Origin of the sequence: Corynebacterium kalidii (assembly GCF_022869005.1) — a bacterium.
Lineage (GTDB): Bacteria > Actinomycetota > Actinomycetes > Mycobacteriales > Mycobacteriaceae > Corynebacterium > Corynebacterium kalidii.
In genome coordinates this window covers 56,203-171,545 of record NZ_JALIEA010000012.1, presented here as the reverse complement: position 1 = coordinate 171,545, position 115,343 = coordinate 56,203, and the positions used below count along the sequence as shown (strand labels likewise).

The window sequence follows — 115,343 nt, the reverse complement described above, 5'->3', positions numbered from 1 at the left end:
ATCGTTGGCCACTGTGCTCTGGGCGGATCAACTACGACGGGCGGCGATCCCCGTTCCATGGCGGACTTTCATCTACGTGGGTCTCGTGCTCGCTCCCCTGGCAGTCGTCGGACCCGTCGCCGCCATCTCATTTCTGCCCTGGGGGGAATGAGGTCAGTACCTCGAAGTCGAAGACGTCGGCCATGGCCAGGTTGATCTGCTGTGTCGCCTGGTTTCCCGCGAACTGCACCGGCCCACGGGGACCATCGAAACTGAGCCCGTCGATGGCCATGTCGAAATCAGCGACGGTGATACCGTCTGCCCGGCGGGCGAGCTCGGCCAACGTCTGGATCCCTTGATAGCAGGACTCCGCCATGTTGTTCAGGGCCGGCGCCACGGGCCCGTGCGCCTCGACGTAACGTCCCACGAAGTCAAGGGACTCCCTGCTGGCCAGGCTCCGGAAGAAGGAGGCGGAGACGAACAAGTTCGACGTCGCCCCGGCACCACTGGCCAGCAGCATATTCTCCTCCATCAGCGGGCTGTAGCGGGTGATCGTGGTGTCCAGTCCGGCTGCGGCGAAGGAACGGTTGAAGTCCACCGCGTCCTGCCCCACGAACAGCATCAGGACCGCGTCACAGCCGGACGCACTGACAGCCCGGGTGAGCCCCGGCTGTGCACCGTCACCCATCTTCACGAAATCCATCCCGACGATCTCGATGTCCAGTGCCGCCGCCGCACCCCGGATCTTCGCCGCTGAGCGCAACGGCCACACGTACCGGGCGCCGACGAGGTGCCACCGGCGCAGGCCGGCGACATCCCTGAGCCATCTCAGGGCGGGAAAGATCTGCTGCTCAGGAACTTCACCGGTGCAGTAGACCCCTCGGGTCGTGTCCCCTCCCTCGAACAGGGACGTGTACACGTACGGTATCCGCCCGCGCAGTGCCGGCCCGAGCATCCTGCGGATCGGGGAAATGTGCCAGCCGGTGACGGCGTCGACCATCCCACGGTCGACCAGGGACACCACCTCGGCCACCACGTCCCGTGGGGCCTGCCCTCCGTCGATGTAGACGAGCTCGACTTCCCGTCCACCCACTCCGTGCCCCGCGTTGAGCTCCTGCTTCGCCAGTTCACATACCGTCATGCAGGACGGACCGAAGATTCCGCCGGCGCCCTGCAGGGGGATGACGATACCGATCCGGTAGACCGCCGATCTACCTGTATGAGCGGAAGCACCGAATCCTCGCACGGTCACGTAGTATTCCTCCCATAAGAAGTGGAAGACATAAGGATCGGGGAGACAGGTGTCCACCGTGAGCGCGTTCAACGAAGACCCGTCCACCGGCGCGGCACCTGCCGGGCAGGCACCCGGGCGGACGAAGCGACCTTTTGTCGTGGAAACTCTGCTCCACGGTAACAGGCGATGCGTCTCCGTGGTGAACGATATCGGCGCCCGCCACGGACTGAACGCCGACGACTGGCTCATCCTCGACGCACTCGCAGGCGGCGACGGACTCTCCATGTCACAGATCGCCGAGCACGCGTTGAGTTCGGGAGCGACGCTGACCCGCGCGGTCGACAAACTCGTCAGCCGTTCGCTGGTGTTCCGGGAGGTGGGTCTCGCGGACCGTCGGCAGGTGCTGGTCTTCCTCAGCCCACTCGGGCGCACGCAGCACACGGACATGAAGGCCGACATCTCCGATGCGGAGGAGGACGTCCGGGCCAGGCTCACTGCCGCGGGCGTGGACCCCGACGCGGTCGCCCGCGTGCTCTCCGATCTCTGGCGACCGCGCCAGGACGTGTGACGCCCGACACCGCCACAACCACCGTCTCCTTTTCGTGTCCGGGCGCCAGGCTAGAGTGGTCACCATGAACGCCGTACGGAATCCGCTGCGCCGAATACTCGAGCGCTACTTCCACCACCGCGGCAACCTGGACGCCGGCCTCGCCGAGCTCCACGCCAACCTGGGCCTCGACCAGTCCGCGCACACCGAGACCGCCGTCCGGGCCGTCACCGTCACCACCCCCACCGAGGACCACGCCCGTCCGGTGATCTACGCCCCGGACATGGACGGGCAAGCCGATCCCGGCGAGGTCGTCTGGTACCACGTCCTGCCCAACCGCGAGTCCACCCCGGAGCTGCGCGCGTGCGTGGTCGTCGGACGCAACCGCCACACCCTGCTCGGCATGCTCGTCAGCTCGAACCCGGAGCACGCCGAGGACGACAACTGGGTCGCCATCGGCGCCGGCCTGTGGGACCCGCGCGGCAACGAGTGCTGGGCCCGCACCGACCGCATCATCGAGATCCCCGAGGCCTCCATCCAACGCCGCGGCGTGTCCATGCCGGAGCGCCGGTACGAACGCCTCGCCAACGTCCTGCGCCGCAACTACGGCTGGTCCTGAGACCCCGCCACCCTCCCGCCACAACCAGAGACAGAATGACTGACCAACCCACACTGTTCGACCTGCACTCCCCCGCCTCCGACCTGCCCGACGGCGCCCACCACCGCTCCGCCTGGCTCGACATCGCCCAACAGCGCTGGATCGTCGCCCAGTACGCCGCCTGGGCGAAGGGCCCCGTCCCGCCGCACTCGCCGGTGATCCACGGCCACCCGATGAGCGTGTCGATGCTCTGCCTCGGCTGGCATTGGACGCCGGGGCGCTACACGCGCCGCGCCGTGGACGTCAACAACGCCCCCGTCCTCCCCGTGCCGGACTGGCTGGTCGACCTCGGGCGCCGCGCCGTCGCGGAAACCACGGGCGACGCCGCGCTGGCGGCGTCCTACACGCCCGACGTCGCCCTGGTGAACCACTACCCCGACACCGCGAAGATGGGCATGCACCGGGACGCCGACGAGCGCTCCGACGCCCCGGTGGTGTCCCTGTCCATCGGCGACACCTGCCGGTTCCGCTTCGGCAACGCCGAGACCCGCAACCGGCCCTACACCGACCTGTGGCTGGCTTCCGGCGACCTCTTCGTGTTCGGCGGACCGGCCCGGCGCAACTACCACGGCGTGACGAAGGTCTACCCCAACACCGGCCCCTACGACCTCGAGATCCACGGCAGGCTGAACATCACCCTGCGCCAGACAGGCAAGAAGGGATGAGCTCCCTGGTCACGGGGCCCGACGGCCTGGCGCGTCCGGCGTGGGCGGCGGCGTCGGACCTGCTGCGCGGGTACTACGACACCGAGTGGGGCATGCCTGTCACCGACGAACAGGGCCTGTTCGAGCGGATCAGCCTGGAGGCGTTCCAGTCCGGGTTGAGCTGGGCGACGATCCTGCGCAAACGTCCGGCCTTCCGCGACGCCTTCGCCGACTTCGACCCGGACACCGTCGCCGGGTTCGACGACGCCACGGTCGAGGCGTTGATGCAGGACGCGCGCATCGTCCGCAACGCCCGCAAGATCCGCGCCACCGTCACCAACGCCCGCGCCACCGTCGGGCTGCGGGGACGCCACGGCCCCGGGACCGGGTTGGCGGAGTTCGTGTGGTCCTTCCGTCCCGCGCGCACGCCGGTGCCCGGGCGCATCGAGGACGTGCCCACCACCTCACCGGAGTCCGTCGCCCTGTCAAAGGCATTGAAGAAGGAGGGGTTCGTCTTCGTCGGCCCTACCACCATGTTCGCCCTGATGGAGGCGGTCGGGATGGTCGACACGCACCTGCTCGGCTCGCACCGGCGCGGGTGCTCCGGACTGTGGGACGCCGAGGGTAAAAGCACGGGAGATCCCTGGTAGACACGTGTACTATCGGCTGCAAAACAGGAAGGCAGGCGAGCACACGATGACGAAGAACATGACCCCCTTCGAGGCCCTCGAGATCGAGATGTGGAGCCTCCGCAACGCCCGGGAACGCCACCTCACCGTCCCCGTCCTGCTGGACTTCGCCGTGCGTCAACGCGAGCTCCCGTTGGCCGACGCCGTCGAAGCGACGATGCAGATCTTCCGCCGCTACCGCGCCCGCTACCGGCACGACGCCACCACCACCGCGCGCACCGCCCGCCTGGTCCCCGAGATCGAGGCGTACTCCAACGGCTACCGTGCTGCCGACGGCGCCGCCCGGGTCTCCCTGTCGGAGACCTACGTGCTGGACATCGACCTCATCGCCGACATCGAGGACTCCGGCTTCCGCCAGAACGAGACCCCTGACGTCCCCGCCGACGAGGTCTGGCCCACCCTTCTCCGCCACCTGCGCAGCATCGGCATGGTCGTAGAGATGCAGGACGACCCGGCGCAGGTGGAACGCACCGGGCCCTTCACCCTCAACGTCCACTCCGCCCTGCCGGGCAGCGTCCCGCCGGTGGACCTGGACACGTCCTCGGCGTGGTACGTGCTGCGCCTGGCCCCGGAGCTGGGCGGGCCGGGCGCCGCGGACACCCTCGCCGTCATCGCCGAGGTGCTCGGCCACATCTTCCTGGCGCATGCCCCGCAGGTGTGGTCGGACCCACGCACCTGGTCGGAGAGCGCGATGCCCTGGCCGCCGGACATGCCCACGACCAGCCACTGGTGGCTGCCGTCCCGGCTGGTCGACCCGGATCTGCTGACCAGCAGGCACTTCACGGAGGTTCAGGCCCAGGAGGCGATGACGGCGGGCATGGTCGCCTTCGCCCGGGCGGGGCTGATCCCCCATCTGCCGGATTCCGGTTCCCTCGGCGCGGCGGACCGGCTGCCCAAGGAGTTCCGGTGGCGTGCGGTGATGGACGCCGCGGCGGAACTCGAGGCGATGCTCACCGGCGCGATGCCGCAGCGCATGGTCTACCCGCCGGCGGACGACCGACGCACCCGTGACCTGAACGAGCCGTGAGCGCACCAGGTGGCGGCGGGACCGTCCCACCCGCCGGATTTCGGCCTTCTGCGGCCCGCTGGTAGAGTTCATCGGGTTGACCCGCGACCACCCGCGGCGCACACACCGCAACCGGCAGGACCTTGGGTCGGTTGTCAGAGACCGTGTGTGCGGCTCACCCGGGTGGAAGTGGCGAACGATCACCGATTCACCGTTCAGAAAGAGGTAGGCCCCATGGCTAACATCAAGCAGCAGAAGAAGCGCGTCCTCACCAACGAGGCCGCCCGCAAGCGCAACCAGGCTGTCCGCTCCCGCCTGCGCACCGAGACCCGCAAGTTCGAGGCCGCTGTCGCCGCCGGCGACAAGGACGCCGCCACCGCACAGCTGCGCGTCACCAACCGCCTGTACGACAAGGCCGCCACCAAGGGTGTCATCCACAAGAACAACGCGGCCAACAAGAAGTCCGGCCTGGCTGCCCAGCTGAACAAGCTCGTCGGTTAATCCCGCCTTCTGCAGCACGAAGCCCCGCGTCCGGTCCATACCGGAGGCGGGGTTTTCTGTCGTGCCGTGGGTTGACTGACAGGCGTCGGGTCAGTCCTGGAAGCTGACGTAGCAGATCCCCGACTGCCGGTTGACGAAGATGGACCAGTCCTTCTCACCCTGCACGAGCGCCTTGCCGAGCCACGGGTCCTCGGACTCGTTGTACGACCTCCCCAGCGGGAAGCCCACCTGGCCGGCGTCCCTGTCGCCGTACGGGTACCAGAGCCAAGGTTCCTCCGTGTCGTCGACGTCCCAGACATACCGGATGACCGTCTCCTTTGCCCGCGGGTCCTTGATCGCCAGCGCGAGCTGCAGACGGCCCTCGTCCCCGATCTCCTTCAGGATCGCGGCATTCGACGGGCTCACCGTCCAGTAGTGGCGGGCACGCTCACGTGCCTCGTCGTCGCTCCACGGCCACCGGGGATCCCACCCCCGACGTGGCTCCTCCCCCTTGTCACCGACATAGGCGATCCGGAACCCGCTGTCGTCTACCTCGTCGAGGATCTCGTCCTCGGAGAAGGACTTGTCGTCGTCGCTGCCCTTGACCACCACGCAGACGCATTCATCCGCACGGGGGCCACCGGGGGCGAAGTCCTCCAGTTCCGCGGCACTCAACCGCTCCACGTGTTCCTTCTCCGCCGCGTAGAAGCGACGGACCTCGCCGGCCGGCATAAGCACCTCGGCCTCATGGTGACCGGAGACCAGGTTCGTCAGGTCGTTGCCGTAGGTCCTCATCATCTTGATGACCAGGGCCTCGGTACGCAGTGCCTCGTCCTCCGACAGTCCCCACTCGACCAGGTAGGCGTAGCGCTCGATGTCGAGGTCGTCGCCGTCTGCCGCGTAGAGGTCCCTGATCGTCTCCTTCTTCCTGGTCATCACGACATCAGGGTCGTCCTGCATACGGCGGAGGTCCGACAGGGTCTCCTTGAAATGTGCCTTCCACCTGTTGCCCCGCCCTTTGCCCACGTAGAAGATGTTCCGCAGGTCGAACCCCTCCTCCACCGGGCGCCGGGACAACGCGTAGACGTAGTAGTCCCCCTTCCCACCGACACTGACCTCGATGTCCTGACTCTGGTCGCCACCTTGCCGTTTCATTCCTTTTGCCATGGATACGCACTATATCTCCGCCAGTCGCCTTCTGCTGGGTGTCCGGGGAGTACTCCCCGGTTGTCCTGCGAGGCGGGCGTCGTCGTGAAATCGTGGGTAGTCGACGACGACCGCAGGACACGAGGACGGGGAGACACGGATGGACAGAGCCGGCACGACAGAATCCCGGGCCAGGCGGACCACGGGGAGTTCGGCCACCACCAGTACGTACGACAAGGATTTCCTCCGTCACGGCATGCGTCTCAGGCTCGACGACAGTTACGATGTCGCCGAACTGCCGGAGTGGAGGGCCGCGGTCTTCAGCATCGCGATGCCTTTTCCCGCACGTGGGCTGCCTCCTGCCCTCACGGGAGAGAGATTCATTGACCTGGGTCCGTCATGGCGGCCGGGTCGGTTCCGGGGGATCCAGATGATCTCGACGCCCATCGAGATCGACGGCCGCTACCGTGCACCGGATTTCGACCGCGACGGTGCGACGTCGTACGAATACACGCCGCGTACGTTCCACCAGTCCGCCAGTGCCAGATTCAAGGGCCCTCTCGCCCAGACCGTCGGGAGCAGCCGGGTGGACCAGGGTATTCCGTCCAAGGGAGCCGTCTCCCGTGGCGTGGGTGCAGTCGTCGCCGACGGAAACCATGCGGCACAGCCCGACGACGTCCGGTGCCACCGGTACATGTTCGACGCCGACACCTACAAGGTGTCCCCTGCGGGTACGGATATCCGCGACGACGGCCAACCGTCGCACCCCATCGCGAAATACCGGATACGCGGCGGAGGAAACGACGATTCCTGCAGGGCTGCAGACCCCTCCGTGAGTCTCGTCTGTGCGGAATTCCTCCAGTACCGGGGTATGGTCACCCACCGTTTCCACGCGGACACCGGCGCGTCGGAGACCGGCGAACTCGCCCATGATTTCCTTGTTCTCCACGTCATCGCGGAGAACTGCGACGGCCCGACCCTCGAGAAAGTCTCGCAGACCCTCCACCGGTCCCGTAATGTCGTCGAGATCTGCGACTGGGACCGGAATAACCGGCACACGGCGGAAAATGTCCATGCCTCATGCAGAAGCACGAAGCGCGGTAATCCGGGCATCCGGCTGCTGCCGTTTTTCGTCGACCAGGCGGTCCACGCCCTCAACGAGGGACTCCCGCTCCCTCCCGGCACCGACGGACACCAGAGGAAGTTCTCCGCGACAGTCCACAAGGGTGGCTGGTTGGACGGCACCTACCCGAATCCGGGAGTAGCCGTTCCAGAGACCGTTCCACTGACGGGGACGGTCGACGGGAACGGGTCGATTCCCGTGTGGCGTGGAATGGGTGGTAACCAGCCCCTCCGCACCGTCTGCGCCGTTCCCGGGCACACCGATTATCCGCAGCCGCAGCTTTTCGGTGACGTGGACGTCGAGGAGGAGTCTGCCTGGTGTGAACTCGACATGTGGGCCTGGGAACTCGGATCCGGCGCCGATGACTACGCCGAGGGAATCCCACGGTACTCCGCCGAGGTCAAGGATTCTCCGGACCACAGCCGCTACGAGTACTGGACCATGCTGCCTACCGCGAACGGCACCGCTGTCGTGCGGAATGCTCCGGCGTCTCCCCAGGATTGTCGTCCATGGATGCTGTCCAGTACCCGTTTCATCGACCTCGCGATCCTGATCCACCGGTCGACCTCGATGCTCTCGAATATCAGCGAGCGGCTCCGTGCGATCCGATTCTCCACCGCATCGACGACACGCGGTTCGTCGCCGTGTTCCACCCCCGACGACGAAGCACAGTCGCTCACGGCCGATCTGAACACCTTCCAGTTGATCCAGTCCGACTTCGTTCGTTTCCGGGACCGCCTGTGGTTCGACGCGGTCCCCGACCGGGAATTCGAGACAGACTTCATGACCGCGCTGCGCGAGGCCACCGGTGCAGCCCGGCGTTACGCCGACGTGAAGGACGAACTGGATCTACGGCAGGCCGTCTACACGACGCAGTTCAACTCCCGTCAGATCGAACTCGACCGCGAGATCCGTAATCGGGCGGAGCAGGACGCCCACCAACGCGCAGACGTGAAGGAACGCGAGGAAGCTCAACGTCGTTTTGATGAAGCGGCCGCGAGAGAGGAGCGGGAAGCGGCCGAGGCGCACCGGAGGGAAAGCGAGAGCGCGCGGAACCTGGCGCTCGGTTTCCTGGCGATCATCTTCGCCGTCCCCGGCCTCGTCCAGTTGCTCCCCACCACGGACTCGATGATCCCGTTCTGGGCGACGGCCGTGTTCATCGTCGCCTTCATCGCCGCCTCGCTGGTGTATCTCCGGGCACGGCAACGCAGGGATTCCTGACCGCCGACGCCACTCCCCCGCATTTCATGTCCGGCGCAACGACTAGCATGTCGGCAACACCTGACAGACCTCTAAGGAACCACTGCATGCACATCACCTTCGGTTGGGGCTTCGACACGGCCCGCTGGTTCGACCCCGCCACCAGCACCACCACCGCTTCGAGCAACCTCGGGTCAGTGACCGTCGGCCCGAACCAGTTCGCCGACATCCTCGCCACCCGCCTGGCGCTCTCCGCACCGGAATGCGACGCTCCGGTCCGCATCGCGGCCTACCGCGGCGTCCTGGCCCGTGTGCTGGAGACGCAGGATCCGCACAGCTGGCCGGTGGCGAGCTTCCGCGCCGATCCGTGGACGGCCTCCCGGGAACTGCTGTCCTGGCGTGACCAGCTGGTCGCGTCTGGTTGGGACGCTTCAGCGACGGGTGCCGACGCGCCGCACCGGCTGCAGGTGCTCAGCAGGGTCGAGCAGGCGCTGGCGGACGAACCGGGCTGGTCACCGGGACCGGCCGACGTGCTCCGGGAGGTCGACCGCACGCTCGCCGATCTCGTCGACACCGGCGAACCCTGGCCCCTGGGGATCGACCGGGTGGACCTCGACGGCCACCTCGACGACCTGCCGCCGGTGTGGCACCGGATCACCGGGAACCTCAGGGAGCTCGGCGTCGACCTCGGTGAACTCCCGGTCCCGGAGCCGCTGGAGGACCTCACGCTGATCACCTCGGACACCGTCTGGGACGCGGCACCCGTGGCGGCCGCACATCTCGCCGGGCTCAGCGGCGAGAGGATCCGGCACACGGTCATCGCCGGGACGTCCACCGCCCTGCTGGACCGTGAACTCCAGCGCATCGGACGCCCCGCCCTCGGCGTCGCCGAACGCCAGGCCTCCGCCTACGCGCAGGTGATCCCGTTGTACCTGCGGGCGATGACCACCCCGCACGACATCCACGCGCTCGTCGACCTGCTGAACACCGGCGTCACCGTCGACGGGACGACCACCACGCTGGTCCCCGGCCCACTGCGTCGCCGTCTGGTCGACGCCCTCAACCAGCAACCCGGTGTCGGCGGACCTGCCTGGGACGCCGCCGTCTCCGACGCCCTCGCGGACTGTTCGGACCGTCCCGCCACCGCAGAGAAGATCCGTGACTTCGACACCCTGGTCCGGCACCGTCCCCTGTCTGTCGACGACGGTTTCGACACCGCCGAGGTCGCCCTCCACCTGGAGTGGCTGCAACGCCAGTTCACCTCCCAGGGCCGTGGCCAGTCGGCGTCCTCCGGCATCGGCAGCCGGATCGCCCCGTTGCGCGACCTGATCGTCGGCCTGGGCGCGCGCATCTCCGCCCGGGAACTCGACCAGGTCATCGCGGAGTTCACCGGCACCGGCGGTGTCGGCGTGCAGGCTAGCGCGGACGCCTACTCCGACGTGGTGACCGGCCCTGCCCAGCTGGGAGTGGGCAGTGCACCGGTCGTGTGGTGGCTGCCCGCGGACGACGGCACCGCTCCGCGAGACCGGGTCCGTCCCGATGAAGCACAGTGGCTGGCCGACCACGGCGTCGTCCTGCCGGACCCCGAGGCCGACGCCCGCCGCGTGCTGGACTCCCAGCTCCGTGCGCTGCGCCGTCGCCGACACGTGACCGCGTTGACCGTCGAGACCGTCAACGGTGAGCCTGCCGCACAGCACCCCGCCCTGACGTTCCTGGTCGACGACCTGCACCGGCAGGGTCGTGAACCCCACGTCGTGCCCGGTGACCTCCCCGAGGATCACCGCACGGTCCCGGGGCCGGTCACCATCGACGTCCCCGACCCGGTCTCCCGCAGCCTGACGCCGGGCGACCACCTCCTGCCCACCCGCATCAGCTTCTCCCAGTGGGAGAAGCTGCTGGTACACCCCCTGGAATGGCTGCTGGAGCGTCGGCTCGGCATCCGCGCCGGCGGCCTGGCCACCGTCCCCACCGGCAACCAGATGGTCGGCACCTGGCTGCACACCGTCGTGGAGAACATCGTCAACCGCCACCTCGCCGACACCGCAGACACTGCCGACGCCGCCGTCACCGATGCCGCTGTCACCGTCCCGGCCGACCACGCCGAGATCGCCGCCGAGCTCCGACGGCTGCTGCCCTGGTACGCCGCCGAACTACTGATGCCCGGGCGCAGCCGTGAACTCGGGACCACCCTGGCTCTGGCCGAACAGTCCATCGCCGGACTGTTCACCACCCTCACCGACGCCGGCATCCGGATCCGTGCCGTCGAGGCGTCCTTCACCACCAGCGTGACCGGCAGCCACGGCGCCGAGGGCGACCTCGAGCTCGCCGGACTACGGGACATGGACGTGGTCATGCCCGACGGCACCCCCGGGGTCATCGACCTGAAGTACACCTTCGCCCGCAAGAAGTACCGTGACGCGGTGCAGGACGGTACCGCACTCCAGCTCGCCGTGTACGCCGCCTCCGTCGCCGACGAGCACGGCCTGCAGCGCCTCGCCGACGTGCCCGTCGCCTACTTCAACCTGCGCGACAACCGGCTCGACACCACCGACGGACGTTTCGGGGCGGCCGAGCCCCTCACCGTCGACCCCTCCGGCACCGGCGCCGCCGACGCGGACGAACTCTGGGACCGCGCGGTCACCGGGCTCAACCGCATCCTCGACGACCTACGCACCGGCCGGGTCACCGACCTGGGCAATCTCGTGGTCCAGAGGGAATGGCAGGACTGGGAGGCCCCGAAGAGGGGATCCTCCCCCAGCTCCCCCTATGACGACGACACCACCGCGGCCTACACCGCCGCACTCCGCGATGCACGCTCCACCGAGTTCTTCCCGGAGAAGAACGCCGTCTACACCGACTACCCGCTGATCACCGGCGCCGAGGGGGACTTCTCATGACCACATGGACGATCATCAAGGCCTCCGCCGGTTCCGGCAAGACCTACCGGCTCACCGAGCTTCTCACCGAACGGCTCCGACGCGTCGACGCCGACGGCACCCACCCGTACCGCCCGTCGCAGATCATCGCCACGACGTTCACCCGCGCCGCCGCGGCGGAGCTCAAGGAACGCATCCGGGGCACGCTGGTGGACGACGGTCTGCTCGAGCAGGCGGCCGCGCTGCCGACGGCCCTGATCGGCACGGTGAACTCCGTGACCGGGCGGATCCTCACCGACTTCGCCATGGACGCCGGACGCTCCCCCGAGCTCTCCGTGCTCACCGAACAGTCGCAGAAGGACGCCTTCCGCCTGGCCACCGACCGCATCATCGCCGACGCGGAGACCTCCCACCGCGACCTGCTGGCCCGTACCGGCTACGACGACGACAGCGACGGCGGCTACTTCAGCTCCGGGGTCAACTGGGCCGCGACCGTACGCACCGTCACCGACCATGCCCGCGCCAACGACATCGACGCCGCCGACCTGGCCGGATTCGCCGAGTCCAGTATCCGGGAGCTCCACCTCGCCCTCGACAGCGCAGGTGGCCCCGCAACCGGGGACGGTCCTGCGGTCGACACCCGGTCCCTGCTGGCCGGCGCGGCACAGCGCATCCCCGACCAGCTCCGGGCCGACATCGAGGCCGGCCGGATCACCACGCGTTCGGCGGCGAGCCTGCAGAGCAGGTTCCCCGACCTCGACCGCTTCGCCCGGCGCGTCCGGCGTGAGCGCCACAACATCCCGTGGCGGGACTGGCTGCGCACCGCCGACGGCAAGGTCCCCGGGGTCGACGGCCCGACGAAGCCGATCAAGGAGGCCTACGGCGGCGTCGTCACCAGTGACGACATCGCCGCGGACCCGGACCTGCGCGCGGATCTGGACGCGCTGATCCGTCTGGTCTTCGACACCGCCGCCGCCTGCCTGGACGCCTACGCCGAGTACAAGAACGCCCTGGGGCTCATCGACTTCACCGACCAGGAGCAGCTGACCCTGCGTCTGCTCCGTGGTGACGGGGTCGACCCGTCCACCACCGCGGCGGTGCGTACCGCCCTCGCCGCGCGCTACCGCATCCTGGTCGTCGACGAGTTCCAGGACACCAGTCCCCTGCAACTGGCGTTGTTCACCGAACTCGCCGGTCTGGTCGAGGAGGTGATCTGGGTCGGTGACCCGAAGCAGTCCATCTACGGGTTCCGCGGGTCCGACCCCGCCCTCATGGATGCCGCGGTGGAGACCATCACCGACCCGGACGGGGTCGCGGGTACCGCGGAGACCCTGTCGCACTCCTGGCGTACCCACGCCGAACCGCTGGGGCTGTCGAACCGGCTGTTCGGCCACCTCTTCCCCGGGCAGAACGTGACCCTCACCGTCCCCGGGCACCTGGCGGAGGAACGCTCCGGAGGAGCAACCGTCCTGTGGACGCCGGCCGAGGGGGCGAAGAAGAACAAGGACACCTGGTTCGCCCGGATCGCCACCGGGCTGCGTTCCCTGGAGGCCGCTGAGGGTGTGCCCGCCCGTGGCCGGGCCGTTCTGGTGCGCAACAACACCCATGCCGCGGAGTTGCGTGCCGAGTTGCGTCGCCACGGGATCCCCTGCACCGGTGGCGGAACGCCGCTGGCGCAGACCAGGGAGGGTCAGCTCGTGCGTGCCGCCGTCGCCTGGCTGCTGGATGAGCGCGACACCCAGGCGCTGGTCGAGCTGGTCACCTTCCTGGACGACCACGCCGCCCACACCGGCTGGTTCGATACCCTCACCGCACTGGGTACCCGTGAGGAACGCCGGGAGAGATTCGCCGACTGGGCGCAGGACGAGTCGTTGGCCCCGCTGCGACGGTTGCGTCCGACGTTGTCGGAGGTCCCGGTCGCTGACACGGTCGGTGCCGTCATCGACGCTCTCGACCTGCGTCGACGCATCGCCACCTGGACCGACCCGACGGAGCGCACCGGGTCGGTGCTCGGGATCCTGCGCGCGGTGGAGGACTACACCGCCGAGGCGGATTCCGGCAACCGGCCCGCCACCCCGGCGGGTTTCCTCGAGCACCTGGCCTCCGAGGACGCGGTCTCGGCACCGACGGCCGACCCGGGCGCGGTGTTCGTCGACACGATCCACCAGTCGAAGGGGTTGGAGTGGGACACGGTGGTCGTCGCCCTCCCGGATGTCCGTGACCGGTTCGTCCCCGCCGGTGTCTGGGTGCAGTCCACGGCACCGTTGACGATGGAGGCGCCGCTCGCCGGGCGTGAGATCCGGTTCTGGCCGGCGACGGTCACCGACATCAGCTCGGTCAAGGAACTCTTGGCCGACACCGGTGTCCAGACCCGGCGTCGGCAGGCCGACATGCTCGAGGAGCAGCGGGTCCTCTACGTCGCGCTCACCCGGTCGAGGACCCGTACGGTCCTCGCCCCGTACTCCGGTGTCGGGAAGTGGAAGCCCCTCGCCGAGACCGGCCTGCAGGACGACCAGCTGACCGAACTGCTCGGCTGCCCCGTCCGCGAGATCGACGCCAGCGACACCGGCGACGTCGGCGACGCCGATTCCGGCATCGGTGCCGGGACGTCCACCCCTCTCCCGCGTGCGGCCGTCCTCGACAGCCGGCGGGCCCTTGCCCCGGTACCCGCCCCGTACCTGCCTGCCACGTTCGCCCCCAGCGGTGTGGAGGCCGACGACGACATCCTCGCCACCGCCTCCGTCGCCGAGATCGCAGACCTCGGGGAGCCGTTGGTCAGTGGAGGCGGTGAGGAGTGGAACAAGGTCGGCGACTGCATCCACGCCTACCTCGCCGCCCCGCTGGGCCAGCTCTCCGACGCCCGGCGCCAGGCCGCCGCCTCGCGCCTGGTCGCCGGCTGGGGCGTCGGTGACCGTGTGACCGCCGACCAGGTCGTCACCGCGGGGCAACGGTGGACGGACTGGGTGGGGCGGACCTTCCCCGGTGCCGTCACCGCCAGCGAGGTGCCGTTCGCCTGGACCAACCCCGACCACCAGCGTGCCCAGGGGTGGCTGGACCAGCTGCTCACCCTGCCTGACGGCCGGCGGGTCGTCGTCGACCACAAGACCTACCCTGGCCTGGACCCGGTCGGTCATGTGCGAGCCACCTACCTCGGGCAGATGGACGTCTACCGCCGGGCGCTGACCGACATCGACGGCCGCCCGCCGGCGGCTGTCCTGGTCCATCTTCCGCTGCTCGGGTCGGTGCTGGAGGTGTCGCTGACGTAGGCGTTCCGGGACGCCGAGGCGCCCGCGGAGCGTGACGGGGGTAACAACACCACCCCGAGCGGATCGGTTTTCACCGCCAAAGGTACGTTCGTCACTACCAACGTTGACGTTCAAGGAGTTCTACCCGCATGTCCGTACTCGACCGCGATGCCATCATCGCCCCGGTCAATTTCAACCGCTGGCTCATTCCGCCGGCGGCCCTGGCCATCCACCTCAGCATCGGCCAGGCGTATGCCTTCTCCGTGTTCAAGAGCCCCCTGGCCGAGCACTTCGACGTCGGTGACGTCGCCACCGGCTGGATCTTCTCCCTGGCCATCGCGATGCTCGGTATCTCCGCCGCCATCTTCGGACCGTGGGTGGAGAAGGCCGGGCCGCGGAAGTCCATGGTCGCCGCCGGCACCTGCTGGGTCCTCGGCTTCTTCGTCGCGACCCTGGGAATCTGGACCGGCCAACTCTGGCTGGTGTACTTCGGCTACGGCTTCATCGGCGGCATCGGCCTGGGTATCGGCTACATCGCCCCGGTGTCCACCCTGATGAAATGGTTCCCCGACCGTCCCGGCCTGGCCACCGGCCTGGCGATCATGGGGTTTGGTGGCGGTGCGCTGATCGCCAGCCCCGCCTCCAACGACCTCATGGCCTTCTTCAGCGATGACCCGGACTCCCTGACCCCCGGTGTGCCGCAGACCTTCCTGACCCTGGCGATCGTCTACCTGGTCGTCATCGCACTCGGAGCATTCGTCATCCGGCTGCCCCACCCCGACTGGACCCCCAAGGGCTACACCAAGCCCACGAAGCCGGGGAACTCCGTCCAGTCGTCCGGCAACGTGTCGGTGTCCTCGGCGATGCGCACCCCGCAGTTCTGGCTGCTGTGGGTGGTGCTGTTCACCAACGTCACCGCCGGTATCGGCATCCTCGAGTCGGCCTCGCCGATGATCCAGAGCTCCTTCGCCATCACCGCGGTCGCCGCCGGTGGTTTCGTCGGCCTGCTGTCGCTGACCAACATGGCCGGACGCTTCGTCTGGTCCACCGTCTCCGACTACATCGGGCGCAAGAACACCTACGTGATGTACCTGGGGCTCGGCGCGGTCCTCTACCTGCTGCTGGCCAGCTTCGGTTCGCACTCGCTGGCGCTGTTCGTGGTCAGCGCACTGGTCATCCTGTCCTTCTACGGCGGAGGTTTCGCCACTGCCCCGGCCTACCTCAAGGACCTTTTCGGCACCTACCAGGTCGGCGCCATCCACGGCCGGCTCCTCACCGCGTGGGCGGCGGCCGGTGTCGCCGGGCCGCTGATCGTGAACTCCATCGTGGAGTCCCAGGAGTCCGCCGGACGCTCCGGCTTCGACCTCTACCGGCTCTCCCTGTTCATCATGGTCGGTGTGCTGGCCGTCGGTTTCCTCGCGAACCTGTTCATCACCAAGGTCAACACCCGTCACTATGAGGACCCCGAGGTCGTCGAGGCCAAGGCACAGGCCGACCGGGCCGCCGCGGCGGAAGCCTCCGACGCACGGGCCGCCGGTGACGTCAAGGGCGCCTCCAGCGGGGTGCACACCACCGTGGCCGGCGTGTTGGCCGTCATCGTCATCGGGGCACTGGTCTACGGTGTCGTCCAGACGGCCACCACCGCCACCGGACTGTTCACCGGTTAGGCACGACCCCCTGGGAGTGACTCCGCATGACCACCACCAACACCACACCACTCGGGCTCATCGACGCCGACGGACTGCTCACCGACGATGAACGGGTCCTGCGGGACACCGTCGCCGACTTCGCCGCCCGTGAACTCACCCCGAACATCGCCGGCTGGTACTCCGACGGCACCCTGCCGGTCGCTGGTCTCGCACCGAAACTCGGCGACCTGGGGGTCCTCGGCATGCACCTGGAGGGCTACGGCTGCACCGGGGCCACCGCCACCGAATACGGCCTGGCCTGCATGGAGATCGAGGCGGTGGACTCGGGTCTGCGCTCCCTGGTCTCCGTGCAGGGGTCGTTGGCGATGTTCGCCATCCACCACTGGGGCTCCGAGGAGCAGAAGGAGCACTACCTGCCGGGCATGGCCGCCGGCACCACCGTCGGGTGCTTCGGCTTGACCGAGCCCGACGCCGGTTCCGACCCGGCCAATATGCGTACCCGAGCGGTGCGCGACGGGGACGACTGGATCCTCACCGGCACCAAGATGTGGATCACCAACGCACCGGTCGCCGATGTCGCCGTCATCTGGGCCAGGACGGACGAAGGGTACGCAGGCTTCATCGTCGACACCGCGACCGAGGGTGTCAGCACCCCGGAGATCACCCGCAAGCTCTCGCTGCGGGCGTCGGTGACCGGTGAGATCGTGCTGGACAACTGCCGGGTCCCGGACGCCCGACGTCTCCCCCACGTGAGCTCGTTGCGGGGTCCGCTGACCTGCCTCAACGAAGCCCGCTACGGCATCATCTTCGGTGCTCTGGGCTCCGCCCGGGACGCACTGGCCACTACGCTGGACTACGTGTCCACCCGGCAGGTCTTCGGCAGCCCGTTGAGCTCCTTCCAGCTGACCCAGGCCAAGCTGGCGGACATGGCCGTCGAACTCGACAAGTCCTTCCTGCTGGCCCTGCAACTCGGACGGTTGAAGGACGCCGGCACGCTGGCTCCCCACCAGGTCAGCGTCGGCAAACTCAACTCCACGCGCATCGCCCTGGAGATCACCCGGGAATGCCGGACGCTGCTGGGCGCCTCCGGCGTCACCCTGGAGTACTCGCCCCTGCGGCACGCCAACAACCTGGAGTCCGTACTCACCTACGAGGGCACCGCAGAGATGCACCAGCTCACCATCGGCCAGGCCCTCACCGGGCAGCAGGCCTTCCGGAACCGGAGCTGACCACCGCCGCGTCGGGTGCATCCTGGGCGGTGACCTCGGAGGGCCGCCCCCGGGACGGACCTCCGAGCATCACCGCGTAGTACAGCACCCCGCCCAGGGCTGCACCGATCAACCAGGCGAAACCGGACAGGTCCTGCAGCGCCGGTACCCATACGGTGAGCACCGCGAAGACCGCGGCGACGCTGACCGCCGCCAGCCCCTTCATGTTCCATCCGTTCCGGTAGAAGTACGGGCCGTCCCGGTCCAGCGAGAACGCGGCCCGCAGGTCCACCTGCCGACGCCGGATCACGTAGTAGTCCACCACCAGCACCCCGTACAGCGGGGCCAGCACAGCGCCCAGGGTGTCCACGAATGTCGGCAGACCGATGTCGTCGATGACCGCCACCCACAGCGCACCGATCACGAACCCGAGCAGCGCGGTGATGATCCCTCCCAGACGGAAACTGATCTTCGACGGTGCCAGATTGGCGATGTCGTAGGCCGGTGGAATGAAGTTCGCCACCAGGTTAACCCCCACCGTCGCCACCAGGAACGTCACCGCGGCGATGATCGACAGCACCACTGAGTCCGCCTGGCCGACGATGTCGGACGGGTTGTCCATCGGTGTGCCCTGCCCGTCCTGGAACACCACGTACGCCCCTGCCGTGATGAACAGTGCCAGGAACGTGAACAAGGCCAACGACAACGGCAGTCCGGTGAAGTTCCCCAGCTTCATCGACCTCTCCGAACGGGAGAACCGGGAGAAGTCACCGAAGTTGATGATCACCGCGGAGAAGTACGCCACCATCGTGCCGACGACCCCGACGAACGCCGACACTGCAGCCCATCCGGTCACGTCGTCGTTGTTGAAGATGGAACCGACCGCAGGCAGCATCTCCGAGCCGGCACGCACCCAGATCACCACGAGGAGGATCACCATCACCACGTACACGGCCGGGCCGGCGACGTTCAGGAAACGGGCGATCGCGTCGATCCCCCTGCTGAACAGGGCGACCTGGAGTACCGCGACGATCACATAGGAGATCCACGACACCATGTTCATACCCAGGAACTCACCGGACTGCAGGGAACCGAACGCGGAGTTGATCGCCAACGCCACCGCCGTGGACGCGAAGTACGTCTGCGCCCCGTACCAGAAGATCGCCACCACCCCACGGACCAGCGCGGGGAAGCGCGCACCGAGCACCCCCATCGACAGCCGCGCCATCACGGCGTACGGCACACCCAGCCGCACACTCGGCGCACCCGACAGGTTCACCAGCCAGTTGACGATGGCCCCGGCGAGGATGATCGCGGCGAACACGTACCATCCGCTGATGCCGGCACCGATGAACAGGGATGCGGCGAGTGTGTACCCGGCCAGGGACTGGACGTCGTTGGTCCAGACGTTGAATATCTCGAAGGCGCCCCATTTTCGGTGGTGCGTCGCGATCGGGGCGAGATCCGCGTTGAACAGTGCGGGGTCTGCGGTGGTGCCGTGAATATCGGTGCTCTGGAAACCTCGGTCGTCATTGTCGCGCATGGGCCCGCCCGATCTGTCGTCGTAGGGACGTCGTTGAGGGACAACCCTAGACTGCGCAGAACGGCGGGCGCCAGTGATTCACCACACACCAAGTAGGCTCGTCAGCGAGTATCACACCCTGCAGGTCGGGCTACGCCGGACTAGTGCTCGCCGCGAGAGGTCACCACGAGGTCGTCGGTGACCCTCCACCGTTCGCCGATGAACCCACCGGCCGCGGTGATCAGCGACACGACTGCGAGGATGACGATCGCCGGCGTCGACGACGGTTCATCCTGCAATCCCATCAATGCCGTGGCGATGAACGGCAGGAAGCCGGTGATGGCCCCGGCGAGGTTGTATCCCAGCGATACCCCGGTGTACCGCAGATGAGCAGGGAAGAGCTCGCTGAGCAGCGCTCCGGTGACGGAGTAGGAGATGGTCAGGACACCGATCCCCAGGGAGATCGCGACGGTGATCGCGAGAATACTGCCGGTGTCGATCAGCATGAACAGCGGCCACGCGGCCACTGCCGTGACGACACCGCCGAACGCGACGACCGTGCCCGGGCCGAACTTCTCGGCGACGCGTCCGAAGATCAGGACGACGACGATCTGCACGACGGCGGCGACCAACGTCGCATTGACCACCGGCTGCCGCTCCACGCCGAGGGTTCCGGTCGCGTAGCTGACGACGAAGGTGTTCATCACGTAGAAACCGCCGACGCCGAGGAGTGCGACGCAGACCGCGACGCACAGCTGGCGCCACCCGGAACGGAAGACCTCGAATGCCGACGTCTTGGGCTGGTCCTCACCCTCCATATCTTCCATGAGCTGGGCGAACACCGGTGACTCCTCCACCTGGAGGCGGATCAGCAGGGCGACACCGAGCAGCGGGAAGGCCGCCAGGAAGGGCAGTCGCCACCCCCAGGCGTCGACGGAGTCTGACGGGAGCAGCAGTACGAGGGTGAACGCCGCGGAGGACAGCAGGGTGCCGACCGGGGAACCGAGCTGCACCATGGCCGCGTAGCGTCCGCGCTTCTCCGGCGGTGCGTGCTCGATGGCGATCGTGGTCGCCCCGCCCCACTCGCCGCCGACGGCGACTCCCTGCAGGAGCCGCAACAGCGCGAGAAGGACCGGGGCGGCGATCCCAATGTCGCCGAAGGTGGGCAACAGCCCGATCACACCGGTCGCGGTCCCGATGGCGACGATGCTGATGATCAGCGTGGGACGCCTCCCCACCCGGTCCCCGAGCAGACCGAAGAGGAATGCACCGATCGGCCGGGCGACGAACCCCACGCCGAAGGTGGCGAAGGAGGCCATCGTCGCCGCGAGCGCGTTGAGGTCGGTGAAGAACAGGTGGTTGAACACCAGTGCCGCTGCGGTACCGAAAAGGAAGTAGTCGTACCATTCCAACGCCGTACCGACGAAGGCTGCACGGGCGATACGCGAGACGTCTTTCGCGCTGACCTCCACGGCACCGGCTGACCCACCGGCGCCGTCGGGGTCGGGGACGTGCGCGGGGGCGGTGATGGGCCCGGCGGGCCCGGGGCTGTCGGCAGTGGCCACAGAACTCTCCTCTTTCTAGGGGACGGGTGCGAGCCTAAACAGCACCCGCCGGACTCAGTGAGTCCCGTCACACAACGGTGGCAAAGCGATGCACGGCACCCGGCCAGCATTGTGCATGTGACCAACCATGACGCCGATCCAGCCGGTCTCCCGGCACGGTCACGGCGCCGGCGGGAGCAGCAGCTGCACGATACCCGCGTGCCCGGGGCGGGTGACATCCAACCCGGTCGCCGTCGCGAAACTGTTCAACCGGTTGACCACGGTGTTGCGGTGGCAGTACATCGCCGATGCCGTGCCCTTCACCGTTCCGGTGCGCAGGTACGTCCTCACGGTCGGCACCAGGTGGTCCGACTCGTCGCGGACCAGTGCCTCGATCGCCGCCCCTTCGTCCTGCAGGAACCCGGGGACCAGCCGGGCACGGATATGGCGCAACACGGCGCCGGGAAGCAGCTCCCCGTACGGGTGCAGACGGGTCAGTTCGGGGTGTGACCGCAGCATCTCCACTGCACCGCGTGCCGTCACCCGGACCCCCGCCAGACCGGGCACGTCGCTGAACAGCACACCGGCGCAGTCACCGATCATCTCGTCCAGCGGCCGGGCTTTGTCCGGTGGTCGCAGCACCACCAGCGTCGGCCCGAGTTCGTGGCCGAACAGGGTGCCGTCGGCGAGTTCGTCGGCGATGGACCGGCGGACGGCCGCGACGTGCTCGGGAGGGATCACCGCCAGCTCGAAGCCGGCGTCTGCGTGGACCCCGAGACCGGTGGCGATGTCCCCGAGCATGTCGCTGTGCACGGTCCCCTCGGCGAAGAGGCGGGCCAGGTGCCGCTGGTTGGCGAGGCTGACGTTCTGGGCGATCCTGGCGGTCTCCCTGATGAACTCCTCGCGGACCGAGAACGAGTACCGGTCGACGACGACATGCACCCGCTCGACGTGGTCGATGAGCACACCGGTGTGCTCCTCCCCCGCGTGCAGGCGGATTCTGCGCCACAGCACCGGGAAGTCCAGCTGCACCGCGTCCACCAGGTCCTGCATCGCGACCCCCTGCCGGGCGCGCAGACGTCCGAGACGGCGCGCGATCAGGTGCCGGTCGGGGGCGTCCGATGGTGACCGGAGCCGGTCGATGAGGAAGACGAAGGTCTCCGCCGCCGAGTCCGCGAGATCCTCCCGGCTCACCAGGTCCCCGGAGTAGAGCCCGGACGAGGAGAGTTCCGACAGGAACTCCTCGACGAGCAGGGGCACCTCGTCCTCCAGCTTGTCCACCAGGCGAAGCCACAGGTGATCGTCGGCGGCGGTTGTCGTCCCGTCTGGGAGGTCGGAGTGCATGTGCACAACCCTACGCCGTGGATCACCGACAGAATCACAGGGACAGCCCTGGTTCGCCCCGTCCGGTCCACACCCGGACGTAGGGTGCTGTGGACCACACAAACTACCCGCCGGTGGCCCTACCGCCACCAGAAGCCGTGAGGTGACCGACCCCCATGCCACTGCGCCCCGACACCGTCATCGAGAACGCCACCGTCGTCACCGGCGACCCCGCCCGTCCCTACGCCAGCCGCGTGGGCATGTGGAACGGCACGTTCCTCGCCCTCGACGAAGATCTCGACGCGTTCGCCAGCCCGGTCCACGTGATCGACGCCGGCGGAGCGACCGTCCTCCCCGGATTCAACGACGTCCATGCCCACAGTGTGTGGTTCGGGCAGACCCTGATGGAGATCGACCTGGGCTCCTGCGCGACCACCGCCGAGGTCTACCGGACCATCCGGCAGCAGGCGGAGGCGTCGGACGACCCGGCCGACGGCACGTGGGTCGTCGCCTCGAACTTCCACCCGTTGGCGCTGGAGGACGGCCCGTTACGCATCGATGTCCTCGACGACGTCGGCGGCGGGCGGCCGCTGGTGATCAAGCACAACTCCGGTCATGCGCTCACCGTGAACACCGAGACCCTGCGCCGTGCCGGGATCGCCCTGTCGGACCCCGACCAGCCGGATGGCGGCGAGATCCGGGTCGACGACCGTGGCCGGCCCACCGGCCTGTTGGACGAGAACGCCATGCGTCCGGTGCAGGACCTGCTGCAGCCCGAGTCCGAGGGACTCATCACCCGCGCCCTCGACCTCGCCACCTCCCGCTACGTGTCGGAGGGTCTGACCTCCGTGACCGACGCCGGGATAGCCGGCGGCTGGATCGGGCACAGCCCCCGCGAGTTCGGCGCGTACCAGACCGCATTCGACAGGGGGCTGCTGAGCACCCGGATGCAGACCATGGTCACCATAGACGCGCTGCACGAGGTCGCCGGTTCCCCGGAGGACCCCGTGGTCCGTTCGTTGTCGGCGGGGGTACGCACGGGCGTCGGTGACGAGTGGCTGCAGATCGGTCCGGCGAAGATCTTCACCGACGGCTCGCTGATCGGCTCCACCGCCGCAATGTCCGAGGACTACCACCACTGCACACACCACCGCGGGTACTTCCAGGGCGACCCCGGGGTGATGCGCGACCATGCCCTCCGCGCCGCCGCCGGCGGGTGGTCGCTGGCCATGCACGCGATCGGGGACGCTGCGGTGGACTACGCCGTCGACGTCCTCGCCGAGGCACGGCGTCGTTTCGGCCCACCTGTCCTCCCGCACCGCATCGAGCACGGCGGCGTGGTTCGCGACGACCAGTTGGCGGCCATTGCCGCCGTCGACGCCGTCCTCGTCCCCCAGCCCCGGTTCATCGCCGAGTTCGGCGACGCGATGGCCGACAAGCTCGGCCCCACACGCAGTGCGCTGTCGTACCCCGCGCAGCGGGTTCTCGACGCCGGTGTCGTCCTGCCGGGGAGTTCGGACCGTCCGGTGGCCGGAGGTGCCCCGCTGTCGGTCATCCAGGCCTTCGTCGAACGCCGGACCGAGACCGGCCGGGACTACGGACCCGCCGACCGGATCACCGCCGCGCAGGCGATACGGGCCTACACCGTGGGGTCGGCACGGGCCACCGGGTGGGCCGGACGCAAGGGGCAGATCATCCCCGGCCAGTTCGCCGACCTGGTCGTCCTCGGGCAGGACCCGACCGACCCGGGCATCGACCCGTCGCAGATCGCGGACATCCCCGTCCTGGCCACCGTGGTGGGCGGCACGACGGCCTTCGGCGACGACCACTGGACCGCACGACCCACCACGCAGGAGGAGACGCACTGATGAGTACACGGAAGTCCACCTCGGCCCTGGCCACGACCGGGTTCCTGGAGAACTTCGCCACCATGTCCACCTTCGGTGCCACCTCCGGTGGCGGCGTCGACCGGCAGGCGGCGACACCGGAGGACCGGGCCGTCCGCTCGTGGTTCAGCGGTCAGGTCACCCGGCGCGGCGGGCGGGTGCAGTTCGACGACATCGGTAACCAGTTCGGGCTCTTCGAGCTCACTCCTGGCGCACCGTACGTCCTCGTCGGCTCCCACATGGACTCCCAGCCGTTGGCCGGACGGTTCGACGGTTCGTACGGGGTCCTGGCCGGCCTCCACGCAGTGTCGGCCCTGGCCGACGAGCGACGTGCCACTGGTGAGACCGGTGCCACCGGTGTCAACCTGGCGGTGGTCAACTGGTTCAACGAGGAGGGCTCGCGGTTCTCCCCGTCGATGATGGGCAGCGCCGTGTACACCGGGACCTTGGCGCTGGCGGACGCCTTGGCCGCCACCGACGGTGCGGGCGTCAGCGTGGCGGACGCCCTGTCGGAGGCCGGCTGGACGCCGGTGTGCCCTCCCCCTCAGGTCGCGGCGTACGCCGAGATCCATGTCGAGCAGGGACGGGTCCTGGAGGACACCGGGACCGACATCGGGCTGGTGTCGGCGACCTGGGGGGCGAGGAAGTTCCGGGTCACCGTGCACGGCGACCAGGGCCACACCGGTTCCACGCTGATGGCCGACCGCCGCGACGCACTCTTCGGTGCCTCACTGGTGATCTCCGCGGTGCGCCGGATGACCGAGGAGGTCGCCGCCGGTGCACTGCAGGCGTCGGTGTCCCGGATGACCGTCGAACCCAACTCCCCGGTCACCATCGCCCGCGAGGTGACGATGAACATCGACCTGCGCTCACCTGACCCGGACATCCTGGAGTGGGCGGAAGCCCGGGTGGCCGAGGTGGTCGCGTCGGCGGAGGACGAGGCCCGTGTCCGGGTCGAGCGGGAGTTGACGCACCAGTGGGCGTTGAATCCGTACCCGTCCAAGGGCGTCGCCCTGGCCGCCGGCGTCGCCCGGGACCTGGGTGTCAGCCACCGGGAGGTCTACACCGTCGCCGGCCACGACTCGACGAACATGAAGTACACGGTGCCGACGGTGATGCTCTTCGTCCCCAGCGTCGGTGGAATCTCGCACAACGAGGCGGAGCTCACCCGTGACGGGGACATGCTGACCGGTGTCGAGGTCCTCACCGAGGTCGTCCGGCGGTTGTCGGAAACGGTAGAATCCGGTGGTGATTGACCGACGTCCGTGACAGGAGGAGGCACCGGTGGCACCGCTGTCCAGAACCGCCGCGGTGCTGGCCACGGCACTGCTCGGCGCCGCGGTGCTCTCCGCCTGCGGTGACGGGCACGGGTCCGCGGGCTCCCCGCCCGCCACGGACACCACCGAGGCCGACGGTCTCACCGTGGTCACCGGCGTGCCGGAGGACGAGGTCTCCGACGGCTTCGTCGAGCGGATCGTCTACCCGGTGCGGGACGGGTCCCCGGACCCCGCGGAGAACTGGGCGGACCTCTACCTCCCGGAGAACCACCGTCGGGACGCGCCGGTGCCGCTGGTGGTCTACCTGCAGGGCAGCGGCTGGAACGGCGGGGCCCACGGGTCCCGCCACATCGCCTCCGACCTGGCCGCGCGTGGGCTGACGGTCCTGAACGTGGAGTACCGCGGGGTCGAGGAGGGCGGCGGGTGGCCGACGACCTTCACCGACGTCGCCGACGCCCTCGACCACATCCCCACCATCGAGGAGCACCGGCCGGGGATCGCCGTCGACGACGCGACGGTCGTGGGGCACAGCGCCGGTGGGCAGCTCGCGGCGTGGGTCGCCTCCCGCGGCATGCTGGACGACGACCAGGTGGGTGCCCACCCGCGCTTCTCGCCGACCCGGGTGGTCTCACTCGCCGGTCCGCTCGACCTGGTCTGGGCGGCGGAGAACGGCGACGACAACATCGTCGAGGCGATGGAGGCCCCTCCGGAGGAGCTGCCGAGGGCGTACGACAGCATCGACCCGATCCGCAACATCAACCGGGACGTCCCGGTGGTCGCCGTCCACGGCACGGAGGATTCCCTGGTCCCGAAGGAGAACTCGGAGCACTACGTCCGGGCTGCCGGGGAGGCCGGGGGCACGGCCGAGCTCGTCCTGCTGCCCGGCGCGGACCATGTGTCGTTCCTGAAGTCGTCGTCGTCCTACTACGACCGTCTGCTGTCGATCATCCACCGGACCGCCACCGTGCCGACGGATGAGCTCGACGGCGGCCTGTTCCAGGGGCGCTCCTGATAAGGGGGCGTCAGGAGGTGTGGTGCACCGGTGCCAGCCGGTACACCGGGGTGTCCAGTCCTTCGTGGCGGGCGGCGAGCTGCAGCGCCAGGTAGCGCGAGTAGTGCCGGCCCTGGTGCAGGTTGCCACCCATGAACCACAGGTTGTCCTGCTGGGTCGGTTTCCACATGTTGCGCAGTTCGCCCTCCCACGGGCCGGGGTCCTTGGCGGTGTCGGAGCCCAGGCCCCAGCATTTGCCGACCTTGTCGGCGACCTCCGGGCTGATCAGCATCTCCGCCCACCCGTTCATCGACCCGTAGCCGGTGGCCAGGACGACGACGTCGGCCTGTAACTCGGTGCCGTCGGTGAGCACCACACCGTCGGCGGTGTAGTGGTCGATGCCGACGCCGCTGTGCAGTTCGATCGTGCCGTCGGCGACGAGTTCGGAGGCACCGACGTTGATGTAGTAGCCCGAGCCGCGCCGCAGGTACTTCAGGAATAGTCCGGACTCGTCTTCACCGAAGTCGAGCATGAACCCGGCCGCCTCCAGGCCGGCGTAGAACTCGGCGTCCTCCTCACGTACCTTGTCGAAGGCCTGCTTCTGTCCTGCGGGCAGCAGTTTGTAGGGCCAGGAGGCGAAAAGCATGTCGGCGGTGTCGGTGTCGATCCCGGACTCGACGGCTTCCTCGGAGAACAGCGGCGAGGTGACGTGCCTGATGAAAGCGTCGGAGTTGACGATATGTGTCGATGAGCGCTGGATCATGACCGGGTGCGCCCCGTTGTCGTGCAGGTCCTTGCAGATGTCGTGGGCGGAGTTGTTCGCCCCGAGCACCACGACGCGGCGCCCCTTGTCGACCTCGCCACCGGGGTGTTCGGACGAGTGCCTGATCTCGCCGCGGAAGTCCTCCTCGCCGGGGAAGGACGGCTTGTTCGGCACACCCGACATGCCGGTGGCCAACACCAGCTGGGTGGGGTTGAGGACGACCTGTTCGCCGTCGCGGGAGACGACGACCTCCCAGGTGCCGGAGTCCTCGTCGTAGGACGCCCGTTCACAGGTGGTGTTCGTCCAGTAGTCCAGGTCCATGATGCCGGTGTAGTGCTCCAGCCAGTCGCCCATCTTGTCTTTGGGGGTGAACACCGGCCAGGTCGCGGGGAACGGGAGGTAGGGCAGGTGGTCGTACCAGACCGGGTCGTGCAGGCAGAGGGAGTGGTAGCGCCCGCGCCACTGGTCGCCGGGGCGTTCGGACTTCTCCACGACGAGGGTGGGTACCCCCTGGTGCTTCAGGCGGGCGGCGAGCGCGATGCCGCCCTGTCCCCCGCCGACGATCAGGACGTAGGGCTGGTCCTGGTAGCCGAGCCGTTCCCGCCGACGGGCTCGTTCGTCGGCCCAGTTGAGTTTCTCGGCGGCAGGACCGTGCGTGACCCCTTTGGGACGGTTGCGGCCCTTGGGCTCGGGGCGGGCGACGAGTTCGCGGGCGGAGGTCAGCAGCGTCCAGATCTTCCCGTCCCGCAGGCGGACGATGGCACGTGCCTTGAACACCGGGGTGGTGAAGGTGACGGTTCCCCGGGTGACGCCGTCGCCCTCGTCGGTGGCGTCCTCGACCTCCAGGTCGGTGGCGCCGAGGCGGTCGTTGTTCTCCCGGACCAGGTCGGCGATCTCGTCGACGCCTTCGGCGGTGTGCAGGTTCCAGGTGAACACCACGAGGTCGCGCCAGAACCCGTCGGGTTCGAACAGGTCGGTGACGGCGGCGGCTGCGGCGTCCGGGTCGGTGGTGTTGAGCGCGTCGGCGAAGGTGGTGAGCCAGTCGGTGACCTGCTGGTGCAGGGTGGTGTCGGTCGTGGCGGCGGTCATGGACCTGTGTCCTTTCGTTCGCGGGACTGGAGAGCGGGGACATGCTCGACCGGCATGTGCCGTGCGTCACACCCGGTCGCCCCCGCCAACGCTAGGAGACTCCCCCTCCCCTGACGACCTCGCTGAAAACATCACTGTTCCGGCATACAGTTTCCCACCGGAACAATCCCGGTCAGGCCCATGGCCACCCCCGCGGCGACGTCGTCCCCGGGGGTGGGGTCCTCACCCCCGGGCGAGTGCCGCGATGCGTCGGACGGCGTCCTCCACGGCCCACTCTGCGTCCGCCGCGTGGCCCTTGACCCCGGCGTCCAGCTCGGCGACGATCTGCACCGCCGCCGCCACCGACGACGCCTTCCAGGCGCGTGCCGAGCGGACCGTCTTCTCCAGTTTCCATGGCGGCATCCCGTACTCCCCCGCCTGTTGCCGGGGGTTCACCCGCGCCCCGTGCACCCGCGCGATGTCACCGATCATGCCGGACAATGCCGAGGCCAGCAGCACCGGGTGCACACCCAACTGGAGTGCCCGGCGTGCCGACCCCAGCGCCTGGTCCGCGCGCCCGGCGATGGCCAGGTCGGCGACGTCGAAGCCGGAGACCTCCGCGGACCCCTGGTAGTAGCGGTGCACGGTGTCCACGGTGACGTTGCCGTCGGTGTCGGCGACGAGCTGGCTGATCGCACTGGCCAATTCGCGCAGGTCGGTGCCCACGGAGTCCAACAGCGCGGCGGTGACGTCGGGGGTCACGCGTACCTTGTGGTCGCGGAACTCCTGCTCGACGAAGCTCTGCCGTTCCCGGCCCTTGAGCTCGGCGGCCGAGTGTACCTCGACAGCGCCCTTCGGTCCTTTCTTCGGCAACGAGGTGACCAGGGACTTCTGCCGGCCCTTGCCGGTGTGCTGCAGGATCAGCACCACCCCGGGGGCCGGGTCGGCGACCGCCATCTCGATCATGGCGACGGACTCCTTCGCCGCCTCCTCCACACCGGTGACCACCACGATGCGGTCCTCGGCGAACAGGGACGGGCTGAGCAGCTCGGCGAGTTCACCGGCGTTGAGCTCGGAGGTCTTGCGCATGTCGACCGGCAGGTCGGCGATCCCGGCGTGGGCACGGGTCGCGGCGACGATGCGGTACCGGGCCCGTTCGGCCAGGAAGCTGTCGGCGCCGACGATGAGGTTCACCGGGGCCGGTGGACGGGAACTTGATGCCATGGGGACCAGTCTATCGGTCGGGCCGGACACCCACGTGCCGCTGCAGTGCCCGGAGCCAGCGTTCCGTCTCACCGGGACGGGAGAAGCGGACGACATGGAGGCCCGGGAATCGGCTCTCGAGGGTGGGAATGACGGGCTTCAGCTTGTTCCTCGTCGTCCACCCCCAGCGCAGGATATGGTCCGGGTCCGTGAGGACGGTGTGCAACGGGGCCTCCCGGTTGCCGTTCCACAGTTCCCTGCCAGACAGCCGCCGCCCCACCGTCCGACGGACCAGCCGTGCCATCTGCAGCGGCACCGGGTAATCGAGCCAGAGCAGCGTGTCCGCGCGGGAGACGATCAGGGGACGCGCCTGGCGGTACTGCAGCTCGATCGCCCAGCGCGGCCCGGCGATGACGTCCCGGACGTCGTCGAGGAACTCCTCGCGCGGGGTCCACCCCGGACCGTGGTAGAGACTGTCCAACTCCACCCACGGATAGCCGATGGTCGCGGCGAGCCGACGGCACAGCGTCGTCTTGCCGGTCCCGCTCACCCCGGCGACGGCGATCCGTTGCGGTACCCCGACGATGGGGTCGTACGCGGTGAACATGGTGTCCCGTCCTTCCCTGTGGCACCTGCGTGTGCCGTGCCGAAGAAGCCTACCCGCACCGGACATCCACCCCGGTGTCCCCGTCGGCGAACAACCCGCCGGGCCCGAGCACCACGGTGCCGTCGCGTGCGGGGAACGCCACCGGTACACCGGCGGGCGTCCGGCTCGGCATCCCCCGGCTCTGCCCGCAGGCCGTCACCACGTACAGGACGGGACGCTGCAGGGCACCGTCCGCACCGTCCGCACCGTCGGCACTGCTACCGCCGTCGGTGGTGCGGGTGGCGTTGACCCGGTACTCGTGCAGCAGCACCGCCGCCTCGTCGGGCAGCACCACGACCTCGACCGCCGGCACGCCGGCACCGTCGGGTGCGAAGATCTCCGGCCCGTCCGTCCCCGACTGCCGCACACCGAGGAACCACTCCACCTCGCCGAGGGCGTCGGCCCACTCCCGCACCAGGACTGCACCCTGGTCGGTGGCCAATGCGTAGGGCCCGGTCACCAGCACGCCACGCTGCACCCCCACCGCCGTCCAGGCCCCGGCGACGAGCAGGCCCGCCAACGCCCACCTCCGACACCGCGGCGACACCACCGCCAGCACCACGGCCGTGGCGACGAGGACGACCACCGCTGCGGCGACCGCACCACCCGGGGTGTGCAGCACCGGGACCCGCGACAGGACGGCGGCGACGCTGAGGATCCACCACGCCGGCAGCGCCGCCGGCCACAGCACCAGCGTCGCCACCCCGGTGTGCAGCCCGGCGACGAGCGCCCCGAGCATCCCGACCACCGTCACCGGCGGGACCGCCACCCCCACCAGCACATTCGCCAGCACCGCCGTCGGCGAGACCACCCCGGTCATCTGCACGATCACCGGTGCGGTCACGACGTCGGCGGCCAGACTCACCGCCACCAGGCCCACGAGCATCGCCTGCCACCGCGCCGGCGGACGGTGACGACCGCACCGGGCCGTCCTGCGGTCGGTCCAGGACTGCAGGATCCGGCGGGTGACCAGCGGTGCGAGCGCCACGATCCCCGCCGTCGCCACCACCGACAGGATGAAGGCGTACTCCACGGCCAACCCCGGGTCGACACCCAGGAGCACGATGACCGCCGCAGACAGAGCGGCGTACCCGTGGGCCCGGCGTGCCGACAACGCCGCCACCAGGCCCACCGTCCCCATCACCGCGGCCCGCAGCACGCTGGGCTCCGGGCCGACGAGCAGCACGAAGGCGACCAGGCACAGGAACGCGGCGAGGTACCTGGACCACAGCGGCCATCCCCACGCCGTGACGAGCACCAGCACGCTGCCGGTCACGATCGCCAGATTCGCCCCGCTGACCGCCGTCAGATGGGTCAGACCCGTGGCCAGGAACTGGTCCCGGACCAACGGGTCCTGCATGCTGACGTCGCCGACGACCATGCCCGGCACCAGATCGCCGGTGCCGGCCGGCAGGTCCTGGGCAGCGTCCCGCAGCCCGGCGCGCAGGTGCGCGGTGACTCCGGCCAGACCGTCGGGTGGTGCGACGGGCTCCGGCGCCGACACCGCGGACAGGCGGACCGGCGCCATGGCCAGCCGGTCGGTCTCCGCGGCGGTCGCCTCCACCGCCAGCGGTGTCCCCGGTTGCCACGCCAGCATGCCGGGATGCGTGGTGCGTGCGTCGACGAAGAGCGGCACGGTCCCCAGGTCCTCGACGTCCACCGAGAGCAGGACGGTCCCACCGGCGAGCTGCTTCGGCGCGGTCGCGAGGTCGACGGTCTCCGCCAGGCGGGTCGTGCCGTCACGCAGCGGATGCCGGTCCACCCGCGACACCAGCCACGCCGCCCTACCCGACCACGCGGCGGCCACCATCGCGACGAGGGCGCAGGTCCGGACGGCGACCCGGCGGCTCCCCTCCGCCACCGTCCTGCCTGCCCGCACCGGTCCGAGGGACACCAGCACCGCCCCGGCGACGACGGCGATCCCCAGCACCACCGCGGCGATCCAGGGTGTGCGCAGGAACACCGTGCCTGTCACCGCCAGCCACACCACCACGGCCACCGGCGCCAGTCGCAGGTCCGGGCCCCGGCGGCGCCGCACCACCTCGGGACTCCCCGGGTCGCGGTCGGCCACCGTCCACGGTGTCCCCGTCCCGGGCGACGGCGTGAGATCGGGGTTGGGCCGCCCGGGCACCCCGGCGGAGACCCCGGACGGTGCAGCGGGGACTGACCCGGGGACTGGCCCGGGGACTGGCCCGGGGACTGGCCCGGGGGATGCCTCAGACGGTGACACGGTCCCGTAGTTCCCCGAATTTCGCCGGGCCGATCCCCTTGACCTCCATGAGCTGTTCCACGGCGACGAACCCGCCGTGGTTCTCCCGCCAGTCGATGATCGACGCCGCCGTCGCCGGCCCCACCCCGGACAGGGACGTCAACGTCGCTGCGTCCGCGGTGTTGATGTTCACCGTGCCGGACGCGTTGTCGGCGGGCGCTCCGGCGTCACTGCCCTGCCCTGGGTGCCCTGTCTGTCCTGTCTGTGCAGGCCGTGGTTCAGCCGGCTGCCCGGGGTACAGCACCCGCGAGCCCTCCGGATCCACCACGATCTGCATCCCGTCGACCACGGGCTCGGCGAGGTTGACCCCCTCCACACGACCGTCGCCCCGGACCCCACCGGAGCGGTCGATCACCTCGCCTGCCCGCGTCCCCGCCTCGACGGTGACCAGGCCGGGACGGTGCACCAGCCCCTGCACCGACACCACCACAGGACCCCCGTCCGTGGCGTCGTCGTCCCGGCCTGTCGTCCCGGATTCCCCAGGGTCTCCGGAGTCTCCCGTGTCTCCGGTGTCCCCGGTGTCCCCCGCCAGCTCCACGCCGGCGTCCCCCGACACCTCCGGAGCCCCTGACACCGTCGGTGACAGTCCCGCCACGACATCCCCGTTGCCGTCGCCGCCGTCACCGCCATTCTCGTTGAACAGCATCACCCCTCCCACCGCGACCACCAGGGCCGCGACCGTCGCCGTCATGATCCGGGCGGACCGGGGACCGATCACGGTCCGACGCTCGAAGCGGACATCGGCCAGCTCGTGGCCCGGTACCGGCTGGGTCAGTGCCTCGACCCTGTCGGCCACCGCCCGTCGCATACCGCTACCCCGGCGCTGTGCCGGTGTCCTGTCTTCCGCGTCTCCGCCCATGGGTCACCATGTAAGTACATGCCCGGACACAGTGACGGCCGCCGACCGTGGTCGCCGCAGGACACTGTGGACAACCGCCCCCCTGTGGAGAAAACCCGCCCGGACGGTCATCCCGAGGCAGACCCTGCTCAGACCCTGCTCAGTCCTCGACGAGCGACACCGCGAGCGCCCCGGGGCCGGTGTGCACCGCCATGGAGTGGCCGATGTCCACCACCGAGATCACCACACACTCCGGCAGCTGTTCCCGCAGGTGCGCACGCAGCTCCTCGGCCACGTCCTCGACCTCCCTGTGGTGCACCGCCAGGTGCATCGGCACCCGTGGCAGCTCGTGCAACGGGACCTGGTCGACCCCACGCCGACGCAACCGCAGCCGCTCATGCTCCGGCTTATCGGCCTTGTCGTTCTTCTCGTGTTTGTCGTTCTTGTCGTGCTTCTCGTGTTTGTCGTGCTTGTCTGCCCTGTCGGTCTTCTCCGACTTGTCACGACCGCCGAAACTGAAGATCCGTGGCCGGTCGCCGGACCCCTCCGGTTCGTGCTCGTCGTCTGACTCCCGGGTGTCTTCCTCCGTGCCCTCGGTGGTTTCCCCGGGGGTCGACGGCTCCGCCGGCTCTCCCGGCCCCGACTCCGCCTCGGCATCGTCGCGGACATCGTGGTCCTCGCGGTCGTCGTGGTCGTCACGGACATCGCGGTTCTCGCGCTCCTCGCCCGTCCCGCTCGTACCGCTGTCCTGGCCGTCCCCGTCGTCCTCGGACGGGGGCAGCAGGGCCTCAGCGGCTTCACGATAGGCGTTGGCCGCCAGGGTCACCATGCGTTCCATCGCCTTCGACCTGGTCCGGGTCTTCGCCGCGAGTTCGAGGCGTCCGCCCGCCAGGTGCATGATCGGCTTGATCGCCAGCGCGGTCGACAACAGCCGCTGTCCGGCCGTCAGCCGGCCACCACGGGCCAGGGTGTCCAGCCGGTTGACGAACAGCCACAGGTGCCCGGTGTCGATGGCGTGCTGGGCCGCACCGCGGCACTCGTCGAGCGAACCGCCGTCGCCCGCGCACCGTGCCGCGGCGATGGCCGCCTGGCCGATGACCATGCCACCGGACATCGTGTCGATGACCTCCACCCGCCCGTCGAGTACCGCCGCGGCCTGCGAGGCCGACGACCAGGTGCCCGAGAGTTCCTTGGAGATGTGCAGCGCGACGACACCGTCGTCGCCGCCACGCTCGAGCAGACGGGCGTAGCAGGCGGTGAGTTCGAGGGCCCCGAGCCCCGCCGTGGTCTCGTCGTCGCCCTCGCCTTCGGCGTGGAAGTCCAGGACGGTGATGCCGTACTCCGCGGCCAGGGCCGGGGGCAGGCACGCCGAGGAATCGGTGACCACCATGACGCTCATCGTCCGGTCACCTCACCTTCATCCGCGTTCGCCACGGCCACCGGCGCCGGGGCCGCGACGCCGACGTTCCATCCTTCCAGGAACCAGCGGGGCGCACGCCACACCCCGGCGTCGGTGTCGGCACCGACGCCGGCGCCGTCGGCGGTCGGCCGGGCCACCAGCTGCGACCAGCGGGCGTTCCCCAGACCGCCGAACATCGGGTAATGCTCGGTCGGGATGCCCAGCAGACGCGAGGTCAGCGCCGAGATCGTACCGCCGTGGGCGACCAGCATCACCGCACCACCGGCCCAGGCGTCGCTGGCCATGAGCTCGTCGACGAGCGCGGCGGAGCGGTCCGAGACCTCCAGCCGGGTCTCACCGTTCGGCGGGGCCCAGGTGGGGTTCAGCCGCCAGTGGGAACGCTGGCCGGGGAACACCGAGTCGACGTCCTCGTGGGCCTTGCCCGACCAGTCGCCCAGGTCGGTCTCCCGCAGGCGAGGGTCGGTGGTGTACTCCACGCCGAGGGCCTCGGCGAGCAGTGACGCGGTGTCGCGCGCACGCTGCAGGTCCGAACTGACCACTGTCCCGATCGGCCAGGTGCCCAGCTCGGCGGCCGCGGCCTCCGCCTCGGCACGTCCGGCGTCGGTCAGCGGGGTGTCCAACTGTCCCTGCATCCGTCCACGTAGGTTGAACTCGGTCTGGCCGTGCCGGATCAGGATCAGCCGGCGTTCAGGCAGACGTCCGCCCCTGGCGACACCGTCGACACCGGTGCCGCCAGTGCCGCCGGTGCCACCGGGCGTGCCTGCAGAACCGGACTCTCCCGGGCGCACCGTCACCAGCTCCTAGAGCTCGTCTTCGTCGGGTGCCGGGCCCGCCAGCGGCAGGTCGGCCGCGCTCTGTGCAGCGAAGAGGGCGTCGGCGTCGGTGTTGAGGTCCTCGGTGCTGACGTCGCTGGCCCAGTAGCCACGGTCGGCCTGCTCCACACCCTCGACCTCCACGGTCGGGCAGTCACGGTAGAGACGGTCCAGCGCGTAGTACTCGCGCTCGTCGCGGCGCTGGACGTGGACGACGATGGTGCCGTAGTCCAGCAGGACCCACCGGTTGTCCCGGTGGCCTTCGCGCAGGTGGGGCTTCACGCCGACCTCGGTGAGCTTCTCCTCGACCTCATCGACGATGGAGTCGACCATGCGTTCATTGTCGCCGGTGGCCAGCACGAAGCAGTCCGCCAGCGGCATACGGGAGGTCACGTCGAGGACGACGATGTCCTCTGCGAGGCGCTCGGCGGCGGCACGGGCGGCGATGCCCGCGTGGTTGATGGCGTCGGAACTAGCGGTCACGTGGTGCCGGATCCTTCATGAGAGTAGAGGGCAGATGTTTTCCGCCAGTGATTCTACAAGCTGGACGACGATTCGCAGCATCTGCCCGCCAGAACCGAACACCGGGACCGGGGTGTCAGAACCACCCGTCGGGGAAACGGTCGCCGTCCCCGTCCGGATTCCAGTCCACGTCCGGCTCCGCCGCCACGTCCGAGCCCGCCACATCCGCGCCCGGGACGTCCGCACCGTCGACGACCCCGTCCCCGGTATCGCTGAGCGCCCACGGCAACCCGCCGTGGCTGTCGCGGCTGCGCCGACGGTACAGGGCGGTCTTGGCGATGTACTGGACGACGCCGTCGGGCACCAGGTACCAGACCGACCGGCCGTCGGCGGCGCGTTCGCGGATGTCGGTCGAGGAGATCGCCATCGCCGGGATGTTGACCAGACTCAACCGGTCCGAGTCGACCTGGCTGCGCAGCGCCTCCCCGGCGTCGGCGAGGTCGTAGCCGGGCCGGGTGACCCCGACGCAGTGCGCGAGGTTGAACACGTCCTCCCAGTGCCGCCAGGTGACGATGCGTTCCAGCGCGTCGGCACCGGTGATGAAGTAGAGCTCCGCCTCCGGGTACCGGCTCTGGATGTCCTTGAGCGTGTCGACGGTGTAGGTGTCGCCGGGGCGGTCGATGTCCACCCGCGACACCAGGAACTGGGGGTTGGCCGCGGTGGCGATGACCGTCATCAGGTAGCGGTCCTCCGCGGCGGTGACCACCTTGTCCCGCTTCTGCCAGGGGTGCCCCGTGGGCACGTAGATCACCACGTCCAGACCGAACCGGTCGGCGACCTCACTGCCGGCGACCAGGTGGCCGTTGTGGATCGGGTCGAACGTGCCGCCCATCACGCCGATTCGCTCCGGCGGCTTGTCCGGGAATCGTGCGGCACGCTGGTCCGGTCGGCGGTTCTTGGTCACGGTTGTCCATGCTACGGGTACCCGCCGACCGAAAGGAACCACGGCCCGGCTTTCCCGCGATACGCTGTACAGCTATGGCGATGAGAATGAACCCGTGGGTACCGAACCAACACGGCGCGTGGCCGATGGTCACGATCCCACCCCTCGTCGGGCTGTTCTGGTGCCTGAAGATCTGGGACTCGGTGTCGCCCGTCGACCGCGGGGACGGACTCCACGGCACCGCCGGCATGGTGCTGGCGTTCCTGGCGGTCACCGTGGCCTGGGTGGTCGGCTACCTGGCGTTCTTCGCCGGCGGGATCCTGATGCGTGCCCGTAACGCGACCATGCGCCGACGGGCGGTGGCGCCCACGGCGGTCTACGGCGCCGTCGCCGGCGTCGCGGCCGCTCTCGCGCTCGTCCTGCAGCCGCACCTGTTGTGGTGGTCCTTCGTGTTCCTGCCGCTGGTCGGCGTCGCCGTCTACGAGACGTGGCGGGGGACGCCCCGGTCCCTGGCGTCCGGCGTCGCCACAACGGCGGCGTCGGCGTTCGTCGTCCCGGTCGCGGCGACGATCGGGCTGGGCGCCAGCCTGCCGGTCAGCGGCGGGGTGACCTGGACGTCGAACCTGTTCACCGCGGCGGTCGTCGACGCCCTGCCGCCGGCGGTGTGGGTCAGCTTCCTCTGGCTCCTGCTCTACACCGTCGGCACGGTCCTCTACGTCAAGACGATGATCCGGCAGAAGGGTGACCGGGCCTGGCTGCTGGGTTCGCAGATCTTCCACCTGGCCGCGGTGGTCCTGGTGGTGGCCACCGTGGCGGTGCGCTACGTGCACTGGGCTGCCTGGGCCGTGGCGGTGGTCGTGTTCGTCGCCGCCCTGTGGCGTTCACGCGCCGTGCCGGCCTCCGCCGCCGCCGGCACCCCGTGGCCCCCGAAGAAGGTCGGGATCCGCGAGATCCCCCTGCACGCCGGCGTGGCGGTCGCCGGCATCATGGCCGCCCTGTTCTACGACGGGCCGCTGATCCTGTTCATCGGATAAGCCCGGCGAAGACGTCGGCGGCGGCCCGCTCCTGCACGCCCGCCGTCGACGGGTCGGTCGCCGCACCGGCGAAATAGCTGTCGTGTGCCCCGGCACCCTCGTCGTCCTGCACGGCCAGCAGTGCGGAGCGGGGGCCGGGGTCACAGACGAAGTCGTCGTCGACGCAGTAACTGTGGACGGGGACCGTCGACATCGCCCCGCCGCCGATGAGATCCGGGACGCGGTGGAAGGGGTTGCCGAGGTACACCGCCCCGCGCAGCCGCCCCTCGGAGGCGAGCCTGTGCTGCACCGGCGCCAGCGCCGCGACACCCTGCGAGTACCCCAGCCCCACGTAGTCCGGCCGGCATCCGGTCGAGCTCTCGTACTGCTCGACCATCCGTACCCCGCCGGGCAGGCCCTGGGCCATCGAGTCGATGAACATTCCGACACCACCGGCCAGCGTGGCGGGGTCGGGGACCTCCCCCGGCTCGCCGACGGGGAAGCGTGCCGGGTAGTGGTCGGCGTCGAGCGCCAGCACCGCGCGCTCCCCTAGGCCTTCTTCCGGACCCTGCCCCGTCGGCTCGTCGGAGCCGAAGAGGTCCGGGTGGACGGCGGTGGCGTAGGTCAGGAACCGATGGAGGGTCTCGCCTTCGTACCCGTTGGAGTGGCCGTTGGCCGGGCTCGGGGCGTAGACGTCGTTCTCCTCGCTGCCGCGGGCGACGAGGGCGACGACGGAGGGGCAGGTGTCTGCCGTGCCCGCCGACGCCGTACCGGGTGTGGTGCCGGCGACGGCGGTGGGTGAGGCAATTGCGGTGACTGCGGTGAGGCCGAGGGTGACGGCGAGACCGGGACCATGGGATTTCCTCATGGAACACAGAGTACAACCACAGCCTCGCACCCCCGGCAGGTGGAGGGCCCTCAGATCACGGGCGGACCTGGCCCTGCCCGTTGACGATCCACTTGGTGCTCGTCAGCTCCGGCAGCCCCATGGGGCCGCGGGCGTGCAGCTTCTGCGTCGAGATACCGATCTCGGCGCCGAAGCCGTACATCTCGCCGTCGGTCCACGCCGTGGAGGTGTTGATCATCACCGCGGCGGCGTCCACGTTCTGCTCGAAGTACTTCGTGGCCGCGTAGTCCCGGGCGCTGATGGCCTCAGTGTGGCCCGTGGTGTACCGGGTGATGTGCTCCACCGCGGCTTCGACCCCGTCGACCACGGCCGCGGCGATGTCGAAGGAGCCGTACTCCTCCTCCCAGTCCTTCTGCTCCGCCTGGACCACGCCGCCGACGCCGAGGGCGGAGAGCTCGTCGGCCTCTCCGTGGACGGTGACCCCGGCGTCCTGCAGTGCGGTGAGGACGCGCTTCTTGTCCTCGTCGGGCAGCGCCGCGTCCAGCAGGACGACCTCGGTGGCGTTGCACACCGAGCACCGCCGGGTCTTGCCGTTGATGACCAGCTCGATGGCCTCGTCCACGTCGGCCGAGCCGTCCACGTAGAAGTGGCAGTTCCCGGTACCGGTCTCGATCGCGGGCACGGTGGCGCCGGTGACCACGGCGTTGATCAGGCCGGCGCCGCCGCGGGGGATCACGATGTCGACCAGGCCGCGGGCGGTGATCAGGTCCTGCACCGAGTCGTGGGTCTCACAGGGCAGCAGCTGGACGGTCTCCCGGGGCAGGCCGTGCTCCTCGCAGACGTCCTGCAGGATCTCCACCAGGCGGGCGTTGGAGTGCTGGGCCGACTTCGAACCGCGGAGCAGCGGCACGTTGCCGGACTTCACGGCGAGCCCGAAGGCGTCCACGGTGACGTTCGGCCGGGCCTCGTAGACCATGCCCATCACGCCCAGGGGAACCCGGACCTGACGCATCTCCAGGCCGTTGGGGCGACGGGAGCCGCGCACCACGTCCCCCACCGGGTCGGCGAGGTCGGCGACCTGGCGCAGGCCTCCGGCGATCCCCTCGACCCGGGCGGCGTCGAGGCTCAGCCTGTCGATGAGCGCCTCCGACATCCCCCGCTCCCGGCCGGCGGCGATGTCGCGCTCGTTGGCCTCCAGGATCGAGGCGGTCTCGGCGACGAGCCGGTCTGCCGCGGCGGTGAGCAGGTCGTTCTTCTGGGTGGTGGACAGGGCGGGGCGCTGGGAGACCTCGCGGGCCTTCTGCGCCTTGGCGAGGACCTCCTCACGCTCCGCGGCACGGACGGGGGTCAGGCCGGCGGTGCCGGTGGAGGTGGCGGACGAGTTCTTGGCGGTGTTCACGTCGGTCATGGCACCCCAGGTTACGTGACCGTCGCCCAAAAATCAGCATGATTGTTCAACAATCTTGCTGTCGAGGTCGATCAGCTGGTCGCGCCGTACACGCGCGACTGCCGGTTGGAGTAGGTGGCCATGTAGTCGGCGTGGATCACCGGACGCTGGGCGAAATCCGGGAGGTCCGCGGTGGACTTACCGACCATGCCCTCCAGGGTCGCCGAGTCGTAGTTGACCTCGCCACGGCCGATGAGGTCCCCGTCGGGGCCGACGATGTCCAGCACCTCGCCGGAGGTGAACGCACCGTCCACCTGCACCACGCCCACCGCCAGCAGGGAGTTGTGCCGCTCCATCGCCGCGGCCGCACCGGCGTCGAGGTGCACGGTGCCTGCGGAGTCCGCGGCGTAGAGGACCCAGAACTTCCAGGCGGACAGGCGGTCCTCACGCGGCCAGAAGCACGTCCCGACCCTCGCCTGGTCGAGCGCGGCGCCGATGTTCTCCGTGGAGGTCAGCAGCACCGGAATGCCCGCACGGGAGGCAAGCCGCGCAGCGGACACCTTCGCCGCCATGCCACCGGTCCCCAACCGTCCACCGTCGCCGGCGACGACACCACGCAGATCCTTGCTGCCCTTGACCTCGGCGATGAACCGGGCCCCGGGCTCGGCGGGGTTGCGGTCGTAGAGCCCGGCCACGTCTGAGAGCAGGACGAGGGCGTCGGCGTAGGTCAGGTGGGACACCAGCGAGGCCAGGCGGTCGTTGTCGCCGAAGCGCATCTCGGAGGTCGCCACCGTGTCGTTCTCGTTGACGATCGGCACGGCCTTGAGCTGCCGGAGCCGGTCGATGGTGCGCTGGGCGTTACGCGCGCGGTCACGCCGGGCGGCGTCGGAGGCGGTCAGCAGCACCTGGCCGATCGACCGGCCGTAGCGGGCGAAGCTGCGGGCCCACTCCTGCGCCAGCAGCACCTGGCCCGCGGCCGCGGCGGCCTGCTTGGTGGCCAGGTCCGTGGGCTTCTGCGCCAGACCCAGCGGCCCCATCCCGCAGGCGACGGCGCCGGAAGACACGACGATCACGTCGGTGTCGCGGTCCATCCGCGCCTCGAGGGCGTCGGCGATGACGTCGATCCGGTCCGGGCTCACCCGCCCGGTCTCGTCGGTCAGACTGGACGAGCCGATCTTGACCACGACACGCTTGGCCCCCCGGATCGTGTGCCGGACGTCGGACTGGTGACCGTAGGCCGGCGAGTCCTCGGTGACCTCCGGGTCCGGGAACTCCTTGGAGGTGGCGGGGATGACGGGGCCGGGCTGATGCACAGCGTCCGTCCCGAATTCCAGGGACGCCGGGTACTCGAATACCGTCGGCTCAGCGGACATGTCGGAGGCATCAGGAGTGTCAGACATGTCATTCATTATGGCCCAGTGACACCGGTCCTCGCCACGAGACGGCCATCTGCCCCGGCAGCCTGGGCGGGACGTGGCTACAGCGCCGGGCCGGGCGTGTGGCGGGCGCCCGGCCGTCAGCCCTGCCAGCGCTCGCGGTCCGGCTGCTCGCCGTCGCCGAAGTCGTACTCGTCGATGAGACCACGGCGTGCCTGGGAGGCGCGCTTACGCTCCTCGGAGGTCGACCGTCCCGTCCGGTCCAGACGACGGTCAGTGCCACGTCCGGACGGCAGCAGGTCCACGCCGGCGGCGGTCTGCGGCTCCCATTCGAAGGTGATCTCACCGATGGTGACCTCGTCGCCGGCGACGGCGCCCGCCTTGTACAGCGCCTCCTCGACACCCGCCTTGGCCAGACGGTCGGCGAGGTAGCCCACGGCCTCGTCGTTCTCGAAGTCGGTCTGGATGATCCACCGCTCCAGCTTCGCGCCGCTGACGATGTAGGCGTCCTCGAACTCCGGGTCCTTGGTGACCTCGAACTCGGCGAGGCGGCCGCGACCCTTGCCCCGGAGGTGCTTCGGGGTGATCACCTGCGGGGCGACCTCCTCGACCGGGTGCTGGCGCCGGTGCTCACGGACGATGTCCATCAGCGCGTACTTCAGCGCGTCGAGGCCCTCGTGGCTCGCCGTGGAGATCTCGAAGATCGGCCAGCCGAACTCCTCCTCGAGCTCGGGGCGCATCAGCTCGGCCATCTCGCGGGCGTCGGGCACGTCGATCTTGTTCAGGACGACCACACGCGGGCGGTCACTGAGGTCACCGAGGCCGGCGTCCGCGGAGAGCTCGGACTCGTAGTCCTTGAGCTCGCGCTCCAGGGCGCGGATGTCGTCGACCGGGTTGCGGTCTGACTCCAGGGAGGCGCAGTCGACCACGTGCACCAGCACGGCCGTGCGCTCGATGTGGCGCAGGAAGTCCAGCCCCAGACCCTTGCCCTCACTGGCCCCGGGGATCAGACCGGGGACGTCGGCGATGGTGAACACGTCATGGGCGACGTTCACCACCCCCAGGTTCGGCTGCAGCGTGGTGAACGGGTAGTCGGCGATCTTCGGCTTCGCCGCACTCAACACGCTGACCAGGGAGGACTTACCGGCCGACGGGAAGCCCACCAGGCCCACGTCCGCCATCGACTTCAGTTCCAGGGTGACGTCCCCGGCCTCGCCCGGCTCACCGAGCAGGGCGAAACCGGGGGCCTTCCTGGCCTTGGACACCAGCGAGGCGTTGCCGAGCCCACCGTGTCCACCGGCAGCGGCGATGAAGCGCTGGCCCTTGGTGGTCAGGTCGGCGAGCACCTCCCCCTTGGCGTCGAGCACCACGGTGCCGGCAGGTACCTGGACCACGAGGTCCTTGCCCCGTGCGCCGTGCCGGTGGTCGCCGGCGCCGTTCGCACCACGTTCAGCCTTGATGTGCGGGTGGAAGTGGAAGTCGAGCAGGGTGTGCACCTGCGGGTCGACCTCCAGGACGACGTCGCCGCCGTGCCCGCCGTTGCCGCCGTCGGGTCCCCCGAGCGGCACGAATTTCTCACGGTGTACTGAGGCACAGCCGTTGCCGCCGTCGCCGGCCTGCAGGTGCAGGACGACTCGGTCCACGAAGCGTGACATGATTGGACGCCCTCCAGTTCAGGCGGTTGTACGGGGGTGGGTCAGGAATCTCGATGATACTACCACCCTGGGCGGACGCCGGCCCCAGCGATGCGGGCCGGCGGTAGAGGGTTGGGACGGGCACGGGACGGTGTCCGTCACCGGGAAAAGTCTGTGCCCGTGCCGCGAAACAGGGGCCCGGCGGTCCCGGCGCCAGACCCTTCCCCACAGGGCGGGGAGACAGGTCGGGGAGGCAGGTCCGGCCAGGCATGCCGGGCATGGGAAAACCCCGGGACGTCGGAGACGTTCCGGGGCGGTCTCGGAGAAGAACACCGGTAGCGCTCTCGGCACTGCCGGTGACGGTGCGGGAGGACTACGCCTCGACCGTCTCGTTCTCGACGATGTTCACCAGACGACGGTTACGGCGGGTGCTGAACTGCACGGCGCCGGCCTTCAGGGCGAACAGGGTGTCGTCGCCGCCGCGTCCGACGTTCTCACCGGGGTGGAACGAGGTACCGCGCTGACGGATCAGGATCTCGCCGGCCTTGACCTGCTGACCACCGAAACGCTTCACGCCGAGGCGCTTGGACTCGGAATCGCGACCGTTGCTGGAGCTGGAAGCACCCTTCTTGTGTGCCATGGTCTTTTCCCTCCTCGGAAAAGCTGGTACCGCTGCGCAGGACGCAGCGGTCGCTGGGTTTACTTGATGCCGGTGACCTTGAGGACGGTCAGCTGCTGACGGTGACCGTAACGACGCTTGTAACCGGTCTTGTTCCGGTAGTGCATGCCGTTGATCTTCTTACCCTTGGTCTGGTCGACGATCTCGGCTGCAACGGTCTTGTCGGCGAGCTTGTCACCGGAAGTGACGTCAGCGCCATCGACGAGGAGAACCGGGGTGAGAGCCACGGACGAACCCGGCTCTCCCTCGATCTTCTCGACCTTGACGAGGTCACCTTCGGCAACCTTGTACTGCTTTCCGCCGGTCTTGACGATCGCGTACATGGAAGGGCTACCCCTTTGTTTCTCTACTCGGCTCAGGCCGCCCCTCCACCGTCCGCCCCGACGAACTGCGGGACACGGCCTGAAAAGGCAATCTGACTGGACTTCATTGCTTATTTCACTGCGTTCAACCTGGACGACACGGCGCCGGACGTGCGGCGCGTCCGTGATGTCTAGAGACACGCTGACGGACACGGTCGACCAACGGTCGAACAGCGACGATGCAAGGCTACCGCCATACCCCGGGAAAACAAAATCTCGTGGTGTCACCCGGGGTGGGAACGACACGCCGGTAATTCACCGCCCGCTGCGCACGACCCGGCGCCGTCCACGACGGTCCGAACGCACCTGAGGGGCCTGCGGGGTCTGCGCCGCCTCAGTCACCACCGGCGCCTCGGGGACCTCAGCGGTACCGGCGGCCCGGGTGGTCCCGGCGGTCCCGTGGTCCTGCTGCGCGGTGCGCTCCCTGCCGAGACCGAAGTCCTCGGCCTTCGGCGCGACATCCGAACGCGAGTTGCCCCGCACACGGCGCCGACGACGCGGGGACCGTTCGAACTCCTCCTTCGCCTTGGCGAACTCCTCCGCCGGGGCTGCCGCTGCCTCAGACGACGCCTCCACAGCGGGCGCGTCGGTCTCGGCGGTCTGCTCGGCGACCGGGGTGACGCGACGCACGAGCCGTCGACCGCGGCGGTCCCGACGACGGACCGTCTCCGTCTCGACCGCCGTCGCGTCATGGCGGGCCTCGGCGGGCGCCGCCGGGGCGTCCTCCTGCACGATCCCACGCACCAACGCCTCGGTCACGTCGCCGGCCGCATCGTCGGCCACGTAGTCCGCACCGGTGGGCTCGTCCGGGTCTTCCTCACCCGCGCGGGTCAACGCCCGGGCGACGATGCCGTAAACGTCACTGGAGTCACTGTCTGCGCTGTCTGCACTCTCGTCGGCCGCCTCCGCCGCAGCGGCGGTGGCCTGGAGGTCCTCCTGCGCCGGGGCCGGCGCGTCCTCGATGGCGCTGTCCTCGTAGCGCCTGCGGATCTCCTGCTCGTGCCGGGCCTGCTTGAGTCCCTCACGTCCGCCGTGGTCGCGACGCTCGCGGCTCTCCTCGGCCTCGTCGTGCTGGACGGGGTCGTCATGCAGGATGACCCCGCGACCGTCGCAGGCCTCACAGGTCGTGGAGTAGGTCTCCACCAGTCCGGCACCGAGCCGCTTACGGGTCATCTGCACCAGCCCGAGGCTGGTCACCTCGGACACCTTGTGCCGGGTGCGGTCGGCGGCGAGGAACTCGTTGAGCCGGCGCAGCAGCAGGTCACGGTTCTCCTGGAGCACCATGTCCACGAAGTCGACGACGATCATCCCGCCGATGTCGCGCAGCCTCATCTGCCGGACGATCTCCTCGGCGGCCTCCAGGTTGTTCTTGGTGACCGTCTCCTCGAGGTTGCCTCCGGAGCCGACGAAGCTTCCGGTGTTGACGTCGATGACCGTCATCGCCTCGGTCTTGTCGATGATCAGGTAGCCACCGGAAGGCAGCCAGATCTTCCGGCCCAGCGCGTTGGCGAGCTGCGCGTCGAGCTCGTAGGCGGCGAAGACGTCGTCCCCGCCGTGCTCCTCCGGGTTCCACCGGACCACGCGGTTCTCCAGGTCCGGGGCCATACGGTGCACGTAGTCACGGACCCGCTGCCAGGACCGGCGTCCGTCGACGACGAGCTCGTTGAAGTCCTCGTTGAACAGGTCGCGGACCACCTTGACCAGGAGGTTCGGCTCCTCGTAGAGGGTGACCGGGGTGGCGCCCTTCTTGGCGCGTTCCTCGTTCTCCCTCTCGGTGATCTCCAGCCACCGGCGGTGCAGCCGGTCGACGTCCTCGGCGATCTTCTCCTCGCTGACACCCTCGGCGGCGGTACGGATGATCGTGCCGCCGTCACCGGGGACGACCCGCTGCAGGATCGCCTTCAGCCGTTTACGCTCGGCCTCCGGCAGTTTCCGGGAGATGCCCTGGGTCCGGCCACCGGGGACGTACACCAGGTAGCGTCCCGCGAAGCTCACCCGGTTGGTCAGCCGGGCGCCCTTGTGCCCCAGGGGCTCCTTGGTGACCTGCACCAGGACCTGGTCGCCCTGCTTCAGCGCCGACTCAATGCGGCGGGACCGACCGCGCACGTGCTCGGAGCGCCAGTCGACCTCGCTGGCGTAGAGCACGGCGTTACGGCCGGTGCCGATGTCGATGAAGGCGGCCTCCATGCTGGACAGCACGTTCTGGACCCGGCCGAGGTAGATGTTGCCGACCGTGGACTGCTGGTCGTCGCTGGTGACGAAGTGCTCGACGAGCAGACCGTCCTCGACGACACCGACCTGGGTGGTCCACCCGTCGCCGTCCTTCCGGTGTGCGTCGCGGACGACCATGGACCGGAAGATGTTCTCGCGGCGGGCGATGAACTCTGCACGGGTAACCACCCGGTGCTTCTCGTTGCCCTGCTCCTGGCGCCACCGGCGCTTGGACTCCAGCCGGGTGGAGCCCTTGAGCTTCACCGGCTCGTCGACGACCGGTGTCGGCTCCTGCTCCGGCTGCGCGGGGGTCTGGGCCGCGGCCCCGGCGGCATCCGCGGAGTCGGCGGAACCGGTGGAGTCGGCCGAGCCAGCCGGGCCAGTGGTGTTGCCCTGCTGGTCGTCGATCTGGTCACCACGGCCGCGACCCCGACCACGGCTCCCCCGACGACGACGTGAGGTGGAGGAGGACTCGCCGGACTCACCCCGGTCCCCGTCCGCCGCGCCTCCGGTGGACTCGTCGGCGGCCGATGCCGCTGCGGCGTCGCGCTGACGCTCGCGACGCAACTCCTCGGCTCCCGCGGCGGCGCTCCGGGACCCGACGCGACGGACGATCCGACGGCGGACGAGCGGGCGGGGTTCCTCGGCGGCAGGCTCCGGCGTCGCCTGTTCCGTCGCCTGCTCCTTCGGCTGTTCCTTCTCCTTCGCCTGCTGCTTCTGCGGGCGGGACGGCTCGGTGGGCGCCGCGGTGGTCTCCGCAGCGGACTCCCGGTCGGCCCGGTGGTTCTGGTCGTCCCGGTTGTTCTGGGCCTCCTGGCCCGTCGGACGGTTGACCTTCCGCCTCCGCCGCCGTCGCACGCTGCTGGACGTGCCGGTGGAGCCGGTCGCGGCACCCTCACCGGTCGCCTCGCCCGCGTCCACGGTATCCGTCGGCTGCGGCGTGGCCGTTGCGGCGGGCTGCTGCACCGGTTCCACCGTCACCTCGTCGACGGGGCGTGTCGGCACGGCGGCCTTGCGGGTCACCTTCGTCGACCGCCGGGCACGGCGCCTCGTCGAGCGGGACGCGCCCGCCGCCGGGGCGTCCTCTCCCCCGGTCTGCGTCCCGAACGGCTCAGTGGGCTCAGTGGGCTCAGTGAGCTCAGTGGGCTCAGCGGGCCCTGCAGCGACCGGGGTTTCCGTCGTCGCGGCAGCCTTCTTCGGGGCTTTCTTCACGGCCTTCTTCGGGGCAGCCGTCCCCGGCTTCTCCCCCGCCGCCACGAGTTCGCCGAGGATCCGTTCCACCTCGGCCCTCGGCACCGTGGAGGCGGCACGCTTGTTCTCCACGCCGTGCTCCCCCAGCACGGTGATCATCTGTGCACTCGGGATACCCAGTGCCTTCGCCAGAGCATGGACCCTGACCTTCTCCCCCAGGTCACCGCTGGTCACTGCTGCCGCAGCTGCGGCTAGTTCCTGGCTACTGTTCGCCATACTGTCTCCTCAACAGTGCCACGGGCGGGGAACGGAACCGGTCGCGTCCGCGCTGACGCCGTCGTCAGCCTGACGCAGGCTCGCGCGAAGGACAACGGGCGCTGTGATCACAGACGATCAGGTCGCAGCCACACAATGTCCGACGTGTCCACCATGTCCACACGTCCCGGCAGGACTCCCGCCGTGGCATTCATATTCGATGTTGTCTGCACGTGTCGTGCCTTGTAAAAGAAAAATCTTCGGACATTCGGAGCACACCACGACCGGCCGGTGGGTTGACACGCCGATGATGGCGCGGGTTCCACTTGTCTACGTGGGTGCTGCACGTGTCCCCCCACATTGTTGCACACCGCACGCCACGACCCCGCCCCGCCATGCCCCAGAGGCCCGGAACACGATACGGTGGCTATTATGAGCGAGGCCATCCGAACTCTCAGGGACATCCACAGCTCCTTCTCACCGTCGATGTCGGGACGGATACTGTCCGCCCTCGTGGTCTCCGTCGGCTTCGGCGCCGCAGCCTCCCCGCCGGCCGGCCCGTGGGTCCTCCTCGCACTGGCCGCCGTCCTCCTCGTCGGCGCGCTGTACCTCGGCTGGACACTGCGCTCCACCGGCCTCCGAGCCAACAGCTACGCGCCCATGCGGACCGACGAGGAGACACCGGTGTCGCTGGGAGGGTCCATGGAGGAGCCACGCAGCCCCCGCCAGAGGCTGCGGAAGCTGGTCACGGTCGCCGGGCCAGCCGTCTTCCCGCTGCTGGTCGCCGGCCAGTTCATCCCGTCCCCGACCGGCCGGTGGGGGTACGCCGCTGCGGTGGGCGTCATCTCCTTCGTCGTCCTCGTACGGGCCTTCTTCCTCGAGGGGGCCTCTCCGCCGGGGTACCGGCCGCCCGCGACGCTGTTCGCCGCCTCGCCCGACTGGTCCCCCGCCGATGACTCCGAGGCGGTGGCCGCTGTCCTCCACGCCTTCCAGGCGGTGCCCGGGGGCCGCCAGGTGCGTCGGGACGTCCTCACAGCACACGCCCGTCCGTTGACGTCGACACCGCAGGACGACACGGGGGTGGACGCCGGGCTCGACGCCCTGACCGCCCGCGGACTGGCGGTGGTCCTGCGGGAGCGGCAGAGCAACTCGGTGGTCGAGGAGTGGGTGGCGCTCACCCACGAGGGTCACGATGCCCTGGTGACGGGCAGCTGAGACCCGGTGTGAGCCCCGGTGGACACGAAAAACCTCCCCGCCGAGGGGCGGGGAGGTCACGGTGTCGCGGGGACGGTCAGAGGTTCGGGAACCAGATGCCGATCTCGCGCTCAGCGGACTCCGGGGAGTCCGAGCCGTGGACGACGTTCTCGCCGACCGAGGTCGCGAAGTCGCCACGGATCGAGCCCGGGGCAGCCTTGGCGACCGGGTCGGTGCCGCCGGCGAGCTGACGCCATGCGTCGATCGCGCGCTCACCTTCGACGATGCCCGCGATCATCGGTGCGGAGGTCACGAAGTCGACCAGTTCACCGAAGAAGGGCTTGTCGGCGTGCTCGGCGTAGTGCTTCTCCGCGGTCTCGCGGTCAGCGACGCGCAGGTCCAGGGCACTGAGGGTGAGGCCCTTGCGCTCGATACGGGCGATGATCTCGCCGACGAGGCCGCGGGAGACGCCGTCCGGCTTGATGAGGATGAGAGTGCGTTCAGTCATGCGTGTCAGCCTACAGAACGCCGATGAACGGGAGTTAAAGAGGCAACCCCCGGCGCCTGCGCCGTTCCCTGACCACGTGGTTGACCACCGCGACGGCCACCAGGAAGGCCGTCAACGGGTACACCGCCACCAGACCGAGGTTGAAGAAGACCAGCGCACCGACGACCGCGCCACCGGCCAGGAACAGCGCCATGAACAGTGGGTACACCCAGGCCGTGACATGCCCGCCGAAGAAGGAGTCCACGAACCGCTGCCCCGCCTTCACCAGCGTGCCGGTCATGTACGTCAGCGCGATACTGACCTCACCGTCACGCTCGAACACCGAGTTCATCGCGCCGACCCCCACCGACAGCAGCGACACCGCCAGCACCTCGTCGCCCGCCAGCAGGGCGGTGGACGAGGCCAGGAACGCGACCGACACCGCGGCCAGCACAGCCTCCCTGGCGCGGTGCCGGCCCCACCGGCGCGTGGCGAGCCGGTGCACCAGTGCCCCGCCCATCACACCGACCATGAACAGCACGATGCAGCGCCCCGCCAGCCACATCAACGTGGTGTCGTCCTCCACCACGGACACGGCGAGCCGTGTGGTGTTGCCGGACATGAACGACAGGAAGACGCCCCCGTAGAACATGAACCCGATCGAGTCGGCGTACCCGGCGACGGCGGCGAGACACAGGGCGAGGAACCGTTCCCCGCGGCGGTAAGTGTGCATCCGGAAATCTTACCCGCGCCACCGGCGTTTCCCTGATAGGTTTGACCCAGGAATGACAGGATGCCAGTGGAGCATCACGTACGCGGGAGAAGGAGAGACATGATGGGTGAGCTGACCGACAAAAACGGCGACTCTGTCACCGTACGGTTGACCTCGAAGGGGAACGCCTACGCGCTCTATCTCGAGGACGGCACCCGTGCCGGGGCGACGTACTTCGTCGACCGCGGGTCGGAACGCATCTTCCACCACACCATCGTCGGCGACGACTACACCGGGCGCGGGCTCGGCAGCATCCTGGTGCGCGAGGCTCTGGCCGCCACCAGGGCAGCTGAACTCACGGTCGTGCCGTCCTGCCAGTTCGTGGCCTCCTGGATCGGGCGCAACGGGTACGACGGCCCCGTCACCGACCCCACCCCGGAGACCGACGAGTACGTCCTGCAGCACGCCGGGGAAGCCTGACGGGCTCCTGAGGCCCCCTGCGGGTCCGGTGCCTGCCGCTCCCCCGGGGGCCGGCACCGGCTCAGTGTCTGCTCAGTCCCGGTCTTCTGTGATGTAGTAGTGCTGCGCTGGGAGCAGCCCCTTGTCCATGCGGCTCTTCACGTTGGCGCGCAGGTGGTAGGTGTACCACCAGGCGAGGATGAACAGCACCGCCACGAACAGCATGGTCGGGTGCACGACCACACCGATGACGGCGAAGACCTGCAGGGCGATGTTCATCTTGTCCGCCCACGGGCGGAACTGCAGGAACGACGCCACCACCATCGCCAGCCCGAGGACCGACACATAACCCATGTTGAAGGCCGTGGCGTGGGCGCCGTCGTCGACGACGCCGATCACCGCGAGCACCAGCAGGACGGTGATCGCCTCCATGAGCATGATCCCCGCCATCATGCCCTTGAGCCCCTTGAAGGGGTCGACCTGCATCTCGTGTGCGGGCCCCAACGGGGTGGTGTTCTCACTCACGGGATCCTCGTTTCGCCGGTCATCACACCGGTGGTCGTGTGCATCGTCTTCTGTGACCACTTTGCCGCAGCCGGGGTCCAGGAGTCCAACGAGTCGCTAAGCCGCGAGACGTCGGTGAGGTGGATGAGCCGGTCACGGTGCTCGGCGGAGAAGAAGCCGCGCGACACCATCTGGTCGACCATGCCGAGCAGCGGTGTCCAGTAGCCCTCGACGTCGACGAGGGCGACGGGCTTGTGGTGGATCCCGAGCACCTGCGCGGTCCACACCTCGAAGAACTCCTCGAGGGTGCCGATGCCTCCCGGCAGGGTGACCATGGCGTCGGCGTTCTCCGCCATCCGGTTCTTACGCTCGTTCATGGTGTCGACGATCTCCAGGCTGGTCAGGCCGGTGTGACCGGTCTCGCCGTCGTACAGGTGACGGGTGATCACGCCGTGGACGTCCATCCCCGCCGCCAGGGCGGTGTCTGCGGCGACCCCCATCAGCCCCACGGAGCCTCCACCGTAGACCAGCGAGTGGCCGTGTTCGGCGAGGTGACGGACCACCGCGACGGTGATGTCCCGGTAGGCGGGACTGTCGCCGGTGGCGGAGCCGAGGTAGAGGGCGACGCGTTTCGGGGCGACGCCGGCTGCTGTGGCGACACTGCTCATGCGGGGTCCTTTCCGAACAGGGTGCGTGCCTCACCGGCGGTGACGACCGACCCGGTCACCAGGACGCCCGCACCGGAGACCTGGGAGTCACCGAATCCGCCGTCGTCCTCGGCGAGTTCCACGGCCAGTTCGACGGCCCCGGGCAGGTTCGCCGCGACGTGCACGCGTTCCTCGCCGAAGGCGTCGCGGGCGTACTCTGCCAGGGTGTCGACGTCGACGGCGCGTGGCGAGGTGTTCTGGGTGACGACGACCTCGTCGAGGACGGGTTCGAGCGCGGAGAGGATACCGCGGGCGTCCTTGTCCCCCAGCACCCCGACGACACCCACGAGGCGTCTGAAGGAGAAGTCCCGGTCGATGGCCTGGGCCAGGGCCCGGGCGCCGTGGGGGTTGTGGGAGGCGTCGATGAACACGCTGGGGGTCGCGCGGACGCGTTCGAGCCGTCCCGGGGACGTCACCTGGGCGAAGCCGCGTCGGACGGTCTCCTCGTCCAGCATCCGGCCCGCGCCGGCGCCGAAGAAGGCCTCGACGGCGGCCAGGGCCGTGGCGGCGTTCCGGGCCTGGTGCTCACCGGACAGTGGCAGGAAGATGTCGGTGTAGACCCCGCCGAGCCCCTTGAGGGTGAGCGTCTGCCCGCCGACGGCGACCGTGGATTCCACGACGGCGAACTCGCTGCCGGCGCGGGCGACCGCGGCGTCGGACTCCACGGCCTGGCGCAGCAGCACCTCGAGTGCCTCGGGCTCCTGCTCCGCGATGACGGCCACGTTGTCCGGCGGGGTGAGCAGGTCGTCGGCGTCCCACCGTTGTTTGATGATGCCGGCCTTCTCGCCGGCGATCTCGGCGAGGGTGTCGCCGAGGTAGTCGGTGTGGTCGAGCCCGACCGGGGTGACCACGGCGACGTCGGCGTCGATGACGTTGGTGGCGTCCCAGCGCCCGCCCATACCGACCTCGACCACGGCGACGTCGACAGGGGCGTCGGCGAAGGCGGCGTAGGCCATGGCGACGAGGATCTCGAACTTGCTCATCCGCGGGCCGCCGGACTCCTCCGAGCGGGCGTCGACCATCGCGACGAAGGGTTCGATCTCACGCCAGGTGCGCACGTAGTCCGCCGGGTGCAGCGGGGCACCGTCGACGGCGATACGTTCGGTGGCGAGCTGGAGGTGCGGGCTGGTGGTCCGCCCGGTACGCCGGTGGAAGGCGCGCAGCAACGACTCGACCATCCGGGTCACCGAGGTCTTCCCGTTCGTCCCGGCGACGTGGACGGCCTGGTAGTTACGCTGGGGGTTGCCCAGCAGGTCCATGAGGTCGCGGACCCGGTCCAGCGTCGGGTCGATCTTGGTCTCGGGCCACCGTTGGTTGAGCTCCGCCTCGACCTCCGCCAGTGCGGCGAGGTCCTCGGCGGTCACCGGGCGGGCCAGGTTCGCGGCGTCGTCGTCGCTGTTGGCGGGTTCGGTGAGGTCGATCGGCAGATCAAGGCCGGTGGCGTTCAGGACGGCTTCACCGAACTCCCCGTCCTTACCGGTGTCGTCAGTCACGGCCGGGGGTCACTTCCCTTCCAGGTCGGTGAGCCGGGCGGTGATGCGGGCGACCTCGTCGAGCGCGATACCGCGCCGCTCCCGGATCTCGGCGACGACCTTCTCCGGCGCCTTGGCCAGGAAGTTGTCGTTGCCGAGCTTCTTGTCCGCGCGCTCGAGCTCCTTGTTGGCCTCGGCGAGGTCCTTCTCCAGGCGCTTGCGCTCGGCGGCGACGTCCACGGTGCCCGAGGTGTCGAGCTCCACGGTGATCGTGGCGCTCGACAGGCGCAGTTCCACCGACGCGGTCGGGGTGAAGTCCTCGTCAGGGGTCGTGAGCTTCACGATGGAGCGCACGGCGTCCTCCAGTCCCGCGAGGTCGGCCAGGGCGGCGTCGAACCGGCCCGGGACCTTCTGGGAGGGCTTCACCCCCTGGTCGGCGCGGAACCGACGGATCTCGGTGACCAGCTTCTCCACGTCGTCGAGACGGCGGACCGCGTCGGTGTCGGTGGCGGCACCGCCGTTGGTGTTCGCCTCGGTGGGCCACTCGGTGACGACGAGGCTGCCGGCGTAACCGTCCACCCCGTCGGTCAGGACGGTCCACAGGGTCTCAGTGACGAACGGCATCGACGGGTGCAGCAGGCGGAAGACTGTGTCGAGCACGCGCCCGAGCACCAGGCGGGTGTTCTCGCCGCGGGTGCGCTCCTCCTCGGAGGCGGTGTCCCAGTCACGCGGGATCTGGACCTTGGCGATCTCCAGGTACCAGTCGCAGAACTCGCCCCAGGTGAAGCGGTAGAGGGCTTCGTTCGCCACGGCGAACTCGTAGCGGTCCAGGTGGGTGTCGACGTGGACGCGCAGCTCCTCGAGCTGGTCGAGGATCCACCGGTCCGGGTCGGTGAGGTCCTCGCGGGCCGGGAAGGCGTCCTGCCCGCCGGCGGGGAGCACCCGTGCCCCGTTCATCAGGGCGAACTTGGTCGCGTTGAACAGCTTGGTGGCGAAGTTACGGGAGGACTGTGCGGAGTCCTCCCCGATCGGCAGGTCGGTGCCGGGGTTCGCACCACGGGCGAGGGTGAAGCGCAGGGCGTCCGCGCCGTAGTCACGCACCCAGTCCATCGGGTCGATGCCGTTGCCCAGGGACTTCGACATCTTGCGGCCGTGCTCGTCACGCACCAGACCGTGCAGGAAGACGTCCGTGAACGGCACCTGCGGGCGCCCGTCCCGCTGCTCCGCGGTCGTCCCGCGCTCGCCGGTGCCCAGGGTGGAGCCCTCGACAGTGTCGGCGAAGGTCGCGAACATCATCATGCGGGCGACCCAGAAGAACAGGATGTCGTAGCCGGTGACCAGGACCGAGGTCGGGTAGAACTTCGCCAGCTCGTCGGTGTTCTCCGGCCACCCCATCGTGGAGAACGGCCACAGCGCCGAGCTGAACCAGGTGTCCAGCACGTCCTCCTCACGGTGCCAGCCCTCGCCCGACGGTGCCTCCTCGTCAGGGCCGCAGCACACGATCTCGCCGTCCGGCCCGTACCAGATCGGGATGCGGTGGCCCCACCACAGCTGGCGGGAGATGCACCAGTCGTGCATGTCGTCGACCCAGTCGAACCAGCGGGGTTCCTGGGACGCCGGATGGATGACGGTGTCGCCCTCGCGCACCGCGTCGCCGGCCATGCGGGCCAGCTCCTCGACCTTCACCCACCACTGCTCGGAGAGCCGCGGCTCGATGGCCTCCTTGGAGCGCTCCGAGTGGCCGACGGAGTGCACGTAGGGGCTGATGCGCTTGACCACGCGCCCCTGCTCCTCCAGTGCCAGGCGGATCTGCTCGCGAGCCTCGAAGCGGTCCATCCCGTCGAAACGGGTGCCGGTGTTCGCGATGTGGCCGGTCTCGTCGATGACCTCGGGCATGTCGAGGTCGTGGCGGCGGCCCATCTCGAAGTCGTTCGGGTCGTGCGCCGGGGTGATCTTCACCGCACCGGTGCCGAACTCCGGGTCGACGTAGTCGTCGGCGATGACGACCATGCTGTGGCCCTCGATGAACGGGTGCGGCAGGCGTGTGCCGACCAGGTCCCGGTACCGCTCGTCGTCCGGGTGTACCGCGACGGCGACGTCGCCGAGCATCGTCTCGACACGGGTGGTGGCGACGTCGACGTGCGCCCCCTCACCGGAGGCGTCGCCGTAACGCAGGGTGACCAGCTCACCCTCGTCGTCGGAGTAGACGACCTCGATGTCGGAGATCGCCGTGCGCAGCACCGGCGACCAGTTGACCATGCGCTTCGCACGGTAGATCAGACCGCGGTCGAACAGTTCCTTGAAGATGGTCTGCACCGCACGCGACAGCCCCTCGTCCAGGGTGAACCGCTCGCGGTCCCAGTCCACCGAGTCGCCGATGGCACGCATCTGCGACTGGATGACACCGCCGTACTGCTGCTTCCACTCCCAGACCTTGGCGGTGAACTCCTCACGACCGTAGTCGAAGCGGTCCTTGCCCTCGGTCTCCTTGAGCATGCCCTCGACCTTGGTCTGCGTGGCGATGCCGGCGTGGTCGGACCCGGGCAGCCACAGGACCTCGTAGCCCTGCATGCGCTTACGCCGCGCCATGGCGTCCATGAGGGTGTGGTCCAGGGCGTGGCCCATGTGCAGCTGGCCGGTGACGTTCGGCGGCGGCAGGACGATGGAGAACGGCGGGCGGTCACTGGTGGCGTCCGCGTGGAAGTACCCTGCGTCGACCCACCCCTGGTAGAGGTCGGATTCGACGTCGGCGGGGGTCCACTGTTTCGGGAGCCGGTCCGCCCGGTTCCCGGTCCCGGTACTGCTGCTGGCTGCGCTGGAGCTGGTCTGTTCAGTCACGGTTGAACAGTCTAGTGCAGGGGCCGGACACGGTTGGGACCGGCTTTCCCGGTCCGTCCCTCACGACCGGACGTCGTCGGCGTCACCGCCCCTGACCACGGTGTGCGGCCACACGATGTCGAGGTTCTGGATCTCCTCGAGGGTCGGCGGATTCTCCGCCGACCTGCTGCGCGGCCGCACCTTCCGCCCGACGTCGGGCAACAGGACCGCCGGTGGCACGTCGAGCGCGTAGGCCAGCTGGTAGATCTTCTCCATCGTCGGGTTCAGGACCCGCCCATTCCGTCCGGTGCCGTGGCCGCGTTCGAAGTTCTGCACCTGGTTCCGGCTCATCCCCGCGCGCTGCCCGAGCTCCTCCTGGGTCATGTCCGCGTCGACACGCAGCAGGCGGATGCGGTGTGCCAGAGCCGACCCGTAGGTCTTCCAGTCGAGGTCCGGCAGCGGGGGTTGCATACAAAAGAATGTGCCCTCAGGCTAAGGTAGTGTCAGCACATTAGATTGTGCCCGTATCCACTCACGTCACCCTGGAGCCTGCATGGACGTCGACCGGACCGACGTCGACGTCACCCCGGAACCGTTGTGCGTCGACGATCTCCGCGCGGGCCGCACACTGGTCGGCCTGTGTGAGCACCCGGTGGACATCATCCAGGTCACCCCCACCGGGGACGGGGCGATCCTGGTCTACCGGCACCCGCGCGGGGACATCGACGAGTCCATCCTGTTCGGCGACGACCTGCACGGGCTGTCCGTGACGGACGCCCACTCCCCCGACCTCTTCACCGGGGACGCCGAGGAGTTCCGTCTGGCGGCGGAGGCACTGCGCATCAGCACCGCCGGCCTGCACGACCCGATGGTGGCGGTGACCTCCAGCGACATCCAGCCGCTTCCCCACCAGATCAGGGCGGTGTACGGCGAGATGCTCCCGCGGATCCCCCTCCACTTCCTGCTCGCCGACGATCCGGGGGCCGGCAAGACGGTCATGGCGGGGCTCTATATCAAGGAGCTCATGCTGCGTGGCGACGTCGCCCGGTGCCTGATCGTCTGTCCGGGCGGTCTCGCCCCGCAGTGGCAGGAGGAGCTCCGGGAGAAGTTCGGCCTGCACTTCCACATCCTCGCCCCGGGCGCGGTGGACACCTCGCGCACCGGGAACCCGTTCAAGGACCACGACCTGCTGATCGTCCGCATGGACGCGGTAGCCCGCAGTGACGACGAACTCCTCCCCCTCCTGGAGGCGACCGACTGGGACCTCACCGTGGTGGACGAGGCCCACCGCATGTCTGCCTCGTCCGGGTTCCGCAAGGAGCTGCGCAAGACCCGCCGTTTCCAGCTCGGCGAATCGCTGCGGGACATCTCCCGCAGCCTGCTGCTGATGACGGCGACCCCGCACAACGGCGACAACGAGTCGTTCCAGGCGTTCCTGTCACTGCTGGACCGCGACCGGTTCGAGGGGGCCTTCCAGACCGGGACCGAGGTCGAGACCGTCGATACCTCGGGCCTGATGCGCCGGATGGTCAAGGAGGAGCTGCTGACCTTCGACGGACGCCCGCTGTTCCCGGAACGCATCGCGACGACCGTCCCCTACCGGCTCAGCGCGCCGGAGGCCCGGCTCTACGAGGACGTCACCGAGTACGTGCGCACCGAGATGAAACGGGCCGAGGGGGCGATGAACAACGCCGAGAGCCGCGCGGTCGGGTTCGCCCTCACCGTCCTGCAACGTCGCCTGGCCTCCAGCCCCTACGCCATCCACCACTCACTGCAGCGACGGCTGGCCAAGCTGGAGTCGTTCCGTGCGGAGATGGCGCAGGCGTCCAGCGAGGGACGCAGTCTCGTGTGGACGGGACGGGGATTCGTCGACACCGCGGCGAGCCGGGCGGTGGACGTGATGGCGGACGCCTACGCCGATGCGCTGGACGTGGCCGCCGGCGACATCGAGGACGCCGAGGACACCATCGTCATCAGCCCGGCCACCGCGGCGCAGAACCTGCCGGAGCTGGACCATGAAATCGTCGAGCTGCGTCACCTGGTCGCCACGGCGTCCGCAGTGGTCGCCGGCGGCGAGGACCGGAAGTGGTCGGAGCTGCGCAGGATCATCGAGGAGGAGACGCTCGTCGACTCCACCACCGGTGAACACCGCAAGCTGATCATCTTCACCGAACACCGTGACACCCTCGACTACCTGGTGCGACGGATCAGCGCCGTCACCGGCAGCGAGGTCGTCTCGATCCACGGTGGCACCGGCAGGCTCGACCGGCAGCGGATCAAGGCCAACTTCACCAACGACGACCGGGTCCAGTACCTGGTGGCCACCGACGCCGCCGGGGAGGGGCTGAACCTGCAGGCCGCCTACCTCATGGTGAACTACGACCTGCCCTGGAACCCCAACCGCATCGAGCAGCGTTTCGGGCGGATCCACCGGATCGGGCAACGGCACGTCTGCCAGTTGTGGAACCTGGTCGCGGACGAGACCCGCGAGGGTGCGGTGTACGCACGGCTGCTCGAGAAGATGGAGACCCAGAGGAAGGCCCTGGGCACCCGCGTCTTCGACGTCCTCGGTGACGCCTTCAGCAACCGCTCCCTGCAGGACCTGATCATGCAGGCGGTGGTCTACATCGACGACCCCGCGCGCCAGGAGGAGATCGAGCGGATCATCGACGCCGAGGTGTCGCACGGCCTCGACGAGCTGATGCAGGAACGTGCCCTGGCCACCGAGACGTTCACCCGCCGGGACCTCGAGCACCTGCGTGACCAGATGGACGCCGCGCGGGCCCGCAAGCTGCAGCCCCACTACATCGCGCAGTTCTTCCGGCGGGCCCTGGAGTTCCACGGTGGACGTTTCGTGCCGAAGGCCCGGGGTACCGCTGCGGTCCGCCGGCTTCCACGCGCGGTCCATGACTGGGCCCGGAGCCACGCCGCCCCGGTCGCGGACCGCTATGACCGGGTGACCTTCGAGCCGTCCGTCGCCGACGCCGACGACCGGGCCGAACTGGTCACCCCGGGCCACCCGATGTTCGATGCCCTGGTCGACCTCACCGTGTCACAGCTGCGGGGACCCCTGGAGACCGGGGCGGTGCTTGTCGACCCAACGGACGAAGGCACCACGCCGTGGATGCTGGCCGCCACGGTCCTGGAGGTGAAGGACGGCACCGGGAACGCGCAGCACCGGGAGTTCGCCTATGTCCGGTTGAATCCCGACCTTTCTGTCGGTGATGCCGGCATGGCACCGTACCTGGACTTCGACCCGCTTCCGGAGAAGGTGTCCGCCGAGGATGCCGTCGCCGCCGCGGCGCAGGCCGGCGAGTGGCTCGCGGACGATCCGTCGTCGATGATCCGGCAGGAGGTCACCGCCACCCGTGTGCGCGAGGTGCTGGACGCCACCCGCGACCGCGTGCTGCCGGAGATCGACCGTGAAGAACAGTTGGTGACCCGCCGGCTGAGCGCGCAGATGGACTACCTCGCGACGAAGGCCGCGGAAGCACGGGAGCAGCAGGAGCTCTATGACGCAGGCGAGGCGAAGAAACCGCCAGCCCAGTCGTATGCGGCGTTGATGAACCAGGTCAGGACGCTGGATTCCCGCCTGCGGGACAGGATGGACCTGATCGAGCGTCGACGGCGTCTGCGCCCGAGCCCGCCGACAGTCGCCGCACGGGCGCTGGTGATTCCGAAGGGACTGCTGCGGGTACTCACCGGTGTCGACGCCGATGAGGTCGCCCGGCACGCCAAGGACACCGAGGAGGTCGACCGGCGTGCTGTGGCCGCCGTGATGGAGGCGGAGCGGAGCCTGGGGCGCGTACCCACGGAGATGCCCCACAACAACCCGGGTTACGACATCAGTTCACGACCGGCGGATTCCGTGGAGCCTTCGGTGATCATCGAGGTCAAGGGGAGGATCTCCGGCGCGGACGAGTTCTCCATCACGCACCGCGAGGTGATGACGGGGAAGAACACCAGCAAGGACCACCGGCTGGCGCTGGTGGAGGTCAGCCCGGACGGCCCGGAGCACGACAGGGTCCGCTACCTGGCCGACTTCTGCCGCGGCCTGGCGGAGTTCGACGACAGCTTCCCGGTGACGACCTACACCCTGAGCTGGGCGAAGACCTGGGCACGAGGTGGTGATCCCATGTAGCGCCGCCGTCCTCCCACCGCCCTCACGCCCATGACCCGGGCACTGTTCCAGCGCGCCCTTTTACCCCTTAAGGCACATTTTATTGTGCTTTCCATCCTTCCGAAAGAGATCTCAATGACCTCCCCCGCCCCGCAGACCCGCCGCAAGCTCATCGAGGTGTCGATCCCCCTGGAGAAGATCAACGAGCAGTCGGCCCGCGAGAAGTCGATCCGGCACGGCCATCCGTCGACGCTTCATCTCTGGTGGTCCCGCAAGCCGACGTCCACGGCCCGCGCCGTGCTGTTCGCCCAGATCGTGGACGACCCGGGGTCGCGCCCGGACCTGTTCCCCACCGTGGAGGAGCAGGATGCCGAGCGGCGTGAGCTTTTCGAGATCATCGAACAGATCTCGAACTGGGACACGGTGAAGAACGATCCTGAGGGGTGGTTCGACAAGGCGCGCGAGAAGATCATGCTGTACACCGACGGTAATCCTCCGGCGGTCGCGGATCCTTTCGCGGGCGGCGGCTCGATCCCGTTGGAGGCCCAGCGGCTGGGGTTGGAGGCGCACGCCAGTGACGTGAACCCGGTGGCGGTCCTCCTGGAGAAGGCGCTCATCGAGATTCCGCCGAAGTTCACCGGCCAACCGCCGGTGTTCCCCGGCGCAGCGGAGGTCCTCGACAGCGACGACAGCTCGGCATGGCCGGGCGCCACCGGTCTCGCCGAGGACGTGAAGCGCTACGGCGAGTGGATGCTGGAGGAGGCGAAGAAGCGGATTGGTCACCTCTACCCCGATGCGGAGTTGCCCGACGGAACGAAGGCGCCCGTCATCGCGTGGTTGTGGGCACGCACCGTCACGTGCCCGAACCCGGCCTGTGGTATCGCCGCGCCCTTGACGAGTTCTTGGTGGGTGTCGAAGAAGAAGGGAAATGAAGCTTACATTTCCCCTATTGTCACTGATGGAATCGTGCACTATGAAGTGCACCACGGAAAGGAGGGGGGCCCGATAAGGAAAATGATGGCACGGTAGACAGAGGCGGAGCCAAATGCATTGGCTGCGGAACTGCCATTCCTTTTACTCACATACGAAAAGAAGGGCAAAATGGAAACCTCGACGAGCAGATGCTCTGCACAGTTTCGAGGAATAGCCAATCACGGACATATACTTCAACATCGCCGAACCAGATCAAAGCATCAAAGTTTGAACCGCCAGAACTAAAACCACTTGGCGAACTTTTTGATTGGCCGGGAAGAATCAATGTATACCGTTATGGATACACTGACTTCTCACAGCTTTTTACCTCGAGGCAAGTTGCATCACTCACAACATTCAGCGATCTCGTCTGCGAGTTACGCTCCGATCTCCAACGCGCCAGCAATCCAGAGTATGCCAATGCAGTATCCACCCTGCTCGCCATTACAGTCAGCAGATGCACTGATTACTGGTCTTCATTCTGCAGCTGGCACAACACGGGCGAGAAGATGCGCAACGTTTTCGCCAGGCAAGCGATTCCCATGATATGGAACTTCGCGGAAGCTTCACCCTTCTCGCAATCTAGCGGGGGCTTCAAAGGGCAACTCTCTTGGGTCACAAAGACGATCAGCATGACACCCGCCACAGGAGAAGGGTTCGCAAACGCCGTCACCGCCAATCAGTCACCATTAGATGGGAAAGTCCTATCTACCGACCCTCCCTATTACGACTATATTGACTACTCAAGCCTCTCGGACTTCTTCTACGTCTGGCTCCGAAGGATCGCAAGGGAAATATACCCGACACTACTGAATAGCACCCTTGTTCCCAAATCCGAGGAGCTAGTAGCCAACCCTTATCGCAGAGGCGGAAAAAAGGAGGCGCAGAAGTACTTCGAGGATGGATTTGTAGAATTCTTCACTAAGGCTCGTACCGAGACAAGCCTAAAATTTCCAGCAACGGTGTACTATGCCTTTAAGCAACAAGACGTACGGAATGATGAAACATCATCCGCAACCGGCTGGGAAACAATTCTTGAAGGCATCATCCGCGCCGGTTGGCAGATCACCGCAACGTGGCCAATGCGATCAGAAATGATGAGTCGGTCGGTGGCATCGGGCACCAATGCCCTCGCGTCATCCATCGCCCTCGTCCTCCGTCCCCGCCCTAAAGGTGCACCGACCACCACCCGTCGTGACTTCCTCCGTGAACTGAAGACCGAGCTCCCCGGTGCTCTGCGTGACCTCCAGCGAGGCACCGTCGCACCCGTGGACCTCCCCCAGTCCGCAATCGGCCCCGGTATCGGACTGTTCTCGAAGTACAGCGGCGTCCTCGAGAACGACGGCAAGAAGATGACCGTGCGTTCCGCCCTGCAGGTCATCAACGAGATCCTCGACGAAGTCCTCAGCGAACAGGAAGGCGACTACGACGCAGACACCCGCTTCGCACTCGCCTGGTTCCGCAGCTACGGCTTCGACACCGAAGCCTACGGCCACGCCGACAGTCTCGCTCGTGCCCGCAACACCTCCGTCGACCACCTGCACCGTGCCGGGATCCTGCACAGCGGACAGGGCAACGTCCACCTCCACTCCCCTGAGGAACTCCACGACGTCGACACCGCACGCGGCGAGAACTACAACCCCGCCGAAGACGACGAGACAAGCGCATGGGAAACGGTGATTCACCTCGCCAAGGCCCTCGAATACGAGGACGGCGTGGAGGCCGCCGGGCGCCTGCTCGCTCTGGTCCCCGCGTCCATCGACCGGGACCTGTGTAAGCAACTGGCCTTCCTGCTGTTCCAGATCTCCGAACAGCGCGGTGAGCCCAAGACCGCCCTGTTGTTCAACCAGCTGGGTACCGCCTGGAACGACATCGAACAGGCCGCCCGACACGCGCCCGGCCCTGACGAGAACACCGACAGCACCGGCACCAGCGCCCTCTTCTAGCCACCACACCACCACGAAGAAAGGACCCCCGATGGCACAGAGCAACCGCGGCCGCGTCAACGACGGATTCGAGACCCTCGCCGCAGCCCTCGACCGCTTCCTCACCCGGGTGATCGCCGTCGACGACAACTCCAGCTGGATCGACATCCTGGAGCTCACCGACAACCAGCGCTCCAACGGACGCGGACGACAGGAGTACTCCGCCACCGACCCCCAGTGCTCGCTACGGTTCATCACCGAAGGCACCACCAACCGGTTCCGTACCGGATGGTGGCCCCTGCGCCGGTACCTCGACCGCCCCGAAGAAGCTCTCGCCTCCGAACTCCGCGAAACCCGGAACCTCTGGGCCCACAACGCCGCCTTCAACGCCGACGACACCTACCGCGCCCTCGACACGATGCAACGGCTCGCCACCGCGATCAAGGACAAGAAGGCAGCCGAGCAGCTCGCCGGCCAGCGCAACGGCGTACGCATCATCCAGGACCGCAAGGAGGACCAGGCACAGAGCCGCTCCGCCGACATCAACATCAGCGGCGACAACCTCCAGCCTTGGCGGGAGATCGTCACCCCGCACCCCGACGTCGCGAACAACACCTTCAATGCCTCCGGCTTCGCGGCCGACCTGCACACCGTCGCCACCTCCTCGGCCAACAGCCGGCACCGGTCCACCGGTCGACACAGCATGCCCGAGGAGGTCAGCGCCGACACCGGGCGTGTGTCCGCCGGTGCGGACTACACCGACCCGCAGCGGTTCTTCGAACGCACCTACCTCACCGAAGGCCTCAAGGACCTACTGACCAAGGCGCTCCGCCGCACCGCGGGCGACACCACCGCCTCGCCGGTGATCAACCTGCAGACCAACTTCGGTGGCGGCAAGACCCACTCCATGCTCGCCGTCTGGCACCTCTTCGGCGGACTGGACCGCAGCACCCTCCCCCAGGACATGCAGGACCTCCTGGCCACCGACGAACTCGTCCAGGCACTCGCCGCCGTCGACGGTGAGATCCCGTCGAATGTCCGCCGGGTCGCTCTCGTCGGTACCGAACTCGTCGCCGCCGGTGGCATGACCAAGCCCGACGGCACGACCGTCCACACGATGTGGGGTGAACTCGCCTGGCAGCTCGGCGGCGCCGACGCCTACGAGATCGTCAAGGACTCCGACCTCAGCGGAACCAACCCGGGAGAGAACCTCCGCCGGCTCCTCGAGAGCCACGGCCCCGCGGTCATCCTCATCGACGAGTGGGTCGCCTACGCCCGACAGCTGGTCAACCGCACAGACCTGGCCGGTGGGGACCTCTCCACCCAGCAGACCTTCGCGCAGTCCCTCGCCCAGGCCGTCGCCGCCACACCGCAGTGCATGCTGCTGGTCTCCATCCCCGCCTCCGCCGAGATGAAGCCCGGCGAATTCGTGGACGGGATGGTCGACGACGAGGAGATCGGTGGCGCCAACGGTCGCGAAGCCCTCACCGCCCTGCTCCAGATCATCAACCGGCAGGCCGAACAGTGGCGTCCGGCCGAGTCCAACGAAAGTTTCGAGATCGTCCGGCGCCGCATCTTCCAGGAGGTCGGTGACGCCGACCAGGAGAAGATCCGGCTGATCGCCCAGACCATGCGGACCTTCTACTCCCGGAACGAGGACGCTTTCCCACCGGACGCCGTCCGTCCCGACTACGCCAGCAAGATCGAACGCTGCTACCCGATCCACCCGGAACTGTTCGACCGGCTCTACCAGGACTGGGCCACACTCCCCCGCTTCCAGCGCACCCGTGGTGTGCTGCGGCTGATGAGCACCATCGTGTCCGAACTGTGGCGCTCCGAGAACAACAGCCCGCTGATCCTCCCGTCCGATATCCCCATCGGGAAGCCCGCGGTGACCAATGAGCTGGCCCAGTACCTCGACGACAACTGGAAGCCGGTGATCTCCACCGACGTCGACGGCGACGTCCCCCGCGAGATCGACAACCGCAGCGCCCTGTTCGCTCCCCGGCGCGTGGCGACCCGCCTCGCCCGCACCGTCTTCTTCGGCGCCGCTCCCCGCAGCCGCGGCACCGGGATCGAGAGCCGCTACGTCACCCTGGGTACCGCGGTCCCGGGTGACAAGATCGGCAACTTCCACAGCGCCCTGACGGCGATGTCGAACAGGTCGACCCACTTCTACGAGAACAACAGCCAGTACTGGTTCGACACCGCGGCCAACATCACCAGCGAGGTCCGCGAACGCGCCGAGGCGCTCAGCCCCGACGACATCAACGAGGAGATCTCCGACCGGCTCCGCACGCTCACCGACGCATGGAACAGGAGCCACCGTGACTCGGTGAAGGTGGTCTGCACCCCGGCGTCCAACGGCGACATCCTCGACGAGGAGCAGCTGCGGCTGGTCGTCGTTCCCCCGTCCTACCCGGTGGACAGCGGGAACTCGTCCGGTGCGGCCGGCGAGTGGGCGCGGTCGGCGACCAACAACGTCGGACTCAAACCGCGCACCTTCAAGAACACCGTGGTCTACCTGGCAGCGGACGCCCGACGAATCGACAGTCTCAACGACGGCGTCCGCCAGTACCTGGCGTGGAGCAGTGTGCAGCGGGACCGGGAGAAACTCGACCTCACCCAGTCCACCGCCTCCCAGGCGTCGACGCAGACACAGAAGACCGACCAGACCGTCGACGACCGTCTCATGGAGGCCTACCAGTGGGTCCTCGAGCCGGTGGAGTCCAGCGACTCCACGCACAACTACGTCGACCTCGACCACCAGGCCATCCACGGCGGCAACGAGATCATCCGGCGGGCCATCGACAAGCTGCAGACGATGTCGGCGTTCGCCACCCAGCAGGCTCCGGTGCTCATCGCCACCTCCCTGGCCAACAACACCAACGGTACGTGGCAGAAGAACGGCCACTACCGCTTCGGTGACCTGTGGGACATGTACCCGAGGTACCTGTACATGCAGCGGGTGCTCAAGCGCAGCGTGGTCGAGGACGGGCTCCGTCACGCCGACGGCGGCACCTTCAACCTGGACGACCGCCCGTTCGCCTTCGCCGACGACGTGTCCGGCGACGGGGACGACCGCCGGTACACGCGCCTGCGTTGGCCGGACGACGGGTCGGAACTGCCTCCCGGGGCGCTCCCGGACACCCTCCTGATCGTCACGCCCGAGGCTGCACGGGCACAGTTCCGGCGCGAGCTGGGCGGGGTTGGCCCGCTGCAGGGCGGTGACGGTGACGGAACCACCGGTGGCACCGGGGACGACGGCACGTCCAGAGGCGACGGAAGATCCGGGGGCGACGGAACGTCCGGGGGCGACGGCGGCACCACCGGTGGGCACCCGGGAGGCACGTCCGGCACCGGTCCCGGCACTACTCCCCCACGGCCCTCCGGGGAGCCCGGCGCGACCCGGTTCACCGCGACCTTCGACCTGCCGCTCACCGGTGGGGTGGGTCGCTACGCGATCATCGACGACGAGGTGTTCACCCACCTCAAGAACCTCGCCGGCTCGGGAGGTTCCGTGTCGATCTCGCTCGATGTGGAGGCCACGAACCCCGAGGGCTTCTCACCGGCGGTGCAGAAGATGATCAACGGGAGTCTCGCGGAGATGTCCGACGCGGACGGGGCATTCGAGTAGTCCCCGGGGAGTCAATCCAGCTTCCACAGGGCCTGGATCGGGAGTACGTAGATCCAGTCGTGGAGCACCTGGACGGTCTTCCCACCATGGAAGACCACGCCAATGACATCGTGGTCCGACACCTTGTCCCTGAAGCGTTCCAGCTTCTTGAACGCGTCGGTCTTCACCGTCTGACCGCTCTTGACCTCGATGGCGATCAGGCGGCCATCCAGCAGATCGATCACCAGGTCGACTTCGAGGTCGTCGTTGTCCCGGTAGTGGTAGATTTCGAATGTCTCTGACGACCACCCCTGCTGCTTGATCAGCTCCAGCATGACGAGTTGTTCGACAACAGCTCCGTAGAACTCACGCATCCCCGGTTTCTGCACATTGTCCTGTGTCAATCGTCCCAGCCCCGCGCTCAAACCGGTATCGGTCAGTGCGGCCTTCGGCCTACGTACTGCCCGCCCACGCACCGGCCTGGTCCATGAGGGAACCTCCACCAGGAGGTTCATCGTCCGAAGTGTCCGCAGGTAGGTACCCATGGTGCTGTCACTTGTTCCGAGATCACCCGCAAGACGGCTCTGGACGATCTCAGATGCCCCTCCTGCTGCCAGCAGCCGGGTGAGCTTCTCCATCTCATCCTGAAATCCACCGCCGTGGTACTCGTATGCGTCATGGTCCGCGAGTCGCCTGATGTAGGTCCGGAACCACGCATCTCGCCGTCGCGGAGTACGGAACGTCGCTTCAGGAAAACCACCTGCGAGTACCACCGTGGGCGACAACGGTTCTACTGGGCCAGAACCCTCACCAGCCACCATTCCGACGAGCTCGGGCGCCGCGGGCCGACGCAACAGGGCAGCCACGAAGTCCTCAGGCTGCTCCCTTCGGGCGAGTTCGCCCTGGCTGAATGACATGAGCCGGACCGATTCGACGCGACCAGCGAGAGAATCACCCACACCCCGTACCCGGAAGACATCTGCTGAGCCGGCGAGCAAGAACCGACCTGGCCGCCGGTCACGGTCGACATTCGCCTTCAACGGAAGCATGATCTCCGGTACCCGCTGCACTTCGTCGATGACCAGAGTGCCCTGACCCGCTTGTGCCACGAACCCGGTGGGGTCCATCCTGGCAGCCTCGAGCGTCTCAGGATCATCAAATGTCACGCTGACGACCGGTTGCCGACAACCGGATGCCAGTGCTGTCACGAGGGTGCTCTTCCCCACTTGCCGGGCACCGTGCACCACGACGACAGGCGTGTCCGCCAGAGATTCCTCCACTGCGGACGATTGAAACCTGGGTACCGGCTCTTCTCCTCGCATGCTGCGATACTACCAGGGCATATCCTGCTTCAGGCACCATCTACTCGAAGATCCGCGACACCTGACTCGAAGATTTGAGGGCACTTCACTCGAAGATCCGCGACGCCAGGCTCGAAGATTTGAAGGCATTTCACTCGAAGATCCGCGACACCCGGCTCGAAGATTTGAGGGCTCCCCGAACCCCTGTGACCTCAGTGCTTCCACTTCACCGCCCGGGTCACCAGGTCCTCCAGCTGACTCGGCGACACCGGCTTCAGGTCCGCCGCCTCGAGGCTGACATTCACGTTCTTCGGACGCACCGGCACCGCGGAGTGGGTGTGGCCGTGCACCGTGCAGTCGAACCCGTCCCGGCTCGTCCTCCCGTCACGGGCCGACCAGCGCGCCAGGGCCGGGGTCAGGTACGGGTCCTCCACCTGCTCCGGTGCCGGAATGTGGGTCAGCAGCACCAGCCAACGCCCCACCCGTACCTGCAGCTCCAGTTCGACGACGTCGAAGACCTCACGGTAGGCCGGCGTCCACTCCAGGACCGACTCCAGGCCGAACATCGGATGCACCCGGTCGTGGTTCCCCGGCACCAGGACCATCCGGAAGGACTTCTCCTGCTTCACCTCCCCCAACTGCCGCAGCGCATCGGCGTCACGACGCACCGAGATGTCCCCCAGGCAGATCACCGTCGCCCCGTCCGGTACGGCGCGCAGGTTACCGAGGACCACCCGGTCATGCTCGTCCACGTCGTCGAAGCCGCGCAGCCGGGACACTTTGCGGTGCCCGAGGTGCAGGTCCGACACCAACCAGAAGCCATCCGTGAGACCGTCCATGGTGGACGACGGTAGTCCCACGCACCGCCTCGCGCCCGGCGACCGCCGGAGACCGGCCACCGGGAGCCCACCCCTGAGGGCGTCGACAGCGGGCCACGTCGGGGCGTACAACGGGGCCATGACCAACTTCAGCGTGAACAACCCGTCCACCGGCCAGACCGAAGACACGTTCACGAGGATCGACGACTCCCGACGGGACGACATCCTCGACCGCTCCACCACCGCCTACCGCTCCTGGCGCACGACCACCGTCGACGAACGCGCCGCCGTCCTGCGCCGTGCCGCCGACATCTACGAGGAACGGAAGGACGAACTCGCCTCGTACATCGGACGCGAGATGGGCAAACTCCGCAAGTGGGCCACAGCGGAGATCGGCATCGTCGTCGACATCTACCGCTACTACGCCGAGCACGCCCACGAGCTCCTCGCCGACAAGGACCTGCCGGCCCAGGGCGCGCAGCACACCTACGTGCGCAAGGACCCGATCGGCCCGCTGCTCGGCATCATGCCGTGGAACTTCCCCTACTACCAGGTCGCCCGGTGGGCGGCGCCGAACCTCCTGCTCGGCAACACGCTGGTGCTCAAGCACGCCTCCATCTGCCCGCTGTCGTCGCAGGCCTGCCAGGACATCCTGGAGGAGGCCGGACTGCCGCAGGACGTCTTCCAGAACATCTACGCCTCCGGTTCGCAGATGGACGCCTTCGTCGCCGACCCGCGCATCGCCGGGGTCTCCCTCACCGGCTCCGAACGTGCCGGCGCCGCGGTGGCGAAGACCGCCGGCGAGAACTACAAGAAGTCCCTCCTCGAGCTCGGCGGCAACGACCCGTTCATCGTCCTCGACGACGACAACCTCGACACCGTCCTCGACAAGTACGTCGGCATCCGCATGTACAACACCGGCCAGGCGTGCAACGCGCCCAAGCGGCTGATCGTGATGGACAGCTTCTACGACCGGGTCGTCGAGGGCCTGGAGAGGCGCATCGGCGCGCTCACCGTCGGCGCGTGGGACGACGGGAACGCCAAGGTCGGGCCGCTGTCCTCCATCGACGCCCGGGACGAGATCGTCCGACGCCTCGCTGACGCGGAGGCCGCCGGCGACGCCACCGTCCGTGTCGGTGGTGGCGCCATCGACCGCCCGGGGGCCTACATGGAGCCAACCCTGCTCACCGATGTCGATCCCCGGTCCGACGTGGGCTGCAACGAGATCTTCGGCCCCGTGGCCATCGTGTACCGGGCGAAGGACGTGGACGAGGCCGTGGAGATCGCGAACAACTCCGACTATGGGCTCTCCGGGTCCGTGTGGGGCACCGACCTGGCCGTCGCCGAGGACGCCGCGGCCCGCCTCGAGGTCGGCATGTCCTTCGTCAACGAAGCCTCGGTCACCGCCGCCGGTCTGCCGTTCGGGGGTGTGGGCCGCTCCGGGTACGGGCGCGAGCTCGCCGAATGGGGCGTCGGCGAGTTCGTCAACGACCACCTGGTGCGGGTCTCCGCACAGTAGCCACGGAGCCCCTCCCCACTGGGGCTTGAGGCAGCAACCCCACAGGCCGGTGTGACCGACCTGTGGGGTTGCCGTCTGCCGGGGGGGCGCCGGTCTGCCGTCTGCCGGGGGGGGCGCCGGTCTGCCGTCTGCCGAGCGCGAGGATGAGCCGCCTCCCGGGGGCGGTTCTGCTGTGACGGCCACACCGCATATGCTGATCCGGTACCCTGCCGCGGGCGCCACCCCGCCCCGCGCACCGACGTTTCCGGAAAGCCGCCACATGAGTACCAGCACCGCCGCGCCCTCCGCACCGCCCAAACACCCTGTCGACCAGGTCCCGCCGAAGGGCAAACTGGCCGTCCTGTCCACCCAGCACGTGCTGGCGTTCTACGCCGGCGCCGTGGTCGTGCCGCTGCTCATCGCCAGCGGACTGGGTCTCGACGCCGAGACCACGATCCACCTCATCAACGCCGACCTGTTCACCTGTGGCATCGCCACCCTGATCCAGTCCGTCGGGTTCTGGAAGGTCGGTGTGCGCCTGCCGATCATCCAGGGTGTCACCACCACCGCCATCTCCCCGATCATCGCCATCGGACTGGCCACCACCGGCGGTGAAGGCGGTGTCGAGGCGCTGCCGGCAATCTACGGGTCGATCATCGTCGCCGGCCTGTTCACCTTCTTCGCCGCGCCGTACTTCGCGAAGTTCATCCGTTTCTTCCCGCCGGTGGTCATCGGCACGGTGCTGACCACGATGGGCATCACCCTGCTCGGTGTCGCCGCCAACGACATCACCAGCTTCGCCGAGGGCACCCCGGACGCACGCGACATGGCCTACGCCGGGGTGACCCTGGCGGTCATCCTCTTCGCCCAGCGTTTCTTCAAGGGCTTCCTCGGCACGCTCGCGATCCTCATCGGCCTGGTGGTCGGCACGGCCGCAGCCGTGATCCTCGGCGACGCCGGCTTCAACGACGTCGGGTCGTCCGACTGGGTCGGATTCACCACCCCGTTCTACTTCGGGGCACCGGAGTTCGTGCTCACCGGCATCATCTCGATGTGCATCGTCATGCTGATCACCATGGTCGAGACCACCGGTGACGTCTTCGCCGCCGGTGAGATCGTGGGCAAGCGGATCAAGAAGGACCACATCTCCGCCGCCCTGCGTGCCGACGGCCTGTCTACCACCCTCGGCGGTGTGCTGAACTCCTTCCCCTACACCTGCTTCGCGCAGAACGTCGGGCTGGTGCGGATGACCCGTGTGCGCTCTCGCTGGGTCGTCGCCGGCGCCGGCGTGATCATGATCATCATCGGCCTGATCCCCAAGGCCGGCGCGGTGGTCAGCGCCATCCCCGGCCCCGTCCTCGGCGCGGCGAGCCTCGCCCTGTTCGCCAACGTCGCACTGGTGGGTATCCAGACCCTCGGCAAGGTCGACCTGACCGACAACCGCAACGCCACGGTGATGACCATCTCGATCGGGCTGGGCATGCTGGTGGCCTTCAAGCCGGACATCGCCCAGCTGTTCCCCGACTGGGCACAGGTGTTCTTCGCCTCGGGTGTGACCACCGGGTCCATCTCGGCGATCCTGCTGAACCTGCTGTTCTTCCACGTGGGACGACGCCCCTCGCCGGAGGTGACCCGCGACGCCGGCGGGCGCACGGTCACCCTGGAGGACGTCAACGCCATGGACCGCGACACCTTCGTGGAGACCTTCGCCCCGCTGTTCAACAACACCCTGTGGCCGTTGGAGAACGCGCACGCCGCCGCACCGTTCACCACGGTCCAGGACCTGCGCGACGCCGTCCAGGAGGCGGTGCTCACCGCCGACCGTGACGACCAGAGGGCCCTCATCCGTGACTACCCCTCCATGGCCCAGCTGCTCCTGGACCCGGAGGCCTCGAAGCGGATCTCCGGGTTCGCCGGCTCGGTGGCGCTGGAGAACCTGGACACCATGGACGACGTGGAGCAGGAGCAGCTCATCGAACTGTCGGACCGCTACCGTGACCGTTTCGGCATGCCGTTCGTGACCTGCCTGGGCCGACTCGACTCGCGCACGCAGATCATCAGCGAGGGGCTGCGCCGTCTGGAGAACTCGCCCGCCCAGGAGCACGTGCAGTTGCTCGGCGAGGTCGTGGAGATCGCCAACGACCGGTTCAACCACATGATCGCCGACGCCAACCCGGTGGCCGCCGCCTGGGAGAGCAAGTTCGACCACCTGGAGTGAGATCCCCGGCGCGCCTCAGTGCTCGCGCAGGGCGGTGATGAGCTCGTCCCTGGTCATCGACGACCGGCCCGGGATCTCCAGTTCCTGCGCCCGGGTGTACAGGTCGTCCCTGGTCCATTCGTCGTAGCTCGACGACTCCCCGCCACGGCGGCCCACCTCGGAGCGTGAGGTGTTGGCCGCGGCGTTGGCGACACGTGCCGCCTTCTCCTTCGACGCGCCGTCGTCCCGGAGCTTCTCGTAGAGTTCCTTGTCCTTGACCGACGGGCCCGGGTCCTCGGCCCGTCCGGTGCCGTGTCCGTCCTGTCCGTCCTGTCCGTTCCGTGCGGTGTTCTCAGCCATGCGCCCCGAGGGTAGTCCTCAGGTGGGTGGTCGCGTCCACCATCGCCCGCCTCGCACCTCCCCACACGGCGACGGAGTTGACGAAGGGGTGCACCAGTCCCCGGTGCCGGCGCAGGGTGACCGGTACGCCGGCGGCCTCCAGACGGGCCGCGTACGCCTCCCCCTCGTCGCGCAACGGGTCGAATCCGGCCACAGCCACGTACGCCGGTGCAAGACCGCTGAGATCCGGTGCGCACAACGGGGAGACCAGGGGGTTCGTCGGATCCTCGCCGGGCATCCCGTCCCTGCCGTTGCCCAGGTAGTGGCGCTCGTACCAGTCCATCTGCGCGGCGGTGAGGTACAGCCCCGCCTCCCCGAACTCCGCGTAGCTCGCCGTCCGTGACGACAGGTCGGTCACCGGGACGAAAAGCTGCTGCAGGGCCGGCTGGGGCCGTCCGTTCTCCCGTAGCCACAGGCAGCAGGACGCGGCGAGGTTCCCACCGGCGGAGTCCCCGGCGACCACGATCCGGTCGGTGTCCACCGCGGTCCCCGCCGGCGAGGCACCGTCCTGCAGGGCCGTGACCACTGCGGTGGCGTCCTCGAGGCCCGCGGGGAACGGGTGCTCCGGTGCCAGACGGTAGTCCACCGCGACGACGGTGACCCCGCCCCCGGCGCACAGGCTGCGGCACGCCGCGTCGTGGCTGTCCAGCGAGCCGGTCACCCACCCGCCACCGTGCAGGTAGACCAGGACAGGACGCGGTCGTGCGTCCGACGCGTCCGACGGGTCCGACGGACGGTCCAGATAGACCCGGACCGGTACCCCGGCGACACGGGTGTCGGTCACCTCGGCGACCGGGACGTGCCCCGTCGCCAGATAGGCTTCACGCTCCACGATCCGCCGGGAGTGCACGGCCGGCACGTCGACGATGTCCAGGGAGCTGACCAGCTTCAGGGACATCAACGTCGCCCACACGTCCGGGTCCAGGACGTCGCCGTCGCGGTTACGCCGCATGCCCAGCCGCCGCCAGAGCGGTGCGGGGACCCGTCCTGCCACCGCCCCGAGCACCCGGGCGCCGGCGGCGGTCGCCTTGTCGACGGCCCCCGGACGGTAGCGACCGTTGCCCGGGTTGACCGTATCCGTACTGTGACTCAGATCATGGTTCTGGGACATCCGTCCACTGTGTCACAGCATGCCGGCCTCGCGCACCGTATCGCGTTCGGACTCGAGTTCGGCGACGGTGGCGCGGATCCGCTCCTGCTGCCGCTCGTCGAGTTCCAACCCCTGCACGATCTCCCACGTCCCGTCCACCGAACGGCACGGGAAGCTGGCGAACAACCCCTCGGGAATACCGTAGGACCCGTCGGAGCGCAGGGCGACCGACACCCAGTCGTCCGCGGGGGTGCCCTGGAACCAGTCGCGCATGTGGTCCACCGCCGACGACGCGGCCGAGGCCGCCGAGGACGACCCCCGCACCTCGATGATCTCCCCGCCGCGCTTGGCGACCCGCGGGATGAACTCCTCGTCGACCCAGGAGCTGTCGAGGGAGTCGGCGACGGGCTTCCCGTCCAGCCGGAGCTCGGCGACGTCGGGGAACTGCGTGGTGGAGTGGTTCCCCCACACCGTCATGCTCGTCAGCCGTGTGGTCGTCACACCGAGTTTGTCGGCGAGCTGCGCCAACGACCGGTTGTGGTCCAGCCGGGTCATCGCGGTGACCTGCCCGGCGTCCAGCCCGGCGTGGGCGTCCAGGATCGCGGCGTTGGTGTTCGCCGGGTTCCCCACCACCAGCACACGCACATCCGGCGAGGCGTTCGCCGCGATGGACCGGCCCTGGGGACCGAAGATCCGGCCGTTGCCGATGAGCAGGTCGGAACGCTCCTCCCCCTTGCCGCGGGGCTTGGCGCCCACCAGGAAGACCGCGTCGGCACCGGCGAACCCCTCGTCCTGGTCGTCGGTGACGGTGATGCTCTGGACGAGCGGGAACGCCGAGTCCGACAACTCCATGGCCACCCCCTCGGCCGCACGTCGCGCGGCCGGGATCTCCAGGAGCCGCAGGGCGACGGGCCGCTCACCGAAGGCGTCGCCGGCGGCGATCCGGAACAGCAGCGAATAGGCGATCTGACCGGCGGCTCCGGTGACGGTGACGGTGAGGGGTGCGGGTGACGTGGGGGATGTCGACATGGTGCTCGACCTCGTTCCTGGTTGGGATTTTCCGTGGTGAACCGGCATATCTCCGGTGTCCCCCAATGTAAACGTCTTCCCGGGACGCCGCCCGCTCCCCCTGTTCCGGTGCCCCCCTCATTGGTGGGGACCGAAAACGTTGTACGCTACTCGTTCGTTGTAAGCACCTAGCATGGGTACGTCACGGCGGCATCCACTCGCCGAGCCTTCGGGCAGCCTTCGGACAGCCCTCGACAGGTGCGTACCTGCACCGACCACTCCACCCCCACACCCCAGACCGGGGAGGACACCAGCGACCAGGCCAGGAGCACCCTTGTGATGACCAATCCCGCCGACCTGCCGGGCAGCCACCGCCGCTACGACTGCCCACCGGACGAGTACCAGTTGATCCTGGACACCGCGATCCCGGAGCTGGTGCGCTCGGGTCTGGCCGCCGACACGCGCGATATCGCGGTGGGGGCCGGGGTCCCGTCAACCCACCCGCTGCTGCAGGACACCGGTGCACTGTACGACGAGGCGATCCGTTACGCCTTCCGCCGCCTGTGGCCGCGCCCCGAGGACCTGGACGTCGAACGGCTCGTCCCGGCCGAGGCCGTGCGCTCGTTGGTGCGCACCGCCTACCGCCGTCACCGCGCCAACCCGGACGCCGTGCGGCTGATCATCGCCGAGAACGTGATGTCGCGCAGCCACCTGGAGGGACGCTCCGACGTGCTCGAGTCGTCGCCGGTGGTGCTCCAGATCGACCGGGTGCTGATGCGCGGCCAGGACTACGGCGCCTTCCGCCCCGGCATCTCCGCCGAGGACGTGTACGTGCTGATCACCTCGCTGTGCTGCTTCCCTGCCTCGCAGGGGACGATGTTCCACCTGCTCTACGGCACCGACATGGACCACGCCGCCACGGTCGACGGGCTCGAGAAACTGGCCAGTGACACCGTCCTGGCGTTCCTGACGACGTCGATGCCGACGACACAGGGCAGCTCCTACACGCATGCCGCACCGACCACGACGACGCCGTCGTCGGTGTCCGCGTCCCTGTACACCGCCGGTGACGGCGGTTCGATCGAGGAGGTCGTGACCTACCGTCCCGAGGACCTCCCGGACCTCACGGACGTCACGGGCCTCACGGATCCGCACGACGGCTCCGGGGCACCGGCGTTCCCCTCCTACGACCGGTACGAGAACTACACCAGCTACGACACCTACGCCGACGACCGTGGCGGGGTCGACGACTCCGAGGACGACGGCACCGTGGACAACGGAATCGCCGCCCTGTACGACGACTAGGTCGCCGACGCCGGCCGACCCGACTCCCCCTGTACGGTAACGGTCAGGCGCTCCGGCGGTCGCGCTCGGCGACCTCCTCGTGGGTGAGCAGCTGCGGCTCCTCACCGCCCTCCACGCAGGCCCCGGTGATGATGACTTCGCCGGTGTCCTTGTCGTCGGGGATGGCGTACATCAACGGCAGCAGGAGGTTCTCCACGATCGAGCGGAGACCACGGGCACCGGTCTCGCGCTCGAGTGCCTTGCGGGCGATACCGCGCAGGGCGTCGTCCTCGAACGTGAGCTGCACCCCGTCCATCTCGAAGAGGCGCTGGTACTGGCGCACCAGGGAGTTCTTCGGTTCGGTGAGGATGCGCACCAGGGCGTCCTCGTCGAGGTGACCGACGTGGGTCATCACCGGGAGCCGGCCGATGAGCTCGGGGATCAGGCCGAACTTGACCATGTCCTCCGGCTCGACGAAGCGGAACGGATCCGGGTCCTCGTCCGACTTGCCGCGGATCTCCGAGCCGAAACCCACACCCTTGCGTCCACGACGCTCGGCGACGACCTTCTCCAGACCGGCGAAGGCCCCCGAGACGATGAACAGCACGTTCTTCGTGTCGAACTGGATGAGTTCCTGGTTCGGGTGCTTCCGTCCCCCCTGTGGCGGGACGGCGGCGACGGTGCCCTCGAGGATCTTCAGCAGTGCCTGCTGGACGCCTTCACCGGAGACGTCGCGGGTGATGGAGGGGCTCTCCGACTTGCGGGAGATCTTGTCCACCTCGTCGACGTAGATGATCCCCTGCTGTGCCTTGGCCACGTCGAAGTCAGCGGCCTGCAACAGCTTGAGCAGGATGTTCTCGACGTCCTCACCGACGTAGCCGGCCTCGGTGAGGCTGGTGGCGTCGGCGATGGCGAACGGGACGTCCAGCATCCTGGCCAGGGACTGCGCCAGGTAGGTCTTCCCTGACCCGGTGGGCCCCAGCATGAGGATGTTGGACTTGGTCAGCTCGACGGCGTCGTCACTGCGGCGTGCGGTGGCGTCGTCGGTCTCGGCACGGATGCGCTTGTAGTGGTTGTACACCGCCACCGCCAGGGTGCGCTTGGCATCGTCCTGGCCGATGACGTACTCGTCGAGGAAGCTCGTGATCGCCGCCGGGTGCGGCAGGTCCGCCGAGTCCCCGGAGGAGGACACACCGGCGGCGAGCTCCTCCTCGATGATCTCGTTGCACAGCTCGATGCACTCGTCGCAGATGTACACACCCGAGCCCGCGATGAGCTTACGTACCTGCTTCTGGCTCTTTCCGCAGAACGAACACTTGAGCAGTTCGGCGCTTTCCTGCATCGATGGCATGTTGGACGAACTCTCCTGGGAAACGTGTCGGCAATACGTGGTTACGCGTCCGACCCATCATACCCCCGCGCATTTCTCGGTGACGTCCCGACACAGGCCCGACACAGGCCCGGCACGGTGCCGTGCGCCACCTGCCGCGGCCGCTGCACCTCGGGTGGCGCAGGTCCGGCGGGGCCGTCGGGGTAGACTGCCACCGGAGCAGCCGCCGCCGACGGGCGACCGGCTGACGAGCCCCCCACCGAACAACCAGGAAGAATCCCGTGCCCCCGTCCATCACCTCCCTGACCGACCACGCCTGTCTGGTGGTCCACGGCCCCGACCAGCCCGGTCTGGTGTCCGTCATCGCCGCACTGATTACCCGGAACAAGGGCAACATCATCTCCCTCGACCAGCACTCCTCCGACCCGGAGGATGGCGGGTTCTTCCAGCGCATCGTCTTCCACCGTCAGAACCTGGTCACCGTCATGGACGACATCCGGGCCGACCTGGCCGACACCCTCGGCCCCTACGAGATGGCGTGGTCGCTGTCGGACCGGTCGCAGCCCAAGCGGATGGCGATCCTGGCGTCCAAGGACGACCACTGCCTCCTCGACCTGCTGTGGCGCCAGCGACGCGGTGACCTGCCCGTCACCATCCCCATGGTGATCTCCAACCACACCGACAGCGTCGAGGACGTCCGTTCGTTCGGGGTGCCGTTCTTCCACGTCCCTTCACAGACGGGGCCGGACAAGTCGGAGTCCGAGGCCGAGATCCTGCGCCTGCTCAAGGGGAACGTGGACTTCATCGTCCTGGCCCGCTACATGCAGATCATCTCCAGTGACTTCCTGGAGCAGGTCGGTGTGCCCGTGATCAACATCCACCACTCGTTCCTGCCGGCGTTCATCGGCGCCGCGCCCTACCGCAAGGCGAAGGAACGCGGTGTGAAGCTCGTTGGTGCGACGGCCCACTACGTGACCGAGAACCTGGACGAGGGGCCCATCATCGAGCAGGACGTGGTGCGTGTCACCCACCGGGACCACGTCCACGACCTGAAGCGCCTGGGCGCGGAGGTCGAGCGGTCCGTCCTGTCCCGCGCCGTGCTCTGGCACGCCCAGGACAAGGTGATCCGCACCGGGAACACCACGATCGTGTTCTAGACGTCCCGTCCCCGGGCGGGGGACGGGGCGTCAGCGCACCTCGAACGGCGCGCCCGTGATCTCCTTCAGGTCCTCGACGGTGACACCGTCGGCGCATTCGACCAGGGTCAGCCCGTTCTCGGGGTCCACCTCGAAGACGCCGTGGGAGGACACGATCAGGTCGACGCACTTCGCGCCGGTGAGCGGCAGGGAGCACTGCTCGACGATCTTCGGGTCACCCTTGCGGGTCACGTGGTCGGTCATCACGATGATCTTCTGGGCACCGTGCACCAGGTCCATCGCCCCGCCCATGCCCCGGACCAGTTTGCCCGGCACCATCCAGTTGGCCAGGTCGCCGTAGCGGGAGATCTCCATGGCGCCCAGCACGGCGACGTCCACCGACTTCGAGCGGATCATGCCGAAGGACTCCGAGGAGCTGAAGAAGCTCGCGCCGTCGTTGACGGTGATCGTCTCCTTGCCGGCGTTGATCAGCTCCGGGTCGACCTCGTCCTCGGTGGGGTACGGCCCCACGCCGAGCACACCGTTCTCCGAGTGCAGGATGACGTCGATGTCGTCCGGGACGAACCCCGGCACCAGGGTGGGCATGCCGATGCCCAGGTTCACGTACTGGCCGTCCTCGAGTTCGGCGGCGACGCGCGCCGCCATCTGCTCACGGTTCCATCCGGTGTTGTCTGCCATGGTCTCAGGCCTCCTTGTTCTGGGCGGGCCGGGTCGTCCTGTTCTCGATGCCGGTCTCCTGGGGTCCGACGTGCACCACACGGTCGACGTAGATGCCGGGCAGGTGGACCTCGTCGGGGTCCAGACGGTCGACGAGGTGCTCGACCTGCGCGATCGCCACGGTGGCGCACTTGGCGGCCTCCGGGTTGAAGTTCTGTGCGGTCTCCCGGAAGACCAGGTTGCCCTGCCGGTCCGCCTTGTGGGCGTGGACCAGTCCGATGTCGGCCTTGATGGCGTGCTCGAGGATGTAGTCCTCGCCGTCGAAGGTGCGGGTTTCCTTGGGCTGGGAGTACTCGGCGACGGTGCCGTCCTCGTTGTAGCGCACCGGCAGTCCCCCGGTGGCCAGCTCGGTGCCGACGCCGGCCTTGGTGTAGAACGCCGGGACGCCCGCGCCACCGGCACGCATGCGCTCGGCGAGGGTACCCTGCGGGGTGAACTCCACGGACAGTTCTCCGTCGAGGTACTGCTGGGCGTAGATGCGGTTGGACCCGATGTAGGAGCCGATCGTGCGGGCGACCCGACGGTCCTCCAGGAGTGTGCCGAGACCGAAGCCGTCGGTACCGCAGTTGTTGGAGATGATCGTGAGCTCCCCGACCCCGAGTTTCCGGATGGCGGCGATGAGTACCGACGGGATGCCTACCAGGCCGAATCCACCGACAGCGACGGACGCACCGTCGCAGATGTCCGCCACCGCCTCGTCTGCTGTGCTGAATGTTTTGTCAAGCATATGGAAAACTGTACACTGGTGTTCGCGTGATGGACAATTGTTCGCCACATGAACCGACGACAGGAGTATTCCGGTGACACCGACATCCAGCCACACAGCCGGCGACAACCCCGGCGGTGCAGGCGAGACACCTGGTCCGGTCCAGTCTTTCGTGCGTGGACTCGCGGTGATCCGCTGCTTCGACGGCGACCACCCCCGCCTCACCCTCGCCCAGGTCGCCGAACGCACCGGGCTCGCCCGCGCCACGGCCCGCCGCTTCCTACACACCCTGGTCTCGATGGACTACGCCAACACCGACGGCACCCGGTTCTGGCTGACCTCCCGGGTGCTGGAGCTCGGTCACAGCTACCTCTCCTCCCTGTCCCTGCCTGACATCGGGCAACCGCGCCTGGAGGAGCTCTCCCGCCGGATCAGCGAGTCCAGCTCCATGTCGGTCCTGGAGGGCACCGACGTGGTCTACGTCAGCCGCGTGCCCGTGCGCCGGATCATGGCGGTGTCGATCACCATCGGCACCCGCTTCCCGGCCTACGCCACCTCCATGGGCCGGGTGCTGCTCGCCGACCTCAACCCCACGGACCTCGACGACTACCTCTCCGCCGTCACACTGGAGCAGCTGACGCCACGCACGTGCACCTCGGTCGGCCAGCTGCGTGCGGAGCTGCAGACCGTCCGCGACCAGGGGTGGTCCCTGGTCGACCAGGAGCTCGAGATCGGCCTCCGGTCGGTCGCGGCCCCGGTGCTCGGCCCGGACGGACGGGCCGTCGCCGCGGTGAACGTCTCGACCAGGACCGAGGTCTACAGCGTCGCCGACCTGCACCGCGAGATCGTCCCGCCACTGCTCGACACCGCCCGTGCGATCACCGGCGACCTCGCCGCGCAGCATCTCTGACATCCCCGAGAACCCCCGACAGATAAGGACCATCCCATGACCAGCACCTCCCCCGCACCGACCGACGTCGTCCTGTGCTCCCCGCTCCGCACCCCGGTCGGAGCCTACGGCGGCGCGTTCACCGACGTCCCGGTCCAGGACCTGGCGTCCACCGTCGTCAGCGCGATCGTGGAGCGCACCGGCCTGACCGCCGACAGCATCGACGACATCATCCTCGGGCAGGCCTCCCCCGACGGCGCCGCACCGGCGCTGGGCCGCGTCGTCGCGCTCGACGCCGGCCTCGGCGACAGCGTGCCCGGCATGCAGCTCGACCGCCGGTGCGGTTCGGGCCTGCAGGCCGTCGTCACCGCCGCCGCCCACGTCGCGACCGGTGCCGCGGACCTGATCATCGCCGGGGGTGCCGAGTCGATGAGCCGCACCGGCTACTCCGTAGACGGCTCCATCCGTTGGGGCGTCAAGGGCGGCGACCTGGTCCTGCACGACCGTCTCGCCGAAGGGCGCGCCTCCGCCGGCGGGCGCAACCACCCGATCCCCGGCGGGATGATCGAGACCGCCGAGAACCTGCGCCGTGAGTACGGCATCACCCGCCAGGCGCAGGACGAGCTGGCCACCGAGTCCCACCGGCGCGCCGTCGAGGCCGTCGAGGAGGGCCTGTTCGACGCGGAGATCGTGCCGGTGACCGTCCCCGGTCGGCGCCGCCGCGACCCGGAGACCGTCGTGGACCGGGACGAGCACCCGCGCCCCGGCACCACCACCGAGAAGCTCGCCGGACTACGGCCGGTGATGGGGCGCCAGGACGACGAGGCCACGGTGACCGCCGGCAACGCGTCCGGCCAGAACGACGGGGCCGCCGCGATGATCGTCACCACCCGCGCCCGCGCCGAGGAGATCGGCCTCGAGCCGTTCGCCCGCCTGAGCGGCTGGGCCGTCGCCGGCGTCGCCCCGGAGACGATGGGCATCGGCCCGGTCCCGGCCACCGCGCGTGTCCTGGACCGCCTGGGCCTGACCCTGGACGACATGGACGTCATCGAACTCAACGAGGCCTTCGCCGCCCAGGCGCTGTCGGTGCTCAAGGAATGGGGTGTCGCCGCCGACGACCCCCGCCTGAACCCGCACGGCTCCGGCATCTCCCTGGGCCACCCCGTCGGGGCCACCGGCGCCCGTATGCTCGTGACCCTCTGCCACGAACTGCGCCGTCGGGGCGGGGAGAACCTGCGCGGCCTGGCCACCATGTGCATCGGCGGCGGGCAGGGCCTGGCAGCGGTCCTCGACGCCGAGCACGCCTGACAGCAACCCCCGCACACGAAGGAACAGACATGACGTCACCGTCACCGACACCCTCTCCCCTGACCCTCCACGCCGACGTGTACGGCCCCGCGGACGCCGACACCCTGGTGCTGCTCGGCTCGCTGGGGTCGACCACCGAGATGTGGCTGCCCCAGCTCGACGCCCTCAGCGACCGGCGCCGGGTCATCGCGCTGGACCACCGCGGCCACGGCGCCTCCCCCGCGGCACCGTCCGGCACCACCCCGACGGTGGCTGACCTGGCCGCCGACGTCCTGCACACGCTCGACGGGCTGGGCGTGGGACGCTTCAGCGTGGTCGGCCTGTCCCTCGGCGGGGCGGTCGCCCAGTACCTGGCTGCCACCAGCGGACGCGTCGACCGCGCGGTGTTCATCTGCACCGCCGCGAAGTTCGGCGAGCCCTCCGGGTGGGTCGACCGGGCACAGGCCGCCCGCACCGACGGGGTCGGGTCCCTCGCCGACGCCGTCATCGGCCGCTGGTTCTCCCCCGCGTTCCTGGAGCGCAACCCCGCGACCACCGCCCACTTCCGCGACATGGTCGCCGCCACCCCGGACGAGGGGTACGCCACCTGCTGCGACGCGCTGTCGCAGTGGGACTTCACCGCCCGGCTCGGTGAGATCACCGTGCCGACGCTGGTCATCGCCGGGGAACACGACCCGTCGACCACCCCGGAGACGGTGAAGGTCATCGCCGACGGCGTGGCCGGGTCGTCCTACGTGGTCCTGTCCCCTGCCGCGCACCTGCCCAACCTGGAGCAGCCGGAGACGGTCAACGGACTGCTCCGCGGCTTTCTGGCCAGCTGACACCGAACGACGACGGGTAACGGCCATGGCGAACTCCCGCTCCGGGGAATCGGTGCTGCAACGGGCGATGCGGATCCTCGACTGTTTCGACGCGGACCGGCCCCGGCTCACCGCCGCGCAGATCGCCGCCGCCACAGGCCTGTCCCGGTCGACGACCCACCGTCTGGTGACCGAGATGACCGCGGTGGGCATGCTGCACCGGCATGAGGACCACACGCTGTCGGTGAGCATCCGCTCCTGGGAGACCTCGGTGCGCTGCAACCCGGTCGAGGAACTCCGGGAGATCGCCCGCCCCGTGCTCGAGGACCTGCACGCCCGGATCGACCACCACATCTGCCTGACCGTCCCGGACTTCGACACCCTCAGCGTGCTCTACCTGGAACGCTACGACGCCCGCTACCCGCTGAGGATCATCAGCCGACACGCCTCCCGCCTGCCGCTGCACGACAACTCCACGGGCCTGGCCATGCTCGCCCACGCCGACGAGGCGACCGTCCACCGGGTCGTGGACGAGCAGCTGGCCGGCCGGGGTACAGGTACGCTCCTGGCGCACCTCGGCGACATCCGGCGTCGCGGGTACGGGCACATCGTCGGCGGCATGGTCGCCGAGAACACCTCGTTCGCCGTCCCCTGCCTGGACCGGACCGGCAGCGTGCTCTGCTCGGTCGGCGTGGTCGCCCGCACGGAGCGCTGCGACCACCACCGGGTTCTCGGCGCCCTGACCGGTGCCGGCCGGGAACTCGCCGCCGCCCTCGACGGTCGCCGTCCTCCCCGGCTCCCCGGCACCTCCCCGTGGCCACCCCTGGTGTCCCGTTGAACGGGACGCCCTCGTGACCTGCCCGGACACTCCCTACCCTGGGAGCATCCCTACCGGTCGCCACCACCCCGAGGAGTGTGGAATCAGCTATGCCGAACCCCGACAAGCCCCGTACCGACACCGTCCTGAAGGTCGGGATCGTCGGCTGCGGCGCCATCTCCCGTAACCACCTCGAGGCCTTCGCCGCCGCCGAGGGCGCCGAGGTCACCGTCGTCTGCGACATCGACCCCGACCGTGCCCGGGAGACCGCCGCGCAGTACGGCGTCCCGGAGGCCGTCGGCAGTGTCGCCGAGCTGCTGGCCACCGGCGTCGACATCGTCTCGGTGTGCACCCCGCACCCCACCCACGAGGAGGTCGTCCTCGCCGCCGCGGCGGCCGGCGTCCACGTCCTGTGCGAGAAGCCCGTCGCCGTGGACCTGGCGTCGGCGCAGCGTATGACCGAGGCCTGCGACGCCGCCGGTGTCCAGCTCGGCGTGCTGTTCCAGCGCCGCTTCTGGCCCGCCGCCCAGGAGATGAAGCAGGCGTTGACACCCGGTCACCTCGGTGAGCCGGTCCTCGGCCAGTGCACCGTCCTGCTCCACCGCGACCCCACCTACTACTCCGCCACCCCCTGGCGCGGCACGTGGGACAGCGACGGCGGCGGCGTGCTGATGACCCAGGCGATCCACTACATCGACCTGATGGTCTGGATGATGGGCGAACCGGTGGAGGTCACCGGCAGGATCGCCACCTTCACCCACGACATCGAGGTCGAGGACACCGCCGTGGCCACGGTGACCTTCGCCTCCGGCGCCCTGGCCACGATCACCGCCACCACCGCGGCCGACACCTCCCTCGGGGCCCGCGTGCAGGTCACCGCATCCTCCGGTGCCACCCGGGCCATCCTCGAGTACCCCGAGGGCACGGACGGGCGCGCCGTGCTGCGCGCCGTGGACGGGACGGTGACCACCACCCCGGACTACCCGGCCGACCTGGTGGCCAACGCCGACCTGCGCACAATCAACGGTGCCCTGATCCCGCACCACACCGCCCAGGTCGCCGACTTCGTCGACGCCGTCCGCCAGGGCCGCGAACCGGCCGTGACCGGCCACGACGCCACCCGGTCGTTGGCGGTGCTGCTGGCTGTCTACGAATCCTCGCGCACCGGGGCCCCGGTCCGCCTGTCCGGGGAGGCCACCCGGTGACCCCTCCCCGGAAAAGGCCCCAGAAAGGGCCCCGGACACGGCCCCTGGGCCTGGCCCCGCTCTCCGCGCTGACGGTGCCCCCGGACCGGCTTGTACGCCTCGCCGCCGAGGCAGGCTTCGACTTCGTGGGCCTGCGCGTCCTGGCGGTGACCGACAGTGAACCCGTCCACGACCTGTCGCCGGGGTCCGCGCTGCTTGCCGACACCCTGACCGCACTGGAGGAGACCGGCCTGTCGGTGGTCGACGCCGAGTTCCTGCGCATCGACGCCGACACCGGCCGCGACACCTGGTTGCCGGCGCTCGAGGCGTCCCAGGCCGTCGGCGCGACCCGGTTCACCGTCGCCGCCGGCGACGACGACCTGGCCAGGCTGACCGACACCCTCGGACGGCTGGTCCAGGACGCCGCCGCGTTCGGCGTGGTGCCGGCCCTGGAGCCGATCTCCTACCGCAGTGTGCGCTCCCTGCCCGTGGCCGCCGGGATCGCCTCCGCCACCGGTGCCCGGGTGCTGCCGGACACCCTGCATCTGGCCCGCTTCGACGCCACCGCCGACGAACTCGCCGCGGTCGCCGACCTGGTGGACATGGTGCAGCTGTGCGACAGCCCGGCACGACCACCGGCCACCCTGGAGGGCCTCGTCGAGGAGTCCCGGGCACGACGCCTGGCCCCCGGCGACCGTGACCAGGACCTGGCCGGCTACCTGCGGCCGCTGCGCGACGACCTCCCGGTGAGCGTCGAGTGTCCCCACGACGGGGAACTCGCCCGCCGCGGCGCCGCGGAGTGGATCCGCCACCTGCACGACTCCGCCACCCACCTTCTCGACAGCATCACCCCCACCCCCACCGGAGGACAGACACCATGACCGAGTCACGCGCAACGTCACCCGCACCCTCGCCCGCACCGTCACCCGACCGCACCGAGTACGACGTCGTCGTCGTCGGCTCCGGCGCCGGTGGCCTCTCCGCGGCCGTCACCGCCGCACACCACGGACTGTCCGTCGCCGTCGTGGAGAAGTCCGACGTCCTCGGTGGGGCGACGACCTGGTCCGGCGGCTGGGCATGGACCCCCGGGACCAGCTTCGCCCGACGCGACGGGGTGGTCGAGGACACCGACGAGTTCCGTACCTACCTGCGTTCGGTCATCGGCGAGCACTACCAGGACGACAACATCGACGCGTTCCTGGACGCCGCCCCGGAGATGGTCGACTTCTTCCACACCAGGACACAGCTGCAGTTCACCCCGGGGACGGCGATCAAGGACATCTACGGTGACCTGCCGGGTGCGGGCACCGGCCACCGGTCGGTGGGCCCCACCCCCTTCAACGGCCGGAAGGTCCGCCCGGAGGTGCGTGCCAAGCTGCGCCACCAGCTCTACGAGACGTCCTTCCTGGGGATGGGGATCATGGCCGGTCCGGACCTGAAGAAGTTCCTGTCGGCCTCCCGCGGGGACGTCCGCGGCTGGTTCCATGCCGCCCGGCGGGTGCTGGTGCACATGTGGGACATGGTGGTGCACCGCCGCAACATGCAGATGGTCAACGGCGCCGCGATGATCGGCCGGCTCGCCGCCTCCGCCGACGACCTCGGCGTGGCGTTGCTGACCGGTACGGCCGCACACGCGTTGACCGCCGACGACACCGGCCGGGTGACCGGGGTGACGGTGCAGGGGCCCGACGGCACCCGCACACTCACCGCCTCCCGCGGCGTCGTGCTGGCCACCGGTGGTTTCCCGGCGGACGTGGAGCTGCGCCGTGACCTGTTCCCCCGTACCCCCACCGGCCAGGAGCACCGGACGTTGGCGCCGGCGGAGGCCTGCGGTGACGGCCTGCGTATGGCCCGGGCCGTGGGTGCGGCGGTGACCACGGACCTGAAGTCGCCGGCGGCGTGGTGCCCGGTCTCCGAGGTCCCCTACCTCAACGGCAAGGTCGGCACGTTCCCGCACATCATGGACCGGGCCAAGCCCGGGTCGATCGGTGTGGTGTCCACCGGCCGCCGCTTCGTCAACGAGGCGAACGGCTACTACGACTACGTCGACGCGATGATCTCGGCCGCCCCGGAGGGCGAACCCGTGCAGTCCTGGCAGATCGCGGACTCGACGTTCGTCCGTCGCTACCCGCTGGGGATGGCCAAGCCGTTCCCGGTGCCGCTGTTCCCCTACGTGCGTAACGGGTACCTGGTGAAGGGCCGGACGCTGCGGGAACTCGCCGGGAAGTGCGGGATCGACCCCGACGGGCTGGAGGCCACCGTCGCGCAGTTCAACGACAACGCCCGGCGCGGCGAGGACCCGGAGTTCCACCGTGGCTCCACGCCGTTCAACCGTTACGGCGGGGATCCGGCGGTGGGGCCGAACCCGTCGCTGGCGCCGGTGGAGAAGGGGCCGTTCTACGCGGTGAAGGTGCTGCCCGGGAGTTTCGGCACCTTCGCCGGCATCACCGCCGACGGGCGTGCCCGGGTACTCGGCGAGGACGGTTCCCCGATCCCCGGCCTGTACACCGCGGGCAACGACCGCGCCTCGGTGATGGGCGGGTTCTACCCGGCCGGGGGCATCAACCTGGGGCCGGCGTTGACGTTCGGCTACGTCGCCGGACGGGAGATGGCCGGGGGAGCCCGCCGGTCCCGGTAGACTGTCCGGGTGTCTGTCGCCCACCGCGGGACCTCCCCGCGCCTCCACCACCCGCAGGTCAGGGAGATCCTCGCCCACCGTGAGACCGTCGCCGCCGGCTGCGGTCTCGTCGTCGTGCTGCGCGACCGGTCGGGCGGGGGCGCGGCCGGGGTCCTGCACGACGTCGCCACCGGTTCGCCGACGTGGACGGTCGTGCACACCCGCCTGGTCCCCGGGGCACGCCCGCTGCCGGACCTGCCGGCGGACGGCGGATCCGGCGACACGCTGCTGCTGGTCGAGGACCTCCACCTCGCCACCGCGGACGCCCTTACCAGGCTGCACGCCGAGACCGCCCGGCGTGACCGTGCCTCGCGGCTCATGGTGGTGGGCACCGTGGCGGATCCGGATGCTGCCGCCGGGGCCGTCCCGGCGGGCCTGCTGCGCGGGGACGTCGAGGTCGTGGTCCCGCCGCTGACCGTCGACGACGTCGGGACGGTGGTGGAGACCGCCACCGGCGCCGCCCCGCGTCCGCGCCTGGCGATGGACCTGCACACCACCACCGGTGGGCGGGTCGACCTGTTGACCTCCCTGGTGCACGGCGACCCGGCCGGGGTCAGGTCCGGACGCCACCCCGCGGCCCCGGACGGGTGGGCGGCCTCCCTCGCCGAGACGGTGGACGGCATCGTCGGTACGACCGGCGCGGCAGGTGCGGCAGGCACGACAGTGCCGCGGTCCCGGCTCACCGCCCTGCTGCGGGCGGTGGCGGTGGCCGGTGGCCCGGACGCCGGGCCCGTCCCGCTGACCCTGCTGCGCGACCTCACCGGCGAGCTCAGCGACGGCAACGACAGTAGCGACGGCAGCGACGAGATCTTCTCCCGGCTGCTGCGCACCGTCCCGGGGCCGGCCGTGGTCTTCCGCGACCCCCGTCACCGCGCCGTCGTCCTGGAGCAGACCCCGCCCCCGGTGTCCGCCGCACTCCACGACCGCGCGGCCGGCGTGCACCCTGACCCCGGCCGCGCGCTGTACCACCGGCTCCAGGCCGCCTTGGCCGGCGGCCCGGGACAGGTCGACGAGGTGACCACGCAGATGCGCCACCTCGCCGACCAGTACCGCGACCAGGGACGGTGGCGGGCGGCGGCCGATGTGCTGACCGCACTCCCCGACAGCACGGCCGCGACGGCGCCGACGGACCCAGGCGCCACCGTGGAGGCCCTGGCGAAGGCCGGCGACATGCCCGCAGCCAGGCTCTGGTGGCACGGCGACCCCGCACCCGCACCGGTGGCGTCCTCCCTGGCGATGCACGCAGGAGACCGACGCCGCGCCCACGCCGAACTCGACGGCGCCGCGTTCCCCGGCAGCTGGACCGACACCGCACGTCAGCGCGCCGTCCTCGCCTTCGCCGACTGGGAACCCCACGCCATGCTCGGCCACGCCACCACCGCCGGCGACGACCTACTCACCGCCGTCGCCACCAGCATCATCGACGGCACCCACACCCCGGCCCGCCGACCGGACCTCCCCCACCGTCTGATGGACGGATGGCTCGCCCTGGTCAACGACGACCCCCTCGCCGCACGCGGACTGCTCTCCGCCCCGCTACCCGCCGACGACGCCGAAGACACCGTCACCCCGCCCCTGCGGATCTGGCGCGACGCCTGGCTCGCCCGGACCCACTACGTGCTCGGCGACTTCGAGACCGCCCGACGCACCGTCGAACGTGGCCTCGCCACCGGCGACGCCCACGGCAGCACCCTGCTGGCCCCCGTCCTGCTGTGGACCGGTGCCCAGGTCGCCGCCTTCCAGGGCGACCACCCCGGATCCCGCCAGTACACCAGCCGACTGCCCGACGACCCCGAATCCTTCCTCATCCAACGCCTCCCGGCCGCGATGAGCCGCATGATCACCACCTCCACCAGCAGCGACCTGGTCGCCGCACTGCGGGTCGGCGAGTCACTGGCCCGGATCGGCACCGAGAAGGACACCCAACAGCCGGGCTTCTGGCCCTGGGAGGACGTCTACGCCCAGTGCCTCGTCCGCGCCGGGAGGATCCGGGCGGCCGACGCCGTGGTCTCCGAGGCCGAGCAACGGGCCGGCGGCAGTGGACTGTCGTCCCTCGCGGCGAAGCTCCGGGTGCCGCGCGGCAGCATCCTGCTGCGCCGTGGAGACGTCGAGGCCGGGGTGCGCTGCTTCGACGAGGCCGTGGAGATCATCTCCGACACCCCGATGCGGGCCTACCAGTCGCGTATCCTGCTGGAGTACGGACAGGTGTTGCGGCGTCTCGGCCGCCGTCGACGTGCCGACGAGGTCTTCGCCCGGGCCGAGGAGGTCTTCGCCTCGATGGGCGCGCCCGCCATGGTCGAGCGTTGCCGGCAGGAACGCCGCGCCGCCGGAGTGACCCTGCCCGGGGGTGACGGCGGGGATGGCGGTGTTAACGGCGTCGGTGGGGCACCCGCGCACCAGGCACGGGTCCTGACCACCCAGGAGGAGCAGATCGCGGTGATGGCCGCCGACGGTTCCACCAACCGGGACATCGCCCGGGAGCTGACCTTGTCGACGAAGACGGTGGAGCACCACCTCACCAACTGTTACCACAAGCTCGGGATCGGTGGACGCGCCGGGCTGTCGGAGGCGTTGCAGCGGCGGTGAGTGGTCGGCGGCAGGTGGTGGCTGGCGGTGGCTGGCGGCAACCGGCAGCCTTCGCACCCCATAATGCGCTTCTTTTTCTGCGACCTGGGCTTTTGCGAGAATAAGTCTCTTACCGGGTGCGAAGGTTCAAAGCCCGGCGGTCAGCCCAGCGACTGGAACGTCGCCCGCATCCGCTCGGCGTCGGCGGCCAGCCCGGTGAAGTGCCCGAAAGCGTCCACCGCCTGGTAGACGGCCATGTGGGTGCCGTCGAGGGTCCGGCACCCGACAGCCCGCGCCTCCTGCAGCAGCTGGGTGGACACCGGCATGTACACCACGTCGCTGACCCAGTGCCCCGGAGTCAGGCAGGAGGTGTCGAAGGACGTCCCCGGGTGGCTGAGCATGCCCAGCGGAGTCGCGTTGACGACCCCGTCGGCGGCGGCGATGGCGTCCTCGACACCCTCGGTGCCACCACCGGTGGCGATGGAGGTCCCGGTGGCGGTGTTCAGGTTCTCGGCGAGCTCGGCGGCACGGGACGCGTCGACGTCGCGGATCTGCAGCTGCTCCACACCGGCCTCCGCCAGGGCGAAGGCGATGGCGTTGCCCACTCCCCCGGCGCCGACCTGGACCACCGAGCGCTTCGCCACGTCCGGCAGCTGTTCGGACAGGCCACGGGCGTAGCCGGTCACGTCGGTGTTGTAGCCCACGGTCCGTCCGTCACGGATCGCCACGGTGTTGACCGAGCCGAGACGTGCCGCGACCGGGTCGATCTCGTCGAGCAGGGCCACCACCTCACGCTTGAAGGGGTGGGTGATGTTGAGGCCGTCGAAGCCGAGGTCCAGCGCGCTGGACAGCAGCTGCTCCAGCGTCCGCTCCTTGAGGCGGTCGGTGAGCACGTCGATGCGGCGGTACACCGTGGGGTGGCCCTGGGCGAGGCCCTCGGCCTCGTGCATCGGCGGGGTGCGGGACAGCGACAGGTCCGTGCCGATCAGTCCCAGCAGGAAACTACGGGCGGGTGCGTCGGTCGTGGAAGTCGTCGTGGAAGTCGTCGTGGAAGTCATGGCGGCTACCTTCTCTCGTGTGGGTACTCGTGTGTGGTGGTCGGGACGACCGGGGGGCGCCCCGGAGGGCGCCCGGGTCAGCTGGGGATGCCGCGGGCTGCGTCGCGCAGCACCCGGTACTGGGCGGCGAGGCGGACCGGGGTGTTGTCCACGCCGTGCCCGGCGTAGTCCCCGCGTCGTTCGACGAGTTCGAAGAACATCGTCCCGAGGGTACCGGTGTAGAAGCGCAGGTACTCGCCGTGCTCGTCGCGGTCGTAGAGCACATTGCACTCGCGCAGCTCCGCGACGGTCTCCTCGTCCAGGTTGAACCGCGACACCAGGTCGTCGTAGTAGTTGTCGGGTACCGGCAGCATCTCCAGGCCCCGGCGTCGGGCGCGGCGGGCCAGCCCGGTGATGCCGGTGACCTCCAGGGTGACGTGCTCGGGGTAGGACGCGGCGAGGAAGTCGCCCTGTTCGCTGCCCTCCGGGGCGACGTTGAGCGTCAGGGAGAAGTCACCCTGCGGCGCCGACATCACCCGGGAGTGGACGTAGCCGGCCGGGCTCGGGACGGCGTCCGGCGCGTGCGCCTGCAGGCCGAGCACCGAGGTGAAGTACAGGGCCGCCTCGTCGTGCCGGTGCCAGCGCTGCGCCAGCCCGACGTGGTCGACCCCGGTGATCCGCGAGTGGGCGTCAGTGACCGCGTCGATGGTCCGGACGTCCTCGCCGACCAGGCCGAACTCCTCGGCCCACACCGGGACGCCGTCGCCGGTCGCCTCACAGAAGTAGATACCGGTGCCGTCGGGCGTGTACACCCCGTGGAGCTCCGCCTCGTCCTCCCGGCGTTGCCGGATCAGCGGCTCCGCCGACAGCTTCACGGCCCGGGCGGCGGAGCGTTCGGCGCCCAGGACGTCCACACCGAAACTGTCGATGACGGTGTCGCTGCCGGTGGGACCGAGGTCGCGGACCACGATGCGGGCGTCGCCCTGCACCCACACCTGGAAGTCCTCCTTGGTGCGGTGGTACCCGCCGAGCACGAAACCGAGCTGGTGGAGCAGCTTGGTGATCTCCCCGAGCCGACCGGTGTGCAGCTCGACGAAACTGTAGGACGTCGGGACGGCCGCCTCCGGGAGCGCCGCCAGACCCACCGGGTACGAGGCGGGGTCGGCACCGGCGGTGGCGTCGAGCTCCCGGTAGACCTGGTCCTCGAGCCAGCGCAGCGAACGCAGCCCGTCGACGGCGGTGCGGGTGACGTCGGCCTGGCGGAAGGAGTCGTTGAAGATCTCCAGGGAGACCGGCCCGTCGTACCCCGCCACGGTGACCAGCCGGAGGAACTCCACCAGGTCGAAGTCGCCCTCGCCGGGGAACACCCGGTGGTGCCGCGACCACGACAGCAGGTCCATGTCGCGGCGCGGGGCGTCGGCGAGCTGGAGGAAGAAGATCTTCTCCCCGGGGATCTCGGCGATCCCCGCGGGGTCGTCACCCCGGGACAGGATGTGGAAGCTGTCCAGGCAGGTCCCCACGTTGGGGTGGTCCGCCAACTCCACGATGCGGTGGGCATGCCGGTAGGTGTTCACGAACTTCCCCCAGGCCAGGGCTTCGTAGGCCAACCTGATGCCGTACTGCGCGGCCAGTTCGCCGGCGCGGCGCAGCTGGGAGGCGCAGACCCGGTCGTCGTCCACGGTGGCGGTGGCGACGTTCGAGCAGATCAGGATCAGGTCCATCCCGAGCCGCTGCATCACCCGGAACTTCGACTCGAGGCGGCGCAGGTTGTCGGCGAACTGTTCCTCGTCCACACCGTCGAAGTCGCGGAAAGGCTGGTACAGGTCGAAGCTCAGTCCCAGCTGCTCTCCCCTGGCCCGGATCTGTTCCGGGGAATGCGGGGAGACCACGAGGTCCTGTTCGAAGATCTCCACCCCGTCGTAGCCGGCGTCGGCGGCGGCGCGGAGTTTCTCGGCGAGGGTACCGGACAGGCACACGGTGGCTACGGAGGTTCTCATGGGTTCTGCTTCACTTTCTGGACGACGATCTCACGGTGTCGGTGGCGCAGTGCCGGGGCAGGGCGTGGTTCAGGGTCGCGACGCCCCTCCCTCCACCGCAGCGATGGTGGACGGTCGCAGCGTGCGGGAGAACGAGAAGATCGTGAATCCCAGGACCCCGACGACCGCGAAGGCGAAGAATCCCCACGGGTACGCGACACCGGCGGTGACCATGATGCCGCCGAGCAGCGGGCCCGAGATCGCACCGAGGCGTCCGATACCGGCGGAGAAGCCCATGGCGGTGGCGCGTGCCGACGACGGGTGGTTCTCCCCGACGAAGGCGTAGATCAGCACCTGGGAGCTGAAGACGAAGACCCCGGTGAGGAAGACGATGACGTAGAGCCCCACCAGCGGCAGGCGGATCGCCAGCAGCGCGAGGAACACCGCCGAGCACAGGAACCAGATCAGCGCGGTCCTGCGCGGCGAGTGGATGTCCGCCACCCGTCCGGCGATGTACAGCCCGACCACGGCACCGACATTGAGCACCATCAGGAAGGCCAGGGAGTTCCCCAGGTCGTAGTCCGCCTCCCGCATGATCTGCGGCAGCCAGGTGTTCAGGCCGTAGACCAGCAGCAGGCCCATGAACGACGTCGCCCAGATGGCGATGGTGTTGACCCGGAAGGTGGGCTGCAGCAGGGCGCGGATCCCGTCGGTGTTCCCGCCCTCCTCCTGTTCCTGCAGGTTGTCCATCTCGGTGTCGACCTGCAGCCCGTAGGCCTGCTCGATGGCTTCAGCCTCTGCGACGCGACCCTTGATCCGCAGGTAGGCGGGCGACTCCGGCAGCAGGAAGTACAGCACCGGGGCCAGGATCAGGCCCGGGACGGCGCCGGCGATGAACATGGCGTGCCAGCCGGCGGCGTCGATGAGGAACATGCCCAGCAGGGCGGTGAGCACCGCGCCGACGTGGTAGCCGGTCATCAGGGTCGTGGAGGCCGAGCCGGCCTTGCGTCCGGACCGGAACTCCGTGACCAGGGAGATCGCCGTCGGCAGCGCACCACCCAGGCCGGCCCCGGCGAGGAACCGCCAGAGGGAGAACCACATGACGTCCGTCGTGAACGCCAGGCCCAGGGTGAACACCGAGAACAGGAGCACCGCGCTCATCAGCACCCGGCGCCGGCCGAGCTTGTCGGTGAGGAAACCGATCACCAGGGCACCGATGGTCATGCCGACCAGGCCGATGGTGGTGATCTGGGTGGCCTGGGCGCCGCTGAGGTCCCAGGCGGGGTCGTCCAGCATGGACGGGATCGTCGTGCCGAGCACGACCAGGTCGAACCCGTCCAGCAGGACGGCGATCCAGCACAGGACGGTGACGACGGCGGTGGACCGGGTTGCGGTCGACCGGGTGGCGGTGGTGGGCATCAGTCAGACCTCGAATTCGGGGAGATCACGGCCGACGTACTGTTCGGCCAGGTAACGGCGTCCCGCCTCGGAGGACAGGACGGAGGACAGTTCGGCGAGACGACGACGGGACTCGAATGTCGTCGCCTCAGGGGCCTGGTGCAGCATCGACGACATCCACCAGGAGAAGTGCTGGGCCCGCCAGATGCGCGGCAGGACGATACTGGAGTAGTCGGCCAGCAGGCCGGGGCGTCCACGCAGCGCCCGGACCAGTGCCGGGGCCAGCACCGCGACGTCGGCGATGGCGAGGTTCATCCCCTTGGCGCCGGTCGGCGGGACGGTGTGGGCGGCGTCGCCGGCGAGGAACAACCGGCCCCTCTGCATCGGTTCAGTGACCGCGGAGCGGAACCGGAGGACCGCCTTGTCGAAGATCTCGCCCTCCGCGATGCGCAGGTCGGGCGAGTCAGCGCGGGTGTGCAGCGCCTCCCAGATGCGGTCGTCCGACCAGTCCTCCACGGTGTCCGACGGGTCGCACTGCAGGTAGTAGCGCTGGACGGTGTCCGAGCGGGTGGAGATCAGCGCGAACCCCTCGGGGTGGGTGGCGTAGATCAGTTCCTTCTGCGTCTTGGGGGCGTTGACCAGCACCCCGAACCACGCGTAGGGGTACTCGTGCCGGTGGCGTCCCGCACCGTCGGCCCCTGCGCCGTCGGTCCCTGCGCCGGCGACGAGTCCCCGGTACGGCGACCGCGACCCGTCGGCGGCGACGACGAAATCGGCGCGCACGCGGCCGGGCCGTCCCGCGGCGTCGGTGTAGTCGACCACCGCGGGCCCGCTGCCGGTGACGTCGGTATCGGTGACGTCCGCCCCACCGGTACCGCTGACGGCGTCGACGGTGGTGTCGAACAGGACGGTGCCGCCGTCGGCGAGGCGTCGGGCCACCAGGTCGATGAGGTACTCGTGCTGCGGGTACACCGCCACGGTGTGCCCGGTGAGCCCGGTCAGGTCGATACGGGTGCGCTCACCCTGCACCGAGATCTCGATGCCTTCGTCGATGTCGGCCTCACGCTCCATGCGCTCGCCGACACCGGTCCGGCGCATCAGGTCCAGCGTGCCCTGCTCCAGGATGCCGGCACGCACGGTGGTCTCCACGTCCTCACGCGAGCGGGACTCGAACACCACGGACTCCACGCCGTGCTGGTGCAGCAGGTGCGACAGGGTCAGCCCCGCCGGCCCTGCACCGATGATGGCGACGGGCACGTACTCACTCACGACAGGTCCTCGACGGCGGCGTTGAGCAGGGCGAACCCGTGGTTGGAGTTCGGCACGCCGGCGTAGACGGCGGTGTGGAGCAGCACCTCGCCGATGGTGTCGGCGTCGACGCCGGCACGCAGGGCGGCGCGGATGTGCATGTCGAGCTCCCCGTCGTTGCCCACCCCGGTGAGCACCGCGATGGTCAGCAGCCGACGCTGCGTGTGGTCCAGCCCCGGGCGTTCCCAGACGTCCCCCCAGGCCGTGCGGGTGATGAAGTCCTGGAACTTCTCGGTGACCGCGGTCTTCTTGGCGATGGACCGGTCGACGTGCTCGTCACCGAGGACGGCACGGCGGTTGCGCATACCGCGCTCGTGGGCGGCGTCACGGCCGGTGGCGTAGGCGTCGGATTCACTCATGGGGGTTCCTTCCAGGTCGTCAGGAGGTGTGTCGGATGGCCGGGTCGTCGAGCACGGCGTCGACGATGTCGGCGGCGTGCCCGGTGTGGTCGGCGGGGTCGGTGCTGAAGCCGTGGTCGCGTGCGGCCTGCTCCATCAGCTCACCGAGCGTCCCGTCGGCGACGGCGCGGTCGACCTCGGCACGCGGGACGTGGCGTCCCAGTGCCTCGGCGAGGACGGCACCGTCGGTGAGGGCGAGGTTGCGTCGCATCGCCGCGGTGTCCACGGTGATGCCATCGATGCTGGCGCGGGTACGGTTCACCGCGCCCGCGGTCGCCGCGGCGAGGTCCCGGACGGTCTGCCATTCGGCGTGCCACGCCCCGGTCGCCCGCTGCATCCGCTGGTCCATGGCGTCGAGCATCGTCGCGGCCAGCGCCGGGGTCCGCCGGGCGTATCCGTCGGCGGCGATGGCCGCGGCGGGGTTCGCCTTGTGCGGCATCGCCGACGACCCACCGGGCGCCGACTCGCGCAGTTCACCGACCTCGGTGGCGGAGAAGACGATGACGTCGCCGGCGATCTTGCGGACCGCACCCGCCAGCGCCGCCAATGCCGTGGCGACATCGACCAGGGGAAGCCGGTCGGTGTGCCAGACCACCGGGGTCGACCGCAGTCCGAGGCGGGCCGCCAGTGCGTCGTGCACGGCCAGGCCCGACGGCGCGGTGGACGCGAGGTTCCCGGCCGCGCCGGCGTACTGGACGGGCAGCGCGTCGAGGACGTCGCGCAGCCGCGTCGCGGCGACGGCGGTCTGCCGCAGCCACCCGGCGACGACGACGCCGAACGTCGTCGGCACCGCCTGCTGGCCGAGCGTGCGGCCGATGACCGGGGTCGTCCGGTGTTCCCGGGCCAGCGCGTGCAGGTCCGCGGTCAGGGCGCCCACGGTCGTGAGGATCGCGTGACCGGCGTCGCGGAGACACAGCACCAGTGCGGTGTCGATGATGTCCTGGCTCGTCGCCCCACGGTGCACTGCGGCGGTCCCGAGACCGGCGTCGGTGGCCGCGTCCTTGAGCAGACGGGCGAGCGGGATCGCGGGGTTGCCGCCGGCGACCGACGCCTCGGCGAGCCTGACGAGGGCGTCGCCGTCGAGGGTCGTCGCACCGACCAGTTCCGCGGTCGCCTCCGCCGACGCCGGGTCCACCAGACCCGCGTCGCCGACGGCGGACGCGAGAGCGGCCTCGACGTCGACCATGCGCGCGATGAACGCCGCGTCCGAGAGCGCGGCCGCTGCCGTGGTGTCACCGGACGCGACGTCCCCGTACAGCGTACGCGTCAGGACGCCGTCCAGCGGGTGCCGGTGCCCGTTCACGTCAGAGCCGTCAGACATGTCAGACACGGAAGAAGGGGGTTTCTGCGGTGGCGTCGTCGTGCTGAAGGACGATGTCCATGCGGTAGGAGCTCTCCCCCTCCTGGGTCAGCACCAGCAGACCTCGACGGTCCTCCGGGACGACCGCCAGCACGGGGTCGGCGGCCAGTGCTGCGCTGTCGGCACCGTCGGCACCGTCGGCGGCCGGGAAGTAGGCCCGGGTGTACAGACGCTCCACGATACCGCGGGCGAACACCGCCACCTTGAGGTGCGGTGCCTCGATCCCACTGTCGCCGACGGCCACCGGCGCGGCGCCCGGTCGGCGGGTGCGGAAGGTCACCTCCCCCTCGTCGTCGACGAAGCCACGGCCGATACCGGCGCCGAGCTGCGGGTTCCACCCGGTCGCCGAGTCCTCGTCCGAGCGCTCGTCGTAGGGCGAGGGGTAGATGCCGTCGCCGTCGGCCTGCCAGAGCTCGATCATGGCGTCCTTGACGCGGTGCCCCGCCCCGTCGGTGACCGAGAACGTCACCTCGACCGCGTCGGCGGCAGCACCTCCGGTGGTGTCCGCCTCGTCGTCGAGGAGGTTCTCGGCGCCGGGCATGGTCAGGCCGATGTGGACGTAGGGGCCCACGGTCTGCGAGGGCATGATGCCCCGCGGTGCCTCGTCCTGGTCCTTGATGTCGGACACCGGGTAGCGGTACGGGCCGTTGGGGTCGCTGTCGATCATCTGTCTTCTCCTGTCGGGTGTGTGCGGGGTCTACTCGAAGTGGGTGGCGTTGCGGCCGCGGAGCACGATGTCGAACTTGTAGCCCAGGGAGTAGTTCGCCCGGGTCTCGTCGTAGTCGAAGACGGCGATCATCCGCTCGCGGGCACCCTCGGGCACGGAGTTGTAGATCGGGTCCTGGAAGAACATCGGGTCACCGGGGAAGTACATCTGGGTGACCAGGCGCTCGCCGAACTGACGGCCGAAGAGGGAGAAGTGGATGTGTGCCGGACGCCAGGCGTTGGTGTGGTTGCCCCACGGGTAGCAGCCGGGCTGCACGGTGTAGAAGCTGTAGGCGCCGTTCTTGTCGGTCAGGGTGCGTGCGACCCCGTTGAAGTGGGGGTCCAGCGGCGCCGGCCAGGAGTCGTTCTTGTGGCGGTAGCGGCCGGCGGCGTTCGCCTGCCATGCCTCGACGAGGGTGTCGGGCACCGGCTTGCCGTCGGCGTCGAGGACGCGGCCGTGGACGAGGATGCGCTGACCGATCGCCTCGCCACCGTTGGCGTGGGTCATGTCGTTGTCGGCGTCGCCGAGAGCCCCCTCACCGAACACCGGTCCGGTGGTCTCCCCGAGCCGCTCGGGCACCATCAGCAGGTCGTTGTTCGGGTTGCGGAGCACAGTGGTCCTGTACTCCGGAAAGTGCAGTGGTGCGAAGCTTCCGTCGACGGCGACGTTACTGATGGGAACCATGGGCGTGACCCCTTCTGCGGGATTGCGGGAACGTGATGTGCATCTCACGGTATCGGGCCGTGCGCCACGCGCAAACTCGTTCGCTTTGTGAACTGGTTTTCCTGACTGACATTCGGTTGTCCTGCGGTTTCCCTGCCGTCCACCTCGCTTCGGGGTCCACCTAGGGGGGTGGGTCAGGGTAAGGGGAAACACGCATGGACATCAGCACCGTCGCCCGCGTCCCGGGCGCTGAGGCACCCTGGGCGCCCTGGGACGACTAACGCCGCGCGGGTGGCCGGACCGTGTCCGTCCACCCGCGCGGCGTCCCCCGGCGAGGCGGCCTGCTACTGCTTCTGGGCCGACAGCTTGCGGTACTCGAAGACCTGGTCGACGATGCCGTACTCCTTGGCGGCCTCGGCCGTCAGGAACTTGTCGCGGTCGGTGTCCGCACGCACCTGCTCCTCGGTGCGGTTGGTGTGACGGGCCAGCGTGGTCTCCATGAGACGACGCATACGCTCGATCTCGTCCGCCTGGATCTGCAGGTCGGACACCTGGCCCTGGGTCCCCTGGGTGGCGGGCTGGTGGATCAGCACGCGGGAGTTCGGCAGAGCCGCCCGCTTGCCCTTCGTACCGGCCGCCAGCAGCACCGCGGCAGCCGACGCAGCCTGCCCGAGGCACACGGTCACGATGTCGGGGCGGACGTACTGCATCGTGTCGTAGATCGCCATCAGGGCGGTGAAGGAGCCACCCGGCGAGTTGATGTACATCGTGATGTCCCGGTCGGGGTCGAGCCCCTCGAGCACCAGGAGCTGGGCCATGATGTCGTTCGCCGAGGCGTCGTCGACCTGGGTACCCAGGAAGATGATGCGCTCCTCGAAGAGCTTGTTGTACGGGTTGGACTCCTTGGCACCCCACGAGGAGTGCTCGACGAACGAGGGCAGGATGTACCGCGAGGTGGGCATCTGCGCGCCCGAGACCTGACCGGTGAGTTCGCTGGCGTGGGTGAAACCGTTCATGTTGCTGCTTTCCATCTCTGCTTACTGCTCCTTCGCCGAGCTGATCACATGGTCGACGAAACCGTACTCGAGCGCCTGCTGGGCGGTGAACCAGCGGTCACGGTCGGAGTCCTTCTGGATCTGCTCCAGGGTCTGACCGGTGTGCTCGGAGATCAGCTCCGCCATCTCACGCTTGGTCTGTGCGAACTGCTCCGCCTGGATAGCGATGTCCGCGGCGGTACCGCCGACACCGGCCGACGGCTGGTGCATCATGATGCGGGCGTGCGGCAGGGCGTAACGCTTGCCCTTCGCGCCGGCCGACAGCAGGAACTGCCCCATCGAGGCGGCCAGGCCCATCCCGTAGGTCGCGACATCGCACGGCGCGAACTGCATGGTGTCGAAGATCGCCATACCGGCGGTGACCGAACCACCCGGCGAGTTGATGTACAGCGAAATGTCCCGCTCGGGATCCTCCGCGCTGAGCAGCAGGATCTGCGCGCAGAGTTTGTTGGCGATCTCATCGTCGACCTGGGTGCCCAGGAAGATGATGCGCTCGCGCAGCAGGCGCTCGAACACCGAGTCGTTGAGGTTCATCCCCGCGGTAGAGGACATCTGCGCGTGGCGCAGCGCCTGACCGGCAGACATGTCGTTAGTGCTCACTTATGCTCCTCGCTCAAGTTCACGTGTTGGACTGTGCACCAGAGTAGTCAACCCGCACCGCCTGTGCCCCTCCCCGGGGCCGTGTTCGCTGTCAGCGCACGGTGGGTGTTCCGGTGCATGTGAAAACACCGCCGTGACACCGGGCAACCCCGGTGTCACGGCGGTGGACACACTGGACGGACAGGACCGAAAGCGGTCCGGTGTCGTCAGTTGTCGGTCTTCTCCTCGTCGGAGGAATCTGCGGCCTCGGCGCCCTCGGCAGCCTCAGCACCGTCAGCGAGGTCGGCTTCCTCGCCGAAGAAGTCCTTCGGGTCGATCGAGGTGCCGTTGGCGTCGGCGACGGTGACCTTGCAGATGTTGATCGCCAGGGCCTTGCCGCGGCGCACGTCGGCGAACAGGTTCGCGATCTGGCCGGACTGCTGCAGCTGCATCACGAACTGGTTCGGGTCCATGCCGTAGCGCTGGGCGGTGAACAGGATGTGGTCGGTGAGCTCCTGCTGGGAGACCTCCGGCTTCTCGATGTCCGCCAGGGCATCCAGGAACAGCTGGGTACGCACGGAGTCCTCGGCACCCTCGCGGGCGTCCTCCTCGAACTTCTCGCGGGTGATGTCCTGGGCGGCGAGCATCTGCTCGAAGACGGCCTCGTCGCCACCGAACTGGCTGACGAGCTGCTGGACCTGGCCGTCGACCTGCTCCTTGACGACGGACTCCGGCAGGGGGACCTCGGTCTTCTCCAGCGCCGCGGCCAGGACCTTGTCGCGGATGTCGGCGGCCTGCTGGCCCTTGAGCTGCTCCTCGACCTGGGACTTCAGGGAGTCCTTCAGCTCGTCGAGGGTGTCGAACTCGGACGCCAGCTGGGCGAAGTCGTCGTCCAGCTCGGGCAGCTCACGCTCCTTGACGGACTTCACGGTCACGGTGGCCTGGGCCTCGCTGTCGGCGTGCTCGCCGGCGACCAGGGTGGTCGTGAACTCCTTGGACTCGCCCTCGGACAGGCCGGCCAGAGCCTCGTCCAGACCCTCGACGAGGGAGGCGGTGCCGACCTCGTAGGACAGGCCCTCGGAGGACGCCTCGTCGACGGTCTCGCCGTCGACGGTGGCGGTCAGGTCGATGGAGACGAAGTCGCCGTCCTGCACGGCGCGCTCCACGGCCTTCAGGGTGCCGAAGCGGGCACGCAGGTTCGTCAGCTCTGCCTCGACGGACTCTTCGTCGGCCTCGATCGCGTCGACCTCGACGGAGAGGTCCGCGAAGTCCGGGACGTCGATCTCGGGACGGACGTCGACCTCGGCGGTGAAGGTGACGTGGTCGTTGTCCTCCAGCTCGGCGATGTCGATCTCGGGCTGACCGAGGGCCTTGACGTCGTTCTCCTCGACGGCCTGGCTGTAGCGGCTCGGCAGCATCTCGTTGAGAACCTCATTGAGGATCGATCCGCGACCCAGACGGGCCTCGAGAATCTTCGCCGGGACCTTGCCCTTACGGAACCCCGGCAGGCTGACCTGCTGGGCGAGGGACTTGTAGGCGTTGTCGAACTCAGGCTTCAGTTCCTCGAAGGGAACCTCGACGGTGAGCTTGGCGCGGGTGGCACTCAGCTGTTCAACGGAGCTCTTCACGGATGCACACTCCTGTGTGTTCTTGGTATGTGTACTTGCGGCCGGTGGAGCCGCGGGATCGTCCGTCCGCGTCACCTCCGGGTCTCACTCTCCCGCCTCCTGCGTGCTCACCGGAGCGGTGATCCACAGGGGCGGGCAAGGACGGCCGGAGGCTGCCACCGGTGATGGTCGCTGTCGACTTTATCGTGCTACTGACGACGGCAGACACGGGGGTCGGCTCTCCGGGGACTTCGTCGATCCTGTCCCCGGGAATTCCGCCTGGCCGAGCACCCGGTCTGACCGGCATCCGGTCGATACCCGTCGGGATAGCGGGATTTGAACCCACGACCCCTCGCTCCCAAAGCGAGTGCGCTACCAAACTGCGCCATATCCCGGCCGCAGAACCGCTGTCACCAGAAGTTCTGCTGGCGACGATGTTACGGGGTGCCTGCGACCCCGGACAACAGCGGGCCCCGGTAACCGCCGCTCCACTGGACGCTGGACGCCAGGTGGCCGCCCCGGAGCCGTGCCTGCCTGCCGGTTTCCGCACTCCCGGATGGTGGTGTATCGTCGTTCTCGCACCAACGGGAGTGTCGTATAGTGGCTAATACCTCAGCCTTCCAAGCTGAAGACGCGGGTTCGATTCCCGTCACTCCCTCCACTATCTGACCTGCATGATCGTCCGCTTTCTCTTGACGCGGGGTCGTGCAGGTCCGGACCTCGGTCCGGAAACACTGAAGCCCCGGCCACATCGGCCGGGGCTTCACTGCTGTGCGGGTACAGGTCGTTCGCCTTCGGTGTCGTGCCGCAGCGTCAGGTCAGGGCTCCGACAGCGAGAAGGACGAATGCCGCCAGTGGCAACAGCCCCTGTTTAAGGCCTGCGCCCCGTTTGTCCGGGGAGGTCAGCCAGAGCACCGCAGCGGCGCCGAACATGCTCGCCGTACCTGCCAGCGTCAGCACGAGCCCGGCACCTCCATGTGCGGTTACCGCGAGCAGGATCACGCCAACGAGAACCTCGAGCCCCAGGAAGAGATTGTAGAATCCCTGGTTGAATGCCATTTCTCTGGTGTCGTTCGCCTGTTGCTCAGTGAGTCCGAAGACCGCCCGCGCACGCGACGACTGCCAGGCGACGGATTCCAGGTAGAAGATGAACACATGGACCAGTGAAGCTGCGACCGCGAGCACCGCGCCGGTGACAATCATCGTAGTATCGCCTTTTTCTTCGTAGGACGGTCTCGGTCAGAAACGGAGCAGGACTTTGCCGGCGCGTGCGGACGACTTGCCGGCGAGCATCGCCTCACGGAAATCAGCGACATCGAAAACACCCGCGACAGGGAGGGTGACGGTTCCTTCGGAGATCCGGGTGATGAGTTCAGCGAAGAGATCGTTCTTCTTCTGGGGGTTCATCTCCTTGCTGACCTTACTCCCCCAGAATCCACGCACGGTGATGTCTTTGAAGATCACGGGACCTGACGGGATCGACATGACGGGGCTCCCCATCGCGCCGAAGCACACCAGTGTCGCCCCCTCACCGAGCGTAGAGACGATGTCCGCGGTTGACTGCCCACCGACCGAGTCCAGCCCGGTCAAGATCAGCGCGCCGCCGGTGATGTCGTCGAGGCGTTCACGCCAGTCCGGATCCTCGGTGCACAGCACGTGGTCGATGCCCTCGGACGCGAGCTCGGCGACCGCGGCATCACGGCGGACGAGTCCGATGACGTGGATGCCCCTGGCTTGGGCGAGCTGGGCGAGGATCCTGCCGACAGCACCGTTGGCCGAATTCTGGATCAGCCAGTCCCCCTCGCGCAATCCCAGGAAGTCCAACAGGCTGATGGCGCTGAACGGCATGGACACCAGTTGGGCCGCACTGTTGTCGGGCAGCTGGTCGGGCACCGGGAGCGCCTCCGCCGCGTCGACGATGGCGTACTCCGACCATGTCCCGAAGGACGATCCACTGACGATACGTTGCCCGACGTCAAGTCCCGTCACTCCCGGGCCGACCGCATCGACGGTGCCGAGAACCTCGGTGCCGGCGGGCGCGGGGAGGTCTGGAACGAACCCGTATTTCCCGCGGATCGTCCAGATGTCGTGATTGTGAACGGGGGAAAGCATGACCCGGATTCGGACCTGGCCGTCCGAGGGCTCAGGTACAGCGGCTTCCGCGAGGTGCAGGACCTCGTCGGGTTCCCCGAAACGGTCATGGGTGAGGATGTGCATCAGTGTCTCCACTTCGTTGTCGGTATGTATTGTTCGTGGTCACGCCGGCCTGGTTGCGTGATGTCAGTCGTCGATGACCGAGATGGTGACGTCGATGTTTCCCCGGGTCGCGTTGGAGTACGGGCACACCCGGTGTGCGGCGTCGGCGAGTGCCTGGGCCTCTGGCGCCGGCATGTCCGGGATCGTCACCTCGAGGTGCACTGTCAGTGCGAAACCACCCTCGCCGTCGGGGCCGATGCCGACCCTGGCACCTACGGAGCTGTCAGCCACGGAGATCTTCTGCGAGCGTGCGACCGTCTGCAGAGCGGAATGGAAGCATGCCGAGTAACCAGCGGCGAAGAGCAGCTCAGGGTTGGCGCCATCGCCACTGCCTCCCATTTCAGCGGGGACGGCGAGGTCCAGATTCAGTCGGCCGTCTGATGTGACGACGTGACCGTTGCGTCCGGCGCCGGTGGCCAGAGCCTCTGCGGTGTAGAGCGTGTCCATTGTCAGTCCTTTCGAGGGGTGGTGTTCGTGGTGGGTGCATCGTCCTGACAGCCGAGCTGTCGCAGCATATGGATGAGCGCACGGGCACTGTCGTCGTCTGGGACGCCCATTGCTGCAGCAACTTCGCGGGGGATGCCCGCCAGCGATTGCCGGAGCTCGTCCCCTGACGCCGTGAGCTCCACGGTCACCACACGCTCATCGTCCGAACTGCGGCGGCGAGTGACGTAGTCGGCCTGTTCGAGACGTTTTACTACGGGCGAGACGGTCCCGGAGTCCAGTTCCAGCTCCTCGCCGAGCGCACGGACCGTTTGGGGCCCGTGGTTCCAGAGGACGTACAGGACGAGGTACTGGGGGTATGTCAGCCCCCATGGTTCGAGTAGTTCCTTGTAGGTCCGGGCAGTCTTGCGCATTGCCGAGTACAGCGCAAAGCACAACATCCGGTCAGTTGCTCCCATGCCGTAAATCATTGCAGACAATTGGGTTGTGCACAACTGTTCTGTGCGGACGGTGCGGTTGCCCCCTGGCATATCGTCCTCACCAGGCATTACGGGAGAGGATCGGCTTCGGCCGTCTCCCTCCTGCCTTGCTCACCAGAGATAGGTCTCCGTATCCCAAGGCAGTGTCCGTAGATCCGACAGAAGCGCAGGCATGACCACATCAGGCCAGGCGCCACCGGACGCGATGCCGCCGCCCGCACTCGCGGTCCGAACGACGGATTCACCGCACATCCGGTAGCTGCCGGTGGCACACGGTCAGCTCTACCGCCACCTCGCCGGCCAGCCACCGTGGCGTACCCGGACCGGGTACTCGAACCTTCGGCCGCACTTCGAGTGCGAGGGAATCCTCGTTAAAGAACCTCCAGCACAGTTGGGTACCCGGCCCGTCCGCAACTGAACTGGCGCGTCACTCCACCAGCTCCCACCTACCGCAATCCGTGGAACTGAATGCGGCATCGGTCGCGGCGATGGTCACGACGGCCTGGCCTTCCGTCACCTCATTGGCGATGAGGTCGCCCATCTCCCCGCTGAGCCCGGACAGTCGTTCCCAGTAGCACAGGTTGCTACTGCTGCTGTTGCGGTAGGTCCCGGGTTGGATGTCCGACCCCACGATCTGAGTCCCCGGACCGAAGGAAGCCGCCGTCTCTGGTCCTGGATCGGGTTCCGCCGCAGCTGCCACTGTCGGATCTGGCTGGTTATCTGGTGTTTCTGTGACGGTGGTGGTGTGGTCAACCGTCTCGGTGACTGTTTCTGTGATCGTCGACGGGACCACTTCCTCCGGTTCGGCGTCTCCTGCACATGCGGTGAGTGCGAGGGTGGTGAGCGCTCCAGCAGTGGCCACGATTAGTCTCTTGGTCATCATTAGACCAGCATATGCGTCATGAGCATGACTCACAGAATCATGTCAGGAATAAGCTTCCCCCTCCGACCGCGAACCACCAGGACGGTGATCGGGGAAAGACCACCAGGAGAGGACACCGCGTGAGAAACGAGAAGAAGAGCGAGAATGGCACGCCAGGCCCGATCTTCTGCACGGACTGGTCCGCCCAGGAGATCACCGAGGCCGTCCGAGACACACGCGAACACTCCGAGGACGTGACCCCCGCACGAGACACTTTCCACGACGTGCGGAAGGTCGTCGATGAAAGGCCGATCCAAGTCGCTTACGGCGTTCTCCCCGCCGTCACCATGAAGTTCCGAACAGCCGCCGCACCGCCTACACCCACACCCGAACCGACGGGGGCTCCGAGACCATGAACGAATACCAGGTATACGAACAGGTAAGAGACCTGATGCCCGACTCTGTGGACCGCGGTCCTGCTGAAATGGACGCAGACAACGGGGAACCATTGAACGCGATCCTCGCGCTCCTCGCCTGCAGCGAAGTGCCGATTCCCAGCGAGGTCATTGACCGGCTCCACGAGGTGTACCCAGACGGGGGCATTCGAAAGGACATCGACGACCTCATCGCCGCCGCCGCTAGCTGACCAACTCAACACCACCTGCACACCCGGCCCGCCGCCGCTCGGCGCGCCGGATGTTCACATATCTGACTGAGGGTCAGCCCCCACCGAACCGCAGACTGTCATCTCCCCAGCGCCGAAGCATGGGTTAAGCGCATGACGAGACCGTCCGCTACCGCACGGCACGCACAGAGCAGCGTCCGCCGTGTCAGGCTCCACAACCCCTCGGTGACGCGCTGTACTACAACCCCTTGAACCCCGAGGGACGCGGCACGTTACGCAGGTTCGACTTCGCCATCGTCAGCATCTTGCCCACGCCGCCCTCCAGGACGGTGCGGGTGGCGGCGCGGGCGAACCCGGCGACCTGCTCCAGGGAGATCTCCGGCGGGATGGACAGCGCATTCGGGTCGGTCACCACGTCGACCAGCGCCGGACCGTCGTAGGCGAGCGCCTCCGCGAGCACGGACTTCACGTCCTTCGGGTCCTCGATACGGAACGCCTTGATGCCGCAGGCCTCGGCGATGTCCGCGTAGTTGACCTTCTCGTGGTCGGTGCCGAAGTCCGGCATCCCCGCCACCAGCATCTCGAGCTTCACCATGCCGAGGGTCGAGTTGTTGTACACGACGGCTTTCACCGGCACCTGGTGCAGCTTCATGGTCAGCAGCTCCCCCATCAGCATCCCGAGCCCGCCGTCGCCGCACATCGCGATCACCTGCCGACGCCGTCCGGCGCCTTCCGCGGCGCCGATCGCCTGGGGCAACGCATTGGCCATCGTCCCGTGACGGAAGGACGCCAGCAGCGTCCGGTCCGCCGTCGGGGTGATGTACCTCGCATGCCAGACATTGCACATGCCGGTGTCCGCCGTGAACACCGCGTCGTCGTCGGCGAGTTCGTCCAGCACGTAGGACACGTACTCCGGATGGATCGGGGTGTGGTGCTCGATGTTCCTCGTGTACGCGTCGACGACGTGCCGTAGGTTCTTCTCCTGCATCTTCAGCATCGACTCGAGGAAGGAGGAGTCGGACTTCTCGTCGATGAGCGGCAGCAGGTCGGCGATCGTCGCCGCGACGTCACCGGTGACCGGGTAGGTCACCGTCGTCCGCCGTCCGATGTTCCCGCCCTTGATGTCGACCTGGGCAGTCGGGGTGTCGCGCGGCAGGAACTCCGTGTACGGGAAGTCGGTGCCGAGCAGGATCAGCAGGTCCGCCTCGTCGAAAGCCTCCGAACAGGCGCCGTACCCGAGCAGCCCGGACATCCCGACATCGTAGGGGTTGTCGTAGTGCAGGAACTCCTTGCCGCCGTAGGCGTGTCCGACCGGCGCCTTGACCTTCTCCGCCAGGGCGAACACCTCGTCACGGGCGTCCCTGCACCCCGCACCGCCGAACAGCGTGATCTTCTTCGCCTTGTTGACCGCGTCCGCCAGCGCGTGCAGCTCACCCGCGGCGGGGTGCACGACGGGCCGTTCGGCGGCGATGGTGGAGTTCAGTTGCGGTGACTCCACCGCGTCGTCACCGGCGATGTCACCGGGGAGGACCAGGACCGACACACCGTTGCCGGCCATCGTGGACTGGATCGCGTGGTGCAGGATCGTCGCCCCCTGGGCCGCCGAGTTCACCATCTCGCAGTAGCCCGAGCACTCCGCGAAGAGCGCTTCCGGGTGGGTCTCCTGGAAGTAGTGCGACCCGATGAACTGGGACGGGATGTGGCTGGCGATCGCCAGCACCTTCGCGCCGTTGCGGTGGGAGTCGTAGAGCCCCTGCACCAGGTGGGTGTTCCCCGGACCGCACGAGCCCGCACAGACGGCGAGTGTCCCGGTCACCTGTGATTCCGCCCCCGCCGCGAAGGCAGCCGCCTCTTCGTTGCGAACGTGGAACCATTCGATACTGCTGCGCTTCACCGCGTCGACCACAGGGTTGAGACTGTCCCCGACGAGACCGAAGATCCGCCGGACCCCCTGTGCCTCCAGGGTTGCGACGAGTTGTTCCGCGTAATTACGAGCCATGTGAGGACTACTCCCGTGTCAGAGTCGGTTGGACTACCTGCCCCTCCGACACTATGCCGTTGTCGGCACGGCTGCAGGGAGAGCTCCGTCACCCCGCTGGAACCACACGGAAATATGAAAATATCTATAGTTATACTCAGTCCCTACCCCCGTCGACCCCGTGGTCGAGGACAGCACACCGCCCCAACTGCATCTTCACGACGGACGGCGGACGCGGCCTCGTCTGGCACCACATGGAGAGGGGGAGGAAAGTACCCTGAGTTTTCATGAAGCCGACGATCATCGACGCGGACACCGGGCACGAACTGTGGACAGCTGCGGAATGCGCCGACTTCCTCGGCACCTCCCGCGGCACCTTCACCAGCTACGTCAGCCGGGACCGGATACCGAAACCCGTCACCAGGCACCACGGACTCACCCTCTGGAGCTCCCAGGAGCTCAAGAAGTGGAACCTGTCGCGGCCCGGCCACCCGCAGAACGGGTAGGTCCCCGCCACCCGCCGGGCCAGAGGCTCTCAGCCCCCTCAGGTTTCCTAGTTCGCGTCGGGGATCTCCGGGGTCTGGCCGGTCTGCTCGTACTTCTCCAGGATCTCGATCCGGCGCTGGTGGCGGTCCACGCCCGACCAGGGCTCGGCGATGAAGGCGTCGACGATCTCCAGTACCTCGGACTCCGAGTGCATCCGCCCGCCGATACCGATCAGCTGGGCGTTGTTGTGTTCACGGGCGAGCTTGGCGGTCTCCACGGACCACGCCAGGGCGCAGCGGGCGCCGACGACCTTGTTCGCGGCGATCTGCTCACCGTTACCGGAGCCGCCGAGGACGATGCCGAGCGATCCTTTGTCGTCGACGGTCTTGCGGGCGGCTTCGATACAGAACGCGGGGTAGTCGTCCTCCGGGTCGAAGGTGTGGGCGCCGCAGTCGATGACGTCGTGCCCCTTCTCCTTGAGGTGGTCCGCGATGACATTCTTCATCTCGAATCCGGCATGGTCAGCACCGAGGTAGATACGCATGGGTCCGAGTTTATCCGACCGTCGGCACCGGCAGGCGACCACGGTGAAGTTTTCCCCCTGAAGCCAGACACAGAAACGCCGCGGGCCCACGTCCCGTGACAGGATGTGGGCCCGCGGACGACTCTACAGCGGGTCGGATTAACCGTTGTTGCTGACCGAGCCGAGGGCGTCGAGCAGGGTCTCGGGGATCTTCTCGACAAGCTCCTCGCCGCCGAGCGAACCGACGACCGAGCCGACGACGCTGCCGCCGACCGCCTCCGCCCCGGCACTACCGGCGAGTGACCCTTCGGTGCTCAGCACCCCGCTTTCGCCTGCCAACGTCCCGAGGAGGATGTCCTTCAACTCACCGAGCAGGCCCAGCAGTTCGTTGATCATGATCTACTCGCCGCCCGCGTCGGTCGACGAGCCGTCGATCGAGCCGGCCAGGTCAAGATCACCGCTGGAGCCGAAGATCCCGGCCAGGGATCCCTCCGTGCTGAGCACGGACAGGTCCCCCTTCAGCAGGCCGACAGCGATCCTCAGCAAGTCTCCGGCAATGTCGGCGATGTCCGTGATTCCGTCAAGTGAACCCATGGTCCTGGTACTCCTTCGTCATATGACTGGTGTGGATAGTGCAGAAGAGGAGAGTCATCTCAGCCGCAGAGGGAACCCTCACGCCCCTCAATAGCCGATATCTGAGATAGTATCCTCAGCGAACAGTGCCCGCGGCAACACCACGAACATCGTTACCCCCGGGGGTACCTGACGGCGGTGCCACCACCGACCAGGGGTTCCCCACTACACCGCGCTCGGGTCCTCTGACCTGGTCTTTTTCAGCTCATAGAAATGATCGTACCCACCCAACGTCACCGCGGCGTCGAAGATCTTCCCGGCGTCCTCGCCCCGCGGAACCCGGGTCAGCACCGGCCCGAAGAACGCCCGGCCCTCCAGCTCGACCACCGGGGTGCCCACGTCGTCCCCGACCTTCGCGAGCGCCGTGGCGTGGTAGCTCCGCAGCGTCGGCTCCCAGGCCTCCGCGTCGTCGCCACGCGAATGCGCCGCCGCGGCGTAGTCCGCGGAGAGCCCCGCCTCGTCCAGCGCCTCGGCGATGAGGTCGTCGTAGGCACCGTCCCCGACCCGTCCCCCCTGCCCCTGGTCGTGGATCCGGGTACCCAGTGCGGTGTACAGCGCGTCGACCTTCTCCGGCTCCCGGGTGTACACCGCGGCCGCCACCAGGGCAGGGCCCCACGCCGCCGTCATCTTCGAGGCGTAGTCGGCCGGGATGTCCTTGTCCTCGTTCAGCACCGCGAGACTCATCGGCGCGAACGTCACGTCCACATCCCGCACGGCCTCGACCTCCTTGATCCAGCGGCTCGTCACCCAGGCGAACGGGCATGTGGCGTCGAAGTACAGGGTGACCGGGGTGTTGGCGTTGCTCATCAGGGTGCTCCTTGCTGTCGGTACTGGCGGTGCTGTCGTCCGTCCGGTTGATCGACCCCGAGGATACGCGCACCTGAGGCCACTGTGAGGGCCACTGTGAGCCGCCCCTGACCTGACCCATCTCCGGACAGCACGGTCCAGGGCGACTATCGTTGTGCCTCATGAGTTCAACCAATCTGACCCGATCCGAGGCTGCCGCACGGTCGGACCTGATCACGGACGTCCACTATGCCGTCGACCTCGACCTCACCGAGGGCGGCGACCTGGACCACAGGACGTTCTCGTCGGTGACCACCGTGACCTTCACCACCACCGCGGCGGGGTCCACGTTCATCGACCTGCGTGCCGAGGAGATCTCCACGGTCGAGCTGGACGGCGAGGACATCCTGCCCCGCGCCGTGCCCGGCGACGGCGAAGGACGGTACGACGAGACACGGGGCCTCCAGCTCGACGACCTGACCCCGGGGCGCCACGAGCTGACCGTCGTCGCCGAGTCCCTCTACTCCACCACCGGTGAGGGACTGCACCGCTTCCAGGACCCCGCGGACGACCAGGTGTACATGTACACCCAGTTCGAGGCCGCCGACGCCAAGCGGGTCTTCGCCTGCTTCGACCAGCCGGACATCAAGGCGACCTACGACGTCACCGTCCACACCCCCACCGACTGGACCGTGGTCACCAACAACACCGTGTCCGCCACGACGACCGGTGACGGCATGACCGGCGAGACCACCCACCGTGCCGTCGTCGACTACCAGCTCTCCACCTACCTCATCGCCTTCTGCGTGGGCCCCTGGTACCACGTGACCGACTCCTGGACCGGCTCGCTGACCCGCACCCCCGAGGTCGCCGGGGTCACCGACGAGCGCCTGGTTCCCGAGGGCGAGATCACCGTCCCGCTGGGCCTGTACGTGCGGCAGTCGCTGGCGGAGTACCTGGACGCCGACGTCCTCTTCGACGTCACCAAGTCCGGCTTCGACTACTACGCGAAGAACTTCGGCGTCGCCTACCCCTTCCACAAGTACGACCAGATCTTCTGCCCCGAGTACAACATGGGCGCGATGGAGAACGCCGGCTGCGTGACGATCCGGGACGAGTACGTCTTCCGCTCCGCCGCCAGCCACTACGAGTACGAGCGGCGTGCGGACACCATCCTGCACGAGCTGGCGCACATGTGGTTCGGCGACCTGGTCACCATGCGCTGGTGGGACGACCTGTGGCTCAACGAGTCCTTCGCCACCTGGTCCTCCGCGATGGCGCAGACCCACGCCACCGAGTACGACACCGCCTGGGTCACCTTCGCCAACAAGGAGAAGGCCTGGGCCTACGCACAGGACCAGCTGCCCAGCACCCACCCGGTGTTCTCCGGGGCGAACGACCTGGTCGAGGTCGACGCCAACTTCGACGGCATCACCTACGCCAAGGGCGCGTCGCTGCTCAAGCAGCTTGCCGCCTACGTCGGTCTGGAGCCCTTCTTCGCCGGCATCCGGGCCCACTTCGTCAACCACGCCTGGGGCAACGCCACCTTCGACGACCTGCTCGGGGCGCTGGAGAAGGCCTCGGGCCGCGACCTGTCGGACTGGGCAGACCAGTGGCTCAAGACCACCGGCATCAACACCCTCAGCGCCGCCACCACTGTGAAGGACGGTGTCTACACCTCCTTCTCCGTCGAGCAGTCCGGCGCACAGCCCGGCGACGACGAGACCCGTACCCACCGTCTCGCCGTCGGCCTGTACGACAACCGGGACGGGCAGGTCGTCCTACGCCGCCGCGTCGAGACCGACGTCGAGGGCGCGTCCACCGACGTCCCCGACCTCGTCGGCGAGAAGAAGGCCGACCTCGTCCTCGTCAACGACGACGACCTGGCCTACGGCTTCCTCGCCCTCGACGACGACTCCCTCGCCACCGCCGTCGACAACATCGACGGCATCGCCGACCCCATGGCACGCTCGCTGATCTGGTCGGCGACGTGGCAGATGACCCGGAACGCCCAGATGCGCGCCCGCGACTTCGTGTCGCTGGTCGTCCGCGGCGCCTGGGCCGAGACGCAGCTCGGCGTGCTGGAGCAGATCCTGGCGCAGGCCATCGGCGCCGTCGAGAACTACGCGGCACCGGCCTGGCGTCCGGAAGGACGCACGCTGCTGCTCAACGGTCTGCGCGCCGGTGCCGAACGCACCGAGGGCCAGGCCCGCCTGGCGTTCGTCCGCGCCTACGCCAACGCCGCGCAGGACGCCGACTCCGTCGCCTGGCTGCGCGGCCTGCTGGGCATCGGCGACGTCCCGGCCGAGGAACTGCTGCCCGGCTTCACCGTGGACCAGGACCTGCGCTGGCGCCTGCTCACCGCACTCGTCGGCGCCGTCCGCGTCCTCGACGACGCCGAGGCGTCCGCACTGGTCGACGCCGAGGAACAGGCCGACCCGTCCTCCTCCGGGCGTATGAACGCCGTCAAGGCACGCACCGCACGCCCCGACATCGACGTCAAGCGCTCGGCCTGGAACACCGTCACCCTCGAGGGCAAGGACCTGGGGAACCTCGAGCTGCGCTACATGATCGCCGGGCTGACCCACGTCGGCCAGGACGAACTGCTCGCCCCGTTCGGCCCGGAGTACGTCCAGCGTGCCGTGGATATGTGGGAGGAGCTCTCCTCCGAGATGGCGCTGCGCACCCTCGACGGCCTGTTCCCGTCCTGGGCCGGGTACGAGGACATCGCCGACGACCTGCGTGCCACCGCCGCAGCGGAGTCCACCCCCGCCGGCCTGCGCCGCGTGCTGTCCGAAGGACTCTCACGCGCCGACCGCGCCGTCGCCGCCCGGACGTTCGACGCACGCTGATGACGCAACCGCGGAGCTTCTACGAGGCCGTCGGCGGGGAGGACATCTTCCGCCGCATCGTCGGCGAGTTCTACCGTCAGATCCCCGACGACGACATCCTCGGCCCGATGTACCCGGCCGACGACCTCGCCGGCGCCGAGGACAGGCTGCGGTGGTTCCTGGTGCAGTACTGGGGCGGCCCGCAGACCTTCACGGAACAGCGCGGCCACCCGCGCCTGCGGATGCGGCACATGCACTTCCCCGTCGACCCCGCCGCCCGCGACCGCTGGCTGGAACTGATGGGCAACGCCCTGGCCACCGTCAGCGACGAGGACCTGCCCGAGGCACCCCGCCAGGCGATGTGGGACCACATGACCCGCGTCGCGGACATGCTGGTCAACAAGTTCTAGTTCGGCGACGGGATCCGGGCCAACCCGCCCGGGCGGGGGACGTAGGCCGAGCCGAACAACGCGTCGATCCGCACCCACGACCCGGTCGTGCTGACCCTGATCACGTCGTAGGCGCGCAGCTCCTCACGCTTCGGTTCCACCACCAGCCCCAGTGCGCCGAGCGCGGCGACCACGCGCCCGGTGATTTCCACCGTGTCGGAACCTGTCGGGCCGGTCAGCCGCAGCAACGTCTGGTCCAGCAGCGACGGCGGCAGGCCCGCGGGACCGGCGTACTCGTCGGCCTCACGCTGCATCCCGGCGAACAACCCGCGCACGTCCCCGGCCGGGACGGTGTCGACGAGGGTGTAGCCGCGCGCCGGCGGCGCCGTCCCCGTCCACAACAGCGACACCACTCCCCCGAGCGTCACCGACGTCCCCGCCGGGGCGTCCGCGGCCGCCGCCAGGACCCGGGGCAGCGGGTCGGCCAGGACCACCGCGTCGTCGACCGACGGCACCGCATGGACCCGCTCGGCGACGATGCAGCCCAGCGGGGTCGAGAAGATGACGTCCACCGTGTCGTCGCCCACCCGGACCACGCGGGCCATGGCACCGGAGTCCATCCGCAGCG

The 115,343-nt window shown here is 68.7% G+C and carries 97 protein-coding genes and 2 tRNA genes (2 of these 99 only partly in view); 40 read left to right on the top strand and 59 right to left on the bottom strand.

The annotated features are described in order from the left end of the window. On the top strand, nt 1–151 hold the 3' end of the coding sequence (locus MUN33_RS06560; RefSeq protein WP_244804103.1) for an ArsB/NhaD family transporter. It extends 1,055 nt beyond the left edge of the window; 151 of the gene's 1,206 nt are visible here — the last part of the coding sequence; its start codon lies off the left edge, out of view; the stop codon is at nt 149–151. On the opposite strand, the gene MUN33_RS06555 is transcribed toward MUN33_RS06560, so the two are convergent. Further along, entirely contained in the window at nt 128–1,168 is a 1,041-nt protein-coding gene (locus MUN33_RS06555) for a substrate-binding domain-containing protein (RefSeq protein WP_369414941.1), read from the bottom strand. The genes MUN33_RS06560 and MUN33_RS06555 overlap by 24 nt on opposite strands. A gap of 241 nt (nt 1,169–1,409) precedes the next feature. On the opposite strand from MUN33_RS06555, the gene MUN33_RS06550 reads away from it, so the two are divergent. From MUN33_RS06550 to rpsT, 6 genes are all read left to right on the top strand, one after another. Continuing rightward, nucleotides 1,410–1,781, top strand: a complete 372-nt coding sequence (locus tag MUN33_RS06550) for a MarR family winged helix-turn-helix transcriptional regulator (protein ID WP_244804102.1) — start codon at nt 1,410–1,412, stop codon at nt 1,779–1,781. Between the two features lie 64 nt (nt 1,782–1,845). Next, nucleotides 1,846–2,379: a type II toxin-antitoxin system PemK/MazF family toxin gene (locus tag MUN33_RS14055; protein WP_255806590.1), complete on the top strand. Its 534-nt coding sequence runs from the start codon at nt 1,846–1,848 to the stop codon at nt 2,377–2,379. A 35-nt stretch (nt 2,380–2,414) separates the two neighbouring features. Next, nucleotides 2,415–3,083, top strand: a complete 669-nt coding sequence (locus MUN33_RS06540) for an alpha-ketoglutarate-dependent dioxygenase AlkB family protein (protein WP_244804101.1) — start codon at nt 2,415–2,417, stop codon at nt 3,081–3,083. Next, nucleotides 3,080–3,712: a DNA-3-methyladenine glycosylase I gene (locus MUN33_RS06535; protein WP_244804100.1), complete on the top strand. Its 633-nt coding sequence runs from the start codon at nt 3,080–3,082 to the stop codon at nt 3,710–3,712. Before MUN33_RS06540 ends, MUN33_RS06535 begins: the two co-directional genes overlap by 4 nt. A gap of 46 nt (nt 3,713–3,758) precedes the next feature. After that, nucleotides 3,759–4,778, top strand: coding sequence for a hypothetical protein (locus tag MUN33_RS06530; RefSeq protein ID WP_244804099.1), 1,020 nt, complete (start codon nt 3,759–3,761; stop codon nt 4,776–4,778). A gap of 213 nt (nt 4,779–4,991) precedes the next feature. Continuing rightward, nucleotides 4,992–5,258, top strand: a complete 267-nt coding sequence (gene rpsT / locus MUN33_RS06525; protein ID WP_244804098.1) for a 30S ribosomal protein S20 — start codon at nt 4,992–4,994, stop codon at nt 5,256–5,258. A gap of 90 nt (nt 5,259–5,348) precedes the next feature. Here the strand turns inward: rpsT and MUN33_RS06520 are convergent, their stop codons facing one another. Beyond that, on the bottom strand, nt 5,349–6,404 hold the full coding sequence (locus MUN33_RS06520; RefSeq protein ID WP_244804097.1) for a GIY-YIG nuclease family protein: 1,056 nt from the start codon (nt 6,402–6,404) through the stop codon (nt 5,349–5,351). A gap of 409 nt (nt 6,405–6,813) precedes the next feature. On the opposite strand from MUN33_RS06520, the gene MUN33_RS06515 reads away from it, so the two are divergent. From MUN33_RS06515 to MUN33_RS06495, 5 genes are all read left to right on the top strand, one after another. Then, nucleotides 6,814–8,727, top strand: a complete 1,914-nt coding sequence (locus MUN33_RS06515; RefSeq protein WP_244804096.1) for a hypothetical protein — start codon at nt 6,814–6,816, stop codon at nt 8,725–8,727. Nucleotides 8,728–8,813: 86 nt separating this feature from the next. Next, nucleotides 8,814–11,603 (top strand): PD-(D/E)XK nuclease family protein, encoded by a 2,790-nt coding sequence (locus tag MUN33_RS06510; protein ID WP_244804095.1) that lies wholly within the window; start codon nt 8,814–8,816, stop codon nt 11,601–11,603. Continuing rightward, complete coding sequence (locus MUN33_RS06505; protein ID WP_244804094.1) at nt 11,600–14,848, top strand: UvrD-helicase domain-containing protein; 3,249 nt, start codon at nt 11,600–11,602, stop codon at nt 14,846–14,848. Before MUN33_RS06510 ends, MUN33_RS06505 begins: the two co-directional genes overlap by 4 nt. 128 nt (nt 14,849–14,976) lie before the next feature. Then, nucleotides 14,977–16,494 (top strand): L-lactate MFS transporter, encoded by a 1,518-nt coding sequence (locus MUN33_RS06500; RefSeq protein ID WP_244804093.1) that lies wholly within the window; start codon nt 14,977–14,979, stop codon nt 16,492–16,494. A 26-nt stretch (nt 16,495–16,520) separates the two neighbouring features. Then, nucleotides 16,521–17,705 carry an acyl-CoA dehydrogenase family protein gene (locus tag MUN33_RS06495; RefSeq protein ID WP_244804092.1) on the top strand — a complete coding sequence of 395 codons (1,185 nt, stop codon included), beginning with the start codon at nt 16,521–16,523 and terminating at the stop codon, nt 17,703–17,705. Here the strand turns inward: MUN33_RS06495 and MUN33_RS06490 are convergent. The 3 genes from MUN33_RS06490 to MUN33_RS06480 all read right to left on the bottom strand — a co-directional run bounded on the left by MUN33_RS06490 (nt 17,671) and on the right by MUN33_RS06480 (nt 22,094). Continuing rightward, nucleotides 17,671–19,227, bottom strand: a complete 1,557-nt coding sequence (locus MUN33_RS06490) for an NCS1 family nucleobase:cation symporter-1 (RefSeq protein ID WP_244804091.1) — start codon at nt 19,225–19,227, stop codon at nt 17,671–17,673. The two genes, MUN33_RS06495 and MUN33_RS06490, sit on opposite strands and share 35 nt — an antisense overlap. A gap of 140 nt (nt 19,228–19,367) precedes the next feature. Then, nucleotides 19,368–20,771, bottom strand: a complete 1,404-nt coding sequence (locus MUN33_RS06485) for an MFS transporter (protein ID WP_244804090.1) — start codon at nt 20,769–20,771, stop codon at nt 19,368–19,370. Nucleotides 20,772–20,930: 159 nt separating this feature from the next. After that, complete coding sequence (locus MUN33_RS06480; protein WP_244804089.1) at nt 20,931–22,094, bottom strand: RsbRD N-terminal domain-containing protein; 1,164 nt, start codon at nt 22,092–22,094, stop codon at nt 20,931–20,933. A 155-nt stretch (nt 22,095–22,249) separates the two neighbouring features. On the opposite strand from MUN33_RS06480, the gene MUN33_RS06475 reads away from it, so the two are divergent. From MUN33_RS06475 to MUN33_RS06465, 3 genes are read left to right on the top strand one after another with little or no spacing between them, the layout of a single operon-like run. After that, nucleotides 22,250–23,941 carry an amidohydrolase gene (locus MUN33_RS06475; RefSeq protein WP_244804088.1) on the top strand — a complete coding sequence of 564 codons (1,692 nt, stop codon included), beginning with the start codon at nt 22,250–22,252 and terminating at the stop codon, nt 23,939–23,941. After that, nucleotides 23,941–25,215 carry a M20 family metallo-hydrolase gene (locus MUN33_RS06470; protein WP_244804087.1) on the top strand — a complete coding sequence of 425 codons (1,275 nt, stop codon included), beginning with the start codon at nt 23,941–23,943 and terminating at the stop codon, nt 25,213–25,215. The genes MUN33_RS06475 and MUN33_RS06470 overlap by 1 nt, the downstream gene beginning before the upstream one ends. Before the next feature lie 28 nt (nt 25,216–25,243). Then, the gene (locus MUN33_RS06465) at nt 25,244–26,248 is read left to right on the top strand and encodes an alpha/beta hydrolase family protein (RefSeq protein ID WP_244804086.1); all 1,005 of its coding nucleotides are present in this window, start codon (nt 25,244–25,246) and stop codon (nt 26,246–26,248) included. Between the two features lie 10 nt (nt 26,249–26,258). Here the strand turns inward: MUN33_RS06465 and MUN33_RS06460 are convergent, their stop codons facing one another. The 9 genes from MUN33_RS06460 to nadD form a co-directional block, all read right to left on the bottom strand. Further along, nucleotides 26,259–28,079 carry an NAD(P)/FAD-dependent oxidoreductase gene (locus tag MUN33_RS06460; RefSeq protein WP_244804085.1) on the bottom strand — a complete coding sequence of 607 codons (1,821 nt, stop codon included), beginning with the start codon at nt 28,077–28,079 and terminating at the stop codon, nt 26,259–26,261. A 222-nt stretch (nt 28,080–28,301) separates the two neighbouring features. Then, nucleotides 28,302–29,282, bottom strand: coding sequence for a DNA polymerase III subunit delta (holA, locus tag MUN33_RS06455; protein ID WP_244804084.1), 981 nt, complete (start codon nt 29,280–29,282; stop codon nt 28,302–28,304). 10 nt (nt 29,283–29,292) lie between these two features. Next, the gene (locus MUN33_RS06450; RefSeq protein ID WP_244804083.1) at nt 29,293–29,868 is read right to left on the bottom strand and encodes an AAA family ATPase; all 576 of its coding nucleotides are present in this window, start codon (nt 29,866–29,868) and stop codon (nt 29,293–29,295) included. A gap of 49 nt (nt 29,869–29,917) precedes the next feature. Next, nucleotides 29,918–31,978: a ComEC/Rec2 family competence protein gene (locus tag MUN33_RS06445; protein WP_244804082.1), complete on the bottom strand. Its 2,061-nt coding sequence runs from the start codon at nt 31,976–31,978 to the stop codon at nt 29,918–29,920. Between the two features lie 145 nt (nt 31,979–32,123). Further along, on the bottom strand, nt 32,124–33,035 hold the full coding sequence (locus tag MUN33_RS06440) for a ComEA family DNA-binding protein (protein ID WP_244804081.1): 912 nt from the start codon (nt 33,033–33,035) through the stop codon (nt 32,124–32,126). A 139-nt stretch (nt 33,036–33,174) separates the two neighbouring features. Then, nucleotides 33,175–34,413 carry a DegV family protein gene (locus tag MUN33_RS06435; protein WP_244804080.1) on the bottom strand — a complete coding sequence of 413 codons (1,239 nt, stop codon included), beginning with the start codon at nt 34,411–34,413 and terminating at the stop codon, nt 33,175–33,177. Then, nucleotides 34,410–35,129 (bottom strand): histidine phosphatase family protein, encoded by a 720-nt coding sequence (locus MUN33_RS06430; protein ID WP_369414940.1) that lies wholly within the window; start codon nt 35,127–35,129, stop codon nt 34,410–34,412. Before MUN33_RS06430 ends, MUN33_RS06435 begins: the two co-directional genes overlap by 4 nt. A gap of 105 nt (nt 35,130–35,234) precedes the next feature. Next, entirely contained in the window at nt 35,235–35,729 is a 495-nt protein-coding gene (rsfS, locus tag MUN33_RS06425) for a ribosome silencing factor (protein ID WP_244804078.1), read from the bottom strand. A gap of 115 nt (nt 35,730–35,844) precedes the next feature. Beyond that, complete coding sequence (gene nadD / locus MUN33_RS06420) at nt 35,845–36,600, bottom strand: nicotinate-nucleotide adenylyltransferase (RefSeq protein ID WP_244804423.1); 756 nt, start codon at nt 36,598–36,600, stop codon at nt 35,845–35,847. Nucleotides 36,601–36,746: 146 nt separating this feature from the next. Between nadD and MUN33_RS06415 the strand changes: the two genes are divergently transcribed. Beyond that, on the top strand, nt 36,747–37,685 hold the full coding sequence (locus MUN33_RS06415; RefSeq protein ID WP_244804077.1) for a YwiC-like family protein: 939 nt from the start codon (nt 36,747–36,749) through the stop codon (nt 37,683–37,685). On the opposite strand, the gene MUN33_RS06410 is transcribed toward MUN33_RS06415, so the two are convergent. The 7 genes from MUN33_RS06410 to MUN33_RS06380 all read right to left on the bottom strand — a co-directional run bounded on the left by MUN33_RS06410 (nt 37,675) and on the right by MUN33_RS06380 (nt 47,627). Continuing rightward, a complete protein-coding gene (locus tag MUN33_RS06410; RefSeq protein ID WP_244804076.1) occupies nt 37,675–38,532 on the bottom strand; it encodes an alpha/beta hydrolase family protein in 858 nt (285 codons plus the stop codon). The genes MUN33_RS06415 and MUN33_RS06410 overlap by 11 nt on opposite strands. A 55-nt stretch (nt 38,533–38,587) precedes the next feature. Next, nucleotides 38,588–39,919 (bottom strand): glutamate-5-semialdehyde dehydrogenase, encoded by a 1,332-nt coding sequence (locus tag MUN33_RS06405; RefSeq protein WP_244804075.1) that lies wholly within the window; start codon nt 39,917–39,919, stop codon nt 38,588–38,590. Nucleotides 39,920–39,990: 71 nt separating this feature from the next. Beyond that, a complete protein-coding gene (gene proB / locus MUN33_RS06400; RefSeq protein ID WP_244804074.1) occupies nt 39,991–41,307 on the bottom strand; it encodes a glutamate 5-kinase in 1,317 nt (438 codons plus the stop codon). A gap of 107 nt (nt 41,308–41,414) precedes the next feature. After that, entirely contained in the window at nt 41,415–42,929 is a 1,515-nt protein-coding gene (obgE, locus tag MUN33_RS06395; protein WP_244804073.1) for a GTPase ObgE, read from the bottom strand. Between the two features lie 352 nt (nt 42,930–43,281). Beyond that, nucleotides 43,282–43,548 carry a 50S ribosomal protein L27 gene (gene rpmA, locus MUN33_RS06390; RefSeq protein ID WP_244804072.1) on the bottom strand — a complete coding sequence of 89 codons (267 nt, stop codon included), beginning with the start codon at nt 43,546–43,548 and terminating at the stop codon, nt 43,282–43,284. A 59-nt stretch (nt 43,549–43,607) separates the two neighbouring features. After that, complete coding sequence (gene rplU, locus MUN33_RS06385; RefSeq protein ID WP_075815824.1) at nt 43,608–43,910, bottom strand: 50S ribosomal protein L21; 303 nt, start codon at nt 43,908–43,910, stop codon at nt 43,608–43,610. A gap of 294 nt (nt 43,911–44,204) precedes the next feature. Continuing rightward, on the bottom strand, nt 44,205–47,627 hold the full coding sequence (locus tag MUN33_RS06380) for an Rne/Rng family ribonuclease (protein ID WP_244804071.1): 3,423 nt from the start codon (nt 47,625–47,627) through the stop codon (nt 44,205–44,207). 411 nt (nt 47,628–48,038) lie between these two features. Here MUN33_RS06380 and MUN33_RS06375 point away from each other — a divergent pair, with 411 nt between their 5' ends. Continuing rightward, nucleotides 48,039–48,821 (top strand): hypothetical protein, encoded by a 783-nt coding sequence (locus MUN33_RS06375; protein WP_244804070.1) that lies wholly within the window; start codon nt 48,039–48,041, stop codon nt 48,819–48,821. Between the two features lie 76 nt (nt 48,822–48,897). Here the strand turns inward: MUN33_RS06375 and ndk are convergent, their stop codons facing one another. Both ndk and MUN33_RS06365 read right to left on the bottom strand, forming a co-directional pair. Next, nucleotides 48,898–49,308, bottom strand: coding sequence for a nucleoside-diphosphate kinase (gene ndk / locus MUN33_RS06370; protein WP_244804069.1), 411 nt, complete (start codon nt 49,306–49,308; stop codon nt 48,898–48,900). A 34-nt stretch (nt 49,309–49,342) separates the two neighbouring features. Then, a complete protein-coding gene (locus MUN33_RS06365; protein WP_244804068.1) occupies nt 49,343–50,020 on the bottom strand; it encodes a YoaK family protein in 678 nt (225 codons plus the stop codon). A 99-nt stretch (nt 50,021–50,119) separates the two neighbouring features. Here MUN33_RS06365 and MUN33_RS06360 point away from each other — a divergent pair, with 99 nt between their 5' ends. Beyond that, entirely contained in the window at nt 50,120–50,479 is a 360-nt protein-coding gene (locus MUN33_RS06360) for a GNAT family N-acetyltransferase (RefSeq protein WP_244804067.1), read from the top strand. Between the two features lie 72 nt (nt 50,480–50,551). On the opposite strand, the gene MUN33_RS06355 is transcribed toward MUN33_RS06360, so the two are convergent. Genes MUN33_RS06355 through MUN33_RS06335 form a run of 5 tightly spaced genes read right to left on the bottom strand, consistent with a single transcriptional unit; the run spans nt 50,552 to nt 56,429 of the window. After that, nucleotides 50,552–50,983, bottom strand: coding sequence for a DUF4233 domain-containing protein (locus MUN33_RS06355; RefSeq protein WP_439647838.1), 432 nt, complete (start codon nt 50,981–50,983; stop codon nt 50,552–50,554). Beyond that, entirely contained in the window at nt 50,980–51,630 is a 651-nt protein-coding gene (locus tag MUN33_RS06350; protein ID WP_244804066.1) for an LOG family protein, read from the bottom strand. Before MUN33_RS06350 ends, MUN33_RS06355 begins: the two co-directional genes overlap by 4 nt. Next, nucleotides 51,627–53,162, bottom strand: a complete 1,536-nt coding sequence (gene folC / locus MUN33_RS06345) for a bifunctional tetrahydrofolate synthase/dihydrofolate synthase (protein ID WP_369414933.1) — start codon at nt 53,160–53,162, stop codon at nt 51,627–51,629. Before folC ends, MUN33_RS06350 begins: the two co-directional genes overlap by 4 nt. Before the next feature lie 9 nt (nt 53,163–53,171). Continuing rightward, on the bottom strand, nt 53,172–55,979 hold the full coding sequence (locus tag MUN33_RS06340; protein ID WP_244804065.1) for a valine--tRNA ligase: 2,808 nt from the start codon (nt 55,977–55,979) through the stop codon (nt 53,172–53,174). Nucleotides 55,980–56,039: 60 nt separating this feature from the next. Beyond that, nucleotides 56,040–56,429, bottom strand: a complete 390-nt coding sequence (locus MUN33_RS06335; RefSeq protein WP_244804064.1) for a helix-turn-helix domain-containing protein — start codon at nt 56,427–56,429, stop codon at nt 56,040–56,042. 82 nt (nt 56,430–56,511) lie between these two features. Between MUN33_RS06335 and MUN33_RS06330 the strand changes: the two genes are divergently transcribed. The 4 genes from MUN33_RS06330 to MUN33_RS06320 all read left to right on the top strand — a co-directional run bounded on the left by MUN33_RS06330 (nt 56,512) and on the right by MUN33_RS06320 (nt 66,612). Further along, on the top strand, nt 56,512–60,099 hold the full coding sequence (locus tag MUN33_RS06330) for a helicase-related protein (RefSeq protein ID WP_244804063.1): 3,588 nt from the start codon (nt 56,512–56,514) through the stop codon (nt 60,097–60,099). A gap of 114 nt (nt 60,100–60,213) precedes the next feature. Further along, entirely contained in the window at nt 60,214–61,107 is an 894-nt protein-coding gene (locus MUN33_RS14210) for a DUF1156 domain-containing protein (protein WP_369414932.1), read from the top strand. 1,052 nt (nt 61,108–62,159) lie between these two features. Beyond that, a complete protein-coding gene (locus tag MUN33_RS14205) occupies nt 62,160–62,996 on the top strand; it encodes a DUF8807 domain-containing protein (protein WP_369414931.1) in 837 nt (278 codons plus the stop codon). A 31-nt stretch (nt 62,997–63,027) separates the two neighbouring features. Beyond that, nucleotides 63,028–66,612 carry a DUF499 family protein gene (locus tag MUN33_RS06320; RefSeq protein WP_244804062.1) on the top strand — a complete coding sequence of 1,195 codons (3,585 nt, stop codon included), beginning with the start codon at nt 63,028–63,030 and terminating at the stop codon, nt 66,610–66,612. A gap of 11 nt (nt 66,613–66,623) precedes the next feature. Here MUN33_RS06320 and MUN33_RS06315 read toward each other — a convergent pair whose 3' ends face one another. After that, nucleotides 66,624–67,913, bottom strand: coding sequence for an ATP-binding protein (locus MUN33_RS06315; RefSeq protein ID WP_244804061.1), 1,290 nt, complete (start codon nt 67,911–67,913; stop codon nt 66,624–66,626). Between the two features lie 191 nt (nt 67,914–68,104). Further along, nucleotides 68,105–68,731, bottom strand: coding sequence for a metallophosphoesterase (locus tag MUN33_RS06310; RefSeq protein WP_244804060.1), 627 nt, complete (start codon nt 68,729–68,731; stop codon nt 68,105–68,107). Between the two features lie 118 nt (nt 68,732–68,849). On the opposite strand from MUN33_RS06310, the gene MUN33_RS06305 reads away from it, so the two are divergent. Further along, nucleotides 68,850–70,229: an NAD-dependent succinate-semialdehyde dehydrogenase gene (locus MUN33_RS06305; RefSeq protein WP_244804059.1), complete on the top strand. Its 1,380-nt coding sequence runs from the start codon at nt 68,850–68,852 to the stop codon at nt 70,227–70,229. Nucleotides 70,230–70,488: 259 nt separating this feature from the next. Then, nucleotides 70,489–72,426, top strand: a complete 1,938-nt coding sequence (locus MUN33_RS06300) for a solute carrier family 23 protein (protein ID WP_244804058.1) — start codon at nt 70,489–70,491, stop codon at nt 72,424–72,426. Between the two features lie 15 nt (nt 72,427–72,441). On the opposite strand, the gene MUN33_RS06295 is transcribed toward MUN33_RS06300, so the two are convergent. From MUN33_RS06295 to MUN33_RS06285, 3 genes are read right to left on the bottom strand one after another with little or no spacing between them, the layout of a single operon-like run. Then, nucleotides 72,442–72,765, bottom strand: coding sequence for a DUF7218 family protein (locus MUN33_RS06295; RefSeq protein WP_244804057.1), 324 nt, complete (start codon nt 72,763–72,765; stop codon nt 72,442–72,444). Further along, nucleotides 72,758–73,915: an alpha/beta hydrolase gene (locus MUN33_RS06290; RefSeq protein WP_244804056.1), complete on the bottom strand. Its 1,158-nt coding sequence runs from the start codon at nt 73,913–73,915 to the stop codon at nt 72,758–72,760. The genes MUN33_RS06295 and MUN33_RS06290 overlap by 8 nt, the downstream gene beginning before the upstream one ends. A 12-nt stretch (nt 73,916–73,927) precedes the next feature. After that, the gene (locus MUN33_RS06285) at nt 73,928–74,923 is read right to left on the bottom strand and encodes a malate dehydrogenase (RefSeq protein WP_244804055.1); all 996 of its coding nucleotides are present in this window, start codon (nt 74,921–74,923) and stop codon (nt 73,928–73,930) included. 318 nt (nt 74,924–75,241) lie between these two features. On the opposite strand from MUN33_RS06285, the gene MUN33_RS06280 reads away from it, so the two are divergent. Next, nucleotides 75,242–76,207: a TetR family transcriptional regulator gene (locus MUN33_RS06280; protein ID WP_244804054.1), complete on the top strand. Its 966-nt coding sequence runs from the start codon at nt 75,242–75,244 to the stop codon at nt 76,205–76,207. 43 nt (nt 76,208–76,250) lie between these two features. Here MUN33_RS06280 and clpX read toward each other — a convergent pair whose 3' ends face one another. Further along, complete coding sequence (gene clpX / locus MUN33_RS06275) at nt 76,251–77,537, bottom strand: ATP-dependent Clp protease ATP-binding subunit ClpX (protein WP_244804053.1); 1,287 nt, start codon at nt 77,535–77,537, stop codon at nt 76,251–76,253. Nucleotides 77,538–77,797: 260 nt separating this feature from the next. On the opposite strand from clpX, the gene purU reads away from it, so the two are divergent. Next, the gene (gene purU, locus MUN33_RS06270; RefSeq protein WP_244804052.1) at nt 77,798–78,673 is read left to right on the top strand and encodes a formyltetrahydrofolate deformylase; all 876 of its coding nucleotides are present in this window, start codon (nt 77,798–77,800) and stop codon (nt 78,671–78,673) included. A gap of 30 nt (nt 78,674–78,703) precedes the next feature. Here purU and MUN33_RS06265 read toward each other — a convergent pair whose 3' ends face one another. Together MUN33_RS06265 and MUN33_RS06260 are read right to left on the bottom strand one after the other, a co-directional pair. Further along, complete coding sequence (locus tag MUN33_RS06265) at nt 78,704–79,351, bottom strand: 3-oxoacid CoA-transferase subunit B (RefSeq protein WP_244804051.1); 648 nt, start codon at nt 79,349–79,351, stop codon at nt 78,704–78,706. A gap of 4 nt (nt 79,352–79,355) precedes the next feature. Next, nucleotides 79,356–80,117 (bottom strand): CoA transferase subunit A, encoded by a 762-nt coding sequence (locus tag MUN33_RS06260; protein WP_244804050.1) that lies wholly within the window; start codon nt 80,115–80,117, stop codon nt 79,356–79,358. A 73-nt stretch (nt 80,118–80,190) separates the two neighbouring features. Between MUN33_RS06260 and MUN33_RS06255 the strand changes: the two genes are divergently transcribed. The 8 genes from MUN33_RS06255 to MUN33_RS14200 all read left to right on the top strand — a co-directional run bounded on the left by MUN33_RS06255 (nt 80,191) and on the right by MUN33_RS14200 (nt 90,357). Then, nucleotides 80,191–81,006: an IclR family transcriptional regulator domain-containing protein gene (locus MUN33_RS06255; RefSeq protein WP_244804049.1), complete on the top strand. Its 816-nt coding sequence runs from the start codon at nt 80,191–80,193 to the stop codon at nt 81,004–81,006. Between the two features lie 36 nt (nt 81,007–81,042). After that, nucleotides 81,043–82,293 (top strand): acetyl-CoA C-acetyltransferase, encoded by a 1,251-nt coding sequence (locus tag MUN33_RS06250; protein ID WP_244804048.1) that lies wholly within the window; start codon nt 81,043–81,045, stop codon nt 82,291–82,293. 29 nt (nt 82,294–82,322) lie between these two features. Then, nucleotides 82,323–83,114 carry a 3-oxoadipate enol-lactonase gene (gene pcaD / locus MUN33_RS06245; protein WP_244804047.1) on the top strand — a complete coding sequence of 264 codons (792 nt, stop codon included), beginning with the start codon at nt 82,323–82,325 and terminating at the stop codon, nt 83,112–83,114. Nucleotides 83,115–83,139: 25 nt separating this feature from the next. Further along, entirely contained in the window at nt 83,140–83,931 is a 792-nt protein-coding gene (locus tag MUN33_RS06240; protein WP_244804046.1) for an IclR family transcriptional regulator, read from the top strand. An 89-nt stretch (nt 83,932–84,020) separates the two neighbouring features. Further along, the gene (locus MUN33_RS06235) at nt 84,021–85,115 is read left to right on the top strand and encodes a Gfo/Idh/MocA family protein (RefSeq protein WP_244804045.1); all 1,095 of its coding nucleotides are present in this window, start codon (nt 84,021–84,023) and stop codon (nt 85,113–85,115) included. After that, entirely contained in the window at nt 85,112–85,975 is an 864-nt protein-coding gene (locus MUN33_RS06230; RefSeq protein ID WP_244804044.1) for a sugar phosphate isomerase/epimerase family protein, read from the top strand. Before MUN33_RS06235 ends, MUN33_RS06230 begins: the two co-directional genes overlap by 4 nt. After that, a complete protein-coding gene (locus tag MUN33_RS06225; protein WP_244804043.1) occupies nt 85,972–87,732 on the top strand; it encodes an FAD-dependent oxidoreductase in 1,761 nt (586 codons plus the stop codon). Before MUN33_RS06230 ends, MUN33_RS06225 begins: the two co-directional genes overlap by 4 nt. 9 nt (nt 87,733–87,741) lie before the next feature. Then, the gene (locus MUN33_RS14200; protein ID WP_244804042.1) at nt 87,742–90,357 is read left to right on the top strand and encodes a LuxR C-terminal-related transcriptional regulator; all 2,616 of its coding nucleotides are present in this window, start codon (nt 87,742–87,744) and stop codon (nt 90,355–90,357) included. 140 nt (nt 90,358–90,497) lie between these two features. Here the strand turns inward: MUN33_RS14200 and MUN33_RS06215 are convergent, their stop codons facing one another. The 12 genes from MUN33_RS06215 to MUN33_RS06160 all read right to left on the bottom strand — a co-directional run bounded on the left by MUN33_RS06215 (nt 90,498) and on the right by MUN33_RS06160 (nt 102,818). Next, nucleotides 90,498–91,394, bottom strand: coding sequence for a shikimate dehydrogenase (locus MUN33_RS06215; protein WP_244804041.1), 897 nt, complete (start codon nt 91,392–91,394; stop codon nt 90,498–90,500). Between the two features lie 77 nt (nt 91,395–91,471). After that, nucleotides 91,472–93,370: a sugar phosphate isomerase/epimerase and 4-hydroxyphenylpyruvate domain-containing protein gene (locus MUN33_RS06210; protein ID WP_244804040.1), complete on the bottom strand. Its 1,899-nt coding sequence runs from the start codon at nt 93,368–93,370 to the stop codon at nt 91,472–91,474. 69 nt (nt 93,371–93,439) lie between these two features. Continuing rightward, nucleotides 93,440–94,768 carry an MFS transporter gene (locus MUN33_RS06205; protein ID WP_244804039.1) on the bottom strand — a complete coding sequence of 443 codons (1,329 nt, stop codon included), beginning with the start codon at nt 94,766–94,768 and terminating at the stop codon, nt 93,440–93,442. Nucleotides 94,769–94,771: 3 nt separating this feature from the next. Further along, a complete protein-coding gene (locus MUN33_RS06200) occupies nt 94,772–96,016 on the bottom strand; it encodes a 4-hydroxybenzoate 3-monooxygenase (RefSeq protein WP_244804038.1) in 1,245 nt (414 codons plus the stop codon). Continuing rightward, a complete protein-coding gene (gene pcaC / locus MUN33_RS06195) occupies nt 96,013–96,414 on the bottom strand; it encodes a 4-carboxymuconolactone decarboxylase (protein ID WP_244804037.1) in 402 nt (133 codons plus the stop codon). The genes MUN33_RS06200 and pcaC overlap by 4 nt, the downstream gene beginning before the upstream one ends. A 19-nt stretch (nt 96,415–96,433) precedes the next feature. Continuing rightward, nucleotides 96,434–97,774: a lyase family protein gene (locus MUN33_RS06190; protein ID WP_244804036.1), complete on the bottom strand. Its 1,341-nt coding sequence runs from the start codon at nt 97,772–97,774 to the stop codon at nt 96,434–96,436. Nucleotide 97,775: 1 nt separating this feature from the next. Then, complete coding sequence (gene pcaG, locus MUN33_RS06185) at nt 97,776–98,480, bottom strand: protocatechuate 3,4-dioxygenase subunit alpha (protein ID WP_244804035.1); 705 nt, start codon at nt 98,478–98,480, stop codon at nt 97,776–97,778. Between the two features lie 30 nt (nt 98,481–98,510). Continuing rightward, nucleotides 98,511–99,203, bottom strand: coding sequence for a protocatechuate 3,4-dioxygenase subunit beta (gene pcaH / locus MUN33_RS06180; RefSeq protein ID WP_244804034.1), 693 nt, complete (start codon nt 99,201–99,203; stop codon nt 98,511–98,513). A 323-nt stretch (nt 99,204–99,526) separates the two neighbouring features. Further along, complete coding sequence (locus MUN33_RS06175) at nt 99,527–100,198, bottom strand: ATP-dependent Clp protease proteolytic subunit (RefSeq protein ID WP_439647842.1); 672 nt, start codon at nt 100,196–100,198, stop codon at nt 99,527–99,529. Between the two features lie 21 nt (nt 100,199–100,219). Next, entirely contained in the window at nt 100,220–100,789 is a 570-nt protein-coding gene (locus MUN33_RS06170; RefSeq protein WP_244804419.1) for an ATP-dependent Clp protease proteolytic subunit, read from the bottom strand. Between the two features lie 254 nt (nt 100,790–101,043). After that, the gene (gene tig / locus MUN33_RS06165; RefSeq protein ID WP_244804033.1) at nt 101,044–102,444 is read right to left on the bottom strand and encodes a trigger factor; all 1,401 of its coding nucleotides are present in this window, start codon (nt 102,442–102,444) and stop codon (nt 101,044–101,046) included. A 300-nt stretch (nt 102,445–102,744) separates the two neighbouring features. After that, a tRNA-Pro gene (locus MUN33_RS06160) sits at nt 102,745–102,818 on the bottom strand. A 191-nt stretch (nt 102,819–103,009) separates the two neighbouring features. Here MUN33_RS06160 and MUN33_RS06155 point away from each other — a divergent pair. Next, a tRNA-Gly gene (locus MUN33_RS06155) sits at nt 103,010–103,084 on the top strand. Between the two features lie 152 nt (nt 103,085–103,236). Here the strand turns inward: MUN33_RS06155 and MUN33_RS06150 are convergent. From MUN33_RS06150 to MUN33_RS06130, 5 genes are all read right to left on the bottom strand, one after another. Continuing rightward, a complete protein-coding gene (locus MUN33_RS06150) occupies nt 103,237–103,626 on the bottom strand; it encodes a DUF1304 domain-containing protein (RefSeq protein ID WP_244804032.1) in 390 nt (129 codons plus the stop codon). Nucleotides 103,627–103,662: 36 nt separating this feature from the next. Beyond that, the gene (locus tag MUN33_RS06145; protein ID WP_244804031.1) at nt 103,663–104,640 is read right to left on the bottom strand and encodes a zinc-binding dehydrogenase; all 978 of its coding nucleotides are present in this window, start codon (nt 104,638–104,640) and stop codon (nt 103,663–103,665) included. Between the two features lie 63 nt (nt 104,641–104,703). Beyond that, nucleotides 104,704–105,126, bottom strand: coding sequence for an organic hydroperoxide resistance protein (locus MUN33_RS06140; protein ID WP_244804030.1), 423 nt, complete (start codon nt 105,124–105,126; stop codon nt 104,704–104,706). A gap of 2 nt (nt 105,127–105,128) precedes the next feature. Further along, nucleotides 105,129–105,581: a MarR family winged helix-turn-helix transcriptional regulator gene (locus MUN33_RS06135; protein ID WP_244804029.1), complete on the bottom strand. Its 453-nt coding sequence runs from the start codon at nt 105,579–105,581 to the stop codon at nt 105,129–105,131. A 448-nt stretch (nt 105,582–106,029) separates the two neighbouring features. Continuing rightward, a complete protein-coding gene (locus tag MUN33_RS06130) occupies nt 106,030–106,485 on the bottom strand; it encodes an Rv1352/Rv1906c domain-containing protein (protein WP_244804028.1) in 456 nt (151 codons plus the stop codon). Between the two features lie 119 nt (nt 106,486–106,604). Here MUN33_RS06130 and MUN33_RS06125 point away from each other — a divergent pair, with 119 nt between their 5' ends. Next, nucleotides 106,605–106,880, top strand: a complete 276-nt coding sequence (locus MUN33_RS06125) for a hypothetical protein (protein WP_244804027.1) — start codon at nt 106,605–106,607, stop codon at nt 106,878–106,880. Beyond that, nucleotides 106,877–107,110 (top strand): hypothetical protein, encoded by a 234-nt coding sequence (locus MUN33_RS06120; protein WP_244804026.1) that lies wholly within the window; start codon nt 106,877–106,879, stop codon nt 107,108–107,110. The genes MUN33_RS06125 and MUN33_RS06120 overlap by 4 nt, the downstream gene beginning before the upstream one ends. A 217-nt stretch (nt 107,111–107,327) precedes the next feature. Here MUN33_RS06120 and MUN33_RS06115 read toward each other — a convergent pair whose 3' ends face one another. Then, nucleotides 107,328–109,088, bottom strand: a complete 1,761-nt coding sequence (locus MUN33_RS06115; RefSeq protein ID WP_244804025.1) for a pyruvate dehydrogenase — start codon at nt 109,086–109,088, stop codon at nt 107,328–107,330. Nucleotides 109,089–109,354: 266 nt separating this feature from the next. Between MUN33_RS06115 and MUN33_RS06110 the strand changes: the two genes are divergently transcribed. Continuing rightward, nucleotides 109,355–109,573, top strand: coding sequence for a helix-turn-helix transcriptional regulator (locus MUN33_RS06110; protein ID WP_244804024.1), 219 nt, complete (start codon nt 109,355–109,357; stop codon nt 109,571–109,573). Nucleotides 109,574–109,620: 47 nt separating this feature from the next. On the opposite strand, the gene MUN33_RS06105 is transcribed toward MUN33_RS06110, so the two are convergent. The 4 genes from MUN33_RS06105 to MUN33_RS06090 form a co-directional block, all read right to left on the bottom strand. Further along, entirely contained in the window at nt 109,621–110,097 is a 477-nt protein-coding gene (locus MUN33_RS06105) for a ribose-5-phosphate isomerase (RefSeq protein ID WP_244804023.1), read from the bottom strand. Nucleotides 110,098–110,235: 138 nt separating this feature from the next. After that, nucleotides 110,236–110,472: a hypothetical protein gene (locus tag MUN33_RS06100; RefSeq protein WP_244804022.1), complete on the bottom strand. Its 237-nt coding sequence runs from the start codon at nt 110,470–110,472 to the stop codon at nt 110,236–110,238. A gap of 3 nt (nt 110,473–110,475) precedes the next feature. Beyond that, the gene (locus tag MUN33_RS06095) at nt 110,476–110,670 is read right to left on the bottom strand and encodes a hypothetical protein (RefSeq protein WP_244804021.1); all 195 of its coding nucleotides are present in this window, start codon (nt 110,668–110,670) and stop codon (nt 110,476–110,478) included. Nucleotides 110,671–110,874: 204 nt separating this feature from the next. After that, a complete protein-coding gene (locus MUN33_RS06090) occupies nt 110,875–111,516 on the bottom strand; it encodes a mycothiol-dependent nitroreductase Rv2466c family protein (RefSeq protein WP_244804020.1) in 642 nt (213 codons plus the stop codon). Between the two features lie 161 nt (nt 111,517–111,677). On the opposite strand from MUN33_RS06090, the gene pepN reads away from it, so the two are divergent. Further along, entirely contained in the window at nt 111,678–114,347 is a 2,670-nt protein-coding gene (gene pepN / locus MUN33_RS06085; protein ID WP_244804019.1) for an aminopeptidase N, read from the top strand. Then, a complete protein-coding gene (locus MUN33_RS06080; protein ID WP_244804018.1) occupies nt 114,347–114,736 on the top strand; it encodes a globin in 390 nt (129 codons plus the stop codon). The genes pepN and MUN33_RS06080 overlap by 1 nt, the downstream gene beginning before the upstream one ends. Here the strand turns inward: MUN33_RS06080 and MUN33_RS06075 are convergent. Then, nucleotides 114,733–115,343, bottom strand: the 3' portion of a protein-coding gene (locus MUN33_RS06075) for a DUF8185 domain-containing protein (protein WP_244804017.1). 127 nt of this gene lie beyond the right edge of the window; 611 of the gene's 738 nt are visible here — the last part of the coding sequence; its start codon lies beyond the right edge, outside the window; the stop codon is at nt 114,733–114,735. The two genes, MUN33_RS06080 and MUN33_RS06075, sit on opposite strands and share 4 nt — an antisense overlap.

Coding starts and splice junctions, on each gene's coding strand:
- nadD (WP_244804423.1), bottom strand. CDS start 36,600: ATGGGCGGCACGTTCGACCCGATCCACAACGGCCACCTGGTCGCCGGC.
- MUN33_RS06380 (WP_244804071.1), bottom strand. CDS start 47,627: ATGGCGAACAGTAGCCAGGAACTAGCCGCAGCTGCGGCAGCAGTGACC.
- MUN33_RS06335 (WP_244804064.1), bottom strand. CDS start 56,429: ATGCAACCCCCGCTGCCGGACCTCGACTGGAAGACCTACGGGTCGGCT.
- ndk (WP_244804069.1), bottom strand. CDS start 49,308: ATGACTGAACGCACTCTCATCCTCATCAAGCCGGACGGCGTCTCCCGC.
- MUN33_RS06150 (WP_244804032.1), bottom strand. CDS start 103,626: ATGATTGTCACCGGCGCGGTGCTCGCGGTCGCAGCTTCACTGGTCCAT.
- pcaD (WP_244804047.1), top strand. CDS start 82,323: ATGACGTCACCGTCACCGACACCCTCTCCCCTGACCCTCCACGCCGAC.
- MUN33_RS06320 (WP_244804062.1), top strand. CDS start 63,028: ATGGCACAGAGCAACCGCGGCCGCGTCAACGACGGATTCGAGACCCTC.
- MUN33_RS06300 (WP_244804058.1), top strand. CDS start 70,489: ATGAGTACCAGCACCGCCGCGCCCTCCGCACCGCCCAAACACCCTGTC.
- MUN33_RS06510 (WP_244804095.1), top strand. CDS start 8,814: ATGCACATCACCTTCGGTTGGGGCTTCGACACGGCCCGCTGGTTCGAC.
- MUN33_RS06210 (WP_244804040.1), bottom strand. CDS start 93,370: ATGAGAACCTCCGTAGCCACCGTGTGCCTGTCCGGTACCCTCGCCGAG.
- MUN33_RS06500 (WP_244804093.1), top strand. CDS start 14,977: ATGTCCGTACTCGACCGCGATGCCATCATCGCCCCGGTCAATTTCAAC.
- MUN33_RS06295 (WP_244804057.1), bottom strand. CDS start 72,765: ATGGCTGAGAACACCGCACGGAACGGACAGGACGGACAGGACGGACAC.
- MUN33_RS06105 (WP_244804023.1), bottom strand. CDS start 110,097: ATGCGTATCTACCTCGGTGCTGACCATGCCGGATTCGAGATGAAGAAT.
- MUN33_RS06175 (WP_439647842.1), bottom strand. CDS start 100,198: ATGAACGGTTTCACCCACGCCAGCGAACTCACCGGTCAGGTCTCGGGC.
- MUN33_RS06505 (WP_244804094.1), top strand. CDS start 11,600: ATGACCACATGGACGATCATCAAGGCCTCCGCCGGTTCCGGCAAGACC.
- MUN33_RS06145 (WP_244804031.1), bottom strand. CDS start 104,640: ATGCACATCCTCACCCATGACCGTTTCGGGGAACCCGACGAGGTCCTG.
- MUN33_RS06535 (WP_244804100.1), top strand. CDS start 3,080: ATGAGCTCCCTGGTCACGGGGCCCGACGGCCTGGCGCGTCCGGCGTGG.
- MUN33_RS06515 (WP_244804096.1), top strand. CDS start 6,814: ATGATCTCGACGCCCATCGAGATCGACGGCCGCTACCGTGCACCGGAT.
- holA (WP_244804084.1), bottom strand. CDS start 29,282: ATGGCATCAAGTTCCCGTCCACCGGCCCCGGTGAACCTCATCGTCGGC.
- MUN33_RS06260 (WP_244804050.1), bottom strand. CDS start 80,117: ATGCTTGACAAAACATTCAGCACAGCAGACGAGGCGGTGGCGGACATC.
- obgE (WP_244804073.1), bottom strand. CDS start 42,929: ATGTCACGCTTCGTGGACCGAGTCGTCCTGCACCTGCAGGCCGGCGAC.
- rplU (WP_075815824.1), bottom strand. CDS start 43,910: ATGTACGCGATCGTCAAGACCGGCGGAAAGCAGTACAAGGTTGCCGAA.
- MUN33_RS06470 (WP_244804087.1), top strand. CDS start 23,941: ATGAGTACACGGAAGTCCACCTCGGCCCTGGCCACGACCGGGTTCCTG.
- MUN33_RS06215 (WP_244804041.1), bottom strand. CDS start 91,394: ATGACTTCCACGACGACTTCCACGACGACTTCCACGACCGACGCACCC.
- MUN33_RS06330 (WP_244804063.1), top strand. CDS start 56,512: ATGGACGTCGACCGGACCGACGTCGACGTCACCCCGGAACCGTTGTGC.
- MUN33_RS06135 (WP_244804029.1), bottom strand. CDS start 105,581: ATGGGAGCAACTGACCGGATGTTGTGCTTTGCGCTGTACTCGGCAATG.
- MUN33_RS06530 (WP_244804099.1), top strand. CDS start 3,759: ATGACGAAGAACATGACCCCCTTCGAGGCCCTCGAGATCGAGATGTGG.
- MUN33_RS06285 (WP_244804055.1), bottom strand. CDS start 74,923: ATGTCGACATCCCCCACGTCACCCGCACCCCTCACCGTCACCGTCACC.
- MUN33_RS06235 (WP_244804045.1), top strand. CDS start 84,021: ATGCCGAACCCCGACAAGCCCCGTACCGACACCGTCCTGAAGGTCGGG.
- MUN33_RS06520 (WP_244804097.1), bottom strand. CDS start 6,404: ATGGCAAAAGGAATGAAACGGCAAGGTGGCGACCAGAGTCAGGACATC.
- MUN33_RS06450 (WP_244804083.1), bottom strand. CDS start 29,868: ATGTTCACCGCGTACGACCCCATCGTCGGGGTACCGCAACGGATCGCC.
- MUN33_RS06100 (WP_244804022.1), bottom strand. CDS start 110,472: ATGATCAACGAACTGCTGGGCCTGCTCGGTGAGTTGAAGGACATCCTC.
- MUN33_RS06280 (WP_244804054.1), top strand. CDS start 75,242: ATGACCAATCCCGCCGACCTGCCGGGCAGCCACCGCCGCTACGACTGC.
- MUN33_RS06480 (WP_244804089.1), bottom strand. CDS start 22,094: ATGCACTCCGACCTCCCAGACGGGACGACAACCGCCGCCGACGATCAC.
- MUN33_RS06410 (WP_244804076.1), bottom strand. CDS start 38,532: ATGAGGAAATCCCATGGTCCCGGTCTCGCCGTCACCCTCGGCCTCACC.
- pcaG (WP_244804035.1), bottom strand. CDS start 98,480: ATGATCGACAGCGACCCCAACGGCCCGTACCGCTACCCGGTGTCCGAC.
- MUN33_RS06190 (WP_244804036.1), bottom strand. CDS start 97,774: ATGTCTGACGGCTCTGACGTGAACGGGCACCGGCACCCGCTGGACGGC.
- MUN33_RS06095 (WP_244804021.1), bottom strand. CDS start 110,670: ATGGGTTCACTTGACGGAATCACGGACATCGCCGACATTGCCGGAGAC.
- MUN33_RS06205 (WP_244804039.1), bottom strand. CDS start 94,768: ATGCCCACCACCGCCACCCGGTCGACCGCAACCCGGTCCACCGCCGTC.
- MUN33_RS06305 (WP_244804059.1), top strand. CDS start 68,850: ATGACCAACTTCAGCGTGAACAACCCGTCCACCGGCCAGACCGAAGAC.
- rpsT (WP_244804098.1), top strand. CDS start 4,992: ATGGCTAACATCAAGCAGCAGAAGAAGCGCGTCCTCACCAACGAGGCC.
- MUN33_RS06375 (WP_244804070.1), top strand. CDS start 48,039: ATGAGCGAGGCCATCCGAACTCTCAGGGACATCCACAGCTCCTTCTCA.
- MUN33_RS06360 (WP_244804067.1), top strand. CDS start 50,120: ATGATGGGTGAGCTGACCGACAAAAACGGCGACTCTGTCACCGTACGG.
- pepN (WP_244804019.1), top strand. CDS start 111,678: ATGAGTTCAACCAATCTGACCCGATCCGAGGCTGCCGCACGGTCGGAC.
- MUN33_RS06250 (WP_244804048.1), top strand. CDS start 81,043: ATGACCAGCACCTCCCCCGCACCGACCGACGTCGTCCTGTGCTCCCCG.
- MUN33_RS06170 (WP_244804419.1), bottom strand. CDS start 100,789: ATGTCCTCTACCGCGGGGATGAACCTCAACGACTCGGTGTTCGAGCGC.
- MUN33_RS06365 (WP_244804068.1), bottom strand. CDS start 50,020: ATGCACACTTACCGCCGCGGGGAACGGTTCCTCGCCCTGTGTCTCGCC.
- MUN33_RS06115 (WP_244804025.1), bottom strand. CDS start 109,088: ATGGCTCGTAATTACGCGGAACAACTCGTCGCAACCCTGGAGGCACAG.
- MUN33_RS06310 (WP_244804060.1), bottom strand. CDS start 68,731: ATGGACGGTCTCACGGATGGCTTCTGGTTGGTGTCGGACCTGCACCTC.
- rpmA (WP_244804072.1), bottom strand. CDS start 43,548: ATGGCACACAAGAAGGGTGCTTCCAGCTCCAGCAACGGTCGCGATTCC.
- MUN33_RS06440 (WP_244804081.1), bottom strand. CDS start 33,035: ATGGGCGGAGACGCGGAAGACAGGACACCGGCACAGCGCCGGGGTAGC.
- MUN33_RS06490 (WP_244804091.1), bottom strand. CDS start 19,227: ATGCGCGACAATGACGACCGAGGTTTCCAGAGCACCGATATTCACGGC.
- MUN33_RS06130 (WP_244804028.1), bottom strand. CDS start 106,485: ATGATGACCAAGAGACTAATCGTGGCCACTGCTGGAGCGCTCACCACC.
- MUN33_RS06080 (WP_244804018.1), top strand. CDS start 114,347: ATGACGCAACCGCGGAGCTTCTACGAGGCCGTCGGCGGGGAGGACATC.
- MUN33_RS06110 (WP_244804024.1), top strand. CDS start 109,355: ATGAAGCCGACGATCATCGACGCGGACACCGGGCACGAACTGTGGACA.
- MUN33_RS06475 (WP_244804088.1), top strand. CDS start 22,250: ATGCCACTGCGCCCCGACACCGTCATCGAGAACGCCACCGTCGTCACC.
- MUN33_RS06225 (WP_244804043.1), top strand. CDS start 85,972: ATGACCGAGTCACGCGCAACGTCACCCGCACCCTCGCCCGCACCGTCA.
- MUN33_RS06240 (WP_244804046.1), top strand. CDS start 83,140: ATGGCGAACTCCCGCTCCGGGGAATCGGTGCTGCAACGGGCGATGCGG.
- MUN33_RS14055 (WP_255806590.1), top strand. CDS start 1,846: ATGAACGCCGTACGGAATCCGCTGCGCCGAATACTCGAGCGCTACTTC.
- MUN33_RS14210 (WP_369414932.1), top strand. CDS start 60,214: ATGACCTCCCCCGCCCCGCAGACCCGCCGCAAGCTCATCGAGGTGTCG.
- MUN33_RS06435 (WP_244804080.1), bottom strand. CDS start 34,413: ATGAGCGTCATGGTGGTCACCGATTCCTCGGCGTGCCTGCCCCCGGCC.
- MUN33_RS06090 (WP_244804020.1), bottom strand. CDS start 111,516: ATGAGCAACGCCAACACCCCGGTCACCCTGTACTTCGACGCCACATGC.
- MUN33_RS06120 (WP_244804026.1), top strand. CDS start 106,877: ATGAACGAATACCAGGTATACGAACAGGTAAGAGACCTGATGCCCGAC.
- MUN33_RS06415 (WP_244804077.1), top strand. CDS start 36,747: ATGGCGATGAGAATGAACCCGTGGGTACCGAACCAACACGGCGCGTGG.
- clpX (WP_244804053.1), bottom strand. CDS start 77,537: ATGCCATCGATGCAGGAAAGCGCCGAACTGCTCAAGTGTTCGTTCTGC.
- MUN33_RS06290 (WP_244804056.1), bottom strand. CDS start 73,915: ATGTCCCAGAACCATGATCTGAGTCACAGTACGGATACGGTCAACCCG.
- MUN33_RS06405 (WP_244804075.1), bottom strand. CDS start 39,919: ATGACCGACGTGAACACCGCCAAGAACTCGTCCGCCACCTCCACCGGC.
- MUN33_RS06540 (WP_244804101.1), top strand. CDS start 2,415: ATGACTGACCAACCCACACTGTTCGACCTGCACTCCCCCGCCTCCGAC.
- MUN33_RS06265 (WP_244804051.1), bottom strand. CDS start 79,351: ATGGCAGACAACACCGGATGGAACCGTGAGCAGATGGCGGCGCGCGTC.
- MUN33_RS06495 (WP_244804092.1), top strand. CDS start 16,521: ATGACCACCACCAACACCACACCACTCGGGCTCATCGACGCCGACGGA.
- MUN33_RS06315 (WP_244804061.1), bottom strand. CDS start 67,913: ATGCGAGGAGAAGAGCCGGTACCCAGGTTTCAATCGTCCGCAGTGGAG.
- MUN33_RS06460 (WP_244804085.1), bottom strand. CDS start 28,079: ATGACCGCCGCCACGACCGACACCACCCTGCACCAGCAGGTCACCGAC.
- MUN33_RS06140 (WP_244804030.1), bottom strand. CDS start 105,126: ATGGACACGCTCTACACCGCAGAGGCTCTGGCCACCGGCGCCGGACGC.
- pcaH (WP_244804034.1), bottom strand. CDS start 99,203: ATGGTTCCCATCAGTAACGTCGCCGTCGACGGAAGCTTCGCACCACTG.
- proB (WP_244804074.1), bottom strand. CDS start 41,307: ATGAATGACATGTCTGACACTCCTGATGCCTCCGACATGTCCGCTGAG.
- MUN33_RS06350 (WP_244804066.1), bottom strand. CDS start 51,630: ATGAGCAGTGTCGCCACAGCAGCCGGCGTCGCCCCGAAACGCGTCGCC.
- pcaC (WP_244804037.1), bottom strand. CDS start 96,414: ATGAGTGAATCCGACGCCTACGCCACCGGCCGTGACGCCGCCCACGAG.